Origin of the sequence: Corynebacterium sp. p3-SID1194 (genome assembly GCF_025144155.1) — a bacterium.
Classification (GTDB): Bacteria; Actinomycetota; Actinomycetes; order Mycobacteriales; family Mycobacteriaceae; genus Corynebacterium.
Genome location: NZ_JALXWY010000002.1, coordinates 112,802 through 228,144, shown reverse-complemented (window position 1 = coordinate 228,144; position 115,343 = coordinate 112,802). Strand labels below are relative to the sequence as shown.

The following is a 115,343-nucleotide window of genomic DNA, read 5'->3' as shown; positions in this document are numbered from 1 at the left end:
TGAAGTCCGCCTTCCGCGACGCGGCCGACGAGGTCCGGGAGACCTTCAACGTCGCTGTGAACCAGGTGCGCAACCGCGGCGGCGAGAACGGCGGCGACAAGGCCGCTACTGCTGCAGCGACCGCCGGCGACAACACTGCCGATAACACCACCGAGGACACGATCGCCGACATGCGTTCGCGTCTCGACGACATGATCAACCGCCTCAGCTCCGTCTTCGACCGCTCCGCTTCCGGTGACGATGCGGCAGCGAATGATACCGACGCGCCGTCGGGCACCGACACCGCCTCCGATATCATCGACGGTGAAGTTGTCGAGGATCGCGGCTTCGACACTGATCCGAAGAATAACTAGAACCCGAACGAGAAAGCCACACCTTCCTTGATGATGCTGCTCCAGCTTCCGGACCTCACACTGGCCAATTGGATTATCCTCGCGCCGGCGCTGCTGCGTGCGCTACTCATGGCTCTCGTGGGGATCGCAGGGCTCGCCGGGGCAGTGATGGTGGGGCTGACACGTCCGGATGCCTTCGACGCGGGCGACCGCATGCCGAAGGCCGCATGGGCAGCCATCTTGATCGCCAGTGGCATCGCCTGCCTGAGCTCCTTCATGTTTCTCGGCATCATCGGCTGCGTCTGCATCGGCGTGTACTTCTTCGATGTCAGACCGCAGCTGAACAATATTCTTCGCGGAAATTACGGCTGGTAGCTGAACTGCAGTTTGGGGTCGGTGTTAGACAGGCAGCTCGTTGAGCTTCACATTCTCCCCAGCGACGGTGATGCGGAACCCGTTGTCGATGACCTGGAACTGCTGAATCTGCATCGGTCCCACGACATCCTCATTCAGCCCCTTTTGCAAAGCGTTGCTGACGGCCTCTGAGAAGAAATCCGGCAAGCTGCGTCCCAGAATCTGGGTGGATTCGGCGGTGAATGTCATTTGGTCATCCACGACCTCAGGGCGCAGCTCCACGCCGAAAGCGCCGTTGGAGAACGTCACGGTGAAGGTTCCTGCGGCCGGGTCGGTGCGGACGTCGGACACGGTGAGGATCTCGTCGTATTCGGCGAAACGGCCGTCCTGGGCCTCATCGAGCGAGTGGCGCAGCTCCTGCTGCAGCATGTCGCGGACGAGTGCTTGGGGCAGCTCCGTGTGGAGGACCAACTGTTCAGCGCTGGGGTCGTCAGGGTCGAGGGCGAAGCCGGTCGCGTCGATCGTGGCGGGCGGGTTGCCCACGATCTCGTCTCTATCCGGCACGAGTGTCGACGGCACGTCGATGTTGATGTACTGGAGTTTCCCGCGGGCGAGGCCGAGCAAGACGGGGGAAGCACCGAAGTGGACGGAGGCGTCTTCGCGCATGTCGGCGCTCTCCGGGACCGAATCGCGGACGCTAGCCCGGATCTGCTGCGCGATGAACCCGCGGACGGCGATTTCCGCGAGGAACAGCAAGATGATGAGGCCGGCGACAATGCCTAGGAGGATTTTCCATCCCCGGCCAGTGGAAGTGCGGGTCATAGATGCCCATTGTGCGTGAGAGTTCTTATGTTTGACAACCTTTTCCACCGCAGGGAGGCGCGGTAAATCAGCTGTTCGGGGCCACCGTGGACCAATCCACAGTCAACGTGTTGTCCCGTATGCGGCGACGCACAGGTTCGAGGGGCCATCCGGCGTCGATAAGCATCTGGTGAGCGTGGCGCCAGCGGACGCGTGGGCCGTGGGGTGCCCAGCCGGAGGAGCGCTCCCACGCATCATCGGCGGCGGCGAGGAGTTCGTGAATCGGTTCGCCGGGGACGTTGCGGTGAATCAGGGCCTTGGGGAGGCGTTCGGCGATGTCGCTGGGCCGGTCGACATCGTCGGGAGCCCAGGCGAGGGTGAGGGTACGGGGGCGGGCGGTGGCGTCGATAAGCAGCCATGCGGCGCGGCGGCCGAGTTCGTCGCAGGTGCCTTCGATGAACAGCCCGCCCGGGGCGAGGTGCGATGCGACGGTCTCCCACGCGCTCACGACATCGTCGACGTCGTACTGCCGCAGGACGTTGAAGGCGCGGACGAGGTGCGGCGTGTATCCGGCGAGCTCGAAGCCACCGAGTTCGAAGGTGACGCCGTCGCGCGGCGGCAGGACGCGATCGGGGTGGATTTCCAGCCCGACGACACGGGTGCGTGGGTTGACCTGCCGCAGCCACCCCGCCCATTCGACGGTGGTGGTGTGGGATGCGCCGTAGCCGACGTCAACAGCGAGCGGCTCGCTGACCCCGCGCAGCAGCGACTGGATATCAGGGTGGTAGCGCGTCCACCTGTCGGAGCGCCGCAGCCGGTTGTAGCCCGTCGTGCCGCGCGTAATAACGCCGAATGGCCGGCCATTCCCGCCCTGCGCGCGCAGGTTGTGGGCATGGTCGGCCATTGCTGAAAGGGAGGAGACTTAAAGGTTCTCAGAGATCCACTTGTCGGTGAGCCCGCCCTCCTGGGTGAACAGGTCCTCGAGAGCCTCAGCGACCTTGGGCTCGATGGCGGGGCCCATGAACGGGATATTCACGGAGGTCTCGGTCTCGTAGTTGAGCTTGGTGGTCTCGCCCTCGCCGGCGAGCTTGATGGAGCCGCCGAAGTCAACCGGGGTGCCTTTCACATCGGCGGTGAACGAGATATCGGCGTTGTCGCCCTCGAGCGCGCCGATATTGATGACTCGCTTGACCTTCAGCGCCTGGGAGACCATCGCCTGCACAGCTTCCGGCAGAAGGGTCTGCGGCAGAACTTCGTAAAGGGTGACGGAGTTGTCGGTGAATTCGTTGACCTCGCCCGGCTCGGGGGAGAGGTTCGCGGCGATGTACTCCCAGTATTCGCGGGTGGAGTACGCCTTGTGAACCTTGTCGGCGGGCTGGTTGATGGTAACGGTGTTGTCGCTATGAGTAGCCATGCCCCACAGACTACCGTTGTTGTCGTGGCTGAAACATCTGCGACTCATCTTGATTTGGAGCCTTTGGACGGCGTGCGCCTGAAGGATTTGACGACGTTGCGCATAGGCGGTGCGCCGCGTGCGGTGTGGCGCGCACGTACCGCGTCGGAGCTTGCGCACGCAGTGTCGCTTCTCGACGCCTCCCGCGCGCCCCTCCTCATTCTCGGCGGCGGGTCGAACCTCGTGGTGGCCGACGGCGACCTGGACCTGACTGTGGTGATCGCGGGCAACGACGGTATCGAGGTGCGCCCCGACGGGCTGGTCCGCGCCGGTGCTGGCGCCGTGTGGGACGACGTTGTCGCCGCTGCGGTGGACGCGGGGCTGTCTGGGATCGAGTCTCTGTCCGGGATTCCGGGCTCCGCGGGCGCGACACCGGTGCAAAATGTCGGGGCGTACGGTGCCGAGGTCGGCGACGTGCTCACCCGTGTGCACCTGTACAACCGGAAGACCGGTGAGACTGAGTGGGTGCCGGCCAGTGACCTGGAATTGGCATACCGCTACTCCAACCTGAAATTCACCGGTCGCGCGGTGGTGCTGGAGATCGAATTGCAGCTCACCCCGGCTGAGCTGTCCATTCCGTTGCGGCATTTGGGCGGAAAGCAGCTCCCGCTGAAAGAAGCCCGCGAGGAGATCCTGCGGGTGCGCGCTGCGAAGGGCATGGTGCTCGACCCGGACGACCACGACACGTGGTCAGCGGGGTCGTTTTTCACCAACCCCGTCGTCGCACCGGAACTCGCTGACGAGATCGCCCGCATCGTCGAGGCAGAAAGGCCCGGCGAAGGGGAGACCATGCCCCGGTACCCGCAGGCCGACGGCAAGGTGAAGCTGTCTGCCGCGTGGCTCATCGAGCGCGCCGGGTTCCACCGCGGTTTTCCGAATGAGAACGCCCCTGCCCGGTTGTCCACCAAACACACGTTGGCGTTGACAAACAGGTCAGGGGCGGGGGCAGATGACGTCGTCAAGCTAGCGCGCACTGTGCGTGACGGTGTGCGCGAGCGTTTCGACGTCGAGCTTGTGCCCGAACCCGTGTGGATCGGGCTGTCGATGGACTAGTTGTCCTCGAGGCGGTGGCGACCCGCATCGTCGTCGCCGTCAGCTTCCGGAGCCTTCTCGAGCGACCAGCCGTTTTCCTGCTCCCCCTGCTGGATCTGCTCCTCGGTCGGCTCCTCGGGCGTGCCCTCGGCATTCTCGCCGTCAGCGGCCGTGCCCGCATTGAGGCGGTCGATGAGCGACTGCTGCACCTCGCGACGACGAATCTTGCCCGTCATATCGCGGTTGAGCTCCTCGAAGTGGTAGAACGTGCGCGGCACCTTGTACGGAGTGAGGCGCTCGCGGGCGAAGTCCTGCAGGCCCTGCGGATCCAGCGCGGCACCTTCCTCGAGGGTGACACACGCGACGACATCCTCGGAACCGTCCTCGCGCGGACGGCCGACGACGGCGATATCCGCGATGTCGCGGTGCGCGCGCATCACGTTTTCCACCTCGTCCGGGTAGACGTTGAAGCCGCCTGTAATGATCATCTCCTTGATGCGGGAGACCAGGCGGATCCAGCCGTCTTCCTCCATGACGCCCATGTCGCCGGTGCGGAAGTAGCCGTCGACGAATGCCTTCTCGTTGGCCTCCGGCTTGTTCAGGTAGCCCTTCATCACCTGCGGGCCCTTGACGATGACCTCGCCCGGCTCGCCGTCCGGCATCAGCTCCGTCGGGTTGTCCGGATCAACGATGCGCACCAAGGTGTTCGGGAACGGCACACCGATGTAGCCCGGGCGGCGGCTGCCGTCCATCGGGTTCGCGGTGACAATCGGCGCGGTCTCCGTCAGGCCGTAGCCCTCCACGAGCTTGCCGCCGGTGATCTTCTCCCAGCTCTCGATCGTGGACACCGGCAGGGTGGAGGCGCCGGAGAAGGAGTTGCGGATCGACGACAGCTTCTGCCCCTTCTCAGCAGCCGAGGCAGCGATGCGCTGGTAGAGGGTGGGCACGCCCGGGACGAATGTCGGCGGGTTGCGCTTCAGCGCGTCCTGGATCAGATCCGGCTCCGGTGCCGGCAGCAGCGTGATCTCCGCGCCGACCAGCAGACCCAGGCCCAAGTTCAGGGCAAGGCCGTAGACGTGGAACAGCGGCAGCACCGCCAACACCTTCTCGTCTTCCTTGCCGAGGTCCTTCATCCAGGCGCTGCCGGCCTTCATCTGGTGGTTGAAGTTGCCGTGGGTGATCTGAGCGCCCTTCGGCTCACCGGTGGTGCCGGAGGTGTACAGGATCACGGCGGTGGTGTCCTGGGTGATCTCCGGAGTCTCGAGGTTGTGGCCCTCGCCGCCGATCGCCGCGGACAGCAGCGTTTCGAACGGAATGGTGTCCGGTGCCGGACCGGAGAGCTTCTTGCGGGATTCGCGCAGCTTCTTCAGCGGCACGTACTTCAGGGCCAGCTCCATGTACTTCGGCATGGCCTTGGTCATGTCGACGGAAACAATGGTCTCCAGCGGGGTATCGCCGCGCAGGACTGCCAGCTCCTCGACGGCCTTGTCCCACATGATGGCCACGCGGGCACCGTGGTCGTTGAACTGGCCGCGCAGCTCATGCGCGGTGTACAGCGGGTTGTGCGCCACGACGGATGCGCCGAGACGCAGCACTGCCAGGAAGGAAATGACGAACTGGGGGCAGTTCGGCATGACCAGCGCGACGCGATCGCTCGGGCGAACACCGAAAGCCTTCAGGCCAGCGGCACAGCTGCGGACCTGCTTGTCCAGCTCGGAGTAGGTGATCGTGCGGCCGAAGAACCACATAGCGTTCTTGTAGGACCGCTTGGAAAGGGTCTCTTCGTACAGGTCCAGAAGCGTGTCGTCGCCGAGATCGACTTCCGCGGGGGTCCACTCCGCGTAGCTCGACAGCCAGGCTTTTTCCTCAAATGCCGACAATGGTCTGCCCTCCGTAAATGTGTCTCGTCAGTAGGTCGTACGGCGGTTAGTAAATTTCCGATTGATTTACTCCGACAAAGTATATAAGTGATTTCAGTGGCTTGTCAGATAATTTATGATCTCGGTCACGAATCGGGGGGCGATGAGGGGTGCGGCTCACGTTCATTGGCTCTCCATTGCGCACTGAAGTAGACATTCTCGACCCCACGGTTGCGGCAGACCCACGTAGTGTCGCTTGTGGGAGTCACTCAGCAAAGAGATGCCTTGGGGGGTAGAGCACGTGACTGATATTCAGACCGAGATCCAATACCGCCGCTACGCCAACACCGGATTGGGGGAGTGGGTGCCAGAAATGGGGGTGGGGCTGCACCGCGCGCCCGAGCGGCAGGAACCGCCGGCGGCAGCACCCGAACCCGTGGAGGTGCACCAGCCGCAGCAGCCCCAACCACTCGATTACGTCGATATTGTGCGTCGTCCGGTGAAGGCACCGCCGCGGCAAGGCTGGCGCAGACTCGTCCACGGGGCGACGGGCGGGAAGGTGAACCCGGGACAGTCGCGCCGGGAGGAGCAGCGTGCGCGGGTGACAGAGGCGATCCGGACGCCATTGCGCGGTGACTACCGCATCGCGGTGATGTCGCTGAAAGGAGGGGTGGGCAAGACCACGACGACGGTGGCGTTGGGGTCGGTGCTGGCGCAAACACGCGGGGACCGGGTGATAGCGATCGACGCGAACCCAGACTTCGGCACCCTGGCCCAGCGTGTGGCTGCGCCGGGGCCGGCGACAATCAGGGACCTGCTGCAGGCGGAGGACACGTCGCGGTACGCGCAGATCAAGGCGTTCACCACGCAGGGGGCCTCGCGCTTAGAAGTGATCGGCAGCGAGCGGGACCCGGCGGTGTCGGAGGCGTTCAGCGAGAATGATTACCGCCGTGCGGTGGATATTCTCCAACACCACTACAATTTGATTCTCACGGATTGCGGGACGGGGCTGATGCACTCGGCGATGGCGGGTGTTCTCGACCTCGCGCATACGCTGGTGCTAGTCAGCTCACCGGCGTTGGACGGAGCGCAGTCGGCGGCGGCGACGCTGGACTGGCTGGAGCTGCACGGGTACGGCCGGTTGGCGGCGAATGCCGTCGTGGTGGTGTCCGCACCGGCGACCCAGAAGACAGCCGTCGACATGGAGGCAGTGATCGCGCATTTCGCGGCACGAACCCGGGCGGTGCACGTCGTTCCGTTCGACCCGCATTTGGCGGAGGGGGCGGTCATGGACATCGAGCGGCTGAGGCCGAATACACTGCGCGCGTACCGCAATCTGGCGGCGACGATCGCGGTGGACTTCGATCAGTGGCACAAGCACGCGCGCTAGACGCGGAACTTTCTAGACTTGGGTGCATGCGCGTCGCGATGATCTCCATGCACACCTCCCCGCTCGAACAGCCGGGCTCGGGTGATGCGGGCGGAATGAATGTCTATGTCCTCAATATTGCGCGCGAGCTCGCGGCGGCGGGCGCGGAGGTGGACGTGTTCACCCGCGCGACGAGGCCGAGCCAGGGCGAGGTCGTCGACGTCGCAGACGGGTTACGGGTGATCAACGTCGTGGCGGGCCCGTACGAGGGGCTGGCCAAGGAGGATCTGCCCACGCAGCTGGCGGCATTCGCCGGCGGAATCGTCCAGTTCGCGCGGAAGCAGGGCTGTGATTATGCCCTGATTCATTCGCACTATTGGCTCTCTGGCCAGGTGGGTTGGCTATTGCGTGACTTGGTGCGGGTGCCGCTCATCCATACCGGGCACACGTGGGCGGCGGTGAAAAACGCCGCGCAAAAGACCACGGGCGGAGCCCAGGGGGAGACAGAGGCGCGGCGGATTTGCGAGCAGCAGCTGGTGGATAACGCGGATGTGCTCGTGGTCAACACCGACGATGAGATAGATCAGCTCAGCCACCATTACGACGTCGATCCTTCGCTGATCCGCGTGGTCACCCCGGGGGCAGACACGCGTTTGTTCACGCCGGGCACGAACCGTAATACGGAGCGGGCGCGGCGCCATCTGGGCATCCCGGTGGACAGCCAGGTGGTGGCGTTCGTGGGCCGGTTGCAGGAATTCAAGGGTCCGCAGGTGCTGCTCCGGGCTGCCGCGGAGATGGTGGAGCGGGATCCGGAGCGGAATATCAGGGTGATTGTGTGCGGTGGGGCGTCGGGAAGCGATGCGTCGGTGGATTATTACCGCGCGCTCGCGCACAAGCTGGGGCTGAGCCGCACAGTGCGTTTTTTGGGGCCGCGCCCGCCGGAGGAGTTGGTGGCGGTCTATCAGGCGGCGGATATCGTTGCGGTGCCCAGCTATAACGAGTCTTTCGGCCTGGTCGCGGTGGAGGCGCAGGCAACGGGCACGCCGGTGGTTGCCGCGCGCGTCGGCGGGTTGCCGCTCGCTGTCGCGGACGGGGAGACGGGGGTGCTTGTCGACGGGCACGATGCGGATGCGTGGGCGGATGCGCTTGTAAGCTTGCTTGACGACGACGCCCGCCGTCTCTCCATGGCCGAAGCCGCCGTCGGACGCGCCGCCCAGTTCAGTTGGTCGGCCTCGGCTGCTGCGCTGAAGCAGGTGTACGAGGAGGCGCGGTCAGGCTTCGAGCCCACGACCGAGCGCCGCCACGCCACCGGAGACTAACTGGCTTAGTTGTAGCCCATCTCGTCGAGCGCCCAGTTCAGGCCGGCACTGGCGATATTGTCCGCGTGAGCGGATGCGTAGGAGCCGGCGATGGTGCCGAAGCGGTTGACGGTGTCGCCGACCTCGGCAGGGGTGGCACCGCCGGTGGCGAGAGCGACAGTGGCGGACACTGCCAGGGTCCGCGTGTCGTCGGCGATGGTGGCGGCGTCGCGCTGTGCTGCGCTCACGACACCGTCGAACTGCTCCTTCGGGCTCGGCGGGGTGATCGCCTCTTCGGGCAGGCCCGGGTTCTTGTCCCGCAGGTACTGCTCGATCTCGGCTTTTTCTTCCTCGCCGGGGACGAAGTCGGCGCGTTCGTCGGCAGGCGGTGCCGGGGTGAATTTCTCGTTGACCTGGCCGTCGGGGATGCCGTAGCCCTCTTCGAGAGCGCGGTCGGCGCGCTGCGCTGCACCGAGCGGGCCGATGCCCAGGGAGGTCATGCCGACGATCTTGCCGGTCGTCGGGTCGTAATTCACGCCACCGGAATCGCCGGGCTTGTAGTCGAGGGCCCAGCTCCACACCGTGTCGGAATTGTAGGCCAGCTGGTAGCCACACTTGCGTGCGCCCATCGCACCGTCCTTGCACAACGGTTGGCCGAAATTGTCCAGGCGGATCTGGCCGGGCGCGAGCGTCGGGTAATCGCGCACACCGGTCATGGGGACCGGGGTACTGGGGTGGCCGCCGAATTTATCGCGGGAGGCAGCGGCTCCGTCGGCGGGCGTGGACGGATCCAGCACCACGATGCCCCAGTCGGTGGAGTTGCGGGCTTTACGAAGGGACGTCGATAAGCCGTCGTACCCACTTGGGACGTTGACCGTGTGCACAAGACCTGTGCCCCCGACGCGCTGGTAGCCGCCCCGGACGGGCGCGTAGACGTCCTGGCCCATGAGGACGCCCTGATCGGAAATGCCCGTCACGCAGTGACCGGCGGTGAGCATGACGCGCTGTTTGTCGCCGCTGTCGAGAGCGACATCGCCGACGGGGCCCTGCGTGCACGTCTTCGTGAACATCTCGGGGTGCGTGTCCAGCCCCGTCGCCTCCCGAACATCCGGATACTCCGGGCCGAACGGATACTCGACGTCGTATGGGCGCACGCGCATGGGCGCGCCGGGTGCCGCAATGGCGTTCACCTGCATCTCAGTACCTGAATCGGGGACCGCCTGGGCGATCGGAGTGACACTCAGCGCGAGGCCGAGAAGGGCAACTTGAGAAACAATTCGACGCACAATCACACAAGTGAATATAGACCACTTAGGCCCCTTCCGTGGCGCCTCAAACCTGTGAATCCTGTTGCTCCTGTTCGCACGGGAACATGGTCGCATCACCCCCGCACCCCCTTGGCCGAACCGCAGCGGGAAGCGCATGAAACTGGCATGCTGGAGATCATGAGCAACGGAAAGCTAATCCTCGTCCGCCACGGGCAAAGCCAGTGGAACGAATCCAACCAATTCACCGGCTGGGTCGACGTCGACCTGACTGAAAAAGGCGAAGCTGAAGCCGTCAACGCCGGCAAGCTGATGAAGGAAAAGGGAATCCTCCCCGACATCGTCTTCACCTCGCTGCTGCGTCGCGCGATCCGCACCGCCAATATCGCGCTGAACGAGGCTGACCGGCACTGGATCCCGGTCGAGCGCAACTGGCGCCTCAACGAGCGCCACTACGGCAAGCTGCAGGGGCTGAATAAGGCTGAGATCCGCGAGGAATTCGGCGAAGAGCAGTTCATGGAGTGGCGCCGCTCCTACGACACTCCGCCGCCGGAGATCGACACGGATAATGAGTACGCGCAGACCGATGACCCGCGCTACTCCTTCCTGCCTGAGGTGCCGCGCACCGAGTGCCTGAAGGATGTCGTGGAACGCTTCACCCCGTACTACATTGACTCCGTGCTGCCGGAAGTGCTCGCCGGTAAGAATGTCATGCTCGCAGCGCACGGCAATTCCCTGCGCGCGCTGGTGAAGTACCTGGACAATATCTCCGACGAGGACATCGCCGGCCTGAACATCCCGACCGGTATGCCCTTGGTCTACGAGTTCGATGCCGAAGGCAACGTGACCAACCCGGGCGGCACCTACCTCGACCCGGAGGCCGCCGCTGAGGGCGCTGCTGCCGTGGCCAACCAGGGGAATAAGTAACTGACGTCTCCGTGAACACTCTTCTCGCTTTCCTCGCGGGAGTGGCAGTTGCCGCCCTCGTCGCCGTCGGAACCCTCAAGTACCGGACGCGGCGGGGGCGTAGCCGTGCGCAGGCCAAAGCCGAAGAGTCGAAGGCCCGCACGGTCAGCCAGATCCTGCATTTGGTCATCCAGGGCTCGCCGACGGGCATTACCGTCGTCGGCCGCAAGGGTGAAGTGATTCTGTCGAATGCGGCAGCGCACCACATGTCGATCGTGCATGACCGCACCTTGAATCCCGAGGTGTGGAACGTAGGCAAGAAGGTCTTCGCCGACGGCGACGCCCGCGATCTGGAGATGAACCTGAAGAACCGCTCCACCGGCAGCCGCGTCAACAACGTGAGCGCTGTGGTGCAGCCGTTGACGCTGTCGGAGACGGAGCACATCATCGTCTACTCCATGGACGAGTCGGAGAATGTGCGCATGGAATCCGCGCGACGCGATTTCGTCGCCAATGTCTCCCATGAGCTGAAAACGCCGGTGGGCGGCATGTCGCTGCTGGCGGAAGCGCTGCTCGAAGACCCCGACGACCCGGAGCTGGTGAACTACTTCGGCGAGAAACTGCTGGGCGAGGCGCACCGCATGGGCGCGATGATCGCCGATTTGATCAATTTGTCCAAGCTGCAAGGAGCCGAGGCTCTGCCGGAGATGGCGCCGGTACGGGTCGACGACATTATCGATGAGGCAGTGGAGCGCAACCAGCTCGCCGCCGACAACCACGAGATCGAGCTGAACCGCGGCGAGCGCTACGACACCCACGTCATGGGTGATAAGTCCATGTTGGTCACGGCCTTGTCCAATTTGATCTCTAATGCGATCAACTATTCGCCGAAGGGCAAGGCGGTCAGCGTCACCCAGAAGGTCGTGCGCGACTCGGTGGTGCTGATCCGCGTCACGGACCGCGGCATCGGCATTGCCCCGGAGGATCAGAAGCGCGTTTTCGAGCGTTTCTTCCGGGTGGACAAGGCGCGCTCGCGGCAAACAGGGGGCACGGGTTTGGGATTAGCCATCGTTAAACATGTGGTGGCGAATCATGGCGGTAATATCAAACTATGGTCCAGGCTCGGCACTGGATCGACGTTCACGATCGAGTTGCCGGTCTTTGCTCCGGAGAAGCTCGCTTCTGCGGTGGTACCGGAGGAGATCGCGAAGCTGGACAGCCTCGAAAACGGGGATGGGTCCGATTCGAAGCTGGCCAGGACCTCGCCGGTCGCCCGTGTGGTGGCGCGCCGGCGGGAGAAGGACCAGGACAAAGAAGGTTAGAGAAGGTTAAGGACACGCAATGACAACGACCATCCTGATTGTTGAGGATGAGGAATCGCTGGCTGATCCGCTTGCTTACCTCCTGCAGAAGGAAGGTTTTGAGGCTCTCGTCGCTGCAGACGGGCAGACCGCTCTTTCTGACTTTGCCGCGAACGACATCGATCTCGTCCTGCTGGATTTGATGTTGCCGGGCATGTCGGGCACTGACGTGTGTAAGAAGCTGCGCGCGACGTCCGATGTGCCGATCATCATGGTCACGGCGCGCGACTCGGAGATCGATAAGGTCGTCGGGTTGGAGCTCGGCGCGGATGACTACGTGACCAAACCGTATTCGACCCGCGAGCTCATCGCCCGTATCCGCGCGGTGCTGCGCCGTCGCTCTGATGTCTCCGAGCCGGAGTCGAACACGACGTCGGAGAACGTGCTGGAGGGCGGCCGCGTCCGCCTCGACGTCGAGCGTCACACGGTCTTCGTCGACGAGACTCCGGTGCCGATGCCGCTCAAGGAATTCGACCTGCTCGAGTACCTGATGCGCAACGCCGGCCGCGTGCTCACCCGCGGTCAGCTCATTGACCGGATCTGGGGTTCGGACTACGTCGGCGACACGAAGACGCTCGACGTGCACGTGAAGCGTCTGCGCACGAAGATCGAGAAGGAGCCGTCCCGCCCGGAGCAGCTCATCACTGTCCGCGGCTTGGGCTACAAATTCGAGGCGTGATGCCGCGGCGGCATCACGAATGAGCGGAGCGCGTCGCCGGGTGCACGGATTTCGCGTCCGCGGGCAGACCGGCGCGAGCTTTGCAGTGCTTTTCGACGATCGCGTACGGCTTCTCACCGATCAACTGCACCAACTCGTCCCGCATTGACTGCCACACCGGCGTGCTGTGGCCGGAATGGCAGGCGGGGTCGTTGGTGCACCACCAGTCGAAGTCCTCGCCGCCGTCGCCCCATTGGCGCCGGTCGTATTCGCCGATGGTGGTGCGCAGGATCTCCTGGCCGTCGGAACGCTCTTGCCATTCGTCTTCGCGGGAGAACGGCACCTGCCAGCACACTTCCGGCTTCGAGCCGATGATATTGCGCCCTTCCGCCATCGCCCACTGGTGCAGCGCGCAGCCGGGGCCGGTGGGGTGGCCGTGGCGGTTGGCGAAGATGCACGCGCCGTCGACAAGCGTTGTCTTTAGTGACGGTTCTTCTTCGTCGTCGTCCCATTCCAGCCATGGCTCCAGTACGACCGGGTCGCCGGCGGCGAGATAGCTGTCCACGTCGTCGGGGCGCAGCTGCCAATATTTCGCGGGCATTTCAGCGACGGCGTTGTAGAGGTCGTCGCGGTCTGTCTCGTCGGACAAGTAGGCCCCGTGGATGCAGCAGCCGACGACGGGCAGGTCTTCCGAGATACCCCGGCATTGGGGGGTGCCGAAGCGGCACGACCACGTGGATTCGAGCCACGTCAGGTCGATGCTGAAGTAGTGGTGCGGATCGTCCGGGTGGGTGAATTCGAACCATTCACGCGGAAAATCCGGTGGTAATTCGTGGCCGGCGCGGATTGATTTACCGGCGGGGGAGTTCTTCGGAAACCCAAGAAACACAGGTTGATTCACACTGCACCACGGTAGACGGTCTAGGGTTGACCCTGTGCGACTAGGTGTATTGGACGTGGGCAGCAATACTGTCCACCTTGTGGCTGTAGATGCCCGCAGTGGTGGACGTCCGACCCCCATGAGCGACTGGAAGCAATCGCTTCGTCTCGTGGAGATGTTGGATGATGACGGCGCTATCGACGACAAAGGCGTCAAGAAGCTGACGGAGGCGGTGCAAGAGGCAGCCGATCTGGCTGACAACCTCAAGTGCGAGGAATTCCTCGCCTTTGCCACTTCCGCAGTCCGCTCGGCGGCGAATTCAGACGACGTGCTCAGCCACGTGGAGAAGAAGACGGGCGTGCGCCTGAAGGTCCTCTCCGGCGAGGATGAGGCGCGCTTGACCTTCCTCGCGGCGCGCCGTTGGTACGGCTGGTCCGCCGGCCGGATCACCAACCTGGATATCGGCGGCGGTTCGCTGGAGATCTCCACCGGTACTGACGAGGTTCCCGATGTCGCCGTGTCCCTCGATTTGGGCGCTGGCCGTCTCACGCACGAGTGGTTCGAGACGGACCCGCCGGAAAAGAAAATGGTCAACACGCTGCGCGACTACATTGACGCGGAGCTGTCCGCCGTCGCGGACGATTTCCTCGACCAGGGCGAAGCAGGCTTGGCCGTGGGCACTTCGAAGACGTTCCGCACGCTGGCGCGCCTGACTGGTTCGGCCCCGTCGTCGGCAGGTCCGTACGTCAAGCGCACGCTCACCGCGCCGGGTCTGCGCCAACTGATCGCCTTCATCACCCGCATGACGGCATCGGACCGCGCCGAGTTGGAGGGCGTCAGTTCGGATCGCTCCCACCAGATCGTGGCGGGGGCCCTCGTTGCGGAAGCAACGATGCGCGCACTTAATCTTGATAAGTTAGAAATCTGTCCGTGGGCTTTGCGCGAAGGCGTGATCCTCCGACAAATCGACAAAGGTCAGAATTAAGGAGACGACGAGATGGCTGATAAGCAACTGACCGTTGCCGAGCTGATGGCCCGGGCCCAGAAAGAAAACCCGGATGCCCAGCCTCGGCGCCGTCGTCGTCGCAGCCTCGATGAGGGCGGTGTCTCCGTCGCCGAGCTGACCGGTTCGATGAAGAAGGTCGAGGTCCGCCTGGCTGATGTCAAGCACTCCTCCGTCCCGATCGACGCCGAGCCCGCAAAGCCGGCGAAGCCCACCACTCCCACTCCGGAGACCGAGAAGCCCGCGCCGAAAGTGGAGAAGGTCACCAAGGTCGAGAAGGTCGCTCCGCAGCCCACGCCGAGCACCCCTGCGGCATCGTCGGTCAAGGTCGAGCCCGCCAAGCCTGCACAGCCGAAGCCGCAGCCCACGCCGAGCACTCCTGCGGCATCGTCGGTCAAGGTCGAGCCCGCCAAGCCTGCACAGCCGCAGCCGCAGGCAGAGCCGAAGCCGCAGCCGCAGCCAGAACCGAAGCTGAAGGACCCGACCCCGACCAGCAGCAGCTTCAAGGCCGTCGCGCCGCAGCCGTCGAAGACGGAGCAGACGGGCCCGATCACCCAAGTGGTGACGTTGGATGAGACGGGTGAGGGGGACGTCGATAAGCGTGCGTCCTTGGCTGAGCCCTCCGATGCGGAAGTCACGCAGGAAAGCCCGGTGGTGCGCGACGAGCATCTGCCGGAAGAGCCCGTGCGTGCGGATGAGGTGGCCGAGGACTACGAGGAAGACGCGAGCGTCAACCCGATTCTGCTCGTGCTGCTCGTGTTCGCGGGCCTGGTCGTCGGCGTGCTGATGTTCCTTGGCTTCCAGTACCTGTGGGAGTCTTTCAGCCCGATTCTCGTGGGGCTGCTGGCGGCCGCGGTCACGGGCGGTGTGGTGCTGCTCGTGCGCGCGATGAAGACGGGCCGCGATGCGCTGACGATGACGCTGGCCGCGATTGCGGGTGCCGCAATGACATTCGGCCCGGCGGCCGTGACGGTGCTTTAAGCCCGTCGGCGCTTCGCCCCACGGTGGCCTGCTGCGGGGCTACTGTGGCACCCTTGGGTGCATGAGCACCACAATCGCAGTTATCGGTGCCGGAAATATAGGGGAAGCCCTGATTTCCGGCCTTGTCAATTCCGGCGTCAACCCGGAGACCATCACGGCGACGAACCGCACGGAAGCGCGCCGCGAGGAGCTCACGCAGCGCTACGGCGTGATCACCACCGACGACAATGTCGAGGCGGTCACGGACGCGGAGGTGTGTTTCCTGTGCGTGAAGCCGTATGCGATCGCGGAGATGATCGAGGAATTGTCGGACGCGATCGCGGCGAATGACACGTCGACGGTCCTGGTGTCCATGGCGGCGGGCGTGACCCTCGATGCGATGTCGGAGGCGGTCTCGAGCGCAGGTACGCCGCTGGCGCGCGTCATGCCCAACACGCCGATGCAGGTGGGCAAGGGCGTGTGCGTCGTCTCCTTCGGTCGCTTCGTGGAAGAAGACCAGCGGGAGCTCGTCACGGATCTGCTGGGAGCTACCGGCGAGGTCGTCGTCGTTCCCGAGAAGCTTATCGATGCCGCATCTGCCATCTCCGGCTCCGGCCCCGCCTATTTCTTCATGATCGCGGAAGCACTTGTGGATTCGGCTGTCAGCCTTGGTTTGCCCCGTGAGACCGCCACGGCATTGGCGACTGCCACGGCTGAGGGTGCTGGTGCCATGCTTGCACACTCGGGCAAGACGCCGGTGGAGCTGCGCGCGAGCGTGAGTTCCCCGGCGGGCACCACGGTGGCGGCGATCCGCGAGCTGGAGGAGTCCGGCGTGCGCGGGGCGTTCTACCGCGCGACCGAAGCTGCGGCATCGCGCGCCGGAGAGATCGGCAAGTAGCAAGTAGTGCGACTCGCCGGAAAATTTTTCGGCGCGGTGCCCGAGAAGCTATTTGTGCTGGCAGTGCAATTAGCGACACCTGTGAGCCGAGAAAGAACTGTGAAGAAAGTTAAAGTTTTCCGGCTTTTGAGTCGCATGTGACACGGGTTTCACGCTAGGCTGTTCTCGGCACGTGCGTGTACGTCCTGTGGGAGGGGAAGCCTACAGCGCGCCACAGTGCTGGAGGTTGATTAAACACATGGCAAATGAAGATAAAGGCAAGTTCCTGACCGTGGCCGAAGTCGCGGAAATCATGCGCGTTTCCAAGATGACGGTGTACCGCCTCGTTCACTCCGGTGAATTGCCGGCAGTGCGCGTGGGTCGCTCGTTCCGCGTAAACGAGACGGCTGTCAGCGAATACCTCGAATCCTCCGTCTACGACGTGGGATAAGCCCGTTATTTAGGGCTCATTTGCGGCGGTCCGCGCCGATACCTGAATAATCGACCAGTCCTCGTGACGGCACTTTTTGAAAGTGCAGGTCACGAGGTTTTCCCAGGTTTAGCCTCGGGATGATTGGTTGATTTTTCACGGCATCGGGTGTGGGCCGCTGTTTTTGTGTGCCTTAAGGTGCGAACGGGGAGTCAGGATGGGCCAGATTTTTGGTTTCGCCCAGCGACGACGGTAGAATTTTCGCAGTATTCGTGCCGCGCACTGAACCACCCCGGGCAATTCGCCCGAGGCAGGATCGGTCCGAACCCGGGAGTGCACCCTGGGGCGCGCCGCTGAACACGATGTTTCAGCCGGCGGATGCGGTAGGGAACTGTACGTACGACAGACGAAAAGTGAGGAAACCTGATGGGTTCTGTGATCAAGAAGCGCCGCAAGCGTATGTCCAAGAAGAAGCACCGCAAGATGCTTCGCCGTACCCGCGTTCAGCGTCGTAAGCTGGGCAAGTAAACCACGCCCAGAATAAAAGCGCCCGAGCTACTCCCTTTAAACCGGGGAGAAGGATCGGGCGCTTTTTCTTATCGTTTGGAACGGCGGCGCCAGAAGAACGCGCCAGCGGCGCCAGTGGCGAGTCCCGCGGGCAGCACCCAGCTGAACAGCAGACGGCGAACGGGGCGGTAGTCGCGGATGAGCCAGCCGTGCTTTTCGGCGTGCTTGCGCAGCTTGCTGTCCGGGTTGATCGCCACCGGCGTGCCCACCATGGAGAGCATGGGAATGTCGTTGGCGGAATCGGAATAAGCGGTGCACTCGGCCAGATCGAGGCCTTGAATGGCAGCGAGTGCCGCCACAGCGTGGGCCTTGCCGGGGCCGTGGAGGATGTCACCGACGAGACGGCCGGTGAATTTCCCGTCCTTTTCTTCGGCGACGGTGCCCAGCGCACCGGTAAAGCCCATCCGCACGGCGAGGAACTGGCCGATCTGCACTGGGGTGGCGGAGACGAGCCAGACCTGTTCGCCGGCGGCGATGTGCATTCCGGCGAGCTCCCGGGTGCCGGCGTACGTGCGGTCGATCAGGCGGTCGTCGACGATGTCGCTGCACATTTCCTTCAGCGCGTCGACTTCCTGGCCTTTGACGAAGTTGAGCGCCATTTCGCGGCCTGAGCCCATGGCATCAGGCAGCTCCGAACCGAAGACGCGGTACTGGACCTGCGCGACGAGGTATGGGAAGATCTCGCCCAAGCTCAAGAATTTGCGGCGGAACAACTCGAAGCCGAGCAGGATCAGCGAGGAACCCTGGATCAGGGTGTTGTCCACATCGAAGAAGGCGGCGGCGCTCGTGTGCTGCGGAATGTCGGGGTCCGGCGGGGTCAGCCGCATGCCGCCGGCATTCGCCGCGGCGCCGGACACAGAATCGACGCCCGTGGCGAACTGCTCGATGCCGATCCCGAAGGTCTCCTGGATCGCTGCTTCGGCGGCGGCTTCACCGGCGGCGCGCTGGTGGTCGTCGTCGATAGGCGGTAGCGCAGTTTCCTCGATGAAGCGGCGCAGATTGCCCCGTGAAATGGACCATTGAGCGAGGTAATCGCGGCCGGGGAGGGAACCGTTGTCGGGGCTCACGGCGGGGTGGTCTCCTTTGGAAGGGGGTGCGGGACAGGTAGCCTGATTAACCATCGTAAGCCTTCGCAGATGCGCATCGACGAGAAGGAGCCCCATATATGTCACGCGGCGATACAGAACCCCAGTTGGTGGAAGTGATGGTCCGACAGACCTGCGGTTCATGCGCGCGCGTGGTGGGGCAGATCACCCCTGTCGTGAGTGCCGCCGGGGCACGGCTGGTGACGGTAGACGTGGACACCGATGACGAACTCGCGCTCGAGTACGGCGACCGGGTGCCGGTGATCGTTGTCGACGGCGAGGAATTCGCCTGTTGGGAAGTGGATAATGACGAGCTTGCCGCGGAGCTGGAAGCACACCGCGGGTGACCCCGGAACGGCTGGGCGTTTGTGACCTGGTTGGATGCCGGGGGTAGTCTTTGGGTTGACTTGTGGCACGGTGCCTTTGCGCCGGATGCCCCAGTGAGCTGGTCTGGAGGAAGTTTTCGTGAGTGTTCTCGTGGTGGGCATGTCCCATCGCTCGGCGCCCGTTGCGCTGCTGGAGCGGCTGAGCATGGACGACGCCGTGCAGAACGAGGCCGGCGAGGTTTTCACGCAGCAGCCGAGCCTGTCTGAGGCGATGATCATCTCCACGTGCAACCGGCTCGAGGTGTACGCGGTCACGAATGCCTTTCACACGGGAGTCAACGACGTGCTGCGCGTGCTGGAGCGCTTCTCCGGCGTGGACGTCGCTGAGCTGCGCGGCTACCTGTACGTCCGCTACGCCGATGCCGCCGCCGAGCACCTCATGCGGGTCGCTTCCGGCCTGGACTCCATGGTGGTCGGGGAGCAGCAGATCATCGGGCAGGTGCGCGCTGCTTACCAAGATGCGGCGGAGCGCGGCACGATCGGCCCGGCGCTTCATGCGCTGGCGCAGTCGGCGCTGCACACCGGCAAGCGCATCCACACCGAGACGGCGATCGACGATGCCGGGGCGTCCATGGTGACCTTCGCACTCGATGAGGCGATGAAGGCGATGGGCGCGGATACCCTCGAGGGGAAAACGGCGCTCGTGCTCGGCGCAGGCGCGATGTCGTCGCTCGCGGCGACGAACCTGGGTAAGCGTGGCGTGAGCCGGCTCATCCTGGCTAACCGCACACGCTCCCGCGCGGAGCGCCTCGCTGAGCACGCGCGCGAGGCAGGCGTGGCCGCGGAGGTGGTCGATTTCTCGGCGCGGGCGGGCGCGTTGTCGCGCGTGGATATCGCTGTCTCCGCCACGGCGAGCGACGGTTTCACGCTCACGGCTGAAGACATTTCAGGTCCGACGACACTGGTGGACTTGTCGCTGCCACGCGATATCGACGACGCGGTGGAGAATCTGGACGGCGTCACCTTGATCAATATCGAGGCTTTGCACGCGAAGCTCGCAGACGGCGATGTCAATCCGGGCTCGACGGAGGAAGGCAGCGTAGCGCGCCGCCGCGCGGAGGAGATCGTCGCGCAGGAGATCGCCAATTTCAGCGGCGAGCAGCGAGTGCGCGATGTCGCGCCGATGGTCAAGCAGCTGCGCGTCAATGCGTCGCAGACCGCGAAGGCGGAGCTGGATCGGTTGCGCTCGCGTTTGCCGCAGCTCGACGAGGACGAATTCGAAGAGGTCTCCCGCACGGTCAAGCGCGTGGTGGACAAGCTCCTTCACCAGCCGACAGTGAAGATCAAGGAGCTCGCGGCGTCGCCCGATGAGGTCAGCTACGAGATCGCCATCGAGGAATTATTCGGGCTCACCGGCGGCAAAGACACGACGACAGGGTTAGCCGGAGGCGACGCGACCGGTATCAAGTCCGCGGGCAGATTCGAGAAGAATTCGCTGTCCGGGTTCTGCGAGAAAGGAAACGAGCAGTGACGAACGCGAACGAGACCACGGTTGAGAAAGACAACGCTGGGCAGCGGATATTGCGCGTGGCCACGCGTGGTTCCAAGCTCGCGCAGACCCAAGCGGGGCACATGCGCGATGCGCTTATCGACGCCGGGTACCCCGCCGAGCTCACCATCGTCACCACCGCGGGTGATCTGAGCCAGGCGCCGGTGGAGCGCATCGGTGTCGGTGTGTTCACCACGGCGATCCGACAGGCGGTATTCGATAACGAGGCGGACGTGGCCGTCCACTCGTTCAAGGACTTGCCGACGGCGGATGAGCCGCGCACGCACCTGGTGATTCCGGCACGCGAGGATCGTCGTGAAGCGTTGATTGCTCGCGACGGGATGACGCTTGCGGACCTGCCGGAGGGTGCGAAGGTGGGCACGTCTGCGCCGCGGCGTATTTCCCAGCTCAAGGCGATGCGCCCGGACCTGGATATCCACCCGTTGCGCGGCAATATCGATTCGCGCATGGGACGTGTCACCAGCGGTGAGCTCGACGCAGTGGTGTTGGCCTTCGCGGGTCTGACCCGAGTGGGACTGGGCGGAAAAGCCACGCAGGTCTTCGACCCGGCAGAGTTCATGCCGGCGCCAGCCCAGGGTGCGTTGGCTGTGGAGTGCAGGGCAGACGACGAGTACGCGAGGGCGGCCGTCGATAAGCTTGTCAGTGCTCAGGACACGAAATGCGCGATGGCCGAGCGGACGGTGCTCGCTGAGCTCGAGGCGGGCTGCACAGCGCCGGTCGCTTCGAGTGCGACGATCGATAGGGAGCTGATCACCCTGCGTGGCGGCGTATTCGCGTTGGACGGTTCCGCGCAGCTCGTCGAGGAAGCAACGGGCACCGACCCGGTCGAGCTCGGCCGCGAGGTGGCGAAAAAGCTTTTCGACGGTGGCGCGGCCCGCTTCCTCTAAACGCCGTTTCCCGCGGTAATTTCTTGAAATCGCGCTACTAAATTAAGGTGTAGTTACCATACGCCGTCAGCGCCGCTTCCCATCTGGTCCCCCTTGCGTGTTTCCGGGGGTCTCAAGCAGGCGCGATGCGCACCTTTGTAAGTAAGAATTGTCGCGATCTGCCTAGAAAAGATTTGAGTCAATGACGAGTGCTGCCATGCCGCTTTCCGCGGACGAAAACGCGTCTGCAACCTCTGTGGAGGTGAACGTGCCGAAGGGGAAAGTGATTTTCGTCGGTGCAGGTCCGGGCAACCCGGATTTGCTCACTATTCGCGCCCGCGAAGTTCTCGAGCGCAATGCCGTCGCAGTGGTCGACCCGGACGTCTCCGCCGGTGTGCGGGAGGTCGTCGGTGCCGGCCTGCCCGTGCCGGAAGACAAGCGGAAGGCCGCGGAGAAGGCCTACGAGGAAATGTGCGCGAAGGCGAAGGAAGCGGGAGCCCGACGCAAGCCGCCGCGCCCGGCGGGCCCGACGGCCGCGGAACTCAGCGATGCCGCGCCGCAGGGCGAAGGCATTGTCGCCCCGCTGGAAACCGCGCTGGGTGAGGCAGCTGCCGCCATCGACCGCGGGGAAGCGGGCGACGGCGATGTGATCCGCCTCGTGGCGGGCAACCCGCTGACCCGCAACGCGATCATGGAGGAGATCTCCGCCGTGGCCGCCGCCGGCCTGGAATTCCAGGTCGTGCCGGGCATGTCCCTGCCGTCGACTGTCCCGTCTTTCGCTGGCATCGGTCTCGGTTCCACGTACACCGAAGCCGACCTGGGCAATGAGCCGGTGGACTGGGACGGCCTGGCTGCCGCTCCGCAGCCGCTGGTTCTCCAGGGCGAGGCCCGCCACCTGCCGGTCATCGCCGATGAGCTCACCGCGCGCGGATATGCGCCGTCGACGCCGTTGACCGTCACTGTCAACGGCACGACGCGCCTGCAGCGCACATTCGACGCGACGCTGGGGACAGTGGGCAAGCTCGACGCGGACCTGGACGGCACTCTCGTGGTCACCATCGGCACCGCCGTGGACGACCGCTCGAAGTACTCCTGGTGGGAGAACCGCCCGCTGTACGGCTGGCGCGTGCTCGTCCCGCGTGCAAAGGAGCAGGCGGGGCCGATGAATGCCCGCCTGACCTCCTACGGCGCGATCCCGCAATCCGTGCCGACGATCTCGATGGAAGCCCCGCGCAACCCGGCCCAGATGGACCGTGCGATCAAGGGCATCGTCGAGGGCCGCTACCAGTGGATCGTGTTCACGTCCGTCAACGGCGTGAATGCCGTGTGGGACAAATTCGAGGAGCTGGGCTTGGACGCGCGCTCGTTCGCGGGCGTGCACCTCGCGGCAGTGGGCGGCAAGACCGCCGACGCGATCCGCGCCCGCGGCATGTTCCCGGAGCTGCTCCCGCACCGCACGAAGCAGAACGCACAGGGGCTCGTGGATGTCTTCCCGGAGTACGTCGAGGAGATCGACCCGGTGGGACGCGTGCTGCTGCCGCGCGCCGATATCGGCACCGATGTGCTTGTCGACGGCCTGCTGGAGAAGGGCTGGGAGGTCGACGACGTGGTCGCCTACCGCACTGTCCGTGCCGCGCCGCCCGCACCGGAAGTGCGCGACATGATCAAGACCGGCGGCTTTGACGCCGTCTGCTTCACCTCGGCATCCACGGTGAAGAACCTCGTGGGTATCGCGGGCAAGCCGCACGCGCGCACGATCATCGCGTGCATCGGCCCGATGGCCGCGGCGGAGGCGAAGGAGCAGGGGCTGCGTGTCGATGTCGTGCCCGAGGTCGCTGACGTGCCCTCGCTTGTCGACGCTTTGGCCGAGCATGTCGCCGGACTCCGCGCCGCCGGCCAGCTGCCGCCGCCGCGTAAGAAGCGTCGCTCGCGCCGTTCCTAAAACTGCATTCGGGCAGCCATTTTTGCCTGCACCCCGAAGTTCCTAATATGGGGTGCGTGTCTGATTCAGCTTTGAACCCCCAGAATGCTGGTCCCGTGCGTCGTCCGCGCCGACTGCGCCGCAGCCCCGTGATCCGCGCGATGGTCGCCGAGACCCAGCTGCACCCGACGGATTTCATCCTGCCGCTGTTCATCGCCGACGATTTGGGCGAACACGGCGAGCGCCGTGAGATCCCCTCGATGCCGGGCGTGTACCAGCACAGCATGGACTCCCTGGTGGAGATCTGCCGCGAAGCAGTCGACCTCGGCGTCCCGTGCGTGGACCTGTTCGGTGTGCCGCTCGACGAGGACAAGGACGCGGAAGGCTCCCAGGCCTGGGCTGCTGACGGCATTTTGAACCGTGCCCTTGCCCGCCTGCGCGCAGAATTCGGCGAGGACCTGCTGATCATGGCCGACACCTGCCTGGACGAATTCACCGACCACGGCCACTGCGGCGTCGTTGTCACCGACGCCCACGGCAACGATGTGGTGGATAACGACTCCACGCTGCCGCTCTACGCCAAGATGGCGGTCTCGCAGGCGGAAGCCGGCGCGCACATTGTCAGCCCCTCGGGAATGATGGACGGCCAGATCGAGGTCATCCGTGAAGCACTCGATAGCGCTGGATTCCAGGACGTGGCCATCATGGCCTATTCCGCGAAATACGCTTCGGCCTTCTTCGGGCCGTTCCGCGATGCCGTCGGCTCGTCTCTCGTCGGCGACCGCCGCACCTACCAGCAGGACCCGGCGAATATTCGCGAGTCCCTGCTCGAGGTGGAACTCGACCTTGCGGAAGGCACGGACTTCGTCATGGTCAAGCCCGCCCTGCCGTACCTGGACGTGCTGGCCAAGATCGCGGAGATGTCCCCTGTGCCAGTGGCGGCCTACCAGGTATCCGGCGAGTACGCGATGATCCAAGCCGCCGGCGCCAACGGGTGGACTGACCGCGATGCCACCATGATGGAGGCGCTCATGTCCATCAAGCGCGCTGGTGCCGACCAGATCTTCACCTACTTCGCCCTCGACGCGGCACGCATTCTCACTGGCCGCGAGGACAAGGCGGGGCAGCGATGACCGTTCCTAATCCCGGAATGATGCCGGTGGGAAATGCGGGGGACGACGGGGCGTCGACAAGCGGAAAGCGTGACGCGCACGACCCGCACAAACCCCCGGAGGCCGTGCGCTACCTGCTTCTTGCGTGGGCGGTCATGATCGGCGCCGAGCTTGTGCATCAACTCTTCGGCGTGGCCATGGCGCTGCTTGATCCGACGGCGCTGATGGAATCCGCGCGCGAGGCGAATAAGACCGTCGGTGGCGCGGAAGCCGTGAGCGACGGCCAAGTCAAGCTGATCGTCTACATCGCGATCGTGTTGATGGGGCTGTTCGCGCTCGCCGTTGTTTTGCTGCTTGCGCTGGCGCTGAAAGCGATCGCGCGGCGGAAGAAATGGGCCCAGAATGCCGCCATGCTGCTGATGGTGTTCTCCGGCTTTTTCCTGCTGCGCATGATCACCGTCTTTCTCGTCGTCGGCGCGCATACCGACGGGATTCCTACTGCGGTGGTGGCGCTTGACGGCATCATCCAGATCATCGCCGGTGTCGCCGGAATCTGCGGCCTCATCTTCGCCCAGCAGGACGAAGCCAAGAAGTGGATTGCCAAGCAAGATGCTAAAGGCGGACGCGGCCATCATAATGATTCCAGTCCTGTTTGAACCTGATCGGAAGTCACACGACCATGGCCGGAATGTTCCCCACGATGCTCAGCCACCCGGACGACGCCAACCGTCGCAGCTCTGCCGGGCAGGCTGGCGATGAATGGCCGCGGCCGCTACAGATCGGCTTCTACCTGATCTGCGCCGCGGCTGTACTCATGTTGCTCAGCGCAATGACCTTGCTCAGCCAGGGCCTTCCCGACGGGATCGACGAATCCCTGCGCGGGTATTTCATGACCAATATGCGCGTCGCTGCTTTCGGCAACATCATCTTGGCCGTGCTGCTGGTCTCCGCCGCGTCATTCTTCCGCCAGGGCAGCCGTTCCGCGCGCCGCTGGGCCAGCGTGTTCATCGGCTTGGCGCTCTTTCTCAACCTGGCCGCATTTTTGACGAAGGTTCTCTCGCTCTGGGCGGCCATGTCCATCGTCATTGTGCTGGCTTTCGGCCTGTTCTTCACCTTCCGGCCGGACTCCAACGCGTTCGTGGATAAGATGAGCCCGCGATTTTAATGTCGCTCTGCGAGCCTGCAACGCGGGGTTGGGGAGCGAACAGTATTGACCGACTAAAGACCAATTGTTCATGGCCGAGCACGGAAAGGGGTGAGACGACATGGCACATAGCGAAGACGACATCCGCGACCCGGACACCAGCGGATATTTAGGCAAGGAATCGATCCGCCAGACAGCGGAAAATGCCGAAATTGCGGCGAATACCAGCACGATCGGCCCAGGCTCGGACAGCTCCGACCGCGATGAGGAGTGCAACACCGACGGTTCCGAAAACTCCGACGACTCAGACAACGCCGATAACGCCGAGACTTCCGGCGACGGGGAGCAGGACAACGCTGAAGAGAGCGGGGACTCCGCTACTGCCGATGACTCGGACGCGGCGTCTGCCCCGGCGGAGCCGGAGGAAGCGACCGGCAACTATGAAGTCGCTGAAGGGATCGATTCCGCCGATTCATCGGAGTCGAGCGCGCTGGGCCGCTCCATCGAGGACGCACACGAGGCCGCGCGCAAGGCGGGCTTCGCCATCGGCGACGAGCCGGACAGCACGGACCACTCTGGGTGGGCGGCTGTCGGTATCGGTGACCTGCCCGACCGCCCGCACGTCTCCTACTCCTTCCTGCTCGAGGACCTTCCTGATGTTCCGGATGTGAACGAAGTCGAAGAAGCGGTGGAGGAACTCGACGGAGTCCAGTGCCGCATCGTCTACCCCAGTTCCACCGCGTGGGTGACGGCGCCGGACACGATGAGCCCCATGGTGATCCTGGAGGCCTTCGCCGCCCAAGGAATCTCGGCGACGATGTCGGAAACGTCCCTGCTGCGTTACGCGGCGCGGGCGCAGACAGCCGAGCACCATACCCGCCGCAAGCCGGTAAAGGACATGCCCAGCCGCATGCGCCGGCGCCGCCGCCTGGCCGCCCGCTCGATGGATAAGGCGCGCCGGGCAGGGTACGGCCAGCCCCGGCAGGAGCACAAGCACGACGACGTGCTGTACACCGCCCGCGACCTGGTCACCCCGGCGCGCATGTGGTTGGCGCTGGTGCTCACCATTCCGGTGCTGGTGATGGCGTATTTCGAGCCGGCGCAATTCGACGGCTGGCAGTGGGTGTCGCTGGCGTTGGCCACCCCGGTGGTCACGTGGTGCGCGTTGCCGTTCCACCGCGCGATGCTAGGCGGTGTGCGGCGCGGCATCGCGGCGCTTGACGGCGCGAGTTCGACCGCGGCGATCATCGCGTATGTGTGGTCTGCCGCCGTCATCGCATTCGCTCCGACGGGCCACCGCGGCTGGCATTCCACATTCTCCTGGTTCGCTTTCGCGCCGGGCACGGCCGATGGTCCGGAACTCTTTCTCGACGTCGCCTGCGGCATCACGACGCTGCTGCTCATCGGGCGGCGGTACTCGATCCGCGCGCGCAGATTGCTTATCGACGAACTCACCGACGCCACTGTCTCTCCCGACACTGAGTACACGCGCATTAGCAAAAAGCGCGGCGGCGCGGACTGTGCCGAGGAGATGATCCCGGTCGCGGAGATCAACCGCGGCGATGACATTGTCGTGCACGCGGGGGAGACCATCCCGGTGGACGGCAAGATCATGGGCGGCCGTGCACTGTTGCAGCCGGGCTTGATCGACATGCACGAGCCGATGGACGTCAAGGTTGGTTCGGTCGTTTACTCCGGCTCGGTGATCCGCGAGGGCGAGATCAAGGTTCGCGCGCAGCGCACCGGCCACGCCACCCGTTGGCAGGCAGTGCACCACTGGCTGACCGATGTGGAGCGCCGCCAGCGCCACGCGTCCGTGCAGTACGCCCGTGCCGCGGCACTGCTTTTGCCGGTGGCGATGACGGTGGCGTTCTTCAGCTTTATCTTGTGGGGCCTGATCGCCCGGGATTACAACGCCGCGTTGCGCACCGCTTTGGCGGTGCTGTCTGGTGTCGCCCCGCCGGCGCTCGCCCTGTCGCCGGCTCTGGCGCTGCGTTTGGGCGTGGAATCGGCCGCACGTCACGGCATTCTCGTACGCGACGGCGAGACGCTGCGAGCCCTGGAAGACGTGGACACAGTCGTGTTCAATCGCGTGGGCACGCTGGCGGAACCGAAGATGTTCATCGAATCCGTCACGGCGTTGGAGGGGGAGAGCGAGGAAATGGTGCTGCGCATCGCCGGTGCGCTGTCCATGGAGTCATCCCACCCGGCGTCCCGCGCTTTGGTGCACGGGGCGCGTGAAGCTCGCTCCCAGTCGGATGACGACCCACATATGCCTGTTCGCTACGAACTGGTGAGCATGGACCAGCACCCCAGCGGCGACATGACGGGCAGGATCTCGATGATCTATGTCGACGAGGAAGGCCATGAGACTGCCACCCAGGTGGATGCGCAGCTGTGGCGTCCGGTGAACTTGTCCAACCTGCACGGTGCTCTGGCGGTGGCGGCCACATCCGGCGGCACCCCGGTGGTGGTGAGTTGGAGGGGAAAGAACCGTGGAGTGATCACGCTGTTCGATCCGTTCAAGGATGACGCCGATGCTGCTGTCATGGCCCTGGAATCACGCGGTCTGGAGACGGTGATGCTCACACGCGACACGTATCCCGTCGCGCGCCGCTACGCCGATTACCTGGGTGTGTCCACGGTGCTGGCCGGCATCATGCACGACCGCAAGCCGGGCGCGATCCGCAATCTCCGCGCCGGCGGTGCGCGCGTGGCCGCGGTCGGCGACAACACCATTACGGAAGCGCTGCGGGCGGCGAATGTCAGTTTGATGTACGCCACCGCCGACGATATTGAGACCGGTCAGCAGCGCCGCCGCAAGCTGTCTGCGGTCCTGTTGCGCAACGACGTCATGGCGGTGCCGCAGTTGATCGTTCACGCGCAGCGCGTCGGCGCGATCATCGACAGGAACCAGATTCTGGCGTGGAGTTACAACATCGCGGTGCTCGTTGCCGCGGTGGCCGGTGTGATCCCGCCGATCGTTGCGACGGTGCTCATGCTCGGTGCCTCCTTGCTCATCGAAGTGCTGTCGATGCGTGCGCGACGTTTCCCCCGGATCAACCGGTTGTGACACCTGTGGCACCGATGGGCCACAATGGACTGCATGACCCGACGTGAGCTGAATCAAGCCCCCATTGTGGAGGCCGCTTATGGCCGCACGCCGTCGCGAACCCCGGTGTGGTTCATGCGGCAGGCTGGCCGTTCCCTACCGGAATACCGTAAGGCCCGCGAAGGCATCGCCATGCTGGACTCGTGCTTCATGCCGGAGCTGCTCGCGGAGATCACGCTGCAGCCGGTGCGCCGCCACGATGTGGATGCGGCGATTCTGTTCTCCGATATCGTCGTGCCGCTCAAGGCTGCCGGCGTGGACGTGGAGATCGTGCCGGGCCGCGGCCCGGTGATGGGCACACCCATCCGTACGAAGGAGGATGTAGCCAACCTGCCGGTCCTCGACCACGAGGTCGATGAGGTCGCCCAGGGCATCAGCCACATTCTCGACGAGCTGAACGACCCCCAGGCGCTCATCGGCTTCGTCGGCGCGCCGTTCACATTGGCCAGCTACCTCGTCGAGGGCGGGCCGAGCAAGAACCACGAGAAGACCAAAGCCATGATGCACGGCGACCCGGACACGTGGCACGAGCTGATGCGCCGCCTGGTTCCCACCATCACGGCTTTCTTGCGCACCCAGGTCACCGCGGGCATCGACGCGATGCAGCTCTTCGATTCCTGGGCTGGCTTCCTCACCGAGGCCGATTACCGCCGCCACGTGCTGCCGTATTCCACGGAGATCCTGGAGACGGTCGCGGGCGAGATCCCGCGCATTCACTTCGGCGTGTCCACGGGCGAGCTGCTCGGCGCCATGTCGGAGGCAGGGAGCGAGGTCATGGGCGTCGATTGGCGTGTTCCGCTCGACCGCGCCGCGGAGCGTTTCGCCTCGCCGCGCGTGCTGCAGGGAAACCTCGATCCGGCGATGCTCTTCGCCGGTGCGGACGTCGTCCGTGAGGAGGTCGCGCGGATCAAGGCCGAGGCCACTCGCGCGATCGAGGCTGGCACCGCCACGGGCCATATCTTCAACCTCGGCCACGGCGTGCTGCCCACCACTGATGCTGAGGCCATCACCGAAGCTGTGCGCATTATTCACGAGGAGAGCTAATGAAAATCGCCATTATCGGCGCAGGACTCGCTGGACTCACCGCCGCCTACGAACTCCGCGGTACGGATGCGAAGGTCGACGTCTACGAAGCCACCGACCGGATCGGTGGCAAGCTGCACACCGTCGCCTTCGAGGGCGGACCGACGGACATGGGCGCCGAAGCGTTCATGGCGCGGCGCCAAGACGCAGTGGATTTCTTCACCGAGCTCGGCCTGAAAGATTCGCTCGTGGAGCCGTCCGGCCTGCGTTCACTCGTGTGGGTCGACGGGCAAGCGCGCCAGCTTCCCACCGCCGGAATCATGGGAATCCCGGGGCGCTCGGAGAGCGTCGCGCATCTCGTGTCCGACGAAACAGCGAAGCTTATCGACGAAGAATCCTCCCGCCCCGGCTTCACCTGGCCCGCGGAAGGTGACCTGAATGTCGGCGCGCTAGTGCGTGAGCGCTACGGCGACGAGGTGGTGGACAATATCGTGTCTGCGCTGCTCGGCGGAGTGTATTCCTGCACAGCCGACGATCTTGGCGTGCGTGCGACGATCCCGCAGCTGGCCGCTGAATTCGACCGCCTCGCTGCCAAATCGGAGGACCGCACCGTCCACCTGTCCACCGCGGTGCAGAACTTGGAAGAACAGCAGGCCCGAAAGCGTAAGGAGCTGCCCACCGGCCACGGTGCCGTGTTCAACGCCTTCCGCGACGGCTATCAGGAGGTCTACGAGGCCCTGGCGGAGAAATCCGGTGCGGATATCTACATCGACGCGTTCATCTCCGCGATCGACCGGGTCGAAACTGGCTTCCGCCTCAAAGGCGGCCAGGACACCGTCTACGACCACGTGATCCTCGCGGTCCCGGCACCGACGGCAGCTCTCTTGCTCAAGCAGGTCGCACCGGAGGTATCCACGACGCTGTCTGGAGTGAAGCTAGCTAATTCCGTCGTGGTGGGCATGCGCTTTGCCACCGACGAAGGCCTGCCGGAAAACTCCGGGGTCCTCGTGGCCACAGGTGCCGGGGACGTGAAAACCAAGGCGTTCACCTTCTCGTCGCGCAAGTGGCCGCACCTTGCAGAGCGCGGCGGCGCGCTCGTCCGGGCGAGCTTCGGACGCTTCGGCGACGACATCGCCATCCGCGCCGATGAGGACGACCTCGTTGATTGGGCACTCGACGACCTTGCCACCATCACCGGTTTCGACGGCCGCGAAGCAGGACTGGAGGAAATCTACGTCCAGCGCTGGTTCGGCGGTCTCCCACGCTTCGATGAGGAGCATGTGCAGGTGGTGGCGGACGTCGATAAGCAGCTTGCTGATGTCGACGGAATCTCCGCCACCGGTGCCTGGGCCGGTGGAGTCGGCGTGCCCGCGGTGATCGCGCACGCGCGCAAGGTGGCGCAGGCGCTGGCGCGCTGACACTTCGCGGCATCGACGCGGTAGGTTAATGAACCATGTCGTCGACCAGCAACGAAGAACACCAGCCGATACCGGGACACGAACCAGCTGATCAGCCAGCGGATCAGCCTGCAAATCAGCCCACCGGCGGTGAGCCTGCCGCCAACGAAGCGGAACGCGAATGGTGGGAAGAACCCGGCATGCCGTGGAATTCCAAGCCCACCAAAGAGGACTACTGGTGCCTGGGCTGGTTCGGCTTCGTCGGCATCTTCGGCCTGGCGCTGATCCCGCTGCGCGCGTGGCTACTGGGCCTGGAGCCGCCGATCCTGCTGGCGCTGACCGGCTCCCGCATCGGCGCCGCGTCCACGGGTGCGCTCGCCTCGATCGGGGAGGCCTCAGGCTGGATCTGGTACGTGCTCATTGGCTCGCTCATGGCGATCAAATTCGACTGGGTTTACTGGTGGGCCGGCAAGCTCTGGGGCCGCGGCATGCTCGACGTGCAGGCGGAGAATTCCCCGCGCATGGGCAAGAATATCGACCGGGTTGAACGCTGGTTCCACAAACTCGGCTGGCTGGCCATCTTCCTCGCCTACCTGCCCATTCCGCTGCCGATCAAATTCGTCGTGCTCGTTCTCACCGGGGCGACGGGCATGTCGTGGCAGAAGATGCTCCTCCTCGACTTTTTGTCCAAGGCCGCGTGGACGCTGCTGTACTTCTGGCTCGGTTGGATGATCGGCGACCCCGTCGTCTACGTGCTCGAACAGTACGCGAAGGTGGCCAACTGGATCGCGATCGGCCTGCTGATCTTCGTCTTCATCGGCATCTTCCGCCGCCAGTCGAAGAACGAGTCGAAGGCCTAGCCGGGGTCGCGCTACCGGCTCGCGGCGGTGGGAGAGGTGCCGGCGCGTTCGAGGACCTCGTCGTGGAGATAGATGCGGATGAGGTTCAGGACGTCTTCGTCCTTGGCGCCGGCGATCGCGTCCGCAATATTCGTCACCGAGTCATCGGGGGACATGTTCAACTCGGCGGCGATGCGGCGGTCGAGGGAGCGTTCGGTACGTGTCGGCTGGTGGGCGCGGGCGGTGCTGACCCAGTAGACGGTCATGGACAGCACTGAGGCGGCAACCGAAGAAATCAGCATGCCGACCCACGCTTTGACCCCGAAGTGCGTGAAGCCTAGCGTCATCGCGCCGGCGAGCAGCGAAGGGAAGACGAGCATCTTCTGCGAAGTGAAAAGTGCCGGGATCTTGCCCAGCACCACGTCGCGGACGAGCGCGCCGCCTGTGGAGGTGATCACGGCGAGCAGGAGAGCGGCGATCCACGACAGATCGTTGACGATCGCGTGGGTCGCGCCCACCACCGACCAGACGCCGACAGTGACCACGTCGAGGTAGAAGCGGACTTGGTCCCACAGCGCGCCCTCAATCTGGATGAAAAAGGCGATCGCGGCGCCAATGACCGCGATGATGAGATACCAGGGGGATTGGAGGGCGGCAGCCGGACCGTTGCTGAGCAAGCAGTCGCGGATGAGGCCGCCGGCGAGGGAAGAGATCAAGGCGATGAAGCCGAAACCGACCACATCGAAGTTCATGTTCTTGGCCACAGACCCGCCGACCATCGCGGCGAGTAGGACACCGGTGTATTCGAGGATGTAATAAAAAGTGCCGAAGTCATTCACCCCGGCGATCCTAAAAGACCGCCGGGGACCTAGCTACAGATGCAGCTGGACCTGCCGTGCACCGTCCTGGGCGCTCGTTGCGTAGATCGTGGGCACAGGGAAACCGTCGGAACGTGTGGCGTCCCCCGCGGCAGCTGCGATGGAGTGAGCACGGTCGGAGGGGCAGAGGGCGACGAGCAGGTAATCACCCCAGGACGCACCGAGCCGCAAGGCTGTATCCATGTGCAGGGGACTCTCTTTCTAGTTGTCGGAAGTGATGGCCCGCACCGACCACCCCACCTCGAGCGCCCCGCCGGGGTCGAGGACGGCGAGGTCCTCGCCGGTGTTCAGTGCATTCGGGGGAGCGGTCATCGGCTCCACTGCCAGGTGCCGCTGCGGCGAGGTGAACAGCTGGGTCCACGGCAGATTGGGGGTGGCTTCGAGCTCAACGCCAGTGCCGGAGGCGTCGATAAGCCGGGCGAGGTGGGGGCGGTAGAGGGGGTCGTAGCCGGCGTCGTCAAGCAGTGTGCCCCGCATGGGGATGGGGCTGTGCGGCCAGGGCTCGCGGGCCCCGGCGGGAATGAGGCGCTCGTTCACCGGCTGACGCTCGGCGATGGTGTGGTGCAGGGTGCATGCGTCGAGGGGTGCGCCTTGCGCATCCAGGTAGGTGTGCACGCCGAGCGCGCATGGCGCGGGTTCGTCGGCGAGGTTCACCGCGGTCATGGCCGCCTCAAGCCCGGAATCGGTGAGCGCGTAGTGCACGCTGAGCTCGATCGGCCACGGCCAGCCCGGCTCGGGTCCGAGCACGGAGCGCAAGACAGCGGCATCGGGGGAGTGTTCGACGATGCCGAAGATCCGCCGCACGGTGAAGCCGTGGATCGCATGTCCGCGCGCGGGTTCGGTGGCGGCGAGTTCGTGGCGCCGCCCGCGGAACGTGAAGGCGGCATCGGCCACGCGGTTCGGCCATGGCGCGAGAATGATGTTGGCGGCTTGCGGCGGGTGAGTGCCCTGCGCGAACGAGCGCAGCAGCGGGCGGCCGTCGACGGTCAGTTCGCGGACCGCGGCGCTGGAGGTTGAGATGACAGCGCGAACACCGCCGCGCGCGAGTGCGACTTCGGGGACAGCGGGCTTCGTGCTCATGTCCCTCATTATCTTTCGGCCCGCGGCCAGTCCGCACATCAGCCTGCCGGGCGCCTCAACCTCTGTCCTAGAATCGACGGCATGACTTCTCACGATTCGAACCAGCCAACGTCTGCCACGTCCCAGAACACCGCCCGCTCGGCCGAGTTGTTCGAGCGCGCGAAGACGGTCACGCCCGGCGGCGTGAATTCGCCGGTGCGCGGCTTCGGTTCCGTGGGCGGGCAGACGCGTTTCATCAAAGAAGCGCACGGCTCGACGCTTATCGACGTCGACGGCAACTCCTATGTCGACCTCGTCGGCTCCTGGGGCCCGATGATCCACGGCAACACTCACCCCCAGATCGTGGAGGCGGTGGAAAAAGCCCTGAAGGACGGCTTGTCCTTCGGCACCCCGACTGAGGCGGAGGTTCGCCTGGCGGAGCTGATCGTGGACCGCACCAGTGTGGAGCAGGTGCGCATGGTCAATTCGGGTACGGAGGCCACGATGAGCGCGGTGCGTCTGGCCCGCGGGTACACGGGCCGGTCGAAGATCCTGAAATTCGAGGGCTGCTACCACGGCCACGTCGATTCTCTGCTGGCGTCCGCCGGATCCGGTGTGGCGACATTCGCTCTGCCCGACACCCCGGGCGTCACCGGCGCGCAGGCCGGCGACACGATCGTCGTGCCCTATAACGACCTGGATGCCGTGCGCGAGGCATTCGCCGCGCACCCGGGCGAGATCGCTGCGATCATCACAGAGGCAGCCGCGGGCAATATGGGCACCGTCGCGCCGGTCGACGGCTTCAACCAGGGGCTCAAGGACATCGCGCACGCCGACGGCGCACTGCTGATCATCGACGAGGTCATGACAGGCTTCCGCACCTCCTACCGCGGGTGGTTCGGTGTCGACGGTGTCGCCGGTGACCTGACCACCTTCGGCAAGGTCGTCTCCGGCGGTCTTCCGGCGGCGGCTTTCGGCGGGCGTAAGGAGATCATGGAGAAGCTCGCCCCGACCGGCCCCGTCTACCAGGCCGGCACGTTGTCGGGGAATCCGGTGGCGATGGCGGCGGGTGAGGCGTCGTTAAGCATTGCCTCCGAGGAGATCTACCCGCAGCTGGGCGCCAACGCCGACCGCCTGGCGGACATGCTGCACGCAGCGCTCGACCGCGCGGGCGTCGCGCACAACCTGCAGCGCGCCGCGACGATGCTGTCGGTCCGTTTCGCCGAGGGGCAGGGCCGCAATTTTGCCGACATGAAGGCCGCGGACACGTTCCGTTACGCCCCGTTCTTCCACGCGCTTCTCGACGCCGGAGTGTACGCCGCCCCCAGCGCCTTCGAGACCTGGTTTGTGTCCACCGCCTTGACCGATGCAGACTTTGAGAAGATCGAACAGGCGCTGCAGACCGCAGCAGCCGCAGCGGCCGCGGCCACGCCGGACGCATAAACAACTCCGGCGGAGAGGAGCGAACCTATGGCGGAAACCGTCGTGCACCTCGTGCGCCACGGGGAAGTCCACAACCCGGGCAAGATCTTGTACGGGCGGTTGCCGGGCTTCCATCTGAGCTCCCGCGGGCGCTCCATGGCGGCGCGCACCGCGACGACCTTCAAAGGCCGCGATGTGACGTACCTGGCGGCATCCCCGATGGAGCGCGTGCAGGAAACCGCCGCGCCGATCGCCGAGGTGACCGGCCTGGAGATTCAGACCGACCCCGACCTGATCGAGGCCGGCAACACCTTCGAGGGCCTGCGCACCAAGGGCTTTCCGTCGCAGCTGATGAATCCGATTCGCTGGCGGCACATGACCAACCCGTTTCAACCGAGCTGGGGTGAGCCGTACACGGAGATCCTCGAGCGTATGCAGCGTGCTATTGCCGCGGCCCGCACCGAGGCCGAGGGACACGAGGCGATTTTGGTGTCCCACCAGCTGCCCATCGTGATGGTGCAGCGCTGGGCCGCCGGCAAGAAACCGGCGCACGTCTCGCGCACGTGCGACCTAGCCAGCGTCACCTCATTGACCTTCGACGGCGACACGCTGACTGGCTGGACCTACGATGAACCGGCGAGGGATATCTGATGCGTTCGACAAAAGCATTTTCTGTTCTCGCGGCGGGGGCGGTGGCGCTGTCGTCGCTTGCTGCCTGCGCGACCACGAATTCGAGTGAGACCTTCTCTTTCCACTCGCCTGGCGGCCAGGTGGAGATCTTCTACGACGAAGATGAGCGTGCCCCGCTGGAGGATTTCTCCGGTGAATCGCTGATGGAGCCCGGCAAAGAAATCTCCCTGTCGGATTTCGACGGCCAGATCGTCGTGCTCAACGCCTGGGGCCAGTGGTGCGCGCCGTGCCGCGCGGAGGTCGACGACTTGGAAGAGGCACAGCAGCATCTCGCTGACACTGGTGACGGTGGCACACCATCTGGCACTGTGCTGGGCATCAATGTGCGCGACTACCAGCCGGAGATCGCCCGGGACTTCGTTACCGACAACGGCGTGACCTACCCGTCGATCTACGACCCGCCGTTCCGCACCGCCGGTGCGCTCGGTGGCATCCCCACCTCGGTGATCCCCACGACCGTGATCCTGGACAAGCAGCACCGCCCGGCGGCGGTGTTTTTGCGCGAGATCTCCGCCGATGACATCATTCAGGTCACCGACCGCCTGGCGGCCGAGGCAGAGGCGTAGATGGGACAGACATTCGCTGATCTCGCCACCTCCGGCCCGCTGCTGCTGGGAATCCTCGCGGCGGCGCTCGCCGGCCTGGTGTCCTTCGCCTCGCCATGCGTGATCCCGCTCGTGCCGGGCTATATGTCGTATCTCACCGGCATCGTCGGTGGGGAAGTGACGCTGGACCGCGGCGAGCTGGCCGTGGGGCGCAAGCGCAAATGGGCAGTGGTTGGCGCTGCCAGCCTGTTCATCCTCGGTTTCACCGTGGTCTTCTTGCTGGCCACCGTCACGGTCTTTGGGGCGATCAGCCTGATCAGGCTCAATGAGGAAACACTCATGCGCGCCGGCGGTGTGATTACCATCCTCATGGGCCTGGTGTTCATGGGCAGCGTGCCCATGCTGCAGCGTGATACCCGAATGCAGCCGAAGAAGTGGGCGACATGGATCGGCGCGCCGTTGCTCGGCGGGGTCTTCGCGTTGGGCTGGACCCCGTGCTTGGGGCCCACGCTCGGCGCGGTGGTCTCCGTGTCGGTGGGCACCGAGGGGTTCACTGCCGTGCGCGGCATCATCCTGGTCGTCGCGTACTGCCTCGGGCTGGGAATTCCGTTCCTGCTCATGGCGCTCGGCTCTGCGCATGCGGTGGAGGCCATCGGTTTCCTGCGCAAGCACTCGCGTACTATCCAGATCATCGGCGGAGTGGCCATGATCGCCGTCGGCGTGCTGCTGCTCACCGGGGCGTGGAACAACTTCATCGGTTGGACCCGCCAATGGGTGGACGGCTACGGCACGACCTTGCTGTAGTTGTAGTGGACCTGAAAATGATTCGGAAACGACATGCTTAACACCGCGACGAACTGGGCGAAGAAACTCTGGCACTGGTTGACCAGCATGCGCACAGCGCTGGTGCTGCTGTTTTTGCTCGCCCTCATCGCTGTGCCGGGCGCTCTGCTTCCGCAGCGTGAAATCAGCGAGGGCCAGGTCAACGAGTACCTAGACGCCAATCCAGTCATGGGCAAGATCTACGACAAGCTCATGCTTTTCGACGTCTTCTCGTCCCCCATCTTCGTCGCCCTTTTGACCCTGCTGATCATCTCCCTGATCGGCTGCATCATTCCGCGCTCAATCGACCACTACAAGGCGTATAACGCGAAGCCGACCCGCGCACCGAAATACCTGCACCGCATGCCGCACCACGGCGCCGGCGAGGTGGACATGACCGTGGACGAGGCCACCGCGCGCGCCGAGCGCACCCTGCACAAGTGGCGCGTCGCCCGCTACGAGCCCACAGACGACCGCGCCGGGGCACTGTCCCTGTCCGCCGAGCGCGGTTACGCTCGCGAGCTGGCAAATCTGCTTTTTCACATCGCCATCGTGGCGCTCATCGCGATCTTCGCCTACGGCCGCATGGTCTTCTACGAAGGCCAGGTCATCGTGGTGACCAACTCTGAATCCGAATACGCGGTGCCCGTGGAGCAGTCGCGCGAATTCTGCAATACGTCGCCCGCCAACTTCGACACCTTCCGCGCCGGCCCGCTTTTCGACGGCACCGGCCTTACCCCCTTCTGCTTCATCTCCCAGGACTTCACCGCGGAGTACCTGCAAAACGGCCAGGCCGATTCCTTCGGATCCCGCGTCTCGTATGCCGAGGGCGAGGACATGGCCACCGACCCAGAGACGTGGGAGGACTACACCCTGGCGGTGAATCACCCGCTGCGCATCGGCGGCGACCGCGTGTACTTGCAGGGCCACGGCTTCGCCCCGCAGATCACCGTCACCTGGCCCGACGGGGAGTCCCGCACGCAGATGGTGCAGTACCGCCCGACGGATCTGACCTTCTTCCTGTCCAACGGCGTGATGCGCTTCGACCCGCCGGCCGGCATGTACCCAGACCTGGGGGAGCGCCGCCAGCACCAGCTGGCGATCGAGGGCGTGTTCGCCCCGACCGCCCAGTGGACGGGCCCGAACGGCGATATGCTGCAGTCCGCCTTCCCGTCCATGGACGACCCGGCTGTCTCCCTCGACGTCTACGCCGGCGATGCCGGCTTGGACACCGGTCGTCCGCAGAATTTCTTCGCGCTCGACCAGACCCTTATTGCCAACGGCCAGCTCGAGCGCGCCGACCGCATCCAGCTCGCGGCCGGGGAGGAAGCGCAGGTGCCCACGGGCAAGAAGACCCCGGACGGCGAAGACGAAGTGGTCACCATCCGTTTTGACGGCGCCGCCGAATACGCCAACTACCAGATCTCCCGCGATCCGACGCAGTTCTGGGCGCTGGTGGCCACCACGGTCATGCTCGGTGCTCTCGTCGGCTCCCTGCTGATCAAGCGCCGCCGCATCTGGGTCCGCTTCACACCTGTCGGTGACGGGAAGACCCGGGTGGAGCTCGCGGGCCTGGCCCGCACCGACCGTGCCGGCTGGGGCAGCGAATTCGACGATGTCGTCGAGGAGATTCTCCGCGGCCCCGCCGAAGGCAGTCATGTTGGTGAGGATGTGGACGGCACCGACGGAGCCCATGACGGCGATGATGACGACGATGACGGCGAGGAGTGGCACTAGACACTCAGCGGCAGTCGGATTCGCGGTGGTTGCGCCCCGCGTGACCAGCACTGTTTTCCACCCCCGTTAGAGCTCGCCGGGCTTCAACTCCTTTTGCCGTTGTTGCGACGTGGAGTAGCGTAACTTTCATGCACGTCAATACCTCCCTGGCCCAAGTGTCGGACCTGTCGCTGCGGACCGCCTTTGCTGTCTACATCGTGGCGTTGGTTCTCGCCTGCATTCACTACATGCGCTCGCAGGCAGTGATTGATCTGCGCCGCGAGCAGAAGGCCGAGGCGAAAGCAGAGGCCAAGGACCGCGAGCTCATCGCGGTGGGCGACGGGGGAGCGGAGGCGCTAGGTGACGTCGATAAGCCAGCTGTGACTTCCGGCGACTTGGAAACCGCGCGCGAACGCTCCCGCAAAATGGCGGGTGCCGCGCAGGGCCTGATCTGGGTCGCGATCGCGTTCCATGTTGTCGCGACCGTGACGCGCGGCCTGGCTGTGAGCCGTTTCCCGTTCGGCAATATGTACGAGTTCGTGCTCACCTTCACGGCTGTCGCGATGGTGGTCGCGGCTGTGATTATTCAGAAGAAGCGCTGGCACACGATGTGGCCGTGGCTGCTCGCGCCCGTGATCGTGCTGATCTTCCTCGACGCGACGGTGCTGTACGCGGAGGCTGCTCCGTTGGTGCCGGCGCTGCGGTCCTTCTGGTACCCGTTCCACGTGTCCACCGTGTCCATCGGTGCGTCGTTGGGCCTGATCTCCGGCATGTTCTCGCTGCTGTACCTGCTGCGTATCTGGCAGCCGCGCGGTAAGGAGAAGGGCTTCTTCGGCGCCGTGGCGAAGCCGCTGCCGAGCGCTAAGAAGCTGGATTCGTATGCGTACAAGACCGCGATCATCACCCTGCCGGTCTTCGGCATCGGCATCATGCTCGGCGCGATCTGGGGCGAGGTCGCCTGGGGCCGCTTCTGGGGCTGGGACCCGAAGGAGACCGTCGCGCTGATCACCTGGATCCTCTACGCCGCCTACCTACACGCGCGTGCTACCGCGGGCTGGAAGAACGCGAAGGCCGCCTGGATCAACGTCGCCGCGTTTGCCACCGGCGTGTTCAATCTCTTCTTCATCAACCTGGTCGGCAGTGGCCTGCATTCCTACGCTGGTCTGAACTAATTCCCAGCGGTTTCAACGCTACTTTTGGGGTACTGGACTATCTCACTGTGTTGTAGTAACAATTATTCACCACCCCACGTTCAGTGAGAAGGAGACTGTAGGTGCCTTCACCTCGCAAGAAGTTCGGCAAGCCCGCCAGCGACATTCCCGTGCTGATCAAGCTCGGTGAGGCCTTGGCGCAGCGCCGCCGTGAGACCGGCCGGTTGCAGCAGGAAGTCGCCACCGCTGCTGGGGTGTCCCGCTCCACCTTGCACACCATCGAGCACGGTGGTGCTGGTGTGCGGTGGGAGAAAGTCGCGGCCGTCGCCGCGGCGCTCGGTCTGTCCATCGAGTGGGTGGAGACCACCCCGGAAAATACCGAGTAGCTAGCTCTCCGGGTTTGTCGGCCCGCTTGCTCCGCCTGGTTCGTCCGGGTGGTTCCCGCGTTCGCGTCGTAGGCGGCGCTCCTCTTCTTCACGTGCTTTGCGCTCGGCTTCTTCCTTCGCGCGACGTTCCTTGAAGCGGTTCTTCTCGATATTCCAGAGGAATTCTTCATCGTCGTCCGGCCCCTTGATTTCAGGGGTCTGCTGCTTGTTGGGGCGGAGCGAACCGTAGCGCTCGTTGCTGCCCGGTCCGAACGCGCGCCACAGCAGCCAGGCTGCGACGATGATGAGCACAAGAAGGAGTAGGCGTCCCATACCTTCACGATACTGGTTCGCTTCCCGCCGCCGGGCCCGGGTACGCTGAACAACCGTGACGGACCCAGCAACACCCGCAGCCAGCAACGACACCGGCGCGCCCGCCTTGGACGCCGACGTGCGCAAGCGCGCGAACCGCGCAGCGTTGATTTACGGTGGGCTGCGTCTCGGGCTTTTCATCGTTCTCACGGTGGTCATTCAATCAATCGCCGTGCTTATCGACGCACCCATCCCCCTCGTCATGTCCGCCCTCCTCGCCCTGATCGTGGCTTTCCCGCTGTCCATGCTGATCTTCTCCAAACAGCGCGTCGCTGCCACTGAGGCCATGGCCACCTGGAACGAGCAGCGCCGCGCCCGCAAACAGTGGGTGACCGACGAGCTTGCGGACCGCTAAAGAATCTTTGCCATCTAGTCCGCGCGCAGTCGCGGGCTAGATTCCTTTGCCGAATAGCAGCGCAATGGCGATCATCGCTGGCAGGGAGGCGAATGTGGTGATGAAGACGGTGTCGCGCGCGACAGTCTCGCCCACGCGGTAATTCGCCGTGTAGTTGTACACGTTCTGTGCCGTCGGCAGCGCCGACAGGATCACCGCGGCGTAGAGCGCCGTTCCGTCGAGCCCAGCGAGCAGGCCCAGCACCCACGCCGCAGCCGGCATGAAGACGAGCTTGAGCGCCGACGCTGTGATCGTCGCCGGGCGGTCGGGCCCTTCGGCGAGCACGCTGCCGCCGCGCAGGCTCGCGCCGAAGCTCATCAGGATCATCGGGATGGACGCGCCGCCGAGAATCTCCAGCGGCTCCATTACCGGCGCGGGCATGGTCCATCCCGCCGCGGAGATGACCAGACCCGCTAGCGGGGCGACCACGACTGGTGCGGTGATGCCGGTCTTGACTGCCTTGAGTACGTTCTTCCCGCGCGCGTTATCCGAATCCGGGTTCACGTCCAGGCCCGCGATGACGACGGGGGAGACGATCACCATCTGCATGAGCAGCACCGGCGCCACGTAGGTCGCGTCGCCGATCACGTAGATCGCGATGGGCAGGCCGATATTCACCGAGTTGAAATAGCTTGCCGACGCCGCCCCCGCCATCCGTGTCGGCACATCCGCCCGGAAGAAGACGGTGGAAATAATCCAGAACACCGCCATCGTCACCGCCGTGGCTAGGAAGACCACCACGACCACCGGGGAGAGGAATGTGGAGGTGTCCGACTTCGCCACCGTGGTGAACAGCAGCGACGGGGACGCGACCCAATAGGCGACCCGGTTGAACATGAGGCGCTGCTCGCCGTCCCCGATGACACCGCGGTGGGCCAAGATATAGCCCGCGCTGATGACTACGAAGATGATGGCGAAGCCGGTGATGACGTCTAACACGAAACAATTCCTCTAGCGAGCCCTGCCCGCAGCTCGGTTTAGCTCTGCAGGTTATGAGGGTAGGTGCATGGTCCAACCGAAATCAGAGTAGGGGATCGTCTGGCCCAGCTGCATGAACGGGGAACCGGCGATGAGCGCGCCGGCCAGGATCACGGACCAGATCAGCATTGCGCGGCCGTTGGCCCCGAGAACCGGGATCAGTTCTTTTCCTTGCGCGCCGCGCTGAACTTTCAGTACCGATCCGATCGCCAGGGGCAGGGCTGCGAGTGCCAGCAGCGTTGGGGCGTAGGCAGCGCCGATGAACACCGTGATCACGAAAGGCGTCAAGGTCAAGACGGTGAAAAGGCGGCGCGCGCGGACGTCGCCAAGCATGACTGCGAGCGTGCGCTTCCCAGCTTCCGTGTCAGTAGGGATATCGCGGATATTGTTCGCGAGGTTGATCGCCGCGGAGATCGCGCCGACGCCGACTGCACAGCCGAGGCCCACCCACGTGATCGTGCCCGATTGCGTGTACTGCGTGCCCAGGACAGCGACGAGGCCGAAGAAGACGAACACGGAGACCTCGCCGAAGCCCCGGTAGCCGTACGGGTTCTTCCCTCCGGTGTAGAACCACGCCGCGAGAATGCACACCGCGCCCACGAGGATGAGCCAGGGAGCGCTCAGTGCCGCGAGAATCAGCCCCGCGAGCGCTGCGACGCCGAAGGAGATGAACGCGGCTAGTTTCACCTGCTCCGGCCGCGCCAAGCCGGAGGCGGTCAGGCGGGTGGGGCCGGTGCGGTCGTCGTCAGTTCCGCGGATGCCGTCGGAATAGTCGTTGGCGTAATTGACGCCGATGATCATGCCCATCGCCACGATCAGCGCGAGCAGTGCCAGCGGCAGGCTGCACCAGAACTCGAATGCGGCGGCGCCCGTGCCAGCGATCACGGGGGCGGCGGCGTTGAACCACGTGTGCGGGCGGGCGGCCTCCCACCAGTCCTTCGCGGTGGCGCCTCCCGGCGTGTCGCTCTTAGTGTTTTCGGTGTCCGTGAGATCCACGCGCGTGCTGCCGTTGTCGCTGGATTCGTCGGGATTCGGGGTCGTGTCGTCACTCGCGGTCATGACACCCATAATGCACGCAAAACATCGAAATGGTGAAGCTCGACTAAAGTAACGCTTCATGTGGATCGACTATGCCGTCCGCCAAGTGCTGCACACCGCTGGAACGCTTGCCCGCCAGCCAGGCCTGCTCTTGGCGACCCGCGCCCGGCGCCTGTCGTTCCCCACCCTCGACGAGCCCGGTGGCCACGACACAGTCATTTCTCTGACCACCCACGGCAAACGTCTGTCCACCTCTGTCTACTGCATCGCGTCCCTGTTGGTGGGCACCCGCCGCTTGCCGGTCATCCTTTGGCTTGACGAGGACGACTACCACGGACCCTGGCCGAATGGCCTTCACCGTCTGCGCGACCGCGGACTGATCATCCGCTGCTCCGACGGCAACTACGGCCCGCACACGAAGTACTACGGCACATTCCAGGAGTTCGCCGGCACAGGCACCCGCGTGATCACTGTCGACGACGACATGATGTACCCGCGCTGGTTCGCGGAGAAACTCGTCAACGCCGCCGATGCTGACCCGAACTGCGTGGTCGCCTATCGAGCTCACACGATCACCCTCGACGAGGGCGGCATGCGCCCGTACAAGGAGTGGCGCGCGACCCGCTCCACAGCAGCGTCCCCGCGCCACTTCGCCACAGGTGTCTCCGGTGTTGCGTACCCGCCGTCAATGGTGGACTATGTCGCGGAACAGGGCACCAGCTTCGAGGACAAAGCCCCTCGTGCCGACGACGTGTGGCTCAACCACTGTGTCCTCCGCTCCGGTCACCTGGTCCGGCAGGTCTACCCGCATCCGCGCGAGTTCTCCGTCATCCCGGCCAGTCAGCGCGAGGCCCTCGTGCACCACAACCACTGGCGCGGCGGCAATGATGTGCAGATCGAGGCGACGTACACGGACGAGGACGTCGATAAGCTCCAGGCCGCCGTTCCGGTGGACTGATACGTGGACTGACCCGCGCTAGGAATCAGTGGGTGTTGACCAACCGGTGAATCTGTTTACATCTGCCGTATCCCTAGGTTCTTATTTGTCCTGGTAGTGAGGTTTCGGGTCCGCTTGGACACCTCGACAAATGTAAACAGATTCACCGGTTGGTATGGACCAATCATTCCGCACCAGTGCTGATAGAGGGTTAGAACAACTCGCGCACCGCGATCCGGTCGACCTTGCCCGGCCCGGTCGTTGGCATCTCCCGGAGGTGGCGCACATCCTTGGGCACTTGCCAGCGGGGAAGGTCGTCGAAGGCTTCCATCAGGTCGCTGACGGCGGCGGACCCGGAGTAGGCGGCGCAGACCTGGTGACCGAAGCGGTCGTCGGGCACGCCCACGACGCACGCGGCGGTGACGCCCTCGAGGCTGAGCATGAACTCCTCGAGGACCTCCGGCTGAAGCTTCAGGCCGCCGGTCTCGATGATGTTGTCGAGCCGGCCGGTAACGCGTAAAACGCCATTGTCCAGTTCACCAGCATCGGACGTGGCGTACCAGCCGGGCTCCGCGAATGCGGGGTGGTCGGGGATATTCCGGTAGCCGCGGGCGACCATCGGTCCGCTGAGGTAGATCCGGCCGCCGGTCACGCGCACTTTCACTCCGGCAAGAGGTGTGCCGTTGTAGACGCAGCCGCCGGCGGTTTCAGACGAGCCGTAGGTGGTGACCACGTTGATGCGCAGTTTCGCTGCCGAGTCGAGCATCTTGGGGTTGATGCGTCCGCCACCGACGAGGACGGCGCTGAAAAGCCGCAAGGCCTCAATGCCCGAGAGGGTGCTCATCGCCTTGTTGAGCTGCATCGGGGTGAGCGCGGTGTACATGCGTTCGCCGGTGGCGGCGAGCTCATCGGCGCGTGCGGCGAATTCACTGACGCGGAATCCGCCGGTCAAGTCCACGAAGGCTGGCTCGACACCCGCGACCATGCTGCGAACGAGGACCTGAAAACCTGCGATGTGGTGTGCGGGCATCGCCAGCAACCACTGGCCCGGCCCACCGAGGAACTGGTGAGTGGCATCGGCGCTGGACACGAGGTTGACCGGCGTGAGCTCCGCGCCCTTCGGTGTGCCAGTAGAACCCGAGGTCGCCAGCACTGCCGCGACGGAATCATCGATTGACTGGCCCGCACGCATCGTCGTGCGCAGGGTGTCCGTGCGGTGGTGGTCGTGCTTCGGCACCGGCAGCACCGCGCATAGTCCCGCGATCGCCGCCTCCAGATCCGGCATGATCGCCAGCGGGTTGGCGAGGTCTACGGGGAGCAGTTCAAGCATGTTCGGCACGCGCGTCATCCTAGCGTGGGTGCGTTTCGGCTCGACGGTCCGACATTTACGCTTGTTTACGATTGGCTTAAACGTAAAAAGGGGAAGCTGAATATCAGTCCGTACACTCCGGGCCAAGTCGCGCGAGAGATCTATGGGCGCGACAAAATACTGGAAGATTTTAAAAGGGATTTAGCGTTCTAGATTGCCGAACCGCACCTGATAGAGCGTATCGAGGTTTGCTCGAGGCCAAGAGGCGTTGGAAAGACCAGCCTGCTGCGTTCAGCACTATGTTCAATTCAGCGCTCCTGGTTTTGCACGATTCATACGTGAAGAAATTGACCCCGGTATGGATTCGGGTTTCTAGTTTCCTGGATCTCAATCTCCTCCCGTGGGAGGAGGAACACACCGTCAATGGCCGGATAGGCTCGAGCGCGTGCATGTGAAATCCGGTGAGCTCGTGGTGACCCTCTTGGGGGCGGTGCTGGCGCTGCTGCACACAGCGTTGCTGTTCACCGGGGATGCGGGGGCCGCGGAGTGGGCGCAGATGCTGTTGTCGTGGGGGTTCGTGGCGGCGTTGTCGCAATGGCAGTCGCGCCCAGCACTGGCGTCGGCGCTGATGGTGGGGCTGAATGTGGCGTGGTCGGTGTTGTGGCTGATCGCACCAGCGAATCTCGGTTACACGTTCTGGGTCGTCCTTGTGCCGCTGGCTGTCTATACCGCGCGGCGCAACGCCGACAGCGGCGTGAAAGCGAAACCAGGGATGAGATTCGCCGCCGTCCTCACAGCAGCGGCGGCCGCGTGGTGTGTCATCTCGCCGTTCATGTGGACGTGGGACGAGCGGCTTGTGCTGTTCTACCGTCGTCCGGTCGACGCGGCGTTGATGCTTGCGCTGCATTGGGCGGTCATTGCGGTGGCGTACCTCGTAGCGGCGAATGGTGCGGCCGACGAAGAGGCCAAGGAGAACAAGGCGCGTATGCGGGAGGAGCGCCTGGCGGCGGCACGCGAGGAGGAGCGGCTCAACACGGCGCGCGACATCCACGATGTCCTGGGGCACTCGCTAACGCTGATCAAGGTGCAGGCCAACGCGGGGCTCGCTGCGGGTACCGAGCGAGAGTCGCTCGAGCTCATCCGGGACACGGCAGGGGACGCGCTTACGGACATCCGCCTGCTGGTCAAGGGGTTACGCGACGAGGGACCGGGACTCGCGCCAGCCGCCACAACGGACGAGCTTCCAACGGTGATCGAGCGTTTCCGCGCCAGTGGGATGGACGTCGCGCTCGATGCGCCGGAGCACCTCAGCATGCCCACTGTCACGGCGCAGGCGGCCAACAGGATTGTCGCGGAAGCGCTCACCAATGCGGTCAAGCACCAGGAGAATCCGGCCGCGCGAGTCACCGTCGAGCAGGGGTCGGAGGGGATCGTCTTGACCGTCGCGTCGACGGGCCGCGCGGCGCCGCAGCCGGGGGCGGGCACGGGCATCGTCGGCATGCGGGAGCGTGCCTGCGCGACGGGCGGATCGCTCAAGATCACGCAGGAGAAGAACACGGTCACCATCACAGCAACGTTGGGAGCATGACATGCGCATTTTGCTTGTCGACGATCAACCCATGCTCCTGTCCGCCCTCTCCACCATCCTGAACACACAGCCGGATATTGAAGTGGTGGCCACCGCCGCGAACGGTGCAGAGGCAATTGAGCAGGCGGAAAATCACGACATCGACGTGGCGGTGTTGGATATCCGGATGCCTGTGCTCGACGGGATTTCGGCGGCACGCCAAATCATGCCGCTGGGCCCGAAGGTGATCATGCTGACCACATTCGACGACGACGCGCTCGTGCAGGAAGCGATCGAGGCCGGAGTCCACGGATTCTTGCTCAAAGACGCTGAACCGGAGGTGCTTGCCGACGCCGTCCGCACTGTCGCCCGGGGTGAGTCTGTCCTGTCTAGTGGTGTGACGGGGAGGGTGCTGGAATGGGTGCGGGGTGGCGTCGATAAGCAAAATGCTCTGAGCGATTTTGAACGGCAAGCGATGTCGCTGCTCACGGGTCGGGAGCTGGAGGTCCTCGCGGAAATCGCGGGTGGGGCGACGAATGCGGAGATCGCGCAACACCTGTTCATCGCGGAATCCACGGTGAAAACGCACGTGAAGAGCTTGCTGGCCAAACTCGGTGCCCGCGATCGTGTCGCGCTGGTTCTCGTGGCGCAGCGGGCGGGTGTCGTGGGGTAAGAAGTTCCTCCCGCGGGGGGATCACACAGCTTGGGGCGCGCAGAAAAATAAAGCGCATGAATTCCTCGCACCTTGCTTGTTCCGACGTGTCTGTGAATTTCAGCGGCCATCAAGCGTTGAAACGTGTGTCGCTGACGACTGTGCCTGGGCGCGTACATGCGCTGCTCGGTCCGAATGGGGCCGGCAAATCGACGTTGATGTCCGTGCTCCTCGGGCTGATTGAGCCCGATGCGGGAGTGGTCAGCCTTATGGGACAGCCCTTCGATCGCTCTCAGCTGCGGTTCGTGGGTGCCTCCATCAATGATCCGGCGTTCTACGGCCACCTCAGCGCACGCGACAATGTGCGGGTCCACACGACATTGCTTGGTCTGCCTGATTCTGAGGCTGACCGGGTGATTGAGCTCGTCGGTCTGGGTGGCGCAGGCAAGAAGAAAGCGGCGAATTTCTCCACCGGCATGAAAGGGCGCTTGGCGCTCGCGCAGGCACTGCTGGGGGAGCCGCCGGTGCTGGTCCTCGACGAACCGCAAAACGGCCTCGACCCGGAAGGCATTGCGCACTTGCGTGAATATCTGAAGGACTATGCCCGCGCCGGGCGCACGGTTCTGGTGAGCTCCCACCAGCTCGGCGAAGTGCTGCACCTGGCTGACGACGCCACGGTCATCGCCGACGGCTCCGTTCGATTTGCCGGCGAGTTGCGCGAACTAGGCCCGAATCTGGAGGAGTCCTTCTTCCAGCTCACCCGCGGCACCGCCGCGGCAGGGGAGGTGCGCTAAAAACGATGCGCGAATTACGAGCTGAATGGATCCGCGCAAAAGGGTCTGTCCTGTGGTGGCTTGCTGGCGGTGGGCTGCTGCTGGGCGTCATTCTGTCGGGAATGTCGCTGGTGGGCAGTATTGACGACGCCACCGACATGCTCAACTGGCACGCGCTGTTGGTCACGGGCATGCTCGCGCCGATCGCTGTTCTCTACGCGGGGCTGACAGAGCAGCGTGAAAAGCAGACGCGCTCCGGCGGGACCGTGTGGCGGCCGGTCTCGGATCAGGCGACGCGGGCGGCGCGCCTGATCGTCGTGTGGGTGGCGCTCGGGTTGTTCTTCCTCCTCGATTTCGGTGCGACGTGGGCGCTCGCCGCACTGTTCGGTCTGGAGCACGCTCCGCGCGTCCTGCTAATCGGTCTTTTCGCATGGGTCGGATCGCTCGGCGCGGCCGGTCTCGCAGCCGGGATCAGCCGCCGTTATGGCCTGCTCGCCGCACTCGGCTTCGCTGTCGTCTGGCAGTTCGGCCTCGGCTTCCTCGCGGAGCGCGACTGGTGGTGGCTCAACCCCGGTGCCTGGCCGATGCGCCTGGTCGTGCCGGCGATGGGCCTCCACGTCAACGCCACACCGCTGGAACCGGATTCGCCCTTGCTGCACGAGTCGCCGTGGCCGGCCTTCGCCCTGTGCGTGCTGCTCGCCGCAGTGGGCATATTCTTCGCCGTCGTAGTGCCGCCGCGCACGACTCCGCTTCGCCTGCCCCGTCGCACCGTCCATGCGGTGACCGCGCCGGTGGTGGACAACCCCGCAATGCCCGCGGTGAACCGCCCGGCCACTGTGCCGCGTCTGGCCGCGCTGCGCGGGATTCACCGCGCCGCTCTGAACCCGGCTGTTATCGCGTGCGTGATCCTTTCGGTTTTGGTCATGCTCTTCGCCCTACGCTACGACCCGTCCGTGCGCACTGGCCTGTTCACCTACGCGATTCTGCCTGTCGGCGCGGGTCTTCTGCCAGTACTCGTCTGGCCACAGCTTCGGCCGGCATGGCCACTCATGCAGATTGAGCACCCCCGCGTCCGCGCAGCACTGCTCGGCTGGCTGCTCATTGTGGTCACGCTTGTTGCGCTCGTCGCCACAGCCACCAGTGGGGCAACGCTTATCGACGCCGCCCGCCGCCTCCTCCTCGCCGTCCTCATCGGCGGCGCGATGGCATTCTTCTCGCTGGCTGTCACTGTCCGCTGGGGTGTGGGCTGGGCGCTCGCGTGGACGCTGTTCGCGACTATCTTCTCCGTCACCATCGGCGGCGATGTCCTCGCTCAGAGCGCACTCTGGATCATCGCGCCGACCGCCTGGCCGGAGACTGCCACGACTGCGACGCGGTTCGTCGTCGCTGCGGTTATCGGCGTGCTGCTATACGCCGGCAGCGCAGTTCTGGCCCACCGGCGGCTGCGTGGGCCGCAGGGGCGGGGCTAGCGGCGTTATCGTGGTGCCCATGAGATTTTTCTCACCGGCACTCGCAATCGCACTCGCTGTCACGTATGTCTTGCGTATCTCCGGGATCGCTCCTGACAACATGGCGTCACTTTTGATTGGGCTCTTTGCCCTAGCGCTGATCATTTCGACGACGGTGCAAGCGGTGAAGCAAGGACCATCAGACGTGGAGTAGATGGTCGGGGACCGCGGCTGCTTTCATCGTGGTGGCCGGACGTGTCAGCGACGGTAAATTCCTCGCTTTAGGGGCGCCGGCGTAGTTCGAGTCCGACAAGTCGGAAACTTGCTCGAAGTGGATCTGGTGACTACTTATAAATAAGGAAAATACGGCGTAGCAGACCTTGTCCCGCAGATCAAGGGCGTGGCGGCACGTTCGTAGCCTTGTTGAAATTGAGCATCTTTGTAAGAGAAAGAACTGCGAGCAACCGCTCAAACCAGAAATATGTCTGCCGAGAAGAACCCGGGCCTTCCGAAGCGCGCGCGTGCAGGGCGAAAGCTCGTCAAACCCACGATTGTGGATGTCGCCAAAGCAGCCGGCGTTTCCAAATCGACAGTCTCCCGAGTGATCCAGGAGGATCCCCGGGTAGCGGATCAAACGCGGGAAGCCGTCCAGAAAGCGATTTCTGAGCTCGGATATGTCCCGGCTTTCTCAGCGCAGATGATGCGTGCGGAACCTGCGCCGACAATCGGCCTATTCTTGAGCTCCGTCGAAATCCCCGTGTTCGCACAGCTCAACCGGTATCTGCACGAGGAGCTGTTCGCACGGGGCTACCACGTCATCCAGCACACCATCGTCAACGCTTCGCACGACAACCGCGAGGCTGTGATGGAGAACCTGGCGCGGATGCCGATCCAAGGGATGATCGTCTCAGTGGGCGGGGTCGAGCCTGATCAATTGCAACGATTCGCGGCTCGTCTGCCGTTGGTCGTTGTCGGCCGCCCGGAGCCTACCGGTGAGATCCATGCGATCGGTTTCGACGAAGAGCAGCATGCACGCATGCTGATCGACCATCTCGTGGCATTAGGGCACGAACGCATCATGATGCAGGCCGCGCCTCAGGACCGCTCGATGGGAACGTGGACGCGTTTTCAGGCCCAGAAGAAGTACGCGCAGTCGTTGGGCCTGGACGTCTGCAGCGAGAATGCGTTCGGCATGCATGGTGCGGAGCTCCGAGCCTGGCTGGAAAAGACCGTTGACCGAGGTTTCACCGCAATTACTTCGTTGTACGACCGAAAAGCCTTGGAGGTGATCCGGGCAGCGAACGAGCTGGGGATTGATATCCCGGGGGAAGTTTCAGTGACCGGATCGGATGGAGTTCTGGACGGACTCGACCTGATCGGGTTGACGACAATCAAGAAACCGGTCGAGCTTGTGGGACGGAGGGCCGCAGAACGAATCGTGGGTCTCGTGGAATCTCCCGAGTCCTCCTTCACACCACTGCACGAGAATCATGCAGGGGAGCTCATTGTCAGGAGCACGACGGCTCAACCGCGGTAAACCATCGCCCAAATGAAAAGTCGCCTCCGTAATTCGGAGGCGACCTTTGGCGGTGTGGTTTAGAGGAACATTAGGGGCGGGAAAGCCAACATGTCGTCGAAAATATTGAATGCCGGTCGTTCCAGTTCCAAAGTGTCGAGTTCTGTTGCCCAGCAAGTGTAGAGCTCGGCGAGCTCTTGGTTGACATCACTCGTCAGCTCCGGATCGGTCAAACGGTAACCGAGACTGCAGTGGAACTTGTAGCTGTCGAGATTCTGATCCTTGGCTTCGAGGATTTCACGGAGCGCTTCGCGGAAGCGCTTCAAAGCCTCAGCCATTTCCTCGTCTGCCGGCTCTAGTCCGACAGTGAGAGAGACTCCGAGATCGTAAACACCTGTCGGGCGCATACGCAGGTCTGGAAGCTCAGGAATCTGGTCGACGTTTTCGCGTAAACGGCAGTACATCAGTGCTGCCGCGTCGTTCATGCTCGGAGCGGATTTGAGCCATTCGGGCCAACGATCTTCTTCCCCCTCGAATTCGCGGCTTTTAAGACCGGGGTAGACGGTCATGTGAAAGCTAGCAGGGGGCAGCAGGGCGAAGTGATGGTCGAGGCCGCGCTCGCGGACATCCACCTGGACGCGCTCGCACACTTTGTAGCTCTCGCTATTGGGAACCACGTGAGCGACGAAGGTGGAGCCACGATGCCTCTTCGCAACACCGTTAGGTGTGAACTTTTCGAATGTTCGCTGATCTGGGGCGAGGGGGAGTGCAGACATACAGGAGTGACTTCCGATCGAAATTACTTGCCGGCGCGCTCGTTGTACGAGGAGATCTCGTTGTTCGCGCCCTGCTGAGCCTCGGTGAGAGCCGTCTTGGCGTCGCTACCATTCGCAATGGACGACATTGCGGACTCGTAGGACTTCCGGGCGGCGTTGAGCGCACCGGTCTTGCAGCCAGCAGTGACCTTATTCTCCGGGGTACTCGTCAGCTGCTCAATGAGAGCTTCCTGCTGAGGCTCCAGGCCTTCCAAGGTGTCGCCGGCACCGGTAGTTGTTGGTAGGTAGCCGGTTTCGTCGAAGATCTTCTTCTGGACATCGTCCGAGCCCGCGTACTTCATGAACTCAGCAACGGCTTCCTGGGTCTCCTCGGAGTGGCCTTCCTTGATCGACCACAGCGAGTTGCCGCCCGGGACGGCGCCAGCCTCATCGGTGTCGCGCGGGAGGGAGCGGATCGACCACTTGAAGTTCGGGTTACCACTCTGAATGTTGCCGTAGTTGCCGGAAGAGTTCAGCTGGATGGTGGCCTCGTTGGACAGGAAAGCACCTGTCGCTGCGGAACCATCCTTACCGGGGTTGTGGATTGCGCCCTTCGCGTACAGCTCGCCGATGCGCTCCCACAGTGCGACGTTGTCCTCGGATTCAAGATTGAATTCGGTGGCTTTCTCGCTGACACCGTTCTCCGGGGAGCACAGATAGTTACCCATCGAGGACTGGAACTCCTCCATGTACCAGCCGGAGTGGTGGAAAGTCAGGCCAGCGTGGCCCGTCTTCTCGTGGATCTTCTCGGCGGCGTTTAGGAGGCCCTCAACCGTCTTCAGATCATCAGGGTTGACACCTGCCTGCTCCAGCTCGTCGTCGTTTGTGTAGATCGCCGGCTGGGAGACCATGAACGGCATCGAGTAGACCTTGTCTTCGAACTGGTAGTAGTTCTTCACCGCGTCGACCAGATTGTCGTAGTCGTAGTCGTCAGTGATCTCCTGGGCTGGGGTAATAACACCAGAATCACGCAGGTATGCGGTTTGAACATCGGAGGCCTGCAGCATCGCGGGCAGTTCGCCGGTCTGCACAGACGCAATGAACTTCGAAATAGAGTCTTCATAGGAGCCCTGGTACGAAGCATTGACCTCAATCTCGCCTTCGTGCTCGGCGTTGAAGTCACTTACGATCTCTTCAAGAGTGGTTGCGGCAGCACCCGAGGCGGAGTGCCAGAAATCGACGACGATTTCTCCGTCGGCATTCTTGGTGGTTTCTCCGCCGCCTGCTCCGCCGCACGCGACGAGCGTGGTGGAGGTCAACAGGGTGGCAGCGGTGAGTGCGACAAACTTTTTCATTACTTAACAGCTCCTTCGGTAAGCCCGCGGGTCAGGTACTTCTGGCCAAAGATCACGAGCAGGACAGTGGGGATGACGGCGATGATGAGACCGGCAAGGACGAGGCCGGTGTCCACAGCGGTTTCGTCTGCGAGCGCCTTGATACCGGGTTGGATGGTTCGGACAGATGCCGATTGGGTGATCAGCAACGGCCACATGTAGCCGTTCCATGCGGCGATTGCCCCGGTGACAATCGCGGTCATGCACACCGACCGGTTGAGAGGCAGAAGGAAGGACCAGAGAAATTTGAATGGTCCGACGCCTTCCAGGACGGTTGCCTCCCGGATTTCCTTCGGGAAATCGCGGAATGCTTGATAGAAGAGGAACAGGGTGAAACTGGATGCCAGGTAGGGCAAGAAGATACCGACAACAGTGTCGTAGAAACCCATCTGGCGCACCGTCAGGTAGTTACCGATGACGGCGACCTCAGACGGAATCATCATCGGGAGCAGGAAGAAGATGAGCCACTTCGATGCTCCTGGGAGACGTCCGAAAACCAGCGCGTAGGCGGCGAGGACGGATGTGATGAACTGCCCGGCAGTCTGGCAGACGGTCACGATGACGGAGTTGATCAGCTGTTGTCCGATTGAGGACTGGCTCCAGGCACGCGGATAGTTATCAAAGGTCGTGTCCCCGAAGAACAGGGTCTGGAGACCGGCCTGGATATCGCCCGAGGCACGGAATGAGCCGATCAGTGCGTAGAGAACAGGAAACGCGATGCTCAGGCAGACCAGCAGCAACCAGATCCAGATCACGGCTGTCGCAAAGGGGGAGCGCAGATTGTTATTCATTGCTACACCTACTTCTTTCCTCGGCTAGTCAGCCGGAATTGGATCAGGGTGAGCACAAGGATGATGAGGAACAGGACCATGCCGCGGGCAGAAGCTGCGGCGAAGTCAGCGGTACCTCCGCCGAACGCCAAGTCGTAGATATCCAGCACCATCGTGCGTGTTGAGTTTCCGGGCCCACCGCCGGTGAGCACCTGGAAGATCGTGAACTCTTTCATCGCCGCCATAGCCTGCGTCACGGAGAGGACCAGGAGCATCGGTGCAATCGACGGAAGAATGATGTATCGGATGTACCTGAAACCGGTAGCACCGTCGAGGTTAGCGGCTTCGATCATCTCGCCGGAGATGCCGTCGATCGCAACCATCATGAGCAGCGCGACGAAAGAGATACCGATCCACACGTCCGTGATAAGGATGGAGATCATGGCGACCTTCGGGCTCGTGAGCCAACCGACCTGGTCGAATCCCATGAGGCCGGCGACCTGGTCGAAAAAGCCGACGATGGGAGCGAACATCTGGCGGAAGACAAGAGTTCCCACAGCAGTCGAGACCGCCATCGGGATGAGAACCACTGGACGCATCCAGAACGTTCCCTTCAACCGGTAGGACAGCGGGAGAGCGATCGCGAGTCCCAATGCCAGCTTCAGGATGACCGACAGCACCGTGAACAGCAGTGTTCGGGCGAACGTGGAGAGGAACGTCGGGTCGGCGAACATGGTCGCGTAGTTGTCGAAGCCCGCGAAGCCAGCCGGACGGCCGAACAAGTCAGTCGACGTGAACGACAAGTAAATAGCCCGGAAGAACGGGAAGAAGTCGAAGACGCAGAAGAACAGCAGAGCCGGCAAAATACAGAACCAGGCCCAGGTTTCCGGTTTCTCTCGGGGGATGCGCTGTTTTTTCGGCTTCTCGAGATCTGCGTCTGGGGACGGGAGGCTGTCCGCATTTCCCTTCAACGACGTAGTCATCAGTTCAGCCTCTCCTTCGTCTCTCCATCGAAGAGGTGGATGAACTCGCTGTCGAAGTCGATACCGAACACGTCGCCCCGGACGATCTTGGCGGTGTTCGGCACACGAATGAGGATGTCGCCAAGATCATTCAGGCCGTCAATGGAGACGTGAACGTACTTATCAGATCCGAAATTCTCCACATACTCAGCGCGAGATTTTGCTGCACTCTCTTCAGCGGACACAACACGGAAATTCTCTGGACGCATGCCCACGAGCACCTTCTCGGTTGAAGGCTGAACCTTGAGCGGCGGAAGCGGAAGTCTAATGTGGCCAATAGCGATCTGGTCGCCCTCGATCGTTCCCGTCGCCGTGTTCATCGAGGGCGTGCCAATGAATGTGGCGACAAAGGCATTGGCGGGCTGCATGTACAGCTCTTCAGGGGTGCCGACTTGCTGCATGTTGCCGCCTTCCAGGACGGCGATTCGGTCCGCCATGGTCATGGCCTCTGTCTGATCGTGCGTCACGTAGAACATCGTGGTGTTCAGACGGCGTTGGAGCTGACTGATCTCTGCGCGGGTGGACACACGCAGCTTCGCGTCGAGGTTGGACAGCGGCTCATCGAGTAAGAACACCTGCGGGTCGCGGACGATTGCACGGCCCATCGCAACGCGCTGGCGCTGACCGCCAGAGAGTGCTTTGGGGTACCGCTCGAGGTACTGGTCGAGATCGAGCAGACGCGATGCCTCAGCTACGCGACGAGCTTGTTCATCCTTCTTGATGTTCTGCATCTTCAGCGCGAACGCCATGTTCTCCGCGACAGTCATGTGCGGGTACAGGGCGTAGGACTGAAACACCATTGCCACGTCACGCTTAGACGGGGCCAAGGTCGACGCAGGAACGTCACCGATATAGATTTCACCTCCTGTCAGTTTCTCGAGACCCGCAACCATGCGCAGCGTGGTGGACTTGCCCGATCCAGAAGGGCCGACAACGGCGACGAATTCGCCGTCACGAATCTGCAAGTCCATGTTGTTGATGGTTGGGCGGGGGTTTCCTGGATATTGGAGTGTCGCCTTGTCAAAGGTGATTGCTGCCATGTCACTTCCCCTAGGGATTGTTCTTTGGGAGGACGTCGAGGTCGTGGAGCAGTTCACGAGCCTGTTCGGAAGACGACCAAAGGTGGCCGTTCCAACCTGCTTCGTTAGCACCGACGATGTTGATCTCTCGGTCATCAAAGAAGTGGAAGATGGGTGACTCCACGCCAGAGAACTGGTCTTGCACGTGTGCATAGATGGTGGCGTCGGGTTTCTTGATCCCGTGATCCGAAGAGAACAAGAGATGGGAAAAGTACGACGCCCAGTCACTGTGGCGCACCTGCTCGGCCATCTGGCGTGGAGCGTTGCTCAAGATTCCCAGTGGCACACCGGAGGCCACCAGATCCTTGATCAACTGAAGGGGTTCCCGCGCAATCTTTGAATTGAGGCTCGCGTCTTTTCCCGCCGCGAGCTCGATGACCGCTTTATTTGCTTCAACCCCCGCCGCATTTAAAACGGGGGACCAGAAGAGAGAATCGGACTGCCCAAGGTCATAGTCGTCACGGAGGTCCCAGTAGGTCTTCTTGAACGCATCTCGGTCGAACTCGCCGACATGCGAAACAAGAAAATCCTGGAGTTGTTCCATTCGGTTACCTTCCGGCACCAGAACTCCTCCGATGTCGAAAATGACGATCGCGGTCATGCCTTCCCTTCCTATGGCAAATGTGTGGGAACGTTCTCATTCAACCGCAGCGAAGTTTCCGTGAAGTGAGATCCAGTTGAATAACGCTTAAACATATGGGAACGATTTCATGCGGTTCAGGCCGCATATTTCGCTTGTATGATTGCTCCGTGCGCGCGGCGCCTTGAGCTGCTTAACAGACCTCGCGCAAGCCAGCGAGCCACACGTTAGGGACACATTTGTCCCGAGCAATGCAGCGACCGGAATTCCAGTTCGCGCGCACGATCGTCAGGTGATTGAAGAACCAGTAGAAGGAAGCGAGATTCATGCTTGTAGGAGCTGCTCTTGGCGTCGGGGCCTTCGTTCCCATCCAAACTGCGGTGAATGACCGCCTGCGTGCCAGCATCGGTGCGCCGATCCCCACAGCATTTGTTTCGGTGTTCTCCGCCTTTCTATTCGCGGTGATCATCGCTCTCGTCGTTTCTGGCGGTTCATTTGATCTCGCTCGCGCGGCGGGGGAGCCGTGGTGGGTGTGGATCGGCGGAATCATGGGCGTGATCTTCATTACCGGGAATGTGATCATCTTCCCGAAGCTCGGTGTGGTGGAGACGATCGTCATTCCCATTCTCGGCCAGGTCATCATGGCTTTGGCCATTGATCATTTCGCTCTCTTCGCGGCCGTTGAAAACAAAATTAGTTTCTGGCGCTTAGTCGGTGCCGCAGTCGTCATTGCCGGCATCGTCATGGTTCATGTCGTCCGAGCGCCCGGTGAGCTTTTGTCCCCTGCCGCGGAAGGTGACGCGGGAGAGGCTTCGGTGTGGATCTGGCGCGCGGTCGGCGTGATGATGGGAATGTGCTCGGCGATCCAAACTGCGGTCAACGGCTATCTCGGCACGGTTTTGGATAGTTCCGTCCAGGCTGGTTCGGTGAACTTGGCGGTCGGTTCAGTTCTTCTGTTGACACTGAGCTTGGCGTTGCCTCAATCGCGCAGGGCTGTTCTCTCCGGTGTGAAACCTGGTCCGTGGTGGATGTGGATTGGCGGCACTTTCGGCACCATTCTGGTCGTTGGCGCAGCCATGCTTGCGCCGGTCCTCGGTACAGGCACGACTGTGATCGGCATGCTGGCTGGCACGATCGTCTGCGGCCAGATCATTGAGGCTGGCGGGCTCTTGGGTGCGCCGCGCCAGCGCCTCCAACTGGCACGCGTGATCGGATTGATCCTCGTGTTCGTGGGTGTGGCGATGGTGCGGGTGCTTTAGTTTCGCCGCCGCTCCGGGTGGCCTTCCCAGACGCTGTCTAGTAATAGAACGGGAATTCGTCCCAGTTCGGCGGGCGCTTCTCCAGGAAGGAGTCGCGGCCTTCCACGGCTTCGTCGGTCATGTACGCCAGGCGGGTGGCTTCGCCGGCGAAGACTTGTTGGCCCATGAGGCCGTCGTCAAGCAAATTGAATGCGAACTTGAGCATGCGCTGAGCGGTGGGGGACTTGCCGTTGATCTCGCGGGCGACCTGGATTGCTTCGCTTTCGAGCTCGGCGTGGTCGGCGACGATATTCACGGCGCCCATGCGGTGCATGTCCTCGGCGGAGTAGGTGCGGCCGAGGAAGAAGATCTCGCGGGCGAATTTCTGGCCGACCTGTTTGGCCAGGTAGGCGGAGCCGTAGCCGCCGTCGAAGGAGCCGACGTCGGCGTCAGTCTGCTTGAAGCGGGCTTCCTCGCGGGAGGCGATGGTCATGTCGCACACGACATGGAGGGAGTGCCCGCCGCCGGCGGCCCAACCGTTAACGACAGCGATGACGACCTTCGGCATGGTGCGGATGAGTCGCTGGACTTCGAGGATGTGCAGTCGGCCGCCCTCGGCTTTGACGCGGGCCTCGTCGACGTGGTCGGCAGTGGCGGCCGCGACATCGCCGTCGTGGTTGGTCGCGTACTGGTACCCGGAGCGGCCGCGGATGCGCTGGTCGCCCCCGGAGCAGAACGCCCAGCCGCCGTCTTTGGGCGACGGGCCGTTGCCGGTGAGCAGCACGACGCCCACCGACGGGTCGCGGCGTGCGTGGTCGAGCGCGCGGTAGAGCTCGTCGACGGTGTGCGGGCGGAACGCGTTGCGCACCTCCGGGCGGTCGAACGCGATGCGGACAATCCCGTTCGCGCGACCCTCACCCGCGTGGCGGTGGTAGGTGATGTCGGTGAAATCGAAGCCCTCGACGGTTTTCCACTGGGAGGCGTCGAAGGGCTGGGCGGTGGAGTAGGACATGGCTGCGATATTACGTTTCAGCTCGGCAACGAGGGTGGTTCGCTGGGGGTGATACCGTGAGTGCATCACTGTTGTTCCTTGGAAAAAGGAGGACGGTAATGGAACAAGATGGAACCGGCGACGGAGCCTACCGGCCGCTCGTTTTTGTTCGCTATTGCTTGCCGGAAAGCTTCTTCGATCCGTTGCCAGAGGAAGAATTAGAAGGCTGGGAGTAGAGGTGGCGAGCTTAAGGGCAGACGACATTCTCGACCGCGCCCACGTTGTCGCCCTGCCGATGGCGGTGCCGTTCCGCGGGATCACCACCCGGGAGGCATTGCTTATCGACGGCCCCGCGGGCTGGGGCGAGTTCGCCCCGTTTACCGAGTACGGCGACGCGGAGGCGGCGACATGGCTCGCCGCCGGGCTCGAGGCGGCGTTCGAGGGCTACGGGGATCTCGATGTCGGTGACGGCTGGGTGGAAGTCAACGGCACCGTGCCGGCGGTTGACGCGGAGAAGGTGCCGGAGGTGCTCGAGCGCTACCCGTCGGCGCGCACATTCAAGATCAAGGTCGCGGAAAAAGGGCAGACGCTTATCGACGACACAGCGCGCGTCAACGCCGTCCGCGCCGCGCGGCCGGATGCGGTGCTGCGCGTCGACGCTAACGGCGGCTGGAGTATCGATGAGGCAGTCCGCGCGGCAGAAGCGCTGGGGGAGTTGGAGTACATCGAGCAGCCGTGCGCCACGGTGGAAGAACTCTCGGAGGTGCGCCGGCGCGTGCGCACACCGATCGCGGCAGATGAGTCGATCCGCAAGGTGGCGGACCCGTACCGGGTTGCTGAACTCGACGCCGCTGACGTCGCGGTGACCAAGGTGGCTCCGCTCGGCGGAGTGCGCAGGCTGGTGACCATCAGCGAGGAGCTCGGATTGAAGCTGACGGTGGCCTCGGCGTTGGACACTGCGGTGGGAATTCACGCCGGGCTGGTCGCAGCGAAGGTGACCGGCTCGCAGGCGGCGGGGCTGGCCACACAACGGCTGTTCGTCGAGGACGTTGCCGAGCCCTTCGACTTCGCCGATGGGCGTATGCGCATCGGTAGCGCTACCCCCGATCCGGACCGGCTCGCTGAATTGGCCGCGCCGGCGGAGCGCAAAGACTGGTGGTTCGAGCGTGTGAGGCGCTGCCTGCCGTATTTGGGGGATTGAAACGGGCATTCCCGATGTTGGATTGGGGGATTTCGGGGGTGATTTTTTCGTCCCTCGTATAGGTGTGATTTAGGTTATCCCTAGAAAACATGTAGTTCCTACCCAGGAAGAGGGCCCAGCATGACCACAGGGTATTCAACCGCCGTGACCGAGGACACTACGGAACTTTCCGACGGTGACCTCGCCGCCGCACCTGAGGAGGGTGTGTGGCGCCGCCAGCTCATCGGCCTCGTGCTCGGCATTATCGCCGCAGCTGTCGTCTACTTCATCTTCCCGTCCGGTGCGGCTGACGTCGTCCGTGAATCCTCCGGTGCCGACCCGGAGATCGAGTACAGCGCGCAGACGATGCGCGTTGTCGCTGCCGTGGCCGTGTGGATGGCGGTCTGGTGGATGACGGAGGCGATCCCGCTCGCCGCGACGGCTCTCATTCCGTTGGCGGTGTTCCCACTGGCGAATGTGGCGAAATTCAAGGAAGTCAGCGCGCCGTACGCGTCGTCGACCATCTTCCTGTTCATGGGCGGCTTCCTCATGGCGCTGGGCATCCAGCGCTGGAACCTGCATCGCCGCTTGGCGCTGTGGGTGGTCAAGCTGATCGGCACCAGCCCGCGCCGCATCATCCTCGGATTCATGGTGGCCACCGGCTTCCTGTCGATGTGGGTCTCCAACACCGCGACGGCAGTGGTCATGCTCCCGATCGGTGTCTCCGTGCTCACCCTGACTGCTGACCACGTCGGCGGCATGGGCAACCAGAAGAGATTCGCTACGGCGCTCATGCTGGCTATCGCCTACGCCGCGTCCATTGGTTCGCTGGGCACCCTGATCGGTACCCCGCCGAACGCGCTGCTGGCCGGCTACATGAAGGAATCGCACGATATCGAGATCGGCTTCGGCAAGTGGATGCTCGTCGGTGTCCCGGTCGCAGTTCTGTTCATTCTGATCGCTTGGATCGTGCTCATCAACGTGTTCAAACCGGAGATCGACCAGATTCCGGGCGGCAGGGAGCTCATCCGTGATGAGATGGACAAGCTCGGCGAGTGGACCACAGGCCAGATCCTGTCCGCGATCATCTTCGTTGCCGCCGCACTGTGCTGGGTCTTCGTTCCGCTGGGCATCGACTACTACGGCTGGGAGATCGGTTACGACGACGCAGCTGTGGGCATCATCGCCGGTCTGCTCATGTTCACCATTCCGGCGAAGTCCAACGGCACGCGCATTCTCGATTGGGAGACCGCGAAGGATATCCCGTGGGACGTCCTGCTGCTCTTCGGTGGCGGCCTGTCGCTGTCCGCGATGTTCTCCCAGTCGGGTCTGTCCTTGTGGATCGGTGAGGCATCCAAGGGCCTCGCTGGCCTCCCGACGGTGCTGCTGATCGCCGCTGTCGGTGCACTGATCCTGCTGCTGACGGAGCTGACCTCCAATACCGCGACCGCCGCGACATTCCTGCCGATCATGGGCGGTGTCGCAGTGGGCATTGGCCTCACCGCCGCGGGCGATATCAACGTCCTGCTGCTCACCATCCCGGTGGCACTGTCCGCGACCTGCGCCTTCATGCTTCCGGTAGCGACCCCGCCGAACGCGATCGCCTACAGCTCCGGCCACGTCACCATGGGCGAGATGATCAAGGGCGGTGTTTGGCTCAACGTCATCGGCCTGGTCCTGGTCACTCTGGCCACCTACGCCATCGCTGTCCCGGTCTTCGGTCTGACGCTTCCTTAATAGGCGAGGTCGCGTGTGGGGACTAAACTGTCCCCCATGGATAATGAGACCCGACAGTTCGGGCGCCACGGTGACGATGTCTCTGACGCGAGCTCCCGTTACCTGTCCCCGTCCCAATCCTCTTCCCAGAGCGCAAGCTCTAGTACCGGCCAGTCCGCTCCGCGGCAATTCATGCCGGGGGAGGGGGATTCGCGCTATTCCGCTTCACCGAGCCACCCGGAAACCAAATTCGGCGACAGCTTCAGCTCCGGCGGCCTCGAGCCGTATGACGAGCCGTACCGGCCGGAATCGTCCGGTTCCGGTAAATCGCGTGGCGGCGCGGGCTCGATCATCTTGGCGGTCCTCGCTCTGCTGCTCGGTCTCGCAGCCATCGCCATGTTCTTCCTGTGGCGTGGCGCGGAGTCGCGGGCGAATAAGCCCGATCCGGCTCCGGTGACCATCACTCAGACGGAGACGGTCACCACGACGCCGACGGGTCTGCTCGACGAGCTCTTTGGCAGCGACGGCGAGAAGGACGACAACAAGGAAGACGGCGAAGGCGGCGGCGAGAACGGCTTGCCGTTGCCGGGCGGCGAGGGCGCTCCGCCGCTGCCGGAGAATCTCCCCACGGAGATTCCGGACGATATTCCGGAGGAGTACCGCGACGATGCGGAGGATCTGCTCAACCAGCTCGACGGGTTGCTGAATGGCTAATAGCGCACAGTCGGATTCCACGCAGCTCGCGGCGTATGTCGCGGACAAGCTTGCCGAGCATGTCACGGATGTCGTGCTCAGTCCCGGTTCGCGCAACTCGCCTCTCGCGTACGCATTGCTCGCCCGCCGCGACATCAGGGTGCACGTGCGTATCGACGAACGATCTGCCGCCTTCACCGCCCTGGGGCTTGCCCGGGTCCAACACCGCCACGTCGGCGTTGTGATGACCTCGGGAACTGCGGTGGCGAACACATACCCCGCAGTCATTGAGGCGCACATGTCTCATACCCCGATCGCGATCATCAGCGCGGATCGGCCGGAACGTCTCGTGGGCACTGGTGCTTCGCAGACGATCTGGCAGCAGGGCATTTTCGGCCGTTACGCTGCCACCCAGCAGGTCACGCAGGTCGGCGACGCACTCAGTTTCGACGCCGACCAGGTGCACATCAACGTCGCCTTCGACACCCCGCTCGTGCCGGAGACCCTGCCGGAGCAGGTGGGAACCCCGCGCCGGGTGGGGCCTGGCCGCCTGCGCCCGTCGGAAGGCCGCGGCGCCGCGGATACCGGACCCGCCGGGGCAGTCGACCACGGCGAGGTCGAGGTCGACCTGACCCTGAACACGCTCGTCATCGCTGGCGACGAAGCGTGGGAGGTGCCCGGTTTGGAGCACGTGCCCACGATCGCGGAGCCTACAGCACCGACGCCGTTCCACCAGGTCCACCCGCTGGCCGCACGGTTCTTCACCCAGGACGAGGTGGCGGTCAGCCACGACGGTGGTGATTTCGCCGCGTCCACGAAGCCGGACCAGGTCATCGTGGTGGGCCACCCGACGCTGCACCGCGACGTCATGGCGCTGCTGGCGGACAACACCATCGAAGTCATCGGCATCACCCGTACTGAGACGGTCACGGGCAACCCGGACAAAGTGGGCAGCCGCGTGAAGGTGACGGGGCAGCCGACGGATACCTGGCTGAAGATCTGCGAGGCCGCCGGCGATGTCGGAGCAGATACCGTCCGCAAAGCACTGGGGGACGAGGAGTTCGGGTTCACCGGGTTGCATGCCGCGGCCGCTGTGTGCGACACCCTGGCGGTGGGCGACACACTCGTGCTCGGGTCCTCGAATCCGGTGCGCGACGCGAGCCTTGTGGGGATGCCTTTCGACGGCGTGTCCACCTACTCCGCGCGCGGTGCCGCCGGCATTGACGGCACCATTTCCCAGGCTGTGGGCGTGGCATTGGCGACGCAGTCGCTGCATCCGGACGAGATCCGCGCGCCGCGCACTGTCGCTCTAGTCGGTGACCTGACCTTCCTGCACGACGCAGGTGGGCTGCTCGTCGGCCCGGGCCAGCCGCGCCCAGGCAACCTCACCATCGTTGTGGCCAACGACAACGGCGGCGGCATCTTCGAGACCCTCGAGGTCGGGGCGGAGTCCGTCCGCGACAATTTCGAGCAGGCCTTCGGTACGCCGCATGACGCGGATATTGAGTCGATTGCCGCCGGATACGGCGTTTCCTACAGCAGGGCGGAGAGTATCGAGGAATTGACGGGGGCGCTGCTAGATGGCGTCGATAAGCCTGAGCCCGTCGTTGTGATTGAGGCCGTGACCACGCGCGCGACGCGTCGGGCGCTGTCCGAGCAGCTGAAGAAATAGAAATGGCCCGGGTCAAGGTCGCGCGGCGGCGCCTCCACCAGCTCATCATCGTGCTGTACATGTGCGCGATGCTTGGCAGCATCGCCATGGTCGCGGGACCGGCGTACAACGATTACACGATCTCCCGCGACCCCGGCCGCGGCATCGCCACCGTCACGGGCGTGAGCTGGACCCGCACATCCGTCGACTACCAGGATGAGACAGGCCAATTCCACTCGCCGCAACGCGGTTTGCTGTACCCCTCCGGCCTTGGCGACGGGCAGCAAGTGTGGGTGACGTACGCGAAACGCGACCCCGAACTCGTCAAGGTGGAGGGGCGCAGTTGGACGCTCGCGATCATTCCGGCGCTGTCCGTCGGTGCGGCGTCTACCTTGATCGCTGTGGCCGCGTGGCTAGGTGCCAATGCCTTAGGTAAGAAAGGCCGGACCAAGGGGCGAAAGTTCACCTCGCGTTCCCGTGAAAGCAAGGACTAATTAGCGCGCGGCATGAATAATGCCCACATGCGTGTTGCCATTGTCGCCGAGTCTTTCCTGCCCAACGTCAACGGAGTGACGAATTCGATTCTCCGTGTCCTGGAACATCTCGAGCGTACGGGCCACGAAGCGATCGTGATCGCGCCGGGAGCGCGCGCGAACCAGGAAGAGGTCGCCGAGTACGCGGGTTTTCCCATCGTCCGCGTGCCCACCGTGATGGTGCCGCTGGTGGATTCTCTGCCGATCGGTGTGCCGAACGGGACGACCACGCGCGTGTTGCGCGAATTCAAGCCGGATATCGTCCACCTGGCCAGCCCCTTCGTGCTCGGCGGTGCCGGTGCCGTGGCCGCGAAGCGTCTCAATCTGCCGGCAATTGCTCTGTTTCAGACTGATGTCGCCGGCTACACCGCGCGCTATCACGTCGGCTTCCTCGAGTCCGCAGCGTGGGTGTGGGCGCGCAACCTGCACAACATGACGCAGATGACGCTCGCGCCGTCGTCGGTGACGATCGGGGAGCTGGAGGCCCACGGCATCAAGAACATCCGCCGCTGGGGCCGCGGCGTGGACTCAGAACTGTTCCGCCCAGACCGCCGCTCCCAAAAGCTGCGGAAGAAGTGGGACCCGACAGGAAAGAAGAAGATCGTCGGCTTCGTTGGCCGCCTCGCCTCTGAGAAGGGCGTTGAGCGACTCACCGCCTTGCATGGCGACCCGAATATTCAGCTGGTCATCGTCGGCGACGGTCCATTGAGGCGCGAGCTGGGTAAACGGATGCCCTCTGCGGTATTCACGGGTCAGCTGGGCGGCAAGAAACTCGCCGCCGCTTACGCCAGCCTGGACCTGTTTGTGCACACTGGTGAGTTCGAGACTTTCGGCCAGACCATCCAGGAGGCGCAGGCCTCCGGCACCCCGACGATCGGCCCGCGCGCCGGTGGCCCCATCGATCTGATCGAGCCGGGCTACAACGGTGACCTGCTGGACGTGGAGACCTTTGAGCGTGACCTGCCTGCTTCCGCCGCCGCGATTCTCGAGCCGGACACGCTGGAGGAGATGAGCGTCAACGCCCGTGCCTCTGTGGCCGACAAGACATGGCCTGCGCTGTGCGACCAGCTCCTCGGCTACTACGAAGAGGTCATCGACGGCTACCCGAAGAAGGGCCGCCGCCCGCTGAGGCGCTGATTCCTGCTCCACCCTCCTGCCCGGGGCCTGGCTCAGTAGGGCAGCGGCGGGACAGTCGCCTAGACTCTTTGGCTATGGCCAAGGCGAACCTGGAGAAGAACCCGCTGGATGTCGCGGGAATGTTCGATGAAGTAGGAAAGAACTACGACATCACCAACACGGTCATGACAGGTGGCCTGGACCGCTACTGGCGCAAGCGCACTCGTGAGCGCCTGGATTTGAAGCCGGGTGAGAAGGTCCTCGACCTCGCCGCGGGCACGGCAGTATCCACGGTGGAGCTGACCAAATCCGGCGCGTGGTGCGTGGCGTGCGATTTCTCCCAAGGCATGCTCGCGGCGGGTAAGCACCGCGATGTGCCCAAGGTCGTGGGCGATGCGATGCATCTGCCATTCGCCGACGAGACGTTCGATGCCGTCACCATTTCCTACGGCCTGCGCAATGTCCACGATTTCGAGGCCGGCTTGCGCGAAATGGCGCGCGTGACCAAACCGGGCGGGCGCTTAGTGGTCAACGAATTCTCCACTCCCGTCGTGCCGGTGTTTTCCACGCTCTACCGCGAGTATTTACCCCGCGTGATCCCGCTGTTGGGCAAGGTCTTCTCTTCCAATGCGGAGGCCTACGAGTACCTCGCGGAGTCCATCCGTGCCTGGCCGGACCAGGAAGACTTAGCCGCCGCGATCAACGCCAACGGCTGGAGCGACTGCGGCTGGCAGAATCTCGCCCTGGGCATTGTGGCGCTCCACGGCGCGGTCAAGGCCTAGGTCGCATCCCACAGCGGGCTGTCTGCCCGCACGCGCGATACTCCCTTACCGGCGAGACGCCAGACGCGCGCGACGAGGTCGCGGTCGGCATCCGTGACGAGGTTGCCCATCAGGCGTGCGGCGGCGGGCATGAGGTAGCGGCCGCCGAGCCCGCGCAGTGCGAGCGGGCCTGCCGCGGGGAGGAATTGCGGGTAGGTGAGCATGCGCGCGAGGGTGCGGGCGAGTACGAATGCCTCGCCGTAGTTTCGGCGCAGCTCATGCGGCCAGGCCAAGGTCAGGTCGGGGCGCTTCCCGTGGGAATCGGTAATGAGTTCCACCGCCATGATCGCGGTTTCCAGGCCGTAGTCGATGCCCTCGCCGTTGAGCGGGTTGACGCAGGCGGCGGCATCGCCGATGAGCATCCAGTTCGGGCCCGCGACATTGGACACCGCGCCGCCCATCGGCAGCAGAGCGGAGGTGATGTTCTCCGGCTCGCCCAGCTGCCACTCTGCGCGCTGCTGGGAGGCGTAGAGGGCGAGCAGCTTCTTCGTGTTCACCTTCGCCGGGCGCGCATCGGTGGACAGGGCACCACAGCCGAGGTTCACCGCGCCGTCGCCGAGCGGGAAGATCCACCCGTAGCCGGGCTGGATCACGCCGGAATCGTCGCGCAGTTCCACGTGGGAATGCATCCACGGCTCAGCGGAGAACGGGGTCGCGCAGTACGAGCGCGCCGCGATGCCGTAGACCTCCCCGCGGTGCCATCTCCGGCCGAGCTTCTTGCCGAAGGGGGAGCGCACACCGTCGGCGACGATCACCCATGTCGCGCCCAGCGTGCCCTGCGGGGTGACCACCCCGGTGATCGACCCGTCCGCGCCGAATTCAGCGTCGGTGGCGGAGCAGTCGTAGAACATCTCGGCGCCGGAGGAGGCGGCGAGGTCGGCCAAGGCGGCGTCGAAAAGCGAGCGCGGCGAGGCGGAACCTTCCGTGCCGTACGCGCCGTCGGGCCAAGGGGCGGTCACGGATCCGCCGTAACCGTGCAGCTTGAGGCCATGATTGCGGTAGGCGGGCAGGGCGGAATCGAGCCCGAGTTCCTGCAGTGCGTGCACCGCGCGGGGAGTCAGCCCGTCGCCGCATGTCTTGTCGCGGCCGTGCGGCGCGGCGTCGATGACAGCGACCGACAGGCCAGCGCGACGAGCGGCGATTGCGGCGGCGGAACCAGCGGGTCCCGCGCCGACGACGACGCACTCAAACGATTTCACCGAACATATTGTGCCAGACGAGTTATGTGTGGACTACGGTTAAGGGGACGCACAACCGCACGACCCCGCAAGGACGATAGATGACCAACGGCACTCCCACGTCGCCCGCCGTCGACACCCAGCTCGACCTCGGCGATGAGGCCTTGGCGCAGCGCGTCACCGCAGGGTTGAACAAGGTGGAAGAGCTCATGTTCGAGCGCCTCTCTGCAGGAGAGGATTTCTTGAGTGAGCAGGTCACCCACCTGGCCAAAGCCGGCGGGAAGCGCTTCCGCCCGTTGATGGCCGTGCTGGCCAGCGAGTTCGGGCCGAACCCGCAGGCAGAAAATGTGATCCGCGGTGCCGCGATCGTGGAGCTGGTCCACCTGGCCACGCTGTACCACGACGACGTGATGGACGAGGCTGTCAAGCGCCGCGGTGTCGAGTCGGCGAATTCGCGCTGGACCAACACGGTCGCGATTCTCTCCGGCGATTTCCTGCTCGCCGAGGCATCGCGGTTGATGAGTGAGATCGACACCGCCACTGTCCGCCATTTCGCGGAGACGTTCAGCGATTTGGTCACCGGCCAGATGCGCGAGACCGTCGGCGCCCGTGGCGGCGATCCGGTCGAGCACTACCTCGAGGTCATCCGCGAAAAGACCGGCGTGCTCATCGCATCCGCCGCGTACTTGGGTGCCACGCACTCGGGCGCGGATGAGGCAACGGTGCGCACGATCAAGGAGGTCGGCGAGGCGATCGGCATGGTCTTCCAGATCGTCGACGACATCATCGACATCTTCTCCGATTCCGAACAGTCCGGAAAGACCCCGGGTACGGATCTGCGCGAAGGCGTGTTCACCCTCCCGGTCCTCTACGCCCTCAAGGATGAGGGGGAAGCGGGCGAAGAGCTCCGCGGCCTTCTCACGGGTCCGCTCACCGAGGATGCCGACGTGGAGCGCGCACTGACGCTCATCGGACAGACGGACGGCCGCAAGCGCGCGCTTGACGACGTTCACCGCTACCTCTCCATCGTCGATACCCGCCTGAGTGATCTTCCCGGCATTCCGGCGAATGAGGCAATGCGCCAGATCGCCCGGTACACCGTCGACCGCGTCGGCTGAAAAACGCTTCTCAACTGCCGATTTGTTGTTTCCGTGACCCGCTGCTGTAGAGTAGTCCAAGCACGCCAGGTTGCCCGAGCGGCCAAAGGGAGCGGACTGTAAATCCGCCGGCATTGCCTTCAGAAGTTCGAATCTTCTACCTGGCACCACATACAGCGCGCACTGCGGAGAATTCACGCGGTGCGCGCTTCTTCATTTTCCAGTTACGCGGACGTCACTTTCAGGCCAGTGGATGTTCAATGTGCGGGGATAGTTTCGGACGGGTACATCTGCCCCCAACATGTGAAGGATCATTCCGTGTCCCGTTCCCGCTTCCGCGCCGCACTCGCTGTGCCGGCTGCCGCATCCCTGGTTCTCTCCGCTGCCGCTATCCCGGCCTCTGCCGCAGAGACGGCTGATAAGTCCTCCCTGGTCATCAACGAGGTCGTTTCCAACGATGACCCGATCGGCGACTGGGTCGAGCTGGCTAACCTGGACAACAACCAGGACCTGGACATCTCCGGCTGGAAGGTCCTGGACGACAAGGACGACCACACCCCGATCGTGTTCCCGGAGGGCACCAAGGTCGAGTCCGGCGGCTACTTCGCCTTCTACACGGACGGCGCAGCCAACACTCCGGACCATTCGGAGGGCTTCGGCCTGGGTAAGGGCGATTCCGTCCGCGTCTACGATGCCGAGGGCAACCTTGTTGTAGAGACGACCTGGGAAGGCCACGCGGTGCCGTCCTGGGGCCGTGTTCCGGACAAGACCGGCGAGTTCGCTACCACCGGCGCGTCGACTCGCGGCGCGAAGAACGAGGCCGGCGCTGGCGAGCAGCCGGGTGACGAAGAGCCCGCTGCGCCGGAGGCGAGTCAGCCGTGGCCGTACGACAACGTCTACGACGTCGACCTCGGCGGCGATTTCACCGGTGACGACATGTCCGGTGTGGATTTCGACGACAAGGGCCGCGCCTGGGTGGTCAACAACGGCTCCGGCAAGCTCTACGCCCTCGACTACGACGAGGCCACTAAGAAGTACACGGTCGCCGGCACCTGGACGCTGAAGTACGCCGACGACAAGGACGGAGTTGTGGACGCCGAGGGTGTCACCGTCGGCCCGGACGGCGCGATCTACGTGGCCACCGAGCGCAATAACGCCCACAAGAAGGTCTCCCGCCCGTCCGTCCTCCGTTTCGAGGTCAAGGAAGGCGCAGAGGAGCTCACCGCCACCAAGGAGTGGAACCTGAAGGACGTCGTCGGCGAGATCGAGGCCAACGCTGGCCTCGAAGCCATCTCCTACATTCCGGAGCAGAAGCTCTTCGCAGTCGGCGTCGAGGCTAATGGCAAGGTCTACTTCCTCGACCTGAAGGAAGACGGCACGCACGAGCTCAAGCAGGAATACCAGTCGCCGTTCGCCGGCGTCATGGCGCTCGACTACCGCCAGCAGGACAAGCAGCTCCGCGTGCTTTGCGACGAAGCGTGTGATGGCCAGTCCATCCTGCTTGCCCACAATGGCTCTGAGTTTGCCCCGGCTTCTGAGATCCAGGCTCGTCCGGCGCACTTCGCCAACCTGGCGAACGAGGGCTTCGGCTCCTACACCTCCACCGGTGAGTGCGTCGGCGGTAAGGCAGAGGCCACCACGCGCTTCCTGTGGGCCGACGACGGCGGTAAGGGCATCTCCATGCGCGGCGCGCAGGATGTCAGGACCGTCGACTGCACCGACGGCTCCGACGATGCCAACGCCGGCGACCAGGGCAGTGCCCAGTCCAGCAACGGTGCTAAGGATGGCTCCAGCGCCGGTACCGTCATCGGCGCAATCTTCGGCGTTCTGCTGGCCTTCATCGCTGGTATCGCCTCTGCCGGTCCGATCGCTCAGTGGGCGAAGGACAACCTCGGCGCAGAGTTCAAGCTGCCGTTCTAAGCCCTGACCACCTGCCCACGCTCAGCACAGCTCACGCGGCGCGAAAGTGTGGGCAGGTGGGGCCTTAGGTGGCGCGCATAGGGCTCTATAAAAGCGTTCAAAAATAGGCTCTAACCTGACGATTTGTATGTTCAATATGCGTCGGGTTAATCTTTCAAAGGCTTCAAACGAGCGGGTAACGCTTAAGAGGCTTAAGCCCCCTTAGCTCAGTCGGCAGAGCGTCTCCATGGTAAGGAGAAGGTCAGCAGTTCGATTCTGCTAGGGGGCTCTGTTGTTTGCTGGCAACGGACATGATTGGTTTACTCTTTTCATGTGCGCTCGCTAGCGGACACATGGCGGTGTAGCTCAGTGGTAGAGCAAGCGACTCATAATCGCTGTGTCGAGAGTTCAATTCTCTCCATCGCTACTCATCACCTCGGTCTCGGTCGGGGAGATGTGCTCACCCACTCCGGGGCCGTGCAGGTGCCGTGGTAGGGTTGGCGTACTGTCAGCCGGAACACCGAGAAATCGGTCGCCCGGCAGTGGAAAACAGTGCACCTAGGGGCGTGGCGCAATTGGTAGCGCAACGGTCTCCAAAACCGTAGGTTGCAGGTTCGAGTCCTGTCGCCCCTGCCATATAGACCAACTCGAGGAGAGCTGTGACTGATAATCAGCCTGGACGGAACACCGCAAAGCCGACCGGCAAGCGCCAGCGCAGCGGCGCGAGCTCTGTCACCTCTGAGTCCTATGAGGAGAAGCGCGTTGAAAAGGCCGCTCCCGAGGACCAGGACAAGACCGGCAACGGCGCTGCCGCATTCCCGGGTGAAGTCGTCAGTGAAATGCGCAAGGTCGTCTGGCCGACCGGGCAGCAGATGCTCAACTACACCCTCATTGTCTTCGGCTTCCTCATCGTCCTGACCGCGCTGGTGTGGGGTGTCGACCACCTCGCGGCGTGGGGAGTTGAAAACATCCTCGTCCCTTAAGCTATACTCGCGCAGTAGAGAAAATATCCCGCCTCCCAGCACACTGGGTAAGGCGGGATAAGTTTTTCGCCTAGCTGAGTAAGCTGGGCACCAATTGAGGACTTGAAACCATCATTAGCCATCGCGCCCACGTCACCGCGCGGCGCGTGCCAACTGCAAGGAGCGGAAATGGCCGACGACAACGAGTACAGCGTGGAAGCCAACGAGGCCGAAATGGTCGCCGAAGGCGGTGCCGTGCAGGAATCCACCGACCCGGAAGTGACCGAGGCAGACGAGACGGCTGCACCAGAGTCCACGGACTCTGCCGACAACGCCGAGGACACCACCGAGCAGCAGAGCCAGGAGATGGTCGCCGAGGGCGATGTCACGGAGCAGCCGGTCCAGGAAGCCGACGCTGAGGCCGCCGACGATGCTGAGGCTGGCACCGACGCTGAGGCCGGCACCGATGCCGAGGCTGCTACCGACCCGGAGGCAGCACTGTCCGGTGAGTCGGAGGAATCCGCAGACGCTGAGTACAAGGCGCGCCTGCGCAAGTACACCCGTGAGCTGAAGAAGCTGCCCGGCCAGTGGTACATCATCCAGTCCTACTCGGGCTACGAGAACAAGGTGAAGACCAACCTGGACATGCGTATCCAGACCCTCGAGGTGGAGGACTCCATCTACGACGTGGTCGTCCCGATCGAGCAGGCCATCGAGCTGAAAGACGGCAAGAAGAAGCTGGTCAAGCGCAAGCTGCTTCCGGGCTACGTGCTCGTCCGCATGGACATCAACGACGCGGCCTGGTCCGTGGTGCGTGAGACCCCGGGCGTGACCTCCTTCGTCGGCAACGAGGGCAACGCCACCCCGGTCAAGCACCGCGACGTGGCTAAATTCCTCATGCCGAAGGAACCGAAGGTCGACGAGGATGCTTCCAAGACCGAGGCGAATGCCGAGGGCGAGACCGTCATCGCCATGCCAGAGCAGGAAGAGAAGCCGAAGGTCGCGCACGACTTCGAGGTCGGCGAGGCAGTCACCATTCTCTCCGGCGCGCTGGCCAGCGTCTCCGCAACGATCAACGAGATCGACCCGGAGACCGGCAAGATTCAGGCGCTCGTGTCCATCTTCGGCCGCGAGACCCCGGTCGAGCTCACCGCCGACCAGATCGAGCGCATCATGTAGTGTGCCTCGACTCTGAGCACTGCTTACCCTGTGACAAACCGGCCCCCGTGGCCGGTTTTCGCGATTTGGGTCAGGGGAGCGTGGTGGCATACACTTATCGGTCGTGCCTGCACACAAGCAGGTGCGTGAACACGTTCATCCCCGGTGGCTGCGTCGATAAGCGAAAAGCGTCGAGGTGGCATCCGGAAGGCCCAGTTATTCATCGTGGCTGGAGTCTGTACCTAGGAAAGAGGTAATCCGATGGCTAAAAAGAAGGTCACTGGCCTGATCAAACTGCAGATCGAGGCTGGTATGGCTAACCCGGCACCGCCGGTCGGTCCGGCTCTCGGTGCGCACGGCGTCAACATCGTCGAGTTCACCAAGGCTTACAACGCTGCGACCGAGTCCATGCGCGGCAACATCGTCCCGGTGGAGATCACGGTCTACGAGGACCGCTCCTTCGACTTCATCCTGAAGTCCCCGCCGGCCGCGAAGCTGCTGCTCAAGGCTGCTGGTCTGAAGAAGGGCTCCGGCGTTCCGCACACTGACAAGGTCGGTTCTGTGACCTGGGAGCAGTGCAAGGAAATCGCTGAGACCAAGAAGAAGGACCTCAACGCCCGCGACATCGAGGCTGGCGCCGCGATCATCGCTGGTACCGCCCGTTCCATGGGCATCGATGTGAAGAAGTAAACCTTCTTCATTTCTCTCGGCTTAGTCCCGTCCCGGGACCTAGCCAGTGGGAGGGTCTGGTCTGACCCGCACCACACTTCCAACTACTGACACGTCATTAACTGACAAGTAAGGAAATCAACATGGCCAAGAAGCACTCCAAGGCTTACAACGAGAAGCTGGCGAAGGTTGACCGCGAGAGCGTGTACTCCCCGCTCGAGGCAGTCAAGCTCGCTAAGGAAACCGCATCCGAGAAGTACGACGCAACCATCGACGTCGCGATGCGTCTGTCCGTCGACCCGCGCAAGGCTGACCAGCTGGTCCGCGGCACTGTCAACCTGCCGAACGGCACCGGTAAGAACGTCCGCGTCGCTGTCTTCGCCGAGGGCGAGAACGCCACCAAGGCGCAGGAAGCTGGCGCCGACATCGTCGGTTCCGACGAACTGATCGAGCAGATCAATGCTGGCAACATCGACTTCGACGTCGCTATCGCCACCCCGGACCAGATGGCTAAGGTCGGCCGCGTCGCCCGCGTCCTCGGCCCGCGTGGCCTGATGCCGAACCCGAAGACCGGCACCGTCACCCCGGATGTGACCAAGGCTGTCTCCGAGTCCAAGGGCGGCAAGATCGCCTTCCGCGTGGACAAGGCTTCCAACCTCCACGCTCTGATCGGCAAGGCATCCTTCACCCCGGAGCAGCTCGCCGAGAACTACGGTGCTCTCCTGGACGAGGTGCTGCGTCTCAAGCCGGCATCTGCCAAGGGCATCTACCTGAAGAAGATCACCGTCTCTGCAACCCAGGGCCCCGGCATCCCGGTGGACACCAACGTGCAGAAGAACTACACCGAGGCGTAAATAGCGTGAGGCACTAGCCTCCTCGCCGCTTCGTGCATCTGACCCCGCTTCGGCGGGGTCTTTTGCTTTGGTGCCTGCCTCCTACAATCCGGGGATCGTCGCAATACCGGCCGGAAGGCCGGAGCTCGCGGGAGCAGTTTGAGAGTGGAACCGATTGCGGCTCCGCGCCGTCTAATCATGTAGACGGAAGGGGGCGTTTTGGCCGCTAGTTATATTCCTCGACCGAGGAAGAGCTTTGTCAACAGTTTGGAAAAAGTCCGCGGGCGTGGTGCACCTCGTTGGAGGGATCGGAAAGCCAGACGTATTTTTGAGTATGACCCCTTGCATGGGCACATTGAGGGCTAAAACCTGCAAGGAAAGCACGTCGGAGTGTTCGATGTGATCTCAGGCGAACTAATTGGCCCGGCGGTGAAAGGGAGGAGGATCGATGTTTAGGACGTATGTGGACGCGTGTCTCGACGGGGATGCGCGCCCGGACGATGTCGACGACTGGGTTGATGCATGGCACGACGATGCACCGGGAAGCGAGAACCTTTCACTCGATGCCTTCCTCGGTTTCACGTCAGAGGAATACGCCCGATGGGCGAGGGACGGGTCCGCCCTGCAGGAGATCCTCGACCGCCGCCGGTCGCAGCGGCAGACCGTGTAAGAAGAAACAAGGTTTCGTGACTTCTCGATGTCTCCTGCAGTTACGCCGAGCACTTTTGCGTTAAGCGGAAAAGCGTGTCCGCTCGGTAAGCTGCCCGGCTGGCACGGCCTCCACCAGAAAGTCGAAGGCTGACGGGAAGACTGAGACGAAGAAAGTTCGTCTGTTGTCAAGGATGAGCAGCGCCGGTATGACTGTCTGTCATGCTGAATGAACTAGCCCCCGAAAGTTGGACTGGTTTAATTCTAGGCGGTTAGGGCTTCAAGGGTCTGATTCCGATATTGCATCGGGGTCAGGCCCTTGAGTCGTTGTTGGATGCGTTCGGTGTTGTACCACTGGATAGACATGGACGGCATCAAACACATCCTGGGCTTGTGGATCGCCGATAACGAAGGCGCCGCATTCTGGGCGTCAGTGTGCGCTGACCTTGCCAACCGCGGGGTCCAAGACATGTTCATCGTCTGCTGCGACGGGCTCAAGGGTCTGCCCGAGGCGGTGGAAGCGACCTGTCCGAATTCCATGGTGCAAACCTGCATCGTGCACCTGATCCGGGCGGCGAACACGTGGGTGTCCTACCAGGACCGCAAACCCGTATCCAGCGCTTTGCGGGAGGTCTACACTGCGCCGAACTAGGACACCGCGCGTGCCGCCCAGCGTGCGAAGAAGGCGAAACGGGCAACTGAGTGCAACGGCTATATTGAAGGGGCAAAAGCCAACGGGTGGAAACAAGCCATCAACCAACTAGCCGTGGCATACCCCGACCGATTCGCGGACTACTTGTAAACCAAGCCCCCGCACACAAACAATCGGGCACTCTCTCTTCTGTAATTGGCCTTACAACGGTTCCACATCTATAAGCTATGCGAAGTTACCGTAGCCAGAAATGGTGCTCACCCATAAGAACGCTGGTACGACGAAAGCCGCGGCGAATGTGAAGGCAAAAGCACGCCATGATCGGTCGCTAAGCCGATCCTTTTTCAACATGTAGACAGACATGGCTAATACACCCAACGCCACCAATGAAGGTAGAGGTAGCCCATAGAAGACAAAAGGTATTGGAAGCCATGTGGACAGGAGCACTCCGCCATAAAGGGTTGCGATGCCCAAGACAATTCCAAAAAGCATTCCCGGAATGATCGTTCTTTCTTTCACAACAAATTCCTTACCAATCAGTTTATCTTGATCAGACCACCGTTTTTAGCCTGCGCATGACATTCATTGACGGGGCCCGGCGGGGTCTTTTGCTTTGCTGTTTCACTTCCCGGCCAGTGCTCCGCACCATGCGCCTTATTGGAAACGGTTACCGCCAAATGTGGGTAATTGTATCTACACTAGATGAAAATCGTTCGCATTTGCCGTAATCTAGCGCGCGATCATTTAGCGCAAAAAGTGAAGAGAGGTGCCACGGAGTGTCGCGCGTTGAAACAGCGGCGGGGCGGATTTCCCGCGATGGCGGAAGCGAAGGTGTGCTGGAGCGTGCAGGCATGGCCGTGTTCAAGGCTGTCACCCTCGTGGTGAGCGGAGTTCTGGCGCTCGCAGCTGGAGCGGGGCATGCCAACGCCGCGGAATTGACTCTGGACAGCGGGCACGTGGACGTCTTTCATGTCTCCGCTGACGGCGGGAACCTGAAGCTCGATCTCCGCGAGGATGTCACCGGTCAGCACGTAACCCACGATCCGGCGGATGTCCTGCTCGAGGTCGGGGAGAACACGCGGACTGATGCGACTGCTGATGTCGCCGAGATCGGCGAGAGTGGCTATCTGCTGCCGCAGACGCAGGACCCCGACAAACTGTGGCCGGGCTGGGATACGAACGATGTGAAGTCGAGTGGATTCGATGCCGTTGATATCACGTTTGAAGAGGTCGACGGTCCGGGCGAGGTGTACCTGTTCCAAGAGAAGGGGTTCGGGGACGTCGCGTCCGTTCTCGCTGACGGTGAATTGACGCTGGAGTCTGGCAGCGTCATCGAGCAGAGTGAACCGTCGCACGTCCACACCAACTGGTTGTTCACCGAGCCGGGCACGTACACGATGACGGTGAAGGCCGTCGCGGACGACGCGGAGTCGAACGAGGCGACCTACACCTGGCAGGTCAGCGAGGGCGATGGATCCGCAGACGATTCGGATTCCGACTCTGATACCGGCACAACCGGCAGGGACCGCTCGGCCGCAGGGTTGAGCGACGGTGGTTCTGATTCTTCGACGACGAAAAGCGCCGGAAAGACCGATTCTTCCACCACGAAATCGAAGACGGACAAGGGCACGACAGCGGGCGGCAGCGGCAACGGATCCGCCGCCCAGCAAGCGCAGGGCGCTAACGGTGGAAGCAACGGAGGTGGAAACGGAGAAGGCGGCGAGAAATGCACCGCTGCGCTGGTCCCGCGGGTGAAAGACGACCGCACCTCGCCGGCGTCGTGGAAGGACCCGGCGGGGCTGACTTTCGGCCTGGGTGATGCGGCGAAGGCGCAGCTGCCACAGGAGATCGGACCGGTCCCGGCGGGGGATGTCTGGATGATCGGCTCGGTGCAGCAGGCCGGTGTGCCGTGGCTGGGAGCGAATACCCAGCACGAGTCGCTGATCCAAAACACCACCGGCGAGGTGACCTGGGAGGTCACTGACTTCGAGGGTCCGGGACCGATGACGGTATTCACCCAGGGCGGGCTCGGCCAGGTCGTGGGCGAGCAATGGTTCAGCGCAAGCAACGGCAAGGCACAGGGCAGCCACACTATCCCGGGCAACACGCATGTGCACCCGTCGTGGGTCTTCGGCAAAGAGGGCACGTACAAGGTGACGGTGAAGCAGTCGGCGAAGACGAAGAGCGGCGAGACCGTGAGCGGTTCTGCCACGCTGACATTCGTCGTCGGCGGAAAGGGCAATGCAGATAGCGGCCACTTCGACTTCGGCGCGATTTATGACGCCAAGGGCAGCTGCTCTTCCGGCGGCGGTGGCGCCGCGGGTGGTGCCGGAGGAAGCTCGGGTAGCGCTGCTGCGTCAGGCACTGCCGGTGGCAGTCTCGCGGACACCGGGATGTCGATCATGACTGTGCCATTCGCCATTCTGGGCATCGGTGTGCTGGTCTTCGGCGCGGGCATGATCCGGATCTCCCGGAAGTTGATTGGATGAGCAGACACGCCGCAGCGCGGGGTCTAGCCGCACTGGGACTGGTGGCGGCACTCGCCGGGTGTAGTGGTCCGTCGACCGCGGCGGAGGACGCCGATGGTAAGGCGAAGGTCGTGGCCACGACCTCGATCCTGGCGGACATCGTCTCCCACGTCGCCGGCGATGCCGCGGATGTGACGGGGCTGATCCCGGCGGGGGCGGACGCGCACAGTTATGAGTTGGGGCTGCGTGCCGTGCGCGATATCGCGTACGCCGATGCGGTGTTCACCAACGGGCTGTTGCTCGAACCGCAGCAGTTACAGCGCACCGTCGAGAGCACCGTGCCGGAAAATGCGCGTGTCGTTCCTGTCGCTGAGCAGGCGCAGCGTCACGGCTTCCAGCCGCGCATGCTCGTGGAGGATGCCGGATTGGACGCGCCGTGGCTCGGCTTGCGCGTCGCGGCACCAGAGCAGGATTCAGCCGGGGCGCCGGAGCAGAACCCACCAGCGGTGCCGAAAACCGCGGTGGCTGATATTGCACTGAAGAAGCTCGAAGGCCCAGGCGATGCGGCCGCGTATATCGTGGGCACGTTCGGGACCCCGGAGTTGCTATTCAATTCCGCGGACGGCACCAACGCGGATGATGCCACGACCCTTCCGGTGGATGCGCATACGCATGTCAGTTGGGCGTTCAGTAAACCGGGCATCTACAAGCTCACCATCGGTGCTGATGCGCGTGATGCGGTGGGGGAGCCGGCGACGCCGCTGCAGGAGCAGACCTTCACCATTGCCGTCGGCGTGGATCCGCACACGGCGGTGCCGGGCGCGGAGGTGCTAGAGCACGGCCACGTGGACATCACCGCTGAGTTCGGCGCGGAACGCACTGGACGGCTGGCGCTGCTCGGCGATGCGCCGAAGAAGGACCAACGGGGTGTCACGCAGTCCACACGCCACGAATACGACCCGGCCCGCACGGTCATCGCGGTGCCGAGTGCGACGCTCCAGGAGGTGCCCGCCGGGCGCGAGTACCGCTTCCTCGGCAATCCCGGCGACGAGACGTACCTGCTCCCGCAGGCAGTGCTGGGCAAGCATGTGCACGGTGAGTACGACCCGCATTTCTGGCACGACGTCGAAGCCGTGAAAGCAGTGGTCAAGGTGGTGCGTGACGAGCTGGGCTCTGCGGATTCGCAGCACAGTGCGCAGTACAGCACCAACGCCGAGAACTACCTCGCCGAGCTGGATGATCTGCACGCGGAGATGAAGCGCACTTACGGCACGATCCCGCAGAGCAACCGCAATTTGGTCACCACGCACGACGGATACGGGTACCTCGCGGACGCCTATGGGCTCACCCTCGCCGGGTATGTCAGCCCGAACCCGTCGGTGGAACCCAGTCCGCGCGATGTCATCGCGTTGACCCGCACGTTGGAGAACCTCAACGTCCCGGCGGTCTTCCTCGAGCCTGTCGCGCAGAGCCGCCCAGCGGAGCTGTCCGAGGTCGCCGGCCGTTTGGGGATCCAGGTGTGCACCATCCGCGGCGACGCGCTCGACCCGCCAGGGAAGGGCCCGGCGCAAACCTATATCGACTTCATGCGCAGCAATGCGCAATCGCTTTCCACGTGCCTCGCAAATGAAAGGAACAACTCATGAAACTTCGCACCCGCATTGCAGCGTCCGTCCTCGCAGCAGGACTTTTCGGAGCATCGCTTATCGACGCCCCCTTGGCCCTCTCCCAAGCCCCCGCCGATGACCCAGCTCTGCAGCAGACAGTGCAGGACGATGAAAAGATCGCGCCACTGGGGGAGAAGGCGGTGATCTCCGCCGGGCACGCGGACCTTGGCCCGCTGTACGTGGACGGGGAAATGACCTTCATGGTGCGCGATGATTCGCAGGTGCCGCCGGTGTGGCGCCATCTTGAGGACGTGGTTTTCGAGGTCTCCGATGAGGCGAAGCAGACGCTGCCGGAGGGTGAAGATTTCGACTTCACAGGCGCGAAGGCCGGAGACGAGGTGTGGGTGGTCCCGCAAAATGAGGTCCCTGGTGTGCCGTGGCTGGGGTGGAATACCCAGTCGCCGAAGGTGGTGGACACCACCGACCGCGGCGTCAGCCTGGAATTCGGCGGGCATGAAGGTGAGGGCGATTTCTCCCTGTTCTTGCAGTCTGGCGGGTTCAGCGAGCCACAGCAGCTGTGGAATTCGCGCCTGAAGGGCAATCAGCCGATGTGGGTGGAGCTGAACACGCACACGCACGCCAACTGGGTGTTCACCAAGCCGGGAGTCCACCTCGTCGGTGCCCGCGCGGTGGTCAAAGACAAAGACGGAAAAGAACACGTCTCCGAGCAGGTCGTGCGCTTCGCAGTTGGTGAGGGCACCGATGTGCAGGAGGCAGCCGCAGCGGAATTCGCAGGTCCCTGGCGCACAGCAGAAGGCGAAGGCGGCAGTGATGCGGAGAAGAGCGGTGACAAGGGGGAGCAGGGCGACGTCGATAAGCAAGACGGCGCAATCTCTCCCGTGCTGTGGGTGCTCGGCGGGCTCGCTGTTGCGGCACTCGTCGTGGGCGCGTTGAGCTTTGTCTGGCTGCGCCGTGCGCGTGCCGAGCGGGATGAAGCGGCGGCATCGATCGGCAGGGATGCCTAATGCGGCACTGCCTGCAAGATCCGGTCGTGACGGCGCACGGCGTGAGCGTCGACTACGGCACGCTAACGGTGTTCGAAGGCGTTGATCTGACGGTGCACGCCGGAGAATTCGTCGGGCTGCTCGGCCCTAACGGTGCGGGAAAGACGACGCTGCTGCGTGCCCTTCTCGGGCTGATCCCGGCCCGCGCCGGGGCCGTCGAGATCGCGGAGCGCACCGGCAAAGCAGCCCGCCGTGCGGTGGGCTATGTCCCGCAACGGCACTCTGTGGCCTGGGATTTTCCCATCGACGTCTATTCGATGGTGCTTGGCGGGCGGCTGAGTCTCCGTCCGTGGTGGCGTCCCGCTGGCCGCACGGACCACATCGCGGCTGCGAAAGCTATCGAGCAAGTCGGGCTGTGGGATTTGCGCGACCGTCCCGTGGGCAAACTCTCCGGCGGGCAGCGCCAGCGCGTGCTCGTCGCCCGCGCGCTCAGCCGCGAGCCGAAGCTTTTGCTTCTCGACGAACCGTTCACCGGCCTCGACATTCCCACCACCGAACAGCTCCTTGCGCTGTTCCGTGAACTGGTGGACGGGGGAGTCGCTGTGGTGATGTCCACGCACAATATCGCCGAAGCTGTGTACTCCTGCGACCGTCTCGTGCTGTTCAACCGCGGCATCGTCGCCGACGGCAGCCCCTCGTGCCTGGCGGACCCGGAGCCGTGGTCGGAAGCATTCGGCGTGGATAAGGATTCGCGTTGGCTCGCCGGGATCGGGCTCGATTTCGCCGCGGAAGAGACCCCCAGCCGCCACGCTGTGCAGGGAGGTGCCCATGCCTGAGATCAGTTTCTGGCAGTTCCTGATGGACCTAGCCAACCCGCAGCTGAGCTTCTTGCCACGCGCCCTCATCGTGGCGGTGATCGCCTCGGTGGTCTGCGCGGTGGTGGGCTGCTACGTGGTCCTGCGCGGCATGGCGTTCATTGGCGATGCCGTCGCGCACGCCGTGTTCCCGGGCCTCGCGGTGGCATTCGCTCTGCAGGCCTCAGTGTTGCTCGGCGGTGCTGTCGCGGGCATGGTGGTGGCGGTTTTGATCGCGGTGTTCTCACAGCGCGAAAGGGTGAAAGAAGACACCGTGATCGGCATTTTCTTCGCCGCTGCTTTCGCGCTCGGCCTGGTGATCATCTCCCGGGTGGAGGGCTATACCGCCTCGTTGACATCCTTCTTGTTCGGCTCGCTGACCGGTGTGTCCACGAGCGATATGTGGGTCTCCTTGGCAGCCGGAACACTCGTGGTGGCGCTGATCATCGGGCTCCGGCCGTGGCTGACGGCGGTGAGCCTCGACCGGGAGACCGCCCGTTCCATGAACCTGCCGGTGCTTGCGCTGGACCTGCTGCTGTACCTCGCCGTGACCACGGCGGTGGTCATCTCGGTGCGCACGATCGGCAATATTCTCGTCGTCGCGCTACTGGTCACCCCGGCTGCGATCGCCCGGATGTACACCGACAAGCTCGGCGTGATGATGGCGCTCGCCGCCGGCGCCGGGATCACCGGCTCCGTGCTCGGCGTGTGGCTGTCGTGGGCGTATGACACCCCGACTGGTGCCACCGTCGTGCTGTGCCTGACCGTGATCTTCGTTCTCAGCTGGCTGTTCGCGCCGCAGCAAGGCCTTGTCACCGAACGGATTCGCAACCGCGCACCGAAAGAAAGGACGAATGTCGATGCAGTTTCTCTTTGATACCTCTTCTCTCCGCCGCGTGGTCGCCGTGGCCGCTGCCGGATTCCTCGCAGTGGGCAGCGGTGCACTTGCGGGCCCTGCGGCGTTTGCAGCTGACAACGCCGACGATGCAGGAAACCCTGACAAGCCAGCCGCGGCGAGCGGCAGCCACGTCCCGGGCGATGCCGGTTTCGGCGTGGACCTGCCGGCGGACACGACGATGACCACGCAGGATGGCAAAGAGGTCGAGCACCCCTGCGCCGGCAGGAAGTTGGCGTACCACTCCCACGTCGACGGCTTGTACGGCACCCGCGACGCGGACCAGAACCTCGCGGTGATGGCTGTCGACGGCCAGGCCGTCGTGCCCATGGACGACCTATGCTTCCGCCTCGCCCCCGATGCGGACCCCGACGGCAAGGAACTGAGCCGCATCGCAGTTCCGGATTCGAAGGATTTGTCTTTCCTCGGCGAGCCGGGCTCGCTGGTCTGGTCTGCCCCGCAGGCGGTGGACTTCACCGATAATTGGCGCCCGATCTGGTCAGGACTGGGTGCGTTCGACCCGAACCATGAGATCGACGGTAAGGTGCCGGACAATTTCACGGACGACACGATGCACTTCGACCTCAAGGAATTCTCGGGCCCGGGGGAGATGAATATTTTCTTCGGCGGTTCCGGTGGCGAAGGCGATGTCGAGCACGTGTTCAACAGTGCCGACGACAGCAAGCACACCATCGACTACGAGGTCGGCGCACACGGTCACTTCAACTGGACGTTCACCAAGCCTGGCATCTACGCCATCACGTGGCAGGGCCGCGCCGAACTCGAAGACGGGACACAGGAGCTGACTGAGCCCGTCACCCAGTACTGGCTTGTCGGTTCCGACGAGGAAGTCGGCTTGCCGAAGGACACCACGAAGGAGCTCCGCCCCATCACCGAGCCCGCCGGCGAGGGCACCACACCGCAAGAACCCGAGCAGCCCCCGGCAGGCGGCGAGGATCCTGCGCCCGAAAACCCCGGCACCTTGCCGGAGAGCGACGAGAAATGCCATGCGTCCCGTGCGCTCGCCGGTAAGCCCGACACCTTCATTTCCGAGGGTCACCTCGACATCGCACTCGCCGGTGGCGGGGAGGAGCCGTTGTCATTCACGCTTCGCGACGGATCGACGCCCAGTAATACAGTGTCGCGCCCCAGCGGATCCTTCGCCCTCGAAGTTCCGGACGCCGCGAAGGCGAACCCGAAGGGGGCAATCCGCGATGCGCTGCCCGGTAAACCTGAAACACTGTGGGCACTGCCGCAGTCGCAGAAAAAAGGCCTGCCGTGGCCGGGCTTTTCCACCGAGCACCTCGCACCGGGTGTCTTGGAGGCGGGCAGCACGGTGGAGGTGTCCATCAACGACTTCACCGGCCCGGGCCGCATGCTGGCCTGGCACGAGTCCTTGACGGGCCTGAAGATCGAGTTGGATTCCGGCAACCGCGACCGGAAACTGACGTACCCGATGAACGCCCACGACCACTTGGCCTACGGCTTTGACGCGCCGGGCTACTACACCGTCCAGTACCGGGTGACGGGAAAGACCGCGGACGGCACCGATATCGATGAGACCATCGACGTGCCCTTCCTTGTCGGCGACGAGACCATCGCCGAAGCACGCAAGTCCAAGGAGGCCGGATACTCCGACCTCGGCGACGCCGATGCCTGTGACGGATCAGCAGAACCCGGCGGTTCTGACGGCCCCGACACCACCCCTGACGATCCCGACGACTCCACTGACGGCAGTAACGGCAAGAACCCGTGGACGACCAAGGACATCGGGATGGTCGAAAACGAAGTGAAGAAATTCGGCAAGAAGCTCGACGCCAGCCTGCGCGCCATCGAAGAGCAGAACGAGAAAAACAAAGCCGACAAAGCTAAATCTGACAAAGCCAAAGCCGACAGAGCCAAGAAGGAACCGCGCGACACAACCACTAGTAAAAAACCGGCCAAGAAATCCGGTGGCACAGCCAACAACACCGCCGGCGACAACACGCGCAACAGCATCGACGGCAGGACAGAGCTGAACCGAGTGCCCGCACCCGCGATGACCAATGCCGACGGCGGTACGCCTGCATCGACGGACCTCACCGCGGCCAGCGGGGGAGGAAGCAGCGGGGGAAGCGGTGGCTCTGCCCAGGGCAATACCGTCGCGCAGCCGGCGGCGGCGAGCGCACAAAACGTAGGCGGTACCTCCAGCACTGACAACGAAAGCGACGAAAGCAGCGAAGACAGCGAAGACAGCGCAGAAAACGCGGAGAGCGAAGACGGCGCAGCGGATAACGCCGAACCGGCGGGCGAAGAATCGTCACCGATCCGCTCCTCGATCGACGGGGACAACCTCGAGTACATGGACGAAGACGGTGAGGACGCCCCGGAGGAGCAGCCGACGAACGTCGATGGGGCGGGGGCGCTCGCCTCGCTCACCGCGGGCGGATTCTGGTCGGGTTTGGCCCTGGGGATCGGCGTGATGGCGCTCATCGGCGGCATCGTTCTCTTCGACGCTGCGCGGCGCATGATCAAGGATTTGGAGAAATCCAAGGGGCCACGTTAAAGTAACCAACCGAAGTTTGAACGGGAGAAATCCCGAGCTCAAGTTTCACCGAAGACCGTCGGTCACTTAACCGGAGACACTCCGGAAGAGTCGAAGGAATCCCCCCAGGGATCGGCCCACGCAGGAGAAACGTGGCATTCCTCCGCGCTTTAAGCGCTTGTGCCTCGTGCTTCTGCACGGGGCAATTTTCATTGCTCCGGGCGGACAAGACATGAAGTAATGGGAAGGAGGCGTGTGTCATGGCAAACCCGAAGAACACGGCTGAGCTTGCTGCCTTGAAGGAGAAATTCGAGGGCGCTAGCTCTGTCTTCCTCACCGAGTACCGCGGCCTGACCGTGGGTCAGCTGCAGGAGCTGCGCGGTGAGCTCGGTTTTGACGTTGAACTGCACGTCGCCAAGAACACCCTCGTTAAGATCGCTGCCAACGAGCACGGCATCGAGGGTCTCGATGATCTTCTGACCGGCCCGACCGCCGTCGCTTTCATCAAGGGCGATGCAACGGTCGACGCTGCGAAGGTCATGAAGAAGTTCGCCAAGGATAACGAGGCTTTCGTTATCAAGGGCGGCTACATGGACGGTAACCCTCTCGACGCCTCCCAGGTGGATGCTGTCGCAGAGATGGACAACCGCGAGACCACTCTTTCCAAGCTCGCCGGCGCATTCCAGGGTTCTCTGGCGAAGGCTGCTGGCCTGTTCCAGGCTCCGGCATCCAAGACGGCACGACTCGTTGCCGCACTGCAGGACAAGCAGGAAGCCGCTTAAGGCGACTTCCACCACTAGTACGCACACCAAACATCTGGCCGCATAAGGCCACAACAGAAAGGAAGCCACCATGGCTAAGCTCTCCAAGGATGAGCTCATTGAGCAGTTCAAGGAAATGACCCTTATTGAACTTTCCGAGTTCCTGAAGGAATTCGAGGAGGTCTTCGACGTGACCGCTGCCGCTCCGGTCGCTGCTGTTGCAGCTGCTCCGGGCGCTGCTGGCGATGCTCCGGCTGCTGAGGAGAAGGACGAGTTCGACGTCGTTCTCGAGGCTGCTGGCGACAAGAAGATCGGTGTCATTAAGGCTGTCCGCGAGATCGTCTCCGGCCTGGGCCTGAAGGACGCTAAGGAGATGGTTGAGGGCGCACCGAAGGCCATCCTCGAGGGCGCTAACAAGGACGACGCTGAGGCTGCTAAGGCCAAGCTCGAAGAGGCTGGCGCAACCGTCACCCTCAAGTAAGCGCCTTTCGCTTTATCGCGCGTTACGCCCCCGTCGCTTATCGACGGGGGCGTTTGCCATTGGCGACGCATCTTGGTTTAGGAATGAAAAGGGTTACCGCAGCATGTCTTATGTTCGGTCGTAGGTCATCCATTGGGGTATTGGTGAACCTAAGAGGATCTCTGTGAGTGTCGTTTCCACTTGAGATCGCCGACTAATCCAATCGTCCTCCCACACGATTGCGAGCCGGATCCCGGCGTCGTCACACACTGTTTTCTTGCGATTGTGTCGGTCGACGACTTGTGGATTTGAGAGATCGTGCCAATAGATTCCGTTGAATTCAACCCCGATTTCAAGTTCGGGAATGAAAATATCCAACTCCATACCATGCTTGAAGAGGGAAGAGTCATTTTCGCGTACATCTAGGTCGGGGCGTAGTGCGGTGATGAATCCCACCACTTCCTTTTCAGCAATGGACCAGGGCTTTCTACACTCGGGGCACCCTCTTCCGGATACTCGAGATTTAATTTGGGCCTGCCACTCATGGCCTTGTTCGCAGATCCACCATGCCTTTGAATGAGAACCGGCTAACACATTGGTTGGTGGCACAGTGTTTTTGGTCTCATGCCACTGCTCAGCAACTTTCGGGGCAACTGTTGAAAGGTCGTTGAACCCAGTCAAAAGGAGTCTATTCGTGCAGTAGGGGCAGCCTCTCCCGTGCGTTCTGCTGTTGGGGCTTTGTTTGTAGTCATGCAATCTTGGGCATGTCCACCAATATCGAGTGGTGCTGCCTTTCGAAATATTCTGAGGGTTGGAGTTACCGTTTTTATCCCAGTTCCACTCTTCTATTAGATGTGGGTGGGTGGTCGTCAGGTCGTTGTAGCCACTTAGCACCTTATTCCCAGAGCAAAAGGGGCATCCGTACCCAGCTGCGCGATCTCCAACCGTTGCTTGCCATTCGTGTCTAGGATCAATCAGGCACTTCCACCAAACGCGTTTCTTGCTGGAAGGAGTTACCTCCGATGGAATTAATGGCAGATTTCGTTTTGGGTGCCATTCAGCAGCCAACTGCGGGCGTTTGGTTAATAGATCGTTGTAGCCGCTTAAGACCTTTTGGTTCGAACAAAATGGGCATCCGTAGCCGAATGCTCGATCTTTTACCGATGCCAACCAGATATGGCGACTATCTTCTCGGCACATCCACCAAACTCGAGAATGCGACTTAGAGGTTACGTCCTGTGGTTTCTTACCGTCATTCTTTGAGGGGTGCCACTCCTTGGCTAACTCAGGATTTACCGTCGCAAGGTCATTGAAACCAACCAGGAGCCGTTTCCGGCCGACCGGGGAGCAGTAGGGGCAACCAGCCCCTCGAACACGATTGTTTATGTTGGCTTCCCATTCGTGGTTGCAAGGGCCGATCCACCATACTTTTCTGCCGGATCCGGTCGTAACCTGGTCAGGAGTTAGTGGTTGGTTCTTTGTGGGATGCCATTGTTTCGCGAGGTCGGGGTTTTCTGCAGACAAGATGGGGTTCGCCACGGGTCTATTGAATCACCTTGCTGCCGAGGTGGGTCGAATGTTCAAATTCGGCAGTTGTTTTGAAGCTTCCGGAATTCGAAGAACACTTACTTCTCCTTGTACACTCGCTCGCATGCTCCCTAAATCCCGCATCGTGTCGGCCCTGCTCGTCGGGCTTGGTCTGGCGTTGATCGTTGCGGGGCTCATCGCGCCGCGGTTTCTCAACGGCGATGCGCGGTTCCCGCTGAACCTGGAGAACACCACGTGGACGCTCCACGACCCGGAAGCGACGGTGGGGGAGGCCAAGGACGACGGCACGGCGAAGGACGTGACTGTGCCGCTCACGCGTCAGCTCCACATGACGGTGCAGAACCCGGCGACGGATAAGGCCGTGGCGTTGCGCGTGGGCGACTCGCTGCTGCGCGGGGACAAAGAATCGGATTTCGAGAATCTGGTCACCGCCGCGACGTGGTCGATGGAAATGGACCGGAAAACAGGCCGCTTCGACGAGCCGGCGCGGGTGAGCACCGTGATGGCGCTGCCGGAAGAAACGGTCGATATCGACGGCGTGTGGCTGAAGTTCCCGTCGGATGTGCAGAAAGAGAGCTACCCCGTTTTCGACCCGACGCTGCGCACCACCGTCGATGCGGAATTCACGGGTGAGAGCCAGCTGGCCGGGCGGACGGTCTATACCTTCACGCAGACGGTGCCCGACACCAATGTCGCGGAGCTCTACCCGGGCGAACAGAACTCGCTGATGGTGCCCGGGCCCGACGGGGAAGCGAAAAAGGCGTTCAAGCACCACGCCGCCGAGCGCGAAATCACTGTCGACCAGATCACGGGCCTGGTCGTCGGTATGAACGAGAAGGTCGACGACTACTACGCGGACCGCTCCGGCGAGCGCGTGCGCGAGATTTACTCCTACGACGCAGCGATGGACGACCAGCAGATGGAGGCGTTGACCGGGCAGCTGCCAAAGGTCACCCAGGGGCTTTCGCGCACCGTGACCTATGCCGTCATCGGGGTCGGCACCCTGTTGGCGCTGGCAGGTCTGATCGGGGCGTTCCGTCCGGGCGGGCGCCTACGTGCGGCATCGCACCGCGCGTAGACGCGCTGCGTGCTGTGGCGTTACGGCGGGAGGGCCTCGCGGTGGTATGGTTTCCGGCGAGCGACGGTAGGTATCGATAGATATCGGATTGAAAGATATCGGTAGGTATCGGCTTTACAAGCGGGCAGCGGGGGTATAAGCTGTCTCCTTGCGCTGGAAGCCGTCGCCAGTGTGTATGAGGAAAACCTTGGATCAATGCGAAAACATTGATTTGACAAGGTGATTTTGTGCATTCTGGACTCTCGGGGGCTTCCACAGCTGTCGCAGCTAACAATAAACGCTAATTATCCAGCGGGTGACCAGTGCATATGCGCCGTGTACGGGCCCCGCGTGAGGTGCTGGAAGGACCCATCTTGGCAGTCTCCCGCCAGACCAAGTCAGTGGCCACGATTCCCGGAGCTCCGGAGCGCTACTCGTTCGCGAAGATCGACGAGCCGATTGCGCTTCCTGGGCTCCTTGATGTTCAGTTAGAATCCTTCGCTTGGCTCGTCGGCACGCCCGAGTGGCGTGAGCGTCAGGCAGAAGAGCGCGGCGACGACGCCCGCATCACGTCCGGTCTCGAAGACATCCTGGAAGAGATCTCTCCGATCCAGGATTACTCGGGCAACATGAGCTTGTCTCTGTCCGAGCCGCGCTTCGAAGATGTCAAGTACACCATCGACGAGTGTAAAGACAAGGACATCAACTACTCCGCACCGCTTTACGTCACCGCGGAGTTCATTAACAACGACACCCAGGAGATCAAGTCCCAGACCGTCTTCATCGGCGACTTCCCGCTGATGACGGACAAGGGCACGTTCATCGTCAACGGTACCGAGCGTGTCATTGTCTCCCAGCTGGTGCGTTCCCCGGGCGTCTACTTTGACGAGACGATCGACAAGTCCACCGAGCGTCCGCTCCACGCCGTGAAGGTCATCCCGTCGCGTGGTGCATGGCTGGAGTTCGACGTCGATAAGCGCGATACCGTCGGTGTCCGCATCGACCGCAAGCGCCGCCAGCCGGTGACCGTCCTGCTGAAGGCCCTCGGCTGGACCGAGCAGCAGATCAAGGACCGTTTCGGCTTCTCCGAGATCATGATGTCCACGCTGGAGAACGATGGCGTGGCCAACACCGACGAGGCACTGCTGGAGATCTACCGCAAGCAGCGCCCGGGCGAGCAGCCGACCCGCGATCTCGCGCAGTCCTTGCTCGAGAATGCTTTCTTCCGTGCGAAGCGCTACGACCTCGCACGCGTCGGCCGCTACAAGGTCAACCGCAAGCTCGGCCTCGGCGGCGACCACGAAGGTCTGATGACCCTGACCGAAGAGGACATCGCCACCACGCTCGAGTACCTCGTGCGCCTGCACGCGGGCGAGCGCGAGATGACCTCCCCGGAGGGCGTTGTCATCCCGATCAACACCGACGACATCGACCACTTCGGCAACCGCCGCCTGCGCACCGTGGGCGAGCTGGTGCAGAACCAGGTCCGCGTCGGTCTGTCCCGCATGGAGCGCGTCGTGCGCGAGCGCATGACCACGCAGGACGCTGAGTCGATCACCCCGACCTCCCTGATCAACGTTCGCCCGGTCTCCGCGGCGATCCGCGAGTTCTTCGGCACCTCCCAGCTGTCGCAGTTCATGGACCAGAACAACTCCCTGTCTGGCCTGACTCACAAGCGTCGTCTCTCCGCACTCGGCCCGGGTGGCCTGTCCCGTGAGCGCGCCGGCATCGAGGTCCGAGACGTCCACCCGTCGCACTACGGCCGCATGTGCCCGATCGAGACTCCTGAGGGCCCGAACATCGGCCTGATTGGCGCACTGTCTTCTTATGCACGTGTGAACCCGTTCGGCTTCATCGAGACGCCGTACCAGAAGGTCGTCGACGGCAAGATCACCGAGGAGATCGAATACCTCACCGCCGACGAGGAGGACCGCTACGCAATTGCTGAGGCGGCCACCGAGCACGACAAGGACATGAACATCACCGCCGAGCGCATCGAGGTGCGCCTCAAGGACGGCGACATCGGTGTCGTGGGGGCCAAGGACGTCGACTACGTCGACATCTCCCCGCGCCAGATGGTCTCCGTCGCTACAGCGATGATTCCGTTCCTCGAGCACGACGACGCTAACCGCGCGCTCATGGGTGCGAACATGCAGAAGCAGGCAGTGCCGCTGCTGCGTTCCGACGCCGCGTACGTGGCCACCGGCACCGAACTGCGCGCCGCCTACGACGCAGGCGACATCGTCATCGCCAAGAACGCTGGTGTTGTCGAGGATGTCACCGGTGACGTCATCACCATCATGGACGACGAGGGTCAGCGCGAGTCCTACCTGCTGCGCACGTTCGAGCGCACCAACCAGGGCACCTGCTACAACCAGACCCCGATCGTCTCCGCAGGCGACCGCGTTGAGGCCGGCCAGGTCATCGCCGACGGCCCGGGCACCAAGAACGGCGAAATGGCGCTGGGCACCAACCTGCTCGTGGCATTCATGCCGTGGGAAGGCCACAACTACGAGGACGCCATCATCCTCAACCAGCGCGTGGTGGAGCAGGACATCCTGACCTCCGTGCACATTGAGGAGCATGAGATCGATGCCCGCGACACCAAGCTGGGTGCCGAGGAAATCACCCGCGAGATCCCGAACGTCTCTGAGGACGTGCTCAAGGACCTCGACGAGCGCGGCATCATCCGCATCGGTGCGGACGTCCGCGACGGCGACATCCTCGTCGGCAAGGTCACCCCGAAGGGCGAGACCGAGCTGACCCCGGAGGAGCGCCTGCTGCGCGCCATCTTCGGTGAGAAGGCACGCGAGGTCCGTGACACCTCCCTGAAGGTGCCGCATGGTGAGACCGGCAAGGTCATCGCTGTCCGTCGCTTCTCCCGCGAGGACGACGACGATCTGTCGCCGGGCGTCAACGAGATGATCCGCGTCTACGTCGCCCAGAAGCGCAAGATCCAGGACGGAGACAAGATGGCCGGCCGCCACGGCAACAAGGGTGTCGTGGGCAAGATCCTCCCCGAGGAGGACATGCCGTTCATGGCTGACGGCACCCCGGTGGACATCATCCTGAACACCCACGGTGTGCCGCGTCGTATGAACATCGGCCAGGTCCTCGAGGTTCACTTGGGCTGGCTGGCGCACGCCGGCTGGACGGTCAACCCGGACGACCCGAAGAACGCCAAGCTGCTGGAGACCCTCCCGGAGCACCTTTACGATGTTCCGCCGGAGTCGCTCACCGCGACCCCGGTGTTCGACGGTGCCACCAACGAGGAGATCGCCGGCCTGCTGGCCAACACCAAGCCGAACCGCGACGGCGAGGTCATGGTGGACGGCGACGGCAAGACCCTGCTTTTCGACGGCCGCTCCGGCGAACCGTTCAAGTACCCGATCTCCGTCGGCTACATGTACATGCTCAAGCTGCACCACCTGGTGGACGAGAAGATTCACGCCCGCTCCACCGGCCCGTACTCCATGATTACCCAGCAGCCGCTGGGTGGTAAGGCACAGTTCGGTGGCCAGCGCTTCGGCGAGATGGAGGTGTGGGCAATGCAGGCGTACGGCGCTGCCTACACCCTGCAGGAGCTGCTGACCATCAAGTCCGATGACGTTGTGGGCCGCGTGAAGGTGTACGAGGCGATTGTCAAGGGCGACAACATCCCGGATCCGGGCATCCCGGAGTCCTTCAAGGTGTTGCTCAAGGAGCTGCAGTCGCTGTGCCTCAACGTCGAGGTGCTGTCCACTGACGGCACTCCGATGGAGCTGTCCGGCGACGACGACGAATACGACCAGGCAGGATCCTCGCTGGGCATCAACCTGTCCCGCGATGAGGGTTCCGCAGCCGACACGGCATAAGCGCGCTAGCGCTTCTGCCGTGCGTCGGCACGCAATTAAGACTTAAAACGAAGAACTAATTCAACTTCAATCCTCCCGCGAAATGGGAGGTGAAAGGGCATTTACGTGTTTGACGTAAACCTCTTCGATGAGCTCCGCATCGGCCTGGCCACCGCCGAAGACATCCGCCGCTGGTCGCACGGTGAGGTGAAGAAGCCGGAGACGATCAACTACCGCACCCTCAAGCCGGAGAAGGACGGCCTGTTCTGCGAGCGCATTTTCGGTCCGACCCGCGACTGGGAGTGCTCCTGCGGCAAGTACAAGCGCGTCCGCTACAAGGGCATCATCTGTGAGCGCTGTGGCGTCGAGGTGACCAAGTCCAAGGTGCGCCGCGAGCGCATGGGCCACATCGAGCTGGCCGCTCCGGTCACGCACATCTGGTACTTCAAGGGCGTTCCGTCCCGCCTGGGTTACCTGCTGGACCTGGCGCCGAAGGACCTTGAGCGCATTATTTACTTCGCCGCGAACATCATCACGTCCGTCGACGAGGAGGCACGTCACAACGACATGTCCACCCTCGAGGCGGAGATGATCCTGGAGAAGAAGGAAGTCGAGCAGGACACCGAGTCCGAGATCGCGGACCGTGCCCAGAAGCTCGAGGAGGACCTCGCCGAACTCGAGTCCGAGGGCGCCACCGCCGCTGCGCGCAAGAAGGTTCAGAACGCTGCCGACAAAGAAATGCAGCACATGCGCGAGGCAGGTGAGCGCGAGATCGAGCGTCTCGACGAGATCTGGAACACCTTCATCAAGCTCGCCCCTAAGCAGATGGTCATCGACGAGAACCTCTACGAGGAGCTCGTTGACCGCTACGAGGATTACTTCACTGGCGGCATGGGCGCCGAGGCGATCCAGACCCTGATCCGCAACTTCGACCTGGACGCTGAGTCCGAGGAGCTGCGCACGATCATCGCTGAGGGCAAGGGCCAGAAGAAGGTCCGCGCACTCAAGCGCCTGAAGGTCGTCGCCGCGTTCCAGCGTTCCGGCAACGACCCGGCCGGCATGATCCTTGACGCTATCCCGGTCATCCCGCCGGAGCTGCGTCCGATGGTTCAGCTCGACGGTGGCCGCTTTGCCACCTCCGACCTGAACGACCTGTACCGCCGCGTGATCAACCGCAACAACCGCCTCAAGCGCATGATCGATCTCGGTGCGCCCGAGATCATCGTGAACAACGAGAAGCGCATGCTGCAGGAGTCCGTTGACGCGCTGTTCGACAACGGTCGTCGCGGCCGTCCGGTCACCGGTCCGGGCAACCGTCCGCTGAAGTCCCTGTCCGACCTGCTCAAGGGTAAGCAGGGCCGCTTCCGTCAGAACCTGCTTGGTAAGCGTGTGGACTACTCCGGCCGTTCGGTGATTATCGTCGGTCCGCAGCTCAAGATGCACGAGTGCGGTCTGCCGAAGCTGATGGCTCTCGAGCTGTTCAAGCCGTTCGTGATGAAGCGCCTGGTCGACAACGACTACGCGCAGAACATCAAGTCCGCCAAGCGCATGGTCGAGCGTCAGCGCCCCGAGGTGTGGGACGTGCTCGAAGAGGCCATTGCCGAGCACCCGGTGCTGCTCAACCGCGCACCGACGCTGCACCGCCTGGGTATCCAGGCCTTCGAGCCGGTCCTGGTCGAGGGTAAGGCCATCCAGCTGCACCCGCTGGCATGTGAGGCCTTCAACGCCGACTTCGACGGCGACCAGATGGCTGTCCACCTGCCGCTGTCCGCTGAGGCACAGGCTGAGGCACGTGTCCTCATGCTGTCTTCCAACAACATCCTGTCCCCGGCATCCGGTAAGCCGCTGGCTATGCCGCGTCTGGATATGGTCACCGGCCTGTACTTCTTGACCATGGTCAAGAGCGAGAGCGAGATCGGTGGCCAGGGCGCATACGCACCGGCCGACGAGAACGGCCCGGAGCGCGGCACCTACTCCGATCACCGCGAGGCCATCATGGCCTACGACCGCGGTGTGCTGGGCCTGCAGGCCCCGATCAAGGTGCGCATCAGCCACCTGCGTCCGACGCGCGAGATCGAGGCAGAGCAGTTCCCGGACGGCTGGGAGAAGGGCCAGACCTGGACGGCGGACACCACGCTCGGCCGCATCATGTTCAACGAGATGCTGCCGTTCAACTTCCCGTACCAGGAAGGCGCCATGGTCCGTAAGGGCGGCGGCTCCGGCAAGGTCCTGCTCGGCGACATCATCTCCGCCATGGTGGAGAAGTACCCGATGATCACCGTCGCGCAGACGATGGACAAGCTCAAGGACGCAGGTTTCTACTGGGCGACCCGCTCGGGCATCACCATCACCATGTCCGACGTGCTCGTGCTCCCGAACAAGACCGAGATCTTGGACGAGTACGAGAAGGAAGCCGCAGAGATCGAGCGCAAGTTCTGGGAGAAGGGTGCTCTTACCGAAGAGAACCGCTACGACCGTCTTGTGGAGCTGTGGCAGGATGCCACCAACAAGGTGGGTCAGGCTGTCGAGGACCTGTACCCGGACGACAACCCGATTCCGATGATCGTGAAGTCCGGTGCTGCCGGTAACATGCGCCAGATCTGGACCCTGGCCGGCATGAAGGGCATGGTCGTGAACTCCCGCGGTGAGTACATCACCCGTCCGATCAAGACCTCCTTCCGCGAGGGCCTGTCCGTGATGGAGTACTTCAACAACTCTCACGGTTCCCGTAAGGGCCTGGCCGATACCGCTCTGCGTACCGCTGACTCCGGTTACCTCACCCGCCGTCTCGTGGACGTGGCGCAGGATGTCATTGTCCGCGAGGATGACTGCGGCACCCACCAGGGTGTCAAGGTTCCTGTCGCAGAAGCGACAGGAACGGGCAACCACGTCCGCCACGATCTAGTGGAGACCTCCGTGTCCGGCCGCGTGCTGGCGTCGGACGCCACCGACGCCGACGGCAAGGTCATCCTCGAGGCAGGCAACGACCTGTCCGAGGAACGCATCGACACCCTGGTCGAGGCCGGTGTCAAGGAAGTCAAGGTCCGCTCCGTGTTGACGTGCCAGACTCCGACCGGTGTCTGCGCGAAGTGCTACGGCAAGTCCATGGCGACCGGCAAGCTGGTCGACATCGGCGAGGCTGTCGGCATTGTCGCGGCCCAGTCGATTGGTGAGCCGGGTACCCAGCTGACCATGCGTACCTTCCACCAGGGTGGTGTCGGCGGCGACATTACCGGTGGTCTGCCGCGTGTCCAGGAGCTGTTCGAGGCCCGCGTGCCGAAGAACCGCGCCCCGATCGCGTCTGTCGCCGGCGAGATCTCGCTGGAAGACGAGGGCAACTTCTGGACCCTGACCATCCACCCGGAGGACGGCTCCGACGACGTGGTCTACGAGAAGCTGTCCAAGCGCCAGGGCCTGGCTCAGGTACGCCGCCCGATGGAGTCCAACCCGGACGCCATGATCGAGCGTTCCCTCAAGGACGGCGACAAGGTCAAGGTCGGCGACCGCCTGCTGCGCGGTGCGGCTGATCCGCACGACGTGCTCGAGGTCCTCGGCCGCCGCGGTGTGGAGAAGCACCTCATCGACGAGGTTCAGGCTGTCTACCGCACCCAGGGTGTGTCGATTCACGACAAGCACATCGAGATCATCATCCGCCAGATGCTGCGCCGCGGCACCGTCATCGATGCGGGTGCGACCGAGTTCCTGCCGGGCACCCTGGTCGACCTGTCCGAGGCACGCCAGATCAACAGCCAGGCCGTTGCCGAGGGCGGCGAGCCGGCTGAGCTGCGCAGTGAGATCATGGGTATTACCAAGGCGTCGCTCGCGACCGAGTCGTGGCTGTCCGCCGCCTCCTTCCAGGAGACGACGCGCGTGCTCACCGACGCCGCGATCAACAAGCGCTCCGACAAGCTGATCGGCCTCAAGGAGAACGTGATCATCGGTAAGCTCATCCCGGCTGGTACGGGTATCTCGCGCTACCGCAACATCTCCGTCAAGCCGACGGAGGCCGCACGTTCCGCCGCCTACTCGATCCCGTCCTTCGGCGATTCGATCTACGGCGACGAAGGCTACGGCGAGTTCACTGGCGCGTCCGTGCCGCTCGACGAGTACGGCTTCGATCAGTTCTAAGCGCCTAAACGCCCGCGCTTAACGACGAGCCCGGCTCCCGCCCCCCGACCCCCGCACTTTCCCGCGGGGTGAGTGGGGGAGGGGAGCCGGGCTTTTCGTGTCCTTCAATGGACGCTTGGAAGATGTAAAAATGGTCGCGTAGAACGTGTAAAAACGGTAGCGTAGCGCATCCGAAACATGGTCTTCTAGTTGTACGGACCGGAGACGTTGATCGATGGGACCGGCATCAGCCGACCATGTGCAGGGCGATTGATTCCTTGACCTGTTCGATGAACGCCCGAGACGCGGGGCTCGGATTGAAAGAGCCCCACGCGACGTACTCGGCCCGGCAGGGGCCATCGGCCACGGGAACTGCTCGCAGCGCTGGCTTAGCTGGCACACATTCGACGGGCAGCAGGCAGACGCCCAACCCACGTTCGACGAGGGCGAGCATGAACTCGGTCGACATCGCCTCGAAGCCCACGCGGCGCTGAAGGCCTGCGGCAGCGAATGCCCGATCGCCTTGGAGTCTGCCTGGTGACCCGGCCGGGAAGTCGATGAACGTCTCGTCGACCAAGTCAGCCAGGGCCAGGGTGCCCGTGTGCGCTAGCCGGTGTTGTGACGCCATGACGGCGACGAGACGCCCTCGGGCGATCTCGTGCGCGGTGAGTCCGGACGCTGGGGCGACGTCGGCGTCCAAGCCGAGAAAGGCCACGTCGAGTCTCCCGCTGCCGAGGTCGCGCATGAACTCATTGCTTCCCCCGCCCCGCACGGTGAGGTCCACGTGGGGATGGCTGGCGTGGAAGGCCGCGATGATGTCGGGCACGCTGACGGCTGTGACCGTCGGGATGACACCTACCGATAGGCTTCCGCGGACCTGGCCCACGGCCTCGGCAGCGACCGCCACGGCACGGTCGGCGGCAGCGAGGCTGGCGCGTGCTTCCGTGAGGAAGGCTTCGCCGGCGGCGGTCAGCTCCACCCGACGGGATGAGCGCACGAACAGTGCCGTGCCGAGTTCCTGTTCGAGGGCCTTGATCTGGTGGCTCAGTGCTGATTGCACGACGAAGCAGCGTTCTGCTGCTCGCGTGAAGTTGCGCTCCTCGGCGATCGCCACGACGTACCTGAGCTGTTGGAGTTCCACTAAACCATGATTGTAGGTCATTGTTTGGGTGAGAACAATGTGTTGGACTCACCGCTGGTGGGCGACTGACAATGGATCTGTGAACACTTCTTCCCATGGGGCCCGCAGTTCGTTGCTGTGGACCTGTCTGACGGCGCTGGCCCCCGCTACGTGGGGGACAACGTACATCGTGACCACCCACCTCCTCCCAGCCGGACACCCCTTGTTCGCCGCGTTCATGAGGACGCTGCCGGCAGGGATCATCGCGGTGGGCCTGTCGAGGCAGCTGCCGCGCGGCTCGTGGTGGTGGAAGAGCTTCGTGTTGGGCGGTCTGAACATGGCCGCGTTCTTCCCCCTGCTGTTCTTGTCGGCGCAGCGTCTTCCGGGCGGGGTCGCGGCCACGCTGGGTGCGGTGCAGCCCATCATCGTTGCCCTGCTGGCCGTGGCTGTCCTCCACGAGCAACTCTCCGGCTGGCGCCTGGGATGGGGTGTCGTGGGTGTCGTGGGGGTGGCTCTCGTGGTCCTTGGGCCGAGCGCCGCCCTGGACCCGGTGGGTGTGGCTGCAGGACTCGGTGGCACAGGGGCCATGGCCATGGGCGTGGTCCTGACCAAGAAGTGGAAGCTCCCCCAAGGTGTCTCGCCCATCGCATTGGCCGGTTGGCAGCTGACGGCCGCCGGCCTTCTGCTGGCGATCCCGGCGCTGCTGGTGGAGGGGCCACCGGCAGTGATTTCCGGTCGTGGCTGGCTTGGGTACGCCTGGCTCGGCCTGGTCGGGGCACTGGTCTCTTACAGCCTCTGGTTCACCGGCATCCGACGCCTGCCCGTCACGTCCACAGCCCTCCTGGGACTTCTCTCACCGTTGGTCGCCGCCCTGCTCGGTGTCCTGATCGCGCACGAACACCTCGGAGCCGAGCAGTACCTCGGCTTCGCGATCGCCCTGGCCGCCATGGTCTGTGGCCAGCTCCCCGCACCCACCCATCGTCGAAAGGACAATTCATGAACATCACGATTCTCGGAGCCACCGGCATGGCCGGCGCAGCGATCGCGCAGGAGGCCACACGCCGCGGCCACCACGTCACTGCCGTATCGCGGAACCCACAGGAGACCAACGACCCGCATACCACCGTCACTCGTCTCGATCTGACAGACCTCGAGGCACCCCTGCAGCCCGTCCTGAACGACGCAGACGCCGTCGTGCTCGCCGTGCGCATGGCCCCCGGCGACGAAAGCCGTGTGGCTCCGCTGACCAGCCGTGTCCTCGACCACGCCGCCGTCGCGGGGGTCCGGGTCTTGGTCGTGGGAGGAGCAGCGCCCTTGCGCTCACCTCACGATCGAGAGTTGCTCGTCCTGGACGACCCCGCCTTCGTGCCGACCCAGTGGCGTGACGTCGCGTCGGCCAGCCTCGACCAGTTCAACGCGTGTACCGAACATCCGAACCAGAACTGGATCTACCTGAGTCCGTCGGCAGTCTTCGAGCCCGGACAGGGAACCGGCGCCTATCGCCGTAGCGGTGACACGCTCCTCATCAACCACGATGGCACGTCGCGGATCACCCCTGCGGACCTGGCCCTAGCGGTGCTCGACGAGCTCGAGCAGCCCAGTGCTGTACATCACTTCACCGCCATCGAGCTGGCAAAGGGTCTGGCCTAGGGCCAGCGGTCCACAGAGGAATCCACGCTAACAACCGTGAGGGGGTCGAGCTATCGGCCCCCTCCGTCTATTCCAAGGGGACGCTCTTGCTCCACGCCAACGCAGCACTGACCCCGCGCCACCGCTTGATCGTCGGCCAGCTCGTGGTCGACCAGGGCTGGCCGATCAGCGAGGTCGCCGCCCGGTTCCAGGTTTCCTGGCCCACTGTGAAGCGCTGGGCCGACCGCTATCGCGCCGGCCAGTCGATGCAGGACCGCTCGTCACGGCCGCATCACTCGCCGAACAAGACCAACGCGAAGACGACGAAGCGCTGCATCCAGCTCCGTCTCCGTCTTCGAGAAGGACCCGTGCAGCTCGCTTGTCGGCTGGGGATCGCTCCGTCGACGGTTCACCGGATCCTCGTCGACGCGCACCTGAACCGGCTTTCGCATGTCGACCGGGCAACCGGGGAGCCGGTCCGCCGCTACGAGCACGACCACCCCGGGGCGATGCTGCACGTCGACGTGAAGAAGCTCGGCAACATCCCCGACGGCGGCGGCTGGCGCTACGTCGGCCGCCAGCAGGGCGAGAAGAACCGCGCCGCCACCCCGGGCAAGCCCAAGAACAAGTACAGCGACCCGTTGATGGGCAAGGCCTACGTCCACACCGTCATCGACGACCATTCCCGCGTCGCCTACGCCGAGATCCACGACGACGAAACCGTCCTCACCGCCACCGCGGTCCTCGTTCGGGCCGTCGAGTGGTTCAACGCACGCGGGGTGACCGTTGAGCGGGTCCTGTCCGACAACGGCGGCGCGTACCGCTCACACCTGTGGCGGGACACCTGCCACGAGCTCGGCATCCGGCACAAGCGCACCAGGCCCTATCGGCCGCAGACCAACGGGAAGATCGAACGCTTCCACCGCACCCTGGCCGACGGCTGGGCCTACGCCCGCTGCTACACCAGCGAGACCGAACGCCGCGGAGAACTCGACGGCTGGCTGCACTACTACAACCACCACCGGCCCCACACCGCTTGCGGGAACCAGCCGCCCTTCTCACGCTTGACCAACGTACCCGGTCAGTACACCTAGTGCCTTTGGCCTCGGGTAACGGCGGCTAAGGCGAGTGGGACGATTTTCGGCAGAATTTCCGCCGTAATGGGGGCGTGGAGGCATTCATGCTGTCGCTCTCTACTTCACCCACTCTGTTTGCGTGTCTGAACAAACGCTTGGTGGCGCGAACTTCTCGGGGTTGCTTGGTCTTAGCGAAGGGGATCCCGGGTACTCATCTTCTTCTCAGTTCGGCCTGCCGAATCATGAGATCTCGGTAAAGTACAGGGCGGAAAGTGTGCTGTCCGTGCGAATCTCTCGGGCTCCTCCTCTACGCCCGGGATGTTCGTGCGGATCAGCGCTTTGTAGAGGAGGCATGAATGACCAACCAGCAGCCGCCGTTTGGCGGGGGATTCCCGCAACCGGGGTCCGGTAATCCAGGTTCAGGTGGATCTAGCGCGTGGGGCTCCGGCTCTTCTGCAGCAGATTCGCCGTGGGGCAGCCCTGGACAGAGCGCCCCGGCACCGACTCCCAGTACGGGTGGTGCGTCCTCCCCGTGGGGTTCGCCAAGTAGTGCTGGCACTGGTGCTGTCACGGATCCTTTCGCCGCACCGCCGTCGGATCCTTTCGCGCCTGCGACTGAAGGCGACTATTCCGGCCCGCTCCCAGGCGCGCCTGGTTCAGTAGAACCGGCTGGTGGAGCGTCGCCGCTGGAGCCGTCCTCAGCACCGGCGACCTGGCTGGTGCCGGGTCTGGCCCTCGGCATCATCGCGCTGGTGATGACCGTGATCTTGCTGCTGGGTGACATTTCCCCGATCTCCGGCACCTACGCGGGTATGGCTTTCGGCGCGTGGGCGCTGGCTGGCCTTGTGGGTGTGTCCTCCTTGGCCTTCTACTTCTCCGAGGACACCCGACGTCGTGCCAACGGCATGTATTCGATTGTCGGATGGAAGCAAGGTCTGTACTGGGCCACCCTGGCGGTACTGCTCATCGCCATTATTTTGTCGTCGCTCTGCATCGCCCTGTGGGTAGGCAGGCTCTAGGCGCCGCGAGGAGAACACGATCACAATGACGAAGAACAACAAGATCGCGGCCCTGGCCCGCCGGGCCACCGCCGTCGCAGCCGCCGGTGTCCTCGCCCTGGGTACCAGTGCCTTCGGAGCGTTCGGCACCCTCGAGGCCTCCGCACAAGAAGGGCAGCCGTTCAAGCCGCTGGAAAACGGGCCTCTCTCGCCTGGCGGAAAACCGGAAGGCGGTGTGAAGCCGGAGAAGCCGGGCAACAAGCCTGGCGACAAACCTACTGAGAAGCCCGGTGACAAACCTACTGACAAACCCACGGAGAAGCCGGGCAACAAACCTACTGAAAAGCCTGGCGATAAATCGGCTGATAAGCCGGGGAATAAGTCGGACAAGCCGACGGGCAACGCGGTGCAGGCCGAAGGCGGGGACAATGCGCTCGGCCAGCTGGGTGCGTGCTTGGCTAATAACGACGAACTCGACGTCTTGCTGCTGATGGACGAGACGAACAGTCTGGTCAACCGGTGGGACGACGGCAAGAAGATCGAAGGTGAGCCGGGCGCGGACCCGGACCACTTCCGCATTCCTGCCGCGCAGAGCTTCGCGAAAATCCTGCTCCAGAAGAGCGAGGATCAGAATCTCACCACGAATATCAAGATCGCAGGCTTCGGCCACACCTACAAGAACGAGCTGAACAACCCGGGCGAGGGCTACAAGGGTTGGATGAAGCTGACGGAGGATAGTCAGCAAGACGTCTACGAGCAGATCCAGACGTTTGAGAAGCGCACGGAGGAGACCAAGGGCACTGACCACAACGCCGCGCTGGAAGGCGCGAGCGACGACCTGCTCAACTCCCCGGGCGAGGATCCCTGCCGCCTGTTGGTCACCTTCACCGACGGCAAACTTGCCACCGGCGACGACAAGGGTGCAGAGGACAACCTGTGCCGCCCGAACGGCGTCGCTGACCGTCTCCGCGCCGCAGGCGTCACGCACGTCGGCATCGGCCTGACCAACCCGCAGCTCAACGAGAACTTCGACCTGTTCCAGGCCATTACCGAAGGCGAAGCCGCAGGCATCACCTGTGGTAAGGAGCCGCGTAACGGTGCGTTCTACCCGGCGAACAAGGTGGGCGATCTCTTCGCCGCCTTCCGCTCCGCGCTGGATACCGGCGGTTCGGCTGGCCAGACCACGAACGCGAATGAGCCGTTCACGTTCGTCTTGGACAACTCGATTACTTCTGTCCGCTTCAGCGCTGTGGGCCGTGACGATCTCGGTCCGGACGCGAAGCTGGAGATGACTGCGCCGAACGGCGACAAGGTCGTCATGGAAGGCGATGGTGAGGAAAATGCCGGCGGCGGCAAGGTCGTCTGGGAGGCGCGCAACGACGCGGTTCAGAGCGCCGACGGCGCCCTGAACAAGACCGGCGACAAGGACTGGGTTGGCGAATGGTCCATGCGGTTCATCGACATCGCGCCGGAGGCAGAAAAGGACGGCGAGGTGTTCAACCTCGTCGAGATGGTGCCGGAGCTCAATGTCACCTTCAGCGCCGACGGTGCCAACGATGCGGCGAAGACCGACGATGAGGGCGGCAAGAACGACCTCAAGGTCATGGACGACGGCAACCTGGTCGTGTCGCTGACCGGACCCGATGGCAAGAAGGTCGATCCGGAGGGCAAGGCGGAAGGCACAGTCGAGTTCGTCCCGAGCGGCGGCGGTGACCCGGTCACGCTCGAGGAGAAGGCGGACTTCTCCTCCGGCAGCGTCGAGATCCCGGCATCGAAGATCCCCGACGCGCCCGCATCCGGCCGTGTCAAGGCGGAAGTGACCATCACGACTGCGGGGGCGAAGGGCAAGCCTGGCACCACGCTGTCCCCGCTGCAGGGCGATACCGCGCTCAGCGTCGCCGTGCAGAACCTACCGCAGTTGCCCGGCCAGATCGACGTGGTCACCGAGGGCGAAGAAGTCACGGTGAATGTGCCGGTTTCCGGCCCGGGCCGCGTCTGGGTCGAGGGTGGCCAGCAGGTCGAGCACGGATTCGACGAACTCGGTGCGGTGACCGTCGACTCGGAGCACAACTCGAAGGACTCCGCGCTGACCGCTGCCAGCGGCGACACTGCTGAACTGCCGCTGACTTTCACGTTTGAACAGCGCGCGCAGCTCATCGCCAACGGCACGCTGCCGGTCCACATCGCCGACGAGAACGGCGGCGAGGAGCGCGTGGTCGACGTGGCCACCAAGATCGACTCCAAGGTGCCCGTGTCCAAGGGCGTCGCCGTGGTGACCTTCATCCTGGCGCTGCTCCTCGGCCTGCTGCTGCCGTTGTTGCTGTTGTACCTGGTGCGCTACCTCACCTCCAAGATCCCGAGCGATCCGGCGGTGGGCCCGGTGGCGTTCCGCATGACCCGCAGTGCCGGCGGCACCTGGTCGTACGACGGCCAGACGCACCCGATGATCGACCCGACCGATGCAGCGGCGCGCCAGATGCAGCCAGGACCGCGATCTGTTCAGGCCGGCCGTGCGCAAGCTAAGGTCGAAAGCTTCTCCATCAACCCGCTGACCGCGGCGAATGTCATCGTGTCCACTCCGTCGATCGCCGGCGACGGCAAGGAGAAGGACGGCCACGCGGTGCTGCCGCTGGCGGTGCAGGACTCCTGGTTCGTTCACGCGCCGAGCCAGTCCGGTGACGACATCGAGGTCGTTGCGTTCCCGCGCATCCCGATCGCACCGGCCGCGCAGGAGCAGCTACAAAACGAGATTGCTACGGAAGCACCTGCGCTTGCCGACGCACTGGCCGAACGTCTTCCGTCCGCCGAGCCGGCCCCGGGCCAGTTCGACCAGGGCGGCGGATTCGCCCCGCCGGGTGAGACCGACTTCGGTGCTGCCGGTGCCGGTTGGGTCCCGCCGCAAGGAGGCGGTCAGGATTTCGGCGGTGAATCTCCGTGGGGGCCGCCGAGCGCAGGTCCGCAGCCGGGCAGTGGTGGAGCAGGGGCCCCGTGGGGGCCGCCGCCGCAGTAAGGACTGTGAACCCACTTGGAGCAATCGAGAAAATCACTCAGCCGGGCTGCGGGCGAACCGCACAACGGCCATGATTGGGAGCAGGAATCTTCACAATTGAAAACGAATAACTGAATAACCGGATTGCACAAGCATCAGTGAGCTAGAAGCTAAACCCATTTAAAGGAGCACCCCCTCATGGAAAGAGTCCTCGTCGTCGGCTGCGGCGGTTCGGGCGCTAAGACCTTGGCGTTCATGATGGACCAGCTGAAGACGATGTTGGCGGAGCGTCTCCCCGACGAATACGTCTCGCCGAAGGATGTGAAGCTGCCGGACGCATGGCAGTTCGTGTCCTTGGATGTGCCCACCAAGCCGGAGTCCGCGGGCAAGAACCTGCAGAACGTCCAGGAGGCGGGCGGACGCTACATTTCGGTCGGCTCCTCCGGCCGCTACGCCAACGTTGATGCTGCGGTGTCGGCGCGTTTGGCCAGCGGCAAGAAGCTGGGGACGATTTCTTCGTGGGCGCTGCGCAACCCGGGGGCGGAGACCACACCGATCTCCGCGGGTGCAGGCCAGTACCGCTCCATTGGCCGCATGCTCACCCTGAGCAAGCTGCGCGAAGTGCAGGAAGAGCTGGAAAAGGCGTGGGCGGCGCTGAACCAGCCGGGCACGGCTAGTGAGCTCAGCCGCGTCCAGACTGCGCTGACCGGCCGCGCGTCGTCCGCAGTGAACGCGGGCAAGGACGTGCCGCTGATCATCGTGGTCACCTCCATGTCCGGCGGTGCCGGCGCATCCATGGCGATCGATGTTTGCCGCTTGCTCACCTCGCTGGATAAGGCGAGCGTGGGCCGCAACTGCATGTTCGCCTTCACCCCGGATATCTTCAGCGGCATTCCGCAGGACCAGGTGATGGGCGCGAACCCGAACGCGATGGCGATGTTCGGCGAGATGGCTGCGGCACAGATGGGTGCGGCCACCGAGACTGACCGCCGTCTCTTCGAACAGCTCGGCGTGAACCTCGGCGACGAGAGTGTGCCGATCTCCCGTGTCTTCCCGGTCGGCGCACACTCCGGTGCAGAGGGCGCGCAGCTTGGCGACGGTAAGCCTGGCACCGTCTACCGCGCACTTGGCCGTGGCCTTGCGTCGCTGCTCATGGACGAGGCGGCGATGGGCCGCTTCACCCAGTTCAACCTCGGCAACCAGGGTGGCCTCCAGGCACGCGACAACACCTACGGCTGGGGTGTGCAGAACAAGAACAACCTCCCGTGGGGCTCTTTCGGCTACGCACAGCTGTCCATGGGCCGCGACCGCTACGCGGAGTACTCGGCGCAAAGGCTGGCACGCTCGGCCGTCGATAAGCTCGTGCGCGGGCACATCGACCCGACGAACCCGGCGTCCGGCGACGAGCAGATCAAGCAGCGCGTGGACACCAACTGGCGTCAGATCCAGGCGCGCACCACGGTGATCCCTTTCGGCGAGAACGTCGGCGACTGGCTGTGGCGCACCTTCGGTGCAGAGATGGACCGCTGGGCGAATAGGTACGCGGAGACACTCCGCCACCAGGTCCCGCAGCCGAATAACCGCCGCGGGCGCGACTGGGCGCCGGAAGTCGTCGGTGCGCTGAATGTCCTCGACCAGCAGGTCGCCGCCGACAACGGTGCGGACTTCTACGCCGCCGCCTACAACTGGGCGAACCAGCGTAACCTGCAGGAAGGATTTTTGGACATCATCCGCCGCGAGGTGGGCAATTTCGGCCTGCCGTACGGCGCGACGGTGCTCGATGCGATCAAGAACATGCTCTCCCGCGACGTGCTCCCGCAGCTCGAGCAGGCGGCCCGCGGACAGCAGCGCCTCGCCCTCCACCCGGAGACTGAGCGCGCGATGATGAATGCGCGCGGCAAGATCGTCAGCGCCGAGCAGTACATGGAAGACATCGTCCGCAACGCGCGTCAGCAGCTCCGCCACCGCGCGCAGGCACGCATGTCCGAGTTCGTCATGGTGACGCTGACCGACTTCATCGACCGTTTCATCGGCCCGCTGCAGAAGGCGATGACCACCGAGCACACCGATCTCGAGCACGAGCTGTCGCTCAACAACGACAAGGACCTGGGCGTCGCGCAGCTGAAGACGAACGTGCCGCAGTTGTGGCCGGAGGACACCGACATGGTGCCGCCGCGCTTCTCCCAGGCGGCGAACGAGATCTTCCTCACCGAGATCGAGGATTTCCCGCGCCAGTACGTCCACGACATTCAGAACGCCACCAACGCAGACTCCTACTCCAACGCGATCTCCAGCGCTGCTTCCTCCGTGGTCAGCGGCGCATGGTCGGCGCTTGAGGGCGCGGAGCAGGCACCGGAGGACCTGATCGTTCTCACGGGTCCGTGGGTGCCGATGAACTTCACGCGCGACCCGAATAACCCGACGGAGCTGCTGGACCCGAAGCTGGGCCAGTTCTCGGTGCGCATTGGTGCCGAAGAGGTCCTGGAGCGCTCCCGCATGTACATCCAGCGCCGCGGCTTCTCCTTCTACGACTTCATCTCCACCTCGCTGCGCAGCTACGTCACGTCGCCGACGCTGCAGGACCACGAGCGCCGGGCACGTCAGCAGCGCCTGGCCTCCAAGTTCACCGAGGCGATGAAGAACGCGCTGCCACTCGCGCAGATCGACGACAACTTGGTGCGCAACCTGTACGGCGACGAGGTGGGCTACGCGTTCAACTTCTCCAAGGTCCCGCTCGAGGGCGACGAGTCCGCGCAGCTGCTCGCTGACGAAGTGGTCAACTTCCCCAACGTCAAGCTGCCGGACCCGATGAGGCCGTTGGGCGACGCCCTGCAGAACCAGGGCGAGGAGCGCTCCATCGACATCTTCGGCTCCTACCCGAACTACGTGCCGGTGGTCTTCGGCTCCCTGCTGCGCCCGATCCGCGATCAGTGGGACAGCCTGAAGGACGCCCGCAAGGAGTTCTGGCGCGCTAAGCGTGCACGCCCGATCCAGGCTGCAGTCCCGATGAGCGAGGCGGAGCGTCGCGCATTCGTCGGCGGTTGGTACATCGGCCGCATCATCGGCTACATGGACTTCCCGGCCACCCTGGACACTCCGGACAACAACAGCCCGGTGAAGGTGTACGACGACACCGAGGGCAACCACGGCTGGGTGTCCTTCCCGGACCCGCTGCTCACCCCGCCGTCGAAGTTCCGCAATGTGTTCGACTGGTTGCCGGCCGTCATCGAGTCCGCCCCGCTGGCGTGGACGAAGGCAGGCATGACGCCGCTTTTGGATAGCTACCGCCCGTACCGAGTCATGCGCGGGCTGTACGACAATGCGGAGAACCCGTCGGAGATCGGCCGCACGCTGCACGGCACCCGCCTGCTGGCGAAGTGGCTGGCTACCGGCGAACGCAAGAGCGGCGACCGCCTGATGGTCAAGGGCACCGGCCCCGAGGTCACGCCGGAAGAGCGCCTCGCCGCGGTGAAGACCTGGCTGTCGCGCCAGCGCGAGATCGCCATGGAGTACGTGCCCACGGACAAGCTCCTGCGCGACCAGCTCTCCGTCCAGGCATCCCGCCCGGTCGCGGACGTCGATTCGCGCGAGCTCGCCTCCCGCATCCCGCTCTTCGCTGATGTCGCGCTGGATGTCTACGAGGTCATTGACACGATCATGCACATGCTGGACGAGGCGGACCGTCTCAAGCACAGCGCCCTCGAGGAAGCCCCTGAGCTCGACCTCGGTTCGGTTTCGCGCCCGACAAGCATGCCGACCATGCCGGGAGAGGATGACATTTAATGGCTGACACGTTCCGTGCCGCTGCTTCGCAGGTGTGCGTGCCCATCTTCGTCGGTCGCGGCCGCTTCGGCGCCGCGCTCCGCCAGGCTCTCCAGGATTTGGAGGCCCTGCACCTCATCGGACGCGCGATCTGGGTGGACATCGACGCATTCAGCGGCCCGATGGACCAAGCATTGCTTATCGACGGCCGCGTGGACGCCACCCCTTCCACCACCGACAGCTTCGCCCGGCTTTTGGCCAGCGGCTATAACGAGCGCTTCGCCCTCTGTCTCATCAACGCCCAAAACGGCGAGGACAATATCCGCGACGACGAGCTGCAGAACATTTCCGACGCTGTATCGGACCTGAACCCGCTGCCCGTCAACGTGCTCGCCGGCCGCGCCGGGGAGACAGAGGCAACTGACGTTGATATCGTCCGCGGCTACGTGAATCTGTTTGTGGCGCCGGAAGAGTCCGATGCCCCGTCCGACCATGCGGTGCCGGTGTCTGCCGGTGAGCGCGAGAACACCTACACCTTGCTGGTGGCCACGACGTTGTGCTCGCTGTTCGGTCTGTGGGACGGTGCCTCCGAGTGCCCAGTGGAGCAGCTGCGCGGCACTGCATCGCCGATTCACTTCCGCCTCACCCGCGCTTATTTCCGTCGCGTCGACGGAGAGGTGGTGCAAAACCAGCTGCGCCAGGCTCTTTTCGACACCGAGGTCAACCCGGTCCCGCGTCTGTACCGTGCCGACGGCGGCACCGCTGTGGTGGAGCACCCGCAGGACCGTGCACAGTTCTCCCGCGCGGCCGCCGACGAGTTCTTGAGCATGTACCGCGATGGTCTGATGCCCGTCCGTGAGTCCGCGCAAACCCAGCGTGACCGCGAGCTGAGCAATAAGCAGGCCTCCCGGGAGCTGCGCCAGATCTGGTGGCAGACTCTCATCAACACTCCGGCCAACTTCTTCAACGACCTGCGCGGCGGTGCTTCCGACCAGATTTCGGCGAGTCTGCAGCGCGTCTACGGCACGGACTCCTCCGCGGTGATCGGCAGCATGAAGCACCTGCAGGGTGCTCCGGCGCAGATCTCCCAGGAGGCGCAGCAGGCCGACCGCAACCAGATTGCGGCGACCATGCACCCGATGTGGAACGGCTACAAGAATTTCGCGCTGACCATGCTGGACGCGAAAGCGCGTCCGATGGATCCGTTCAAACAGAACACCGCAACCCCGCAGGTTGTGCGTCAGCCCGCTTCCGACCACATCACTGTGGCGGCGAGCGCCCGCGACGTGATCCCGGCACCCGAGCAGGCAATGCGTATCGACGATCCGAGTCTCCGCGATGTCATGGGCGCCGACTCTTTGGCCCCCTACGACCCGGAAGCGATCGCCGCTTACGAGCAGCGCCTGAACTCCGCAGACACCAACGGCGTGTTCGACACCGGCAAGCTCCACAACGATTTCGAGCGGTGGAAGAGCACTGAGCGCGGCAGTTTCGCCCGCCACGTCGGTGAGGAACTGCGCAATATCCGCGTGGAGTGCGAACGCCAGGTCGACGCCGCCCGCGCTGAACTCGAGCGTCTCAGCCGCGGAGTGAAAGCCCCGGAGACCGGTGGTGCTGCGAAGACTTTCCGGTTCATGGGGTGGGTGGCCACGACGTCGTTAAGCTTCTTCTTGCTCTTGTGGCTCATCGGCCACCTGGTGATGAAGAAGGCGCAGGACAAAATTGCCACCGGCGATGCCGGCATCGCGGATGCGATCTTCTCCCAGATGTGGTGGGTGAAGAATCTGAACGACGCGCCCGCGTCGACATTGGCGTGGATGTTCGGCATCTGGATACTGGTCTGGCTGATTTTCTTCCTGCTGCAGGTCAGCTTCGAAACACGCGACCAGGTTCAGCTGGCCAACTTGCGCAAGAGCCAGGAAGCCCGCGTCAAAGCGGCGACGAACAACCTGCGCAATGCGGAAGTCGCGCTCGTGCGGATCGAGGAGGCGTACCCGCAGTTCCTCTCCGTCACGCAAATGCTCGGCGAGCTGGTCAACCGCCCATTCGGGCGCGTGAAGACGGAACGCAATATCGCCGCGCAGCCCAGCAACCGCATGCCCCGCAATGTCGTTTTCGCCGATGCTTCGCCGGAGCCCGACGCGGTGGCGAATGTCGTGGCGCACTACAAAAACGGCCTCTACCACGAGGGTTGGCTCGGCGAGGCGGTGTCGGCCGGCATGGCCCGCGCGTACAGCGAGCTGTTCCAGCCCACTAACGACGACCGCTGGGACCACCTGTCCAGCCAGCGCGGCAAGAACACCACGTCGCCGTTGGACCGTATGGCCCGCTACGTCACCTCGCCCGAGTTCTCCTCCCGCGACCGCACGGGGGCGAAGTGGCAGCCGGTCGCCGACGAGTTGCGCGCCAGCACTAGCCCGTTCAGCGGCCAGCTGCTGGGCAGCGTCGCGTCCGCGCACAGCGGCCCGTCCCGCGCGCTCGAGGGAGAGTTGCTTGACGACGCCCCGCGTGGCCACTTCAGCAGCCACTTCATGGCATCTGCTAGCCGCGGCCGTTCCGCCTCTGTCGTCGACGGCGACTTGAGCGTCCACAGTGTCTCCTCCAGCCCCCGCGATCCGGTCGGCCGCACCGAGGTGCTCGTCCAGGTCGGCGGCAATGCCCAGGCGGGCGACATCACCCTGTCCGCCAATGGTGGCAATGCGGTGGAGAACACCGAAGATATTGTCCTGCCGGGCTCTGGCTACGTCGAAGACAATTACGGCACTGACCGCGAGATGCCCACCGCGGGCCGTCACTCCACGAGCGGCAGCGGCGACTCGTCCCGTTGGACTCCGGGAACGGGTGGCTCCTCGGCCGTCGATTTCCCGAGCGAAGGTGATATTTAATGGCGCTTCCTGATATGGCCATCGCCTGGCGCAATGCTGTCCAGGCGCAGACGGGTCATCCCGTCCCTTCAGAAGCGGAGCTCATTCGCCACCTTGTCCACGGCGAATCCACCCCCAACACCCGCGTGTGGGCCGAGGCCCTGGACCTTCTGCTCATGCTCGACGGCGCCGGCCTGCCCCTGCAGACACCGCTAGGCCCCGACCTGACCACCCCCAGCCAGCCCCTGCCCAATGCCCAGCGCAACGCTCCCAGCCAGCAGCAGGCGCCGCAGCAGCAGCAACAAGCCCCACAACAGCAGGCCCCGCAGCAACAGACTCCGCAGCAGGAGGCCCGACAGCAGCCGCAGCCACAGCGACAACCGCAGCCGCAACAGCCGCAGCAAGCCCCACAACAGCAGTCGGGCTCGAGCGCTGAATACGGCAGGCATGCAGCCCCGGCGCAGCCTCAGGCACCGACGCCGACGCCGGCTCCTGCGCCCGAGGCGGATGTGGCGCACCCACTGGACCTGTTGGAGGACGACTTCGAGGCACTCGATCTGCTCGAGGACCTCACCGTCATCGACGGTGGAGGAGTTCGTGCCAAGGCCAACGATGAAGGCCACATCCACGTCAAATGGGCGCTGCCGGAAGGCTACGACGCGCAGCCGGTGCAGATCTTCCGTGTGGTCAGCGACGAAGAAGCCTTCGACCGCGACCCAGCCGAAGGCATCCAGCGCGTCGCCACGAACGGCACATTCTTCGACGACCCGGAACCGCTGTCGTTTTCCTACCGCTACTACCAAGTGTGGCTCAACGAAGGCGCCAACGAGATCGTCGCCCTGCGCAGCCAGCCCAAACTGGTCGGTGAGGATTATTACGTCCGCCCGGTCGAGCACATCGAGCTCAACTTCGATGGCAGCGAAGTGAGCGGCAAGTGGGCGGAATTCCGCCACACTGACCGCGTCGCCGTCTACATCGCGCCGGAGGAAGAAAGGCGCCGGCTCACCCGCCGCTCCCACGAGGTCAGCCAGTCCAGCCGCAACGTCAACGGCTTCCGCTGGACCCCGCCACAGCGCGGCCTGACCTACGCCGTGCAGGCGATCCGCGAGGTCAGCGTCAATGGCATGGTGAAAAAGAGTCCGTCCTCCGAAATCTTCACCATCGACATCACCGCCGAGGTTGTGGAAGTCGACGCGGACATTCAACTGGACAAGTCCGTGGGCAACGGTCAGTTCAACGTCCGGTGGGAATTGCCCAATTCGGGCGAAGTGCGGATCTACCGCACACGCGAGCACCCCGCCGAAGGTCTCTCCGACAAGGTCGTCGAAACCGACCAGCTCGAAGGCTTCGGTCTACCGGTGTCCTCCTGGGTCAACGACATCGCCGAGGCGAAAGACGCCGCAGACTTCGCATGGCCGGACGACTGGTACACCGTCGTCATTACCCCGGTCAGCGTCGTGGGCAATAAGGCCCGCGTGGGTACCTCCACCAGCTACGTTCGCGTCGGCACCATTCCCGCCGCGCGCATCGAGGAGCGCGTTATCGCTCAGCTGATCACCTTTGGCTGGCCAGAGCAGGCGCACGAAGTCGCCGCCTTCCTCGCCGAGCCGGGGGAGGGCGGCAAGATCGATCCGCGTCAGGCCGACATGAAACCGATGACCACCATCGACGAGCAGGAGTACCGCAGCGAGGGCGGCATGCGCGTGCAGATGCGCGGCGCCCGCGATGTGGTGCTCGTTCCGAGCCGCATGCACGCCGGTCAGCGTGAATGGGGCAGGACCACGATCATCCCGTACCGCGGCCTGCGCCACTTCCGCTACGAGTTCGTCGTCGGCCCCGATGGCGGTCTCTACCTGTTCGTCTATTCCGAGAACGAGGAGTCCCGCTACCGCCGCTTCACGTTGCGCTACCACCCGGAGCGCCTGCCGCTCGAGCCGAATGACGGTGAGCCTGTTCGTGTGAGCAAGATCAACGGTAGCCATGTCGAGGATTACAAGCCGATAATGACAGCGGAGCACTTGTACCCCCAGAACTTGCAACCCGGTACCCCGGGCTTCGAGTACTGGCGCGTCGACCCGCAGCTGGTCGCCCGCGGACACGGGTGGCTCCGCCTGTTCATAGCGGACGAGCCCGAAAACGGGGAATCCGAGGTAGCACTGAGGGATCCGAATGTGGCCTCCCTCTGGTTCACCACCAATTTCCAGCAAACCGGAGGTATGCAGTAATGGCACGCTTTGCGCACGCGACGTACGCGTCCTTTTCCAACACGTCCAGCTCCGGTGGCTGGTCGATTGGCCCGACAGTGAACGCGGACCCGGACGACATCGAGCTGATCCGCTCCGCCGCCGCGATCTCGCTGACCCCGATCCAGGAGGTCAACGAGTTCATCGGCGGCGAAGAAATCGAGGCGTTGCCGCGCCGCTTCGAGTACATCCCGCACCCGGCGCACGGCGTGTTCGTGCAGTCCGTTCCCGCCGGCAAGGACGCCACCGGCCGCCCGGGCAATGTGTTCACCCACGGTGTGGTGGACCACGCGCCGCAGGAGCCGCTCGCCTCCCAGTACCCGATCGCGTGGTTCCGCTCCCCGGATCTCGCGGCACCGTTCCGCGCCCCGGTGGTCAATTCTGTCCAGCTCGATCAGTCGCTCGACGAGCCCGCACGCGGCCCGCTTCCCGATGTCGCTAACCTCTGGCAGCTCATCACCGAGGTCCAGGGCGACCGTCGTGGCGTGGTGTACAAGATCCAGGAGGCGCTGGAGGATCCTGAGACCATTCCGGTGCTGCTCACCCCGTCGGACACGCAGGCCGCATTCTGGATCTACGCCGTGTCCACCACCATGACTCCGCAGGCCGCGCGCCTGGGCTTGCGCGTGAGCACCTTCGAGCGCGCACGCTCCATCGATGCGGCGAAGTGGGTCTCCCACGAACCCGGGGTCGCCGCGCTTATCGCGGGCCCGGTCGAAGACGCAGAGCTTTTCGCCTCCAACCCCGCTTTCACCGTCATCGACCCGGAGAAGGACGCCAGCGCACAGCCGGTCACCGACTGGTCGCGCATGACTGCCGAGCTGTACACGTCGGGAAGTCAGGCGGCAGCAGCCGTCGATAAGCTCGCTTCGCTTGAGGAAGCGTCGGCGAGCTTCGGTGCAGGCCTTGCGCAACTCGCGCTCGCGCACCGCCGCAAGAATATCGAGCCCGAACTCAACCAGCTCGCGATTGACATCAGCGAACCCAGCGAGTTTCTCGCCGAGGATTACCCGACGCTCGTGAGCAAAGAGCTTATCGACGAACCCCGCCTCGACGAGCTCCGCGGCTCCGTCTATGAGACGTTGCAGCACTGGGAAGGCGACGGCACCCTGCTGATCAACTACGTCACCGACGCCGAAGCCATCGGCGCTTTTGACCGCGACATGCTGGTCGACGGCCTCGGTGCCCTCGGCAACCTTGACAGTCCCATCACCGAGATGATGCAGCATGGTGCCCTCAACCTGCGCCCCGACTCTGCTGCCGCCGGCCTTGTCAGCCTCGTGGCCAACAAGAAGATCGAAGAGGTCTTCGCCGGCGACGACATCACCGACGTCATGGAAAGGCTCGGCAGCGACGACATTTACCGCGCTCTGCGTCACGCCGGCCACACCGGTGTGGAAAAGCTCAGCCCGGACACTGCCTGCTACCTCATTGGCGCCGCGCTTGCCGCCGCCGCATTCAACCAGCTGCAGTACCC

99 protein-coding genes, 4 tRNA genes and 2 pseudogenes (2 of these 105 running past the window's edge) are annotated in these 115,343 nt (G+C 63.7%); 79 read left to right on the top strand and 26 right to left on the bottom strand.

The features are described from left to right. Both M3G19_RS03260 and M3G19_RS03255 read left to right on the top strand, forming a co-directional pair. Positions 1-353, top strand: the 3' end of a protein-coding gene (locus M3G19_RS03260) for a CGLAU_01105 family protein (RefSeq protein WP_259900413.1). 427 nt of this gene lie to the left of the window's left edge; 353 of the gene's 780 nt are visible here — the last part of the coding sequence; its start codon lies off the left edge, out of view; the stop codon is at positions 351-353. 30 nt (positions 354-383) lie between these two features. Then, entirely contained in the window at positions 384-707 is a 324-nt protein-coding gene (locus tag M3G19_RS03255; RefSeq protein WP_259900412.1) for a DUF2516 family protein, read from the top strand. 24 nt (positions 708-731) lie between these two features. On the opposite strand, the gene M3G19_RS03250 is transcribed toward M3G19_RS03255, so the two are convergent. From M3G19_RS03250 to M3G19_RS03240, 3 genes are all read right to left on the bottom strand, one after another. Then, positions 732-1,508, bottom strand: coding sequence for a DUF2993 domain-containing protein (locus M3G19_RS03250; protein WP_259900411.1), 777 nt, complete (start codon positions 1,506-1,508; stop codon positions 732-734). 67 nt (positions 1,509-1,575) lie between these two features. Continuing rightward, positions 1,576-2,391, bottom strand: coding sequence for a class I SAM-dependent methyltransferase (locus tag M3G19_RS03245; protein WP_259900410.1), 816 nt, complete (start codon positions 2,389-2,391; stop codon positions 1,576-1,578). A gap of 18 nt (positions 2,392-2,409) precedes the next feature. Next, positions 2,410-2,901, bottom strand: coding sequence for a DUF2505 domain-containing protein (locus M3G19_RS03240; RefSeq protein ID WP_259900409.1), 492 nt, complete (start codon positions 2,899-2,901; stop codon positions 2,410-2,412). On the opposite strand from M3G19_RS03240, the gene M3G19_RS03235 reads away from it, so the two are divergent. Further along, positions 2,890-3,993: a UDP-N-acetylmuramate dehydrogenase gene (locus M3G19_RS03235; RefSeq protein ID WP_259900408.1), complete on the top strand. Its 1,104-nt coding sequence runs from the start codon at positions 2,890-2,892 to the stop codon at positions 3,991-3,993. The genes M3G19_RS03240 and M3G19_RS03235 overlap by 12 nt on opposite strands. On the opposite strand, the gene M3G19_RS03230 is transcribed toward M3G19_RS03235, so the two are convergent. Continuing rightward, the gene (locus M3G19_RS03230; protein ID WP_259900407.1) at positions 3,990-5,852 is read right to left on the bottom strand and encodes a long-chain-fatty-acid--CoA ligase; all 1,863 of its coding nucleotides are present in this window, start codon (positions 5,850-5,852) and stop codon (positions 3,990-3,992) included. The two genes, M3G19_RS03235 and M3G19_RS03230, sit on opposite strands and share 4 nt — an antisense overlap. A 280-nt stretch (positions 5,853-6,132) precedes the next feature. Here M3G19_RS03230 and M3G19_RS03225 point away from each other — a divergent pair, with 280 nt between their 5' ends. Both M3G19_RS03225 and mshA read left to right on the top strand, forming a co-directional pair. Then, on the top strand, positions 6,133-7,221 hold the full coding sequence (locus M3G19_RS03225; RefSeq protein ID WP_259900406.1) for a MinD/ParA family protein: 1,089 nt from the start codon (positions 6,133-6,135) through the stop codon (positions 7,219-7,221). 26 nt (positions 7,222-7,247) lie between these two features. Then, positions 7,248-8,519, top strand: coding sequence for a D-inositol-3-phosphate glycosyltransferase (mshA, locus tag M3G19_RS03220; protein ID WP_259900405.1), 1,272 nt, complete (start codon positions 7,248-7,250; stop codon positions 8,517-8,519). A gap of 5 nt (positions 8,520-8,524) precedes the next feature. Here mshA and M3G19_RS03215 read toward each other — a convergent pair whose 3' ends face one another. Continuing rightward, positions 8,525-9,790 carry a S1 family peptidase gene (locus M3G19_RS03215; protein WP_259900404.1) on the bottom strand — a complete coding sequence of 422 codons (1,266 nt, stop codon included), beginning with the start codon at positions 9,788-9,790 and terminating at the stop codon, positions 8,525-8,527. Positions 9,791-9,943: 153 nt separating this feature from the next. Here M3G19_RS03215 and M3G19_RS03210 point away from each other — a divergent pair, with 153 nt between their 5' ends. The 3 genes from M3G19_RS03210 to M3G19_RS03200 are packed head-to-tail and all read left to right on the top strand — an operon-like array spanning position 9,944 to position 12,709. After that, a complete protein-coding gene (locus tag M3G19_RS03210; protein WP_210572841.1) occupies positions 9,944-10,690 on the top strand; it encodes a phosphoglyceromutase in 747 nt (248 codons plus the stop codon). Between the two features lie 11 nt (positions 10,691-10,701). Then, entirely contained in the window at positions 10,702-11,991 is a 1,290-nt protein-coding gene (locus tag M3G19_RS03205) for a cell wall metabolism sensor histidine kinase WalK (RefSeq protein WP_259900403.1), read from the top strand. A gap of 19 nt (positions 11,992-12,010) precedes the next feature. Then, complete coding sequence (locus M3G19_RS03200; RefSeq protein ID WP_259900402.1) at positions 12,011-12,709, top strand: response regulator transcription factor; 699 nt, start codon at positions 12,011-12,013, stop codon at positions 12,707-12,709. Positions 12,710-12,722: 13 nt separating this feature from the next. On the opposite strand, the gene M3G19_RS03195 is transcribed toward M3G19_RS03200, so the two are convergent. Beyond that, the gene (locus M3G19_RS03195) at positions 12,723-13,589 is read right to left on the bottom strand and encodes a hypothetical protein (protein WP_210572846.1); all 867 of its coding nucleotides are present in this window, start codon (positions 13,587-13,589) and stop codon (positions 12,723-12,725) included. 34 nt (positions 13,590-13,623) lie between these two features. Between M3G19_RS03195 and M3G19_RS03190 the strand changes: the two genes are divergently transcribed. The 5 genes from M3G19_RS03190 (at position 13,624) to M3G19_RS03170 (ending at position 17,366) form a co-directional block, all read left to right on the top strand. Beyond that, entirely contained in the window at positions 13,624-14,553 is a 930-nt protein-coding gene (locus M3G19_RS03190) for a Ppx/GppA phosphatase family protein (protein WP_210572848.1), read from the top strand. Positions 14,554-14,565: 12 nt separating this feature from the next. Further along, positions 14,566-15,552, top strand: coding sequence for a hypothetical protein (locus M3G19_RS03185; protein ID WP_259900401.1), 987 nt, complete (start codon positions 14,566-14,568; stop codon positions 15,550-15,552). Positions 15,553-15,613: 61 nt separating this feature from the next. Beyond that, positions 15,614-16,429: a pyrroline-5-carboxylate reductase gene (proC, locus tag M3G19_RS03180; RefSeq protein ID WP_259900400.1), complete on the top strand. Its 816-nt coding sequence runs from the start codon at positions 15,614-15,616 to the stop codon at positions 16,427-16,429. Positions 16,430-16,667: 238 nt separating this feature from the next. Continuing rightward, a complete protein-coding gene (locus M3G19_RS03175; protein WP_076598083.1) occupies positions 16,668-16,859 on the top strand; it encodes a helix-turn-helix domain-containing protein in 192 nt (63 codons plus the stop codon). A gap of 405 nt (positions 16,860-17,264) precedes the next feature. Beyond that, on the top strand, positions 17,265-17,366 hold the full coding sequence (locus M3G19_RS03170) for a 30S ribosomal protein bS22 (RefSeq protein WP_003855542.1): 102 nt from the start codon (positions 17,265-17,267) through the stop codon (positions 17,364-17,366). Positions 17,367-17,434: 68 nt separating this feature from the next. Here M3G19_RS03170 and M3G19_RS03165 read toward each other — a convergent pair whose 3' ends face one another. Next, positions 17,435-18,472, bottom strand: a complete 1,038-nt coding sequence (locus M3G19_RS03165; RefSeq protein WP_259900399.1) for an HAD-IB family hydrolase — start codon at positions 18,470-18,472, stop codon at positions 17,435-17,437. 98 nt (positions 18,473-18,570) lie between these two features. Here M3G19_RS03165 and M3G19_RS03160 point away from each other — a divergent pair, with 98 nt between their 5' ends. The 11 genes from M3G19_RS03160 (at position 18,571) to M3G19_RS03110 (ending at position 31,821) form a co-directional block, all read left to right on the top strand. Beyond that, complete coding sequence (locus tag M3G19_RS03160) at positions 18,571-18,837, top strand: glutaredoxin family protein (protein ID WP_259900398.1); 267 nt, start codon at positions 18,571-18,573, stop codon at positions 18,835-18,837. A gap of 118 nt (positions 18,838-18,955) precedes the next feature. Further along, positions 18,956-20,347 (top strand): glutamyl-tRNA reductase, encoded by a 1,392-nt coding sequence (locus M3G19_RS03155; RefSeq protein ID WP_259900397.1) that lies wholly within the window; start codon positions 18,956-18,958, stop codon positions 20,345-20,347. A gap of 47 nt (positions 20,348-20,394) precedes the next feature. Further along, positions 20,395-21,273 (top strand): hydroxymethylbilane synthase, encoded by an 879-nt coding sequence (gene hemC / locus M3G19_RS03150; RefSeq protein ID WP_259900428.1) that lies wholly within the window; start codon positions 20,395-20,397, stop codon positions 21,271-21,273. Between the two features lie 196 nt (positions 21,274-21,469). Beyond that, positions 21,470-23,194, top strand: a complete 1,725-nt coding sequence (locus M3G19_RS03145) for a bifunctional uroporphyrinogen-III C-methyltransferase/uroporphyrinogen-III synthase (protein WP_259900427.1) — start codon at positions 21,470-21,472, stop codon at positions 23,192-23,194. Positions 23,195-23,241: 47 nt separating this feature from the next. Then, a complete protein-coding gene (gene hemB / locus M3G19_RS03140; protein ID WP_259900396.1) occupies positions 23,242-24,306 on the top strand; it encodes a porphobilinogen synthase in 1,065 nt (354 codons plus the stop codon). Further along, a complete protein-coding gene (locus tag M3G19_RS03135) occupies positions 24,303-24,941 on the top strand; it encodes a hypothetical protein (protein WP_259900395.1) in 639 nt (212 codons plus the stop codon). The genes hemB and M3G19_RS03135 overlap by 4 nt, the downstream gene beginning before the upstream one ends. A gap of 23 nt (positions 24,942-24,964) precedes the next feature. Continuing rightward, positions 24,965-25,450: a hypothetical protein gene (locus M3G19_RS03130; protein WP_259900394.1), complete on the top strand. Its 486-nt coding sequence runs from the start codon at positions 24,965-24,967 to the stop codon at positions 25,448-25,450. A gap of 100 nt (positions 25,451-25,550) precedes the next feature. Continuing rightward, entirely contained in the window at positions 25,551-28,502 is a 2,952-nt protein-coding gene (locus M3G19_RS03125; protein ID WP_259900393.1) for a cation-translocating P-type ATPase, read from the top strand. A gap of 33 nt (positions 28,503-28,535) precedes the next feature. Beyond that, a complete protein-coding gene (hemE, locus tag M3G19_RS03120; protein ID WP_259900392.1) occupies positions 28,536-29,585 on the top strand; it encodes a uroporphyrinogen decarboxylase in 1,050 nt (349 codons plus the stop codon). Further along, on the top strand, positions 29,585-30,982 hold the full coding sequence (locus tag M3G19_RS03115; RefSeq protein WP_259900391.1) for a protoporphyrinogen oxidase: 1,398 nt from the start codon (positions 29,585-29,587) through the stop codon (positions 30,980-30,982). Before hemE ends, M3G19_RS03115 begins: the two co-directional genes overlap by 1 nt. 35 nt (positions 30,983-31,017) lie before the next feature. Continuing rightward, the gene (locus tag M3G19_RS03110; protein WP_259900390.1) at positions 31,018-31,821 is read left to right on the top strand and encodes a DedA family protein; all 804 of its coding nucleotides are present in this window, start codon (positions 31,018-31,020) and stop codon (positions 31,819-31,821) included. Between the two features lie 11 nt (positions 31,822-31,832). Here M3G19_RS03110 and M3G19_RS03105 read toward each other — a convergent pair whose 3' ends face one another. Genes M3G19_RS03105 through M3G19_RS03095 form a run of 3 tightly spaced genes read right to left on the bottom strand, consistent with a single transcriptional unit; the run spans position 31,833 to position 33,758 of the window. Continuing rightward, positions 31,833-32,639, bottom strand: a complete 807-nt coding sequence (locus M3G19_RS03105; RefSeq protein ID WP_259900389.1) for a trimeric intracellular cation channel family protein — start codon at positions 32,637-32,639, stop codon at positions 31,833-31,835. Between the two features lie 33 nt (positions 32,640-32,672). Beyond that, positions 32,673-32,861 carry a hypothetical protein gene (locus M3G19_RS03100; protein WP_259900388.1) on the bottom strand — a complete coding sequence of 63 codons (189 nt, stop codon included), beginning with the start codon at positions 32,859-32,861 and terminating at the stop codon, positions 32,673-32,675. Positions 32,862-32,879: 18 nt separating this feature from the next. Beyond that, positions 32,880-33,758, bottom strand: coding sequence for a hypothetical protein (locus tag M3G19_RS03095; protein WP_259900387.1), 879 nt, complete (start codon positions 33,756-33,758; stop codon positions 32,880-32,882). Between the two features lie 81 nt (positions 33,759-33,839). Here M3G19_RS03095 and hemL point away from each other — a divergent pair, with 81 nt between their 5' ends. The 7 genes from hemL to M3G19_RS03060 all read left to right on the top strand — a co-directional run bounded on the left by hemL (position 33,840) and on the right by M3G19_RS03060 (position 40,469). Next, positions 33,840-35,180, top strand: coding sequence for a glutamate-1-semialdehyde 2,1-aminomutase (gene hemL, locus M3G19_RS03090; protein WP_259900386.1), 1,341 nt, complete (start codon positions 33,840-33,842; stop codon positions 35,178-35,180). A 27-nt stretch (positions 35,181-35,207) separates the two neighbouring features. Continuing rightward, a complete protein-coding gene (locus M3G19_RS03085; protein ID WP_259900385.1) occupies positions 35,208-35,810 on the top strand; it encodes a histidine phosphatase family protein in 603 nt (200 codons plus the stop codon). Beyond that, positions 35,810-36,415 (top strand): TlpA disulfide reductase family protein, encoded by a 606-nt coding sequence (locus tag M3G19_RS03080; RefSeq protein WP_259900384.1) that lies wholly within the window; start codon positions 35,810-35,812, stop codon positions 36,413-36,415. The genes M3G19_RS03085 and M3G19_RS03080 overlap by 1 nt, the downstream gene beginning before the upstream one ends. Beyond that, complete coding sequence (locus M3G19_RS03075; RefSeq protein ID WP_259900383.1) at positions 36,416-37,198, top strand: cytochrome c biogenesis CcdA family protein; 783 nt, start codon at positions 36,416-36,418, stop codon at positions 37,196-37,198. It begins immediately after the preceding gene. A 33-nt stretch (positions 37,199-37,231) separates the two neighbouring features. After that, entirely contained in the window at positions 37,232-38,953 is a 1,722-nt protein-coding gene (locus M3G19_RS03070) for a cytochrome c biogenesis protein ResB (RefSeq protein WP_259900382.1), read from the top strand. A gap of 128 nt (positions 38,954-39,081) precedes the next feature. Beyond that, positions 39,082-40,104 (top strand): c-type cytochrome biogenesis protein CcsB, encoded by a 1,023-nt coding sequence (gene ccsB, locus M3G19_RS03065; RefSeq protein WP_259900381.1) that lies wholly within the window; start codon positions 39,082-39,084, stop codon positions 40,102-40,104. A 101-nt stretch (positions 40,105-40,205) separates the two neighbouring features. Continuing rightward, positions 40,206-40,469, top strand: a complete 264-nt coding sequence (locus M3G19_RS03060) for a helix-turn-helix domain-containing protein (protein ID WP_259900380.1) — start codon at positions 40,206-40,208, stop codon at positions 40,467-40,469. Here M3G19_RS03060 and M3G19_RS03055 read toward each other — a convergent pair whose 3' ends face one another. Beyond that, positions 40,470-40,781 carry a hypothetical protein gene (locus M3G19_RS03055; RefSeq protein ID WP_259900379.1) on the bottom strand — a complete coding sequence of 104 codons (312 nt, stop codon included), beginning with the start codon at positions 40,779-40,781 and terminating at the stop codon, positions 40,470-40,472. It abuts the gene before it with no gap. 55 nt (positions 40,782-40,836) lie between these two features. Here M3G19_RS03055 and M3G19_RS03050 point away from each other — a divergent pair, with 55 nt between their 5' ends. Then, the gene (locus M3G19_RS03050; protein ID WP_259900378.1) at positions 40,837-41,175 is read left to right on the top strand and encodes a DUF4229 domain-containing protein; all 339 of its coding nucleotides are present in this window, start codon (positions 40,837-40,839) and stop codon (positions 41,173-41,175) included. 36 nt (positions 41,176-41,211) lie between these two features. Here M3G19_RS03050 and M3G19_RS03045 read toward each other — a convergent pair whose 3' ends face one another. Continuing rightward, on the bottom strand, positions 41,212-42,153 hold the full coding sequence (locus M3G19_RS03045; RefSeq protein ID WP_259900377.1) for an AEC family transporter: 942 nt from the start codon (positions 42,151-42,153) through the stop codon (positions 41,212-41,214). Between the two features lie 51 nt (positions 42,154-42,204). Then, entirely contained in the window at positions 42,205-43,251 is a 1,047-nt protein-coding gene (locus tag M3G19_RS03040; protein WP_259900376.1) for a 1,4-dihydroxy-2-naphthoate polyprenyltransferase, read from the bottom strand. Positions 43,252-43,309: 58 nt separating this feature from the next. On the opposite strand from M3G19_RS03040, the gene M3G19_RS03035 reads away from it, so the two are divergent. Beyond that, positions 43,310-44,188, top strand: coding sequence for a glycosyltransferase (locus tag M3G19_RS03035; protein WP_259900375.1), 879 nt, complete (start codon positions 43,310-43,312; stop codon positions 44,186-44,188). Positions 44,189-44,378: 190 nt separating this feature from the next. Here the strand turns inward: M3G19_RS03035 and menE are convergent, their stop codons facing one another. Continuing rightward, positions 44,379-45,515, bottom strand: a complete 1,137-nt coding sequence (gene menE / locus M3G19_RS03030) for an o-succinylbenzoate--CoA ligase (RefSeq protein ID WP_259900374.1) — start codon at positions 45,513-45,515, stop codon at positions 44,379-44,381. Positions 45,516-45,876: 361 nt separating this feature from the next. On the opposite strand from menE, the gene M3G19_RS03025 reads away from it, so the two are divergent. The 6 genes from M3G19_RS03025 (at position 45,877) to M3G19_RS03000 (ending at position 51,453) form a co-directional block, all read left to right on the top strand. Continuing rightward, positions 45,877-47,064, top strand: a complete 1,188-nt coding sequence (locus tag M3G19_RS03025) for a sensor histidine kinase (protein ID WP_259900373.1) — start codon at positions 45,877-45,879, stop codon at positions 47,062-47,064. Position 47,065: 1 nt separating this feature from the next. Continuing rightward, positions 47,066-47,716, top strand: coding sequence for a response regulator transcription factor (locus tag M3G19_RS03020; protein WP_259900372.1), 651 nt, complete (start codon positions 47,066-47,068; stop codon positions 47,714-47,716). Positions 47,717-47,772: 56 nt separating this feature from the next. Then, on the top strand, positions 47,773-48,489 hold the full coding sequence (locus M3G19_RS03015) for an ATP-binding cassette domain-containing protein (RefSeq protein WP_259900371.1): 717 nt from the start codon (positions 47,773-47,775) through the stop codon (positions 48,487-48,489). A gap of 5 nt (positions 48,490-48,494) precedes the next feature. Then, positions 48,495-49,937, top strand: coding sequence for a hypothetical protein (locus tag M3G19_RS03010; protein ID WP_259900370.1), 1,443 nt, complete (start codon positions 48,495-48,497; stop codon positions 49,935-49,937). A 19-nt stretch (positions 49,938-49,956) separates the two neighbouring features. Next, positions 49,957-50,130: a hypothetical protein gene (locus M3G19_RS03005; RefSeq protein WP_259900369.1), complete on the top strand. Its 174-nt coding sequence runs from the start codon at positions 49,957-49,959 to the stop codon at positions 50,128-50,130. A 267-nt stretch (positions 50,131-50,397) separates the two neighbouring features. Beyond that, entirely contained in the window at positions 50,398-51,453 is a 1,056-nt protein-coding gene (locus tag M3G19_RS03000) for a LacI family DNA-binding transcriptional regulator (protein WP_259900368.1), read from the top strand. Positions 51,454-51,512: 59 nt separating this feature from the next. Here M3G19_RS03000 and M3G19_RS02995 read toward each other — a convergent pair whose 3' ends face one another. The 6 genes from M3G19_RS02995 to M3G19_RS02970 are packed head-to-tail and all read right to left on the bottom strand — an operon-like array spanning position 51,513 to position 57,053. Then, positions 51,513-52,208 carry a DUF1868 domain-containing protein gene (locus M3G19_RS02995; RefSeq protein ID WP_259900367.1) on the bottom strand — a complete coding sequence of 232 codons (696 nt, stop codon included), beginning with the start codon at positions 52,206-52,208 and terminating at the stop codon, positions 51,513-51,515. A 23-nt stretch (positions 52,209-52,231) separates the two neighbouring features. Further along, entirely contained in the window at positions 52,232-53,542 is a 1,311-nt protein-coding gene (locus tag M3G19_RS02990; RefSeq protein ID WP_259900366.1) for an extracellular solute-binding protein, read from the bottom strand. After that, on the bottom strand, positions 53,542-54,372 hold the full coding sequence (locus M3G19_RS02985) for a carbohydrate ABC transporter permease (RefSeq protein WP_259900365.1): 831 nt from the start codon (positions 54,370-54,372) through the stop codon (positions 53,542-53,544). The genes M3G19_RS02990 and M3G19_RS02985 overlap by 1 nt, the downstream gene beginning before the upstream one ends. An 8-nt stretch (positions 54,373-54,380) precedes the next feature. Further along, positions 54,381-55,334, bottom strand: a complete 954-nt coding sequence (locus M3G19_RS02980) for a carbohydrate ABC transporter permease (protein WP_259900364.1) — start codon at positions 55,332-55,334, stop codon at positions 54,381-54,383. Then, positions 55,334-56,413 (bottom strand): ABC transporter ATP-binding protein, encoded by a 1,080-nt coding sequence (locus M3G19_RS02975; protein ID WP_259900363.1) that lies wholly within the window; start codon positions 56,411-56,413, stop codon positions 55,334-55,336. Before M3G19_RS02975 ends, M3G19_RS02980 begins: the two co-directional genes overlap by 1 nt. Before the next feature lie 10 nt (positions 56,414-56,423). After that, a complete protein-coding gene (locus tag M3G19_RS02970; protein ID WP_259900362.1) occupies positions 56,424-57,053 on the bottom strand; it encodes an HAD-IA family hydrolase in 630 nt (209 codons plus the stop codon). Between the two features lie 305 nt (positions 57,054-57,358). On the opposite strand from M3G19_RS02970, the gene M3G19_RS02965 reads away from it, so the two are divergent. Then, on the top strand, positions 57,359-58,291 hold the full coding sequence (locus tag M3G19_RS02965) for a DMT family transporter (protein ID WP_259900361.1): 933 nt from the start codon (positions 57,359-57,361) through the stop codon (positions 58,289-58,291). A 37-nt stretch (positions 58,292-58,328) separates the two neighbouring features. Here M3G19_RS02965 and M3G19_RS02960 read toward each other — a convergent pair whose 3' ends face one another. Next, positions 58,329-59,282, bottom strand: coding sequence for a 1,4-dihydroxy-2-naphthoyl-CoA synthase (locus M3G19_RS02960; protein WP_259900360.1), 954 nt, complete (start codon positions 59,280-59,282; stop codon positions 58,329-58,331). A gap of 217 nt (positions 59,283-59,499) precedes the next feature. Here M3G19_RS02960 and M3G19_RS02955 point away from each other — a divergent pair, with 217 nt between their 5' ends. The 7 genes from M3G19_RS02955 to M3G19_RS02925 all read left to right on the top strand — a co-directional run bounded on the left by M3G19_RS02955 (position 59,500) and on the right by M3G19_RS02925 (position 66,932). Beyond that, positions 59,500-60,462: an o-succinylbenzoate synthase gene (locus M3G19_RS02955; protein ID WP_259900359.1), complete on the top strand. Its 963-nt coding sequence runs from the start codon at positions 59,500-59,502 to the stop codon at positions 60,460-60,462. 120 nt (positions 60,463-60,582) lie between these two features. Next, the gene (locus M3G19_RS02950) at positions 60,583-62,178 is read left to right on the top strand and encodes a DASS family sodium-coupled anion symporter (protein ID WP_259900358.1); all 1,596 of its coding nucleotides are present in this window, start codon (positions 60,583-60,585) and stop codon (positions 62,176-62,178) included. A gap of 36 nt (positions 62,179-62,214) precedes the next feature. Continuing rightward, the gene (locus M3G19_RS02945) at positions 62,215-62,871 is read left to right on the top strand and encodes a hypothetical protein (protein ID WP_259900357.1); all 657 of its coding nucleotides are present in this window, start codon (positions 62,215-62,217) and stop codon (positions 62,869-62,871) included. Continuing rightward, positions 62,864-64,522 (top strand): 2-succinyl-5-enolpyruvyl-6-hydroxy-3-cyclohexene-1-carboxylic-acid synthase, encoded by a 1,659-nt coding sequence (gene menD / locus M3G19_RS02940; protein WP_259900356.1) that lies wholly within the window; start codon positions 62,864-62,866, stop codon positions 64,520-64,522. The genes M3G19_RS02945 and menD overlap by 8 nt, the downstream gene beginning before the upstream one ends. 2 nt (positions 64,523-64,524) lie before the next feature. Further along, positions 64,525-64,995: a DUF3592 domain-containing protein gene (locus tag M3G19_RS02935; RefSeq protein ID WP_259900355.1), complete on the top strand. Its 471-nt coding sequence runs from the start codon at positions 64,525-64,527 to the stop codon at positions 64,993-64,995. A gap of 27 nt (positions 64,996-65,022) precedes the next feature. Beyond that, positions 65,023-66,171, top strand: coding sequence for a glycosyltransferase family 1 protein (locus M3G19_RS02930; protein ID WP_259900354.1), 1,149 nt, complete (start codon positions 65,023-65,025; stop codon positions 66,169-66,171). Between the two features lie 74 nt (positions 66,172-66,245). Then, positions 66,246-66,932, top strand: a complete 687-nt coding sequence (locus M3G19_RS02925) for a demethylmenaquinone methyltransferase (RefSeq protein WP_259900353.1) — start codon at positions 66,246-66,248, stop codon at positions 66,930-66,932. Here the strand turns inward: M3G19_RS02925 and M3G19_RS02920 are convergent. Beyond that, complete coding sequence (locus M3G19_RS02920) at positions 66,929-68,170, bottom strand: geranylgeranyl reductase family protein (protein WP_311198332.1); 1,242 nt, start codon at positions 68,168-68,170, stop codon at positions 66,929-66,931. The genes M3G19_RS02925 and M3G19_RS02920 overlap by 4 nt on opposite strands. 80 nt (positions 68,171-68,250) lie before the next feature. On the opposite strand from M3G19_RS02920, the gene M3G19_RS02915 reads away from it, so the two are divergent. The 11 genes from M3G19_RS02915 (at position 68,251) to M3G19_RS02865 (ending at position 75,437) form a co-directional block, all read left to right on the top strand. After that, positions 68,251-69,267, top strand: a complete 1,017-nt coding sequence (locus M3G19_RS02915; protein ID WP_259900352.1) for a polyprenyl synthetase family protein — start codon at positions 68,251-68,253, stop codon at positions 69,265-69,267. A gap of 64 nt (positions 69,268-69,331) precedes the next feature. Then, positions 69,332-69,416, top strand: a tRNA-Tyr gene (locus M3G19_RS02910). A gap of 148 nt (positions 69,417-69,564) precedes the next feature. Then, on the top strand, positions 69,565-71,166 hold the full coding sequence (locus M3G19_RS02905) for a lamin tail domain-containing protein (protein ID WP_259900351.1): 1,602 nt from the start codon (positions 69,565-69,567) through the stop codon (positions 71,164-71,166). 195 nt (positions 71,167-71,361) lie between these two features. Then, positions 71,362-71,434: transfer RNA gene (locus M3G19_RS02900), tRNA-Thr, on the top strand. Positions 71,435-71,500: 66 nt separating this feature from the next. After that, a tRNA-Met gene (locus tag M3G19_RS02895) sits at positions 71,501-71,572 on the top strand. 133 nt (positions 71,573-71,705) lie between these two features. Next, positions 71,706-71,781, top strand: a tRNA-Trp gene (locus tag M3G19_RS02890). A gap of 23 nt (positions 71,782-71,804) precedes the next feature. After that, positions 71,805-72,128, top strand: a complete 324-nt coding sequence (secE, locus tag M3G19_RS02885; protein WP_259900350.1) for a preprotein translocase subunit SecE — start codon at positions 71,805-71,807, stop codon at positions 72,126-72,128. Between the two features lie 168 nt (positions 72,129-72,296). After that, positions 72,297-73,286, top strand: a complete 990-nt coding sequence (nusG, locus tag M3G19_RS02880) for a transcription termination/antitermination protein NusG (protein ID WP_396121734.1) — start codon at positions 72,297-72,299, stop codon at positions 73,284-73,286. Between the two features lie 240 nt (positions 73,287-73,526). Beyond that, positions 73,527-73,955, top strand: a complete 429-nt coding sequence (gene rplK / locus M3G19_RS02875) for a 50S ribosomal protein L11 (protein ID WP_210572950.1) — start codon at positions 73,527-73,529, stop codon at positions 73,953-73,955. A gap of 122 nt (positions 73,956-74,077) precedes the next feature. Further along, the gene (gene rplA, locus M3G19_RS02870) at positions 74,078-74,788 is read left to right on the top strand and encodes a 50S ribosomal protein L1 (RefSeq protein WP_259900349.1); all 711 of its coding nucleotides are present in this window, start codon (positions 74,078-74,080) and stop codon (positions 74,786-74,788) included. A gap of 427 nt (positions 74,789-75,215) precedes the next feature. Beyond that, on the top strand, positions 75,216-75,437 hold the full coding sequence (locus tag M3G19_RS02865; RefSeq protein WP_259900348.1) for a hypothetical protein: 222 nt from the start codon (positions 75,216-75,218) through the stop codon (positions 75,435-75,437). 242 nt (positions 75,438-75,679) lie between these two features. On the opposite strand, the pseudogene M3G19_RS02860 reads toward M3G19_RS02865, so the two are convergent. Then, positions 75,680-75,775 (bottom strand): annotated as a pseudogene (locus tag M3G19_RS02860) (IS3 family transposase); the annotation flags it as partial. Between M3G19_RS02860 and M3G19_RS02855 the strand changes: the two are divergent. Continuing rightward, positions 75,774-76,217: pseudogene (locus M3G19_RS02855) on the top strand (transposase); the annotation flags it as partial. The pseudogenes M3G19_RS02860 and M3G19_RS02855 sit on opposite strands and share 2 nt — an antisense overlap. 75 nt (positions 76,218-76,292) lie before the next feature. Here M3G19_RS02855 and M3G19_RS02850 read toward each other — a convergent pair. Then, positions 76,293-76,586 carry a hypothetical protein gene (locus M3G19_RS02850; RefSeq protein ID WP_259900347.1) on the bottom strand — a complete coding sequence of 98 codons (294 nt, stop codon included), beginning with the start codon at positions 76,584-76,586 and terminating at the stop codon, positions 76,293-76,295. Positions 76,587-76,843: 257 nt separating this feature from the next. Here M3G19_RS02850 and M3G19_RS02845 point away from each other — a divergent pair, with 257 nt between their 5' ends. The 8 genes from M3G19_RS02845 (at position 76,844) to rplL (ending at position 86,661) form a co-directional block, all read left to right on the top strand. Continuing rightward, positions 76,844-78,556: a TIGR03773 family transporter-associated surface protein gene (locus M3G19_RS02845; RefSeq protein WP_259900346.1), complete on the top strand. Its 1,713-nt coding sequence runs from the start codon at positions 76,844-76,846 to the stop codon at positions 78,554-78,556. Then, a complete protein-coding gene (locus tag M3G19_RS02840; protein ID WP_259900345.1) occupies positions 78,553-80,181 on the top strand; it encodes an anchored repeat ABC transporter, substrate-binding protein in 1,629 nt (542 codons plus the stop codon). Before M3G19_RS02845 ends, M3G19_RS02840 begins: the two co-directional genes overlap by 4 nt. Beyond that, positions 80,178-81,167, top strand: coding sequence for a choice-of-anchor M domain-containing protein (locus M3G19_RS02835; RefSeq protein WP_259900344.1), 990 nt, complete (start codon positions 80,178-80,180; stop codon positions 81,165-81,167). The genes M3G19_RS02840 and M3G19_RS02835 overlap by 4 nt, the downstream gene beginning before the upstream one ends. Continuing rightward, positions 81,167-81,982 carry an anchored repeat-type ABC transporter ATP-binding subunit gene (locus M3G19_RS02830; protein WP_259900343.1) on the top strand — a complete coding sequence of 272 codons (816 nt, stop codon included), beginning with the start codon at positions 81,167-81,169 and terminating at the stop codon, positions 81,980-81,982. Before M3G19_RS02835 ends, M3G19_RS02830 begins: the two co-directional genes overlap by 1 nt. Further along, complete coding sequence (locus M3G19_RS02825) at positions 81,975-82,877, top strand: anchored repeat-type ABC transporter permease subunit (RefSeq protein WP_259900342.1); 903 nt, start codon at positions 81,975-81,977, stop codon at positions 82,875-82,877. The genes M3G19_RS02830 and M3G19_RS02825 overlap by 8 nt, the downstream gene beginning before the upstream one ends. Further along, positions 82,861-85,440 (top strand): choice-of-anchor M domain-containing protein, encoded by a 2,580-nt coding sequence (locus M3G19_RS02820; protein WP_259900341.1) that lies wholly within the window; start codon positions 82,861-82,863, stop codon positions 85,438-85,440. The genes M3G19_RS02825 and M3G19_RS02820 overlap by 17 nt, the downstream gene beginning before the upstream one ends. 239 nt (positions 85,441-85,679) lie before the next feature. Then, the gene (gene rplJ, locus M3G19_RS02815; protein ID WP_259900340.1) at positions 85,680-86,201 is read left to right on the top strand and encodes a 50S ribosomal protein L10; all 522 of its coding nucleotides are present in this window, start codon (positions 85,680-85,682) and stop codon (positions 86,199-86,201) included. Positions 86,202-86,271: 70 nt separating this feature from the next. Beyond that, a complete protein-coding gene (rplL, locus tag M3G19_RS02810) occupies positions 86,272-86,661 on the top strand; it encodes a 50S ribosomal protein L7/L12 (protein WP_210572970.1) in 390 nt (129 codons plus the stop codon). 108 nt (positions 86,662-86,769) lie between these two features. Here the strand turns inward: rplL and M3G19_RS02805 are convergent, their stop codons facing one another. Then, complete coding sequence (locus M3G19_RS02805) at positions 86,770-88,179, bottom strand: zinc-ribbon domain-containing protein (protein ID WP_259900339.1); 1,410 nt, start codon at positions 88,177-88,179, stop codon at positions 86,770-86,772. 112 nt (positions 88,180-88,291) lie between these two features. Between M3G19_RS02805 and M3G19_RS02800 the strand changes: the two genes are divergently transcribed. The 3 genes from M3G19_RS02800 to M3G19_RS02790 all read left to right on the top strand — a co-directional run bounded on the left by M3G19_RS02800 (position 88,292) and on the right by M3G19_RS02790 (position 97,206). Next, positions 88,292-89,266: a DUF3068 domain-containing protein gene (locus M3G19_RS02800; protein ID WP_259900338.1), complete on the top strand. Its 975-nt coding sequence runs from the start codon at positions 88,292-88,294 to the stop codon at positions 89,264-89,266. Between the two features lie 335 nt (positions 89,267-89,601). Next, on the top strand, positions 89,602-93,099 hold the full coding sequence (locus tag M3G19_RS02795) for a DNA-directed RNA polymerase subunit beta (RefSeq protein WP_259900424.1): 3,498 nt from the start codon (positions 89,602-89,604) through the stop codon (positions 93,097-93,099). A 105-nt stretch (positions 93,100-93,204) separates the two neighbouring features. After that, positions 93,205-97,206 carry a DNA-directed RNA polymerase subunit beta' gene (locus M3G19_RS02790; RefSeq protein WP_259900337.1) on the top strand — a complete coding sequence of 1,334 codons (4,002 nt, stop codon included), beginning with the start codon at positions 93,205-93,207 and terminating at the stop codon, positions 97,204-97,206. A 226-nt stretch (positions 97,207-97,432) separates the two neighbouring features. On the opposite strand, the gene M3G19_RS02785 is transcribed toward M3G19_RS02790, so the two are convergent. Then, positions 97,433-98,347: a LysR family transcriptional regulator gene (locus tag M3G19_RS02785; protein WP_259900336.1), complete on the bottom strand. Its 915-nt coding sequence runs from the start codon at positions 98,345-98,347 to the stop codon at positions 97,433-97,435. Between the two features lie 16 nt (positions 98,348-98,363). Here M3G19_RS02785 and M3G19_RS02780 point away from each other — a divergent pair, with 16 nt between their 5' ends. The 9 genes from M3G19_RS02780 to M3G19_RS02740 all read left to right on the top strand — a co-directional run. Then, positions 98,364-99,305: an EamA family transporter gene (locus tag M3G19_RS02780; protein ID WP_396121733.1), complete on the top strand. Its 942-nt coding sequence runs from the start codon at positions 98,364-98,366 to the stop codon at positions 99,303-99,305. Then, entirely contained in the window at positions 99,302-99,955 is a 654-nt protein-coding gene (locus tag M3G19_RS02775; protein WP_259900335.1) for an NAD(P)-dependent oxidoreductase, read from the top strand. Before M3G19_RS02780 ends, M3G19_RS02775 begins: the two co-directional genes overlap by 4 nt. 86 nt (positions 99,956-100,041) lie before the next feature. After that, the gene (locus M3G19_RS02770; protein ID WP_259900334.1) at positions 100,042-101,028 is read left to right on the top strand and encodes an IS481 family transposase; all 987 of its coding nucleotides are present in this window, start codon (positions 100,042-100,044) and stop codon (positions 101,026-101,028) included. Positions 101,029-101,366: 338 nt separating this feature from the next. Beyond that, entirely contained in the window at positions 101,367-102,029 is a 663-nt protein-coding gene (locus M3G19_RS02765; RefSeq protein WP_259900333.1) for a hypothetical protein, read from the top strand. A gap of 25 nt (positions 102,030-102,054) precedes the next feature. Continuing rightward, positions 102,055-105,018 carry a hypothetical protein gene (locus tag M3G19_RS02760; RefSeq protein ID WP_259900332.1) on the top strand — a complete coding sequence of 988 codons (2,964 nt, stop codon included), beginning with the start codon at positions 102,055-102,057 and terminating at the stop codon, positions 105,016-105,018. 177 nt (positions 105,019-105,195) lie between these two features. Beyond that, on the top strand, positions 105,196-108,780 hold the full coding sequence (locus tag M3G19_RS02755; protein WP_259900331.1) for a tubulin-like doman-containing protein: 3,585 nt from the start codon (positions 105,196-105,198) through the stop codon (positions 108,778-108,780). Further along, the gene (locus M3G19_RS02750; protein WP_259900330.1) at positions 108,780-111,644 is read left to right on the top strand and encodes a hypothetical protein; all 2,865 of its coding nucleotides are present in this window, start codon (positions 108,780-108,782) and stop codon (positions 111,642-111,644) included. The genes M3G19_RS02755 and M3G19_RS02750 overlap by 1 nt, the downstream gene beginning before the upstream one ends. Then, on the top strand, positions 111,644-113,848 hold the full coding sequence (locus M3G19_RS02745; RefSeq protein ID WP_259900329.1) for a hypothetical protein: 2,205 nt from the start codon (positions 111,644-111,646) through the stop codon (positions 113,846-113,848). The genes M3G19_RS02750 and M3G19_RS02745 overlap by 1 nt, the downstream gene beginning before the upstream one ends. Further along, positions 113,848-115,343, top strand: partial view of a hypothetical protein gene (locus M3G19_RS02740; protein WP_259900328.1) — the 5' portion only. The gene runs 313 nt beyond the window's last position; the window shows 1,496 of its 1,809 coding nt (coding positions 1-1,496); its start codon is at positions 113,848-113,850; the stop codon falls past the right edge of the window. Before M3G19_RS02745 ends, M3G19_RS02740 begins: the two co-directional genes overlap by 1 nt.

Coding starts and splice junctions, on each gene's coding strand:
- M3G19_RS03255 (WP_259900412.1), top strand. CDS start 384: ATGATGCTGCTCCAGCTTCCGGACCTCACACTGGCCAATTGGATTATC.
- M3G19_RS03250 (WP_259900411.1), bottom strand. CDS start 1,508: ATGACCCGCACTTCCACTGGCCGGGGATGGAAAATCCTCCTAGGCATT.
- M3G19_RS03245 (WP_259900410.1), bottom strand. CDS start 2,391: ATGGCCGACCATGCCCACAACCTGCGCGCGCAGGGCGGGAATGGCCGG.
- M3G19_RS03235 (WP_259900408.1), top strand. CDS start 2,890: ATGAGTAGCCATGCCCCACAGACTACCGTTGTTGTCGTGGCTGAAACA.
- M3G19_RS03240 (WP_259900409.1), bottom strand. CDS start 2,901: ATGGCTACTCATAGCGACAACACCGTTACCATCAACCAGCCCGCCGAC.
- mshA (WP_259900405.1), top strand. CDS start 7,248: ATGCGCGTCGCGATGATCTCCATGCACACCTCCCCGCTCGAACAGCCG.
- M3G19_RS03210 (WP_210572841.1), top strand. CDS start 9,944: ATGAGCAACGGAAAGCTAATCCTCGTCCGCCACGGGCAAAGCCAGTGG.
- M3G19_RS03200 (WP_259900402.1), top strand. CDS start 12,011: ATGACAACGACCATCCTGATTGTTGAGGATGAGGAATCGCTGGCTGAT.
- M3G19_RS03185 (WP_259900401.1), top strand. CDS start 14,566: ATGGCTGATAAGCAACTGACCGTTGCCGAGCTGATGGCCCGGGCCCAG.
- proC (WP_259900400.1), top strand. CDS start 15,614: ATGAGCACCACAATCGCAGTTATCGGTGCCGGAAATATAGGGGAAGCC.
- M3G19_RS03175 (WP_076598083.1), top strand. CDS start 16,668: ATGGCAAATGAAGATAAAGGCAAGTTCCTGACCGTGGCCGAAGTCGCG.
- M3G19_RS03170 (WP_003855542.1), top strand. CDS start 17,265: ATGGGTTCTGTGATCAAGAAGCGCCGCAAGCGTATGTCCAAGAAGAAG.
- M3G19_RS03160 (WP_259900398.1), top strand. CDS start 18,571: ATGTCACGCGGCGATACAGAACCCCAGTTGGTGGAAGTGATGGTCCGA.
- M3G19_RS03145 (WP_259900427.1), top strand. CDS start 21,470: ATGCCGCTTTCCGCGGACGAAAACGCGTCTGCAACCTCTGTGGAGGTG.
- hemB (WP_259900396.1), top strand. CDS start 23,242: ATGGGGTGCGTGTCTGATTCAGCTTTGAACCCCCAGAATGCTGGTCCC.
- M3G19_RS03135 (WP_259900395.1), top strand. CDS start 24,303: ATGACCGTTCCTAATCCCGGAATGATGCCGGTGGGAAATGCGGGGGAC.
- M3G19_RS03130 (WP_259900394.1), top strand. CDS start 24,965: ATGGCCGGAATGTTCCCCACGATGCTCAGCCACCCGGACGACGCCAAC.
- M3G19_RS03125 (WP_259900393.1), top strand. CDS start 25,551: ATGGCACATAGCGAAGACGACATCCGCGACCCGGACACCAGCGGATAT.
- hemE (WP_259900392.1), top strand. CDS start 28,536: ATGACCCGACGTGAGCTGAATCAAGCCCCCATTGTGGAGGCCGCTTAT.
- M3G19_RS03115 (WP_259900391.1), top strand. CDS start 29,585: ATGAAAATCGCCATTATCGGCGCAGGACTCGCTGGACTCACCGCCGCC.
- M3G19_RS03110 (WP_259900390.1), top strand. CDS start 31,018: ATGTCGTCGACCAGCAACGAAGAACACCAGCCGATACCGGGACACGAA.
- M3G19_RS03100 (WP_259900388.1), bottom strand. CDS start 32,861: ATGGATACAGCCTTGCGGCTCGGTGCGTCCTGGGGTGATTACCTGCTC.
- M3G19_RS03095 (WP_259900387.1), bottom strand. CDS start 33,758: ATGAGCACGAAGCCCGCTGTCCCCGAAGTCGCACTCGCGCGCGGCGGT.
- hemL (WP_259900386.1), top strand. CDS start 33,840: ATGACTTCTCACGATTCGAACCAGCCAACGTCTGCCACGTCCCAGAAC.
- M3G19_RS03085 (WP_259900385.1), top strand. CDS start 35,208: ATGGCGGAAACCGTCGTGCACCTCGTGCGCCACGGGGAAGTCCACAAC.
- M3G19_RS03080 (WP_259900384.1), top strand. CDS start 35,810: ATGCGTTCGACAAAAGCATTTTCTGTTCTCGCGGCGGGGGCGGTGGCG.
- M3G19_RS03075 (WP_259900383.1), top strand. CDS start 36,416: ATGGGACAGACATTCGCTGATCTCGCCACCTCCGGCCCGCTGCTGCTG.
- M3G19_RS03070 (WP_259900382.1), top strand. CDS start 37,232: ATGCTTAACACCGCGACGAACTGGGCGAAGAAACTCTGGCACTGGTTG.
- ccsB (WP_259900381.1), top strand. CDS start 39,082: ATGCACGTCAATACCTCCCTGGCCCAAGTGTCGGACCTGTCGCTGCGG.
- M3G19_RS03055 (WP_259900379.1), bottom strand. CDS start 40,781: ATGGGACGCCTACTCCTTCTTGTGCTCATCATCGTCGCAGCCTGGCTG.
- M3G19_RS03040 (WP_259900376.1), bottom strand. CDS start 43,251: ATGACCGCGAGTGACGACACGACCCCGAATCCCGACGAATCCAGCGAC.
- M3G19_RS03035 (WP_259900375.1), top strand. CDS start 43,310: ATGTGGATCGACTATGCCGTCCGCCAAGTGCTGCACACCGCTGGAACG.
- menE (WP_259900374.1), bottom strand. CDS start 45,515: ATGACGCGCGTGCCGAACATGCTTGAACTGCTCCCCGTAGACCTCGCC.
- M3G19_RS03020 (WP_259900372.1), top strand. CDS start 47,066: ATGCGCATTTTGCTTGTCGACGATCAACCCATGCTCCTGTCCGCCCTC.
- M3G19_RS03015 (WP_259900371.1), top strand. CDS start 47,773: ATGAATTCCTCGCACCTTGCTTGTTCCGACGTGTCTGTGAATTTCAGC.
- M3G19_RS03010 (WP_259900370.1), top strand. CDS start 48,495: ATGCGCGAATTACGAGCTGAATGGATCCGCGCAAAAGGGTCTGTCCTG.
- M3G19_RS03005 (WP_259900369.1), top strand. CDS start 49,957: ATGAGATTTTTCTCACCGGCACTCGCAATCGCACTCGCTGTCACGTAT.
- M3G19_RS03000 (WP_259900368.1), top strand. CDS start 50,398: ATGTCTGCCGAGAAGAACCCGGGCCTTCCGAAGCGCGCGCGTGCAGGG.
- M3G19_RS02995 (WP_259900367.1), bottom strand. CDS start 52,208: ATGTCTGCACTCCCCCTCGCCCCAGATCAGCGAACATTCGAAAAGTTC.
- M3G19_RS02990 (WP_259900366.1), bottom strand. CDS start 53,542: ATGAAAAAGTTTGTCGCACTCACCGCTGCCACCCTGTTGACCTCCACC.
- M3G19_RS02985 (WP_259900365.1), bottom strand. CDS start 54,372: ATGAATAACAATCTGCGCTCCCCCTTTGCGACAGCCGTGATCTGGATC.
- M3G19_RS02980 (WP_259900364.1), bottom strand. CDS start 55,334: ATGACTACGTCGTTGAAGGGAAATGCGGACAGCCTCCCGTCCCCAGAC.
- M3G19_RS02975 (WP_259900363.1), bottom strand. CDS start 56,413: ATGGCAGCAATCACCTTTGACAAGGCGACACTCCAATATCCAGGAAAC.
- M3G19_RS02970 (WP_259900362.1), bottom strand. CDS start 57,053: ATGACCGCGATCGTCATTTTCGACATCGGAGGAGTTCTGGTGCCGGAA.
- M3G19_RS02965 (WP_259900361.1), top strand. CDS start 57,359: ATGCTTGTAGGAGCTGCTCTTGGCGTCGGGGCCTTCGTTCCCATCCAA.
- M3G19_RS02960 (WP_259900360.1), bottom strand. CDS start 59,282: ATGTCCTACTCCACCGCCCAGCCCTTCGACGCCTCCCAGTGGAAAACC.
- M3G19_RS02950 (WP_259900358.1), top strand. CDS start 60,583: ATGACCACAGGGTATTCAACCGCCGTGACCGAGGACACTACGGAACTT.
- M3G19_RS02945 (WP_259900357.1), top strand. CDS start 62,215: ATGGATAATGAGACCCGACAGTTCGGGCGCCACGGTGACGATGTCTCT.
- menD (WP_259900356.1), top strand. CDS start 62,864: ATGGCTAATAGCGCACAGTCGGATTCCACGCAGCTCGCGGCGTATGTC.
- M3G19_RS02935 (WP_259900355.1), top strand. CDS start 64,525: ATGGCCCGGGTCAAGGTCGCGCGGCGGCGCCTCCACCAGCTCATCATC.
- M3G19_RS02930 (WP_259900354.1), top strand. CDS start 65,023: ATGCGTGTTGCCATTGTCGCCGAGTCTTTCCTGCCCAACGTCAACGGA.
- M3G19_RS02925 (WP_259900353.1), top strand. CDS start 66,246: ATGGCCAAGGCGAACCTGGAGAAGAACCCGCTGGATGTCGCGGGAATG.
- M3G19_RS02915 (WP_259900352.1), top strand. CDS start 68,251: ATGACCAACGGCACTCCCACGTCGCCCGCCGTCGACACCCAGCTCGAC.
- nusG (WP_396121734.1), top strand. CDS start 72,297: ATGGCCGACGACAACGAGTACAGCGTGGAAGCCAACGAGGCCGAAATG.
- rplK (WP_210572950.1), top strand. CDS start 73,527: ATGGCTAAAAAGAAGGTCACTGGCCTGATCAAACTGCAGATCGAGGCT.
- rplA (WP_259900349.1), top strand. CDS start 74,078: ATGGCCAAGAAGCACTCCAAGGCTTACAACGAGAAGCTGGCGAAGGTT.
- M3G19_RS02865 (WP_259900348.1), top strand. CDS start 75,216: ATGTTTAGGACGTATGTGGACGCGTGTCTCGACGGGGATGCGCGCCCG.
- M3G19_RS02840 (WP_259900345.1), top strand. CDS start 78,553: ATGAGCAGACACGCCGCAGCGCGGGGTCTAGCCGCACTGGGACTGGTG.
- M3G19_RS02835 (WP_259900344.1), top strand. CDS start 80,178: ATGAAACTTCGCACCCGCATTGCAGCGTCCGTCCTCGCAGCAGGACTT.
- M3G19_RS02830 (WP_259900343.1), top strand. CDS start 81,167: ATGCGGCACTGCCTGCAAGATCCGGTCGTGACGGCGCACGGCGTGAGC.
- M3G19_RS02825 (WP_259900342.1), top strand. CDS start 81,975: ATGCCTGAGATCAGTTTCTGGCAGTTCCTGATGGACCTAGCCAACCCG.
- M3G19_RS02820 (WP_259900341.1), top strand. CDS start 82,861: ATGCAGTTTCTCTTTGATACCTCTTCTCTCCGCCGCGTGGTCGCCGTG.
- rplJ (WP_259900340.1), top strand. CDS start 85,680: ATGGCAAACCCGAAGAACACGGCTGAGCTTGCTGCCTTGAAGGAGAAA.
- rplL (WP_210572970.1), top strand. CDS start 86,272: ATGGCTAAGCTCTCCAAGGATGAGCTCATTGAGCAGTTCAAGGAAATG.
- M3G19_RS02800 (WP_259900338.1), top strand. CDS start 88,292: ATGCTCCCTAAATCCCGCATCGTGTCGGCCCTGCTCGTCGGGCTTGGT.
- M3G19_RS02785 (WP_259900336.1), bottom strand. CDS start 98,347: ATGACCTACAATCATGGTTTAGTGGAACTCCAACAGCTCAGGTACGTC.
- M3G19_RS02780 (WP_396121733.1), top strand. CDS start 98,364: ATGTGTTGGACTCACCGCTGGTGGGCGACTGACAATGGATCTGTGAAC.
- M3G19_RS02775 (WP_259900335.1), top strand. CDS start 99,302: ATGAACATCACGATTCTCGGAGCCACCGGCATGGCCGGCGCAGCGATC.
- M3G19_RS02765 (WP_259900333.1), top strand. CDS start 101,367: ATGACCAACCAGCAGCCGCCGTTTGGCGGGGGATTCCCGCAACCGGGG.
- M3G19_RS02760 (WP_259900332.1), top strand. CDS start 102,055: ATGACGAAGAACAACAAGATCGCGGCCCTGGCCCGCCGGGCCACCGCC.
- M3G19_RS02755 (WP_259900331.1), top strand. CDS start 105,196: ATGGAAAGAGTCCTCGTCGTCGGCTGCGGCGGTTCGGGCGCTAAGACC.
- M3G19_RS02750 (WP_259900330.1), top strand. CDS start 108,780: ATGGCTGACACGTTCCGTGCCGCTGCTTCGCAGGTGTGCGTGCCCATC.
- M3G19_RS02745 (WP_259900329.1), top strand. CDS start 111,644: ATGGCGCTTCCTGATATGGCCATCGCCTGGCGCAATGCTGTCCAGGCG.